Here is an 82724-nt window from a genome sequence, read left to right on the forward strand (position 1 = left end):
AGTCAAAATAACCTTATTATTTATACGAACTGACTTGTTGATAGGTATAAGTTCTCCATATATAATATCCAATATAGAAGTCTTTCCAGAACCGTTTCTTCCTAAAAGCCCTGTTATTTTGTTGGTTTCACTTTTAATATATACGTTATGTAGTACTAATTTTCTTCCAAATTCTAAAATCACACTATCCAATTCAAGAATGTTAATCATCTTATATACAATATTATTGTTAGAATTAATACTGTAATAACTACATCAAAAAGTAAAACTAAAAACCAAAGAGAGTAACCAGAGAGACCTAAGTTCTTATAATATAAAATCTTTTTTCTTTTATACTTTTCAACATAAATTATCGTAAATACATAAGAGAAAATTTTTAATCCAAACATTGAAATTAATACTTCATATCCTTTTTCATAAACGAAATAAAAATTAGAAATTGATAAGAGAATAATACCAATTCCATAAGAAAAATAAAATGTTGCAATTAATCTCAAAAATCTCAAGGTTTATATTTTTTGAAGAGAAACTTGACTTTATTCAAAATAAGTAAATTTAACTATTTTATTAAAATTTAGTATATTATACTGATACTGGTTAATATTAAAAATATAATATTTTTTCAACATAAAAAATTGAATATAAGCATTATAATAATGAAAGCCCAACTAGACTTTATTAATTTATCAAAGCTTATAATATTAGGTTTTATATATATTATAATTCCATCACTTTATGATAAGGAATTAGTTCAATCTACCATCGTCACTAAAACAATCTACCTTATTTATGGTCTCTTCCTTCTATTTCTCATTCACTTAATCGGGTATCTCTTGAAAAGAAAAATTGTATTTGTCTTATCTAAGATTGACCTACTAATATTTTTGTTTTCATTTTTTGTTATTATGAATAGATATTTCATCCAAGATGAATATAGTTTTTCCTTATATTTTACGGATTTTATGAGTATAGGTTTATTATACTTCATACTACGTCAATGTAAATTATGGGAGTTAGTGTTTTTAATGTTATTTATTATTTTGGGTGGGATTATCCAAGCAGTTTATGGTATTATTCAATTATTTGATTGGACTGCATCACTAAATTCTAATTTTGATATTAGTGGAAGTTATTTTAATCCTGGTCCTTATTCTGGCCTTTTATCAATTGTTTATTCACTTTCATTAGGGATTTACCTTTATAGGGGAAAGATAATTATGATTACTAATTTTCCTGTGGAAAAAAATAGGCTATCAATTTTTTTTCGGTTTTTAACAATATTAGGGATTATCTTAACAATTATAACAATATTGGTCACAGAATCGCGTGCAGCTTACTTAGCTGTGATTGCCAGTACCTGTATGTTATTATTTTTTAAAAATAATTTGAATAAGACCTTAGTTTCATTGAGTAAGTTTAAGAAGTTGGTTATTTTATTATCAATTCTAATATTTTCTGGAATAGGCTTGTACAAATTATATAATTACAAAAAAGCTTCGGCGGATGGAAGGATTTTAATTTGGAAGGTGTCTTCAGAAATTGTTAAGGAAAATTTTTTCTTTGGAGTCGGCATTGATAGGTTTACTTCACATTACATGAACGAACAAGGAAAATATTTTAGAGAAAATCATAATCCGAAGGAGAGCTTAGTTGCTGATAACAATTATTATGCTTTTAACGAACCATTACAATTATTTGTTGAAAATGGCTTATTTGGGTTTTTGTTAGTTTTTATCACGTGCTGGTTTGTATTGAAAATACAGGTTAAGTTAGAGAATAAACCTTTAAAAATAGTTTGTTTAGGAATATTATTTGCAACTTTTGTATTTGGTCTTTTTTCTTACCCTTTACAAATTTTACCTATAAAAATGATTGTTATTTTTGGAGTAGTAGTCATGGTAAATCTGGAAAAAAATAAAACTAATTATACTTTAAATATTTTCAACAAAAACAAGCGTATAAAATGGTACACATTAACATCTTTATTCATAGTTTTTTTCTTGGTACTTTTCAAAGTATTTGTTTATACTAAAGATGTAAATTTAGGATTCAGAAAGTGGAAAATTGCAATGCAATGCTATAACCATGGCCACTACAATGATAGTTTGAAAGAGTTCGAAACTGCATACCAAATATTAAAGTATGAGGGTAATTTTTTAGGTAGTTATGGTAAAACTTTAATAATGGCAGGTAGATATAATGATGCTATTGAAATTCTTTTACAAAGTAAAAATTATTTAAATACTTCAATAATTGAAATAAATCTTGGTGATGCATTTAGATTTAACAAAGATTATAAAAAAGCAGAAGAAGCCTATATAAATTCTGCAAACATGATACCAAGTCGATTTTATCCTCATTATCTATTAGTTTTAACTTATCAAGAATCTGGGCAAACAAATCTAGCGAAACAAAAAGCAAAAGAAATTTTAGAAAAGGAGGTCAAAGTTGAATCAACAGCAATAAGAGAAATCATAATTTTAATGAGACAAATATTGAAATAATTTTCTGTTGTTATTTGCACTAATTTCTATTGAATAAATTTTTATTGCTTTAAATTGAAAATTTATATGAAAGGACTTTCTAATTCTTTAATAAAAATACTTAAAAGTGTTAATTATATTTTAAATAAACATCGGAGAAATATTTTAATATCTTTATCACTCTTATTTTTAATAGGAAATATTTGGTTCATTCTTTTATTTATTTGTTTTTTAATTATTTACCTTTTAGGAGCTTCTTTAATAAATAGAATTCGTATAAAATTTGTCTCACTTATTTTCAAAGTATTATACTTATTTTGTATTGTCTTTGTCGGACTTTTAACATTTAAGTTTACAATCGGGGATGTATTTCTAGTACAAAGTAAGTCTATGGAGAACACTCTTTTTCCTAGTGATTTAATTTATGTTAACAAAATATTCTATAGTCTAAAAAGACCACAAATTACCTTTAAAAATTCCTGGTTTAACAATGTTTGTCATCAAAAAATTAATAAAATTAAAGATTTATTAAACTATCAGGAAATAACAAGAAAAAGTCGGATTAATAGAGGAGATATTCTTATTCATAGACCTAAAAATGATTATTTTGTGGTTAAACGCTGTATAGCTATAAGCGGAGATACCCTTGACATTATTAATGGGTCTATAATTATCAATAGAAAACGATATTATGAACCTGGAACAATAAAGAATGTTTATTCAATAGAAATTAGCGATAAAAAAAACTTTAAGGTCAAATTAGATTCCATGAAAATTAAGATGTCACATCCTTTAAAACAAGAAGCCAACACGGGAAATATTAAAGGAATCTTCTCACATAACGAAAGATTAAAGATTTTAAAAATTCCTGAAGTCAAGTCTTTTAGTGTTAAATTAGATACATTCAATTTAAGTAATAATCTTTTCGCAAATCCTGAAAAAACTTTTTGGACATTAGATAATATGAAATCTATAATAATTCCTAAGCAGGGGATGAGAATCGAGCTAAATTCGTTAAATTTTGAAATATATTCAAAAACGATTAGAAATCATGAAAGAGTTAATCTTGTTAAACTAGATTCAAATTATTATGTAAATGGTATAAAAGTAGATAATTATATTTTCAATATGGATTATATTTTCGTAATGGGTGACAATAGAAAGCAATCTGTTGATTCTAGACAAACCGGTTTCGTTCCAGAAAAAAATATAATCGGAAAAGTAACACACGTTTTATTTTCAAAAAAAAATGGTGAGGTTAAATTAAATAGATTATTTCATGCAATTTCTCAAATAGACAGATATCGAATAGAGAAAAACAAATTCACAAATTGAGTCGGCATTACTTATTAATAGAATTTACATTTGTTGTTTTAACAGTTTTGTTACTTAAAAAAGGCACTAATTACTAATCATAATCGTATTCCTTGAAAAATATATAGAATTCTTTCAGTTTTTAAATGATGATACCGGTTTTGATTTCAAATGCTTAAGAGATAAATTGATATGTTAATGAATTTAAATAATTGGAAGAATCAAAATCGAACTTTTAAGAAGATAACAGATATATAGGTACTTTCAGAAGAGGTTTAAATACCTGATATTCAGTTTATTAATTCCTATTTTAGATAAAACAAAACCCCGAATATGAGTCTCCAGCTCTAAAAACGGGGTATTATCTTAATTATGTATGGGTCTGTAAATTAAACTCTGTCCGTTGTTCCAATTCCTTTGGGGCTAGCCCCAAAGGAATTGGCGTTTAAGACCAGTGGTATCCTCTCCCCAAATTTAATATAAAGTTGTTGAACGGTAAGACTCCAATTATGTAATGGGCTTGTCCACTTTTTTTCGATGTTCTTTGTGGCCAGGTATACCTGTTTCAACAAGGCCATGTCGTTGGTAAATGCCCCCTTGGTCTTGGTTACCTTACGAACTTGGCGATGAAAACCTTCCACGGCGTTGGTCGTATAGATGATCTTCCTGATGGGTTCGGTGTACTGGAAGTACTGCGATAACTGCTCCCAGTTACGCTGCCAGCTCTCGATTACCACAGGGTATTTGTCGCCCCATTTCTCTTCCAAATCCAATAGATTGTCCTCTGCCACTTCCTTGCTGGTGGCACGATAAACGAGTTTAAGGTCGCGCATGAACTCCTTTTGGTCTTTTGATGCAATGTACTTCAGTGAATTACGGATCTGGTGTACGATGCAGAGCTGGACCTGTGCCTTGGGGAACACGCTCAATATCGCATCGGTAAAGCCCCGAAGGTTATCGGTGCAGGCGATAAGGATGTCCTTTAGGCCACGGTTGTTCAGGTCGGTAAGCACCTGTAACCAGAAGTTCGCCCCTTCGCTCTCGGAAATGTACATGCCCAATATTTCCTTGTAGCCTTCTTTATTGATACCGAGGATATTGTACAGGCCCTTGTGCTCGATCTTGCCATCCACTTTGACCTTGTAGTGCATGGCATCGAGCCATACGATACAATATATAGGCTCCAAGGGGCGGTTCTGCCATGCTTTTACGTCCGGGATGATCCTATCCGTTATTTGGCTTAGGACGGTATGTGAGATGTCGGTGTCGTACATCTCCTTTATATGGGCGGAGATGTCACGGTAACTCATGCCAAGACCGTAAAGGCCTATTATTTTGTCGGAGAGGTTGTCGGCCAAAATGGTCTGTCGCTTCTTTACAAGTTCCGGTTCAAAGCTGCTCTGCCTGTCCTGGGGCGTATCGATGTCGAAGGTGCCGTAGCCGCTCTTGATCGTCTTCTTGCCCTTGCCGTTGCGTTTGTTGCCCTTGGTCCTTTGAACTTCGTTCAAATGCCCCTCCATCTCGGCCTCAAGGGCCTTTTCGATCACGTTCTTCAGCATTGGGGCGAAAGCACCTCCTTTACCGAAAAGGTTCTTGCCGGACATGAACTGGTCAAGCACCTTCTTTTCGAATTCTGTTTGTTCTTCTTTTCTCATGATTCTGTCTGAATAAAATTAATACTTAAATTTATTTCAGACAGAGTTCAGTTTACACCCTCTTATGTATGTATAATATACGCAGATTCGACAACTTTCAGCACACTTTTTTATTTGCATCTCGCACCGAGCAGTTCGAACTCTTCTTCGATCACTTTTTGCAGGGGGACCTTGGGAAGATCTATACCGCGGTACCATGGGAGGGACTGGTACGGACCTTTGGTCTGTGCGATGCCCGAAAAGGGCAGCTATCGATATTCGGTCCCCAAGGGAAACTGGCCCTGATGTTCCTAAAGCATTATGCCGAATGTTCCGACAGGCGTTTGGTGGAGCAGCTCAACGGTAATATCGATTACCAGTTCTTCTGGGGCACCATCACTCCGAAATAGCCAGCCCCTAAATAAAATCAAAAGGCATTTTATATTCTATGTATTCTACAAAATTAGGCTAACTCCTGAAAGTGCCTATATAAAAAATAAATATTTTAGAGAGTATTTCATGTTTCCCATTAAATTTGAAAATATTGACTTTTAAGGAAAATTATCAAAGCCTAACCATTTTTGTTTTCCATTTTCTCCCCAAATAAATACATGTTCCTCAATCCCTTTTGTATTATTTTTTAACCTCAAAAGAGCATTTTGATAAACTTTGTAAAATAAAACCGTGTCATTTGCTATTTTTTCACCCATAGATATCCATTCTTTGTCCCAGTAAAACAATTCATACTTTTCACCTATATTAATGTGATTATCATCGTTCCTTGCCTGAAATTTAATAGACCCTATTACTTGAGGCTGAGTCAATTTTAGTCCTAATTTAAAGTCTATTCCACCAGTAAAGGTCAATTGATTATTATCAAAAGCATTTGTTCCTAAAGAATCTATACTTAAATTATCACTAAAAACTTTTCCATTCAATCGTTTTTCATTTTTATCAAAGAAATGGAGCTTAGCAAGAAATGTTTTTTTACCTTTAGAATTAAACCGAATATATTTAAATTTTTGATTGTTATTTAAAGCTATTTTTTTTTCGTGAGTGCTATTTAAATTTGAAACTCGAAATAGTTCTTTGGAATTGTTAAAATTACGATTATTCGAGCCCTCAAATACTCCACCGTTCAAAGATTTAATTCTATTTAATTTGAATTTTTCTCTTGGAGAAGTTAACCCATACTTTCTTGTTAATATAATGGTTTTTAACGATGATTTATTTGGTCTTAGGTAAACTATTTCTTTATTTTTTTTATTGAAATAAAAAGGATAATTAATTGGGGCTAATCCAGTTCTAGATTCTGACATTGCGGCAAATAAAATTTCACCATCTATTCCCACATTTATAAATTTAATTCCTTTTTCTCCCAAAATACCATTATCAACTACAAACCAATCTCTTTTACTATCAAACACACATAATTTAGCATTATCTAGTTTAGATTGAAATTCATTTTTTACAGTAAAATCAACGGTTTCAAAATATTGATTAGAAATATCCTTGCCTGTTAATGAGAATAAATTATCCCCTTCATATTTATAAGCTGCCCGATAAATTTTTGGTATTATACTATTAATTTTAAATTTTTCTTTTAGGTTTATCTTACCACCTATATTACAAGCATACTCTTCTTCTCCATATTTTACATATAACCAAGAGTGACCTAAACTATAATGATTTCCCCAATGTGGAATATAGTCCTTGGAAGAAATAAAGCCCAATGATCGAAATACGTTAACAAAATACATTACAGAATCGTCACAATTCCCTCTACGTGTTTTTTCTATTTGATCTAAACTAAGTGGTACGGGATAATGTTTATAAATATCTGCTAAAATTTCATATTCAAAGCTCGAGGTCAAACTATCTACTACGAATTTTAATGATTTCCCTTTTTCAAGATAAGTCATAACCCATTTGTATTGACTATTCAATCTTTTCCTAGATTCAAGGTTAAAAGGTTCATTAGCTACCTTATAAGGTAAAATATATTGACAAAAATCTTCGAAAGATGCTCTTTTATTCAGTGGAATTTTCCTCCAAACTTCAAATGTAAAATCAATATATTTTATAAGATCATTAATATTAATGGTTTCAGCATCAGGCACATATGAATTTTTAGTTTTTATACTTTTTTGATGGACAGAAGTCAATAATTTTAAGAGATAAGTACTTCTTTCATTATCAAAGGGATAATTAAGTATGCTATCAAAAACACTTTCAAATTCTTTCTTTTCCTCATAATGTCCATGATAGGCTATATTTTCTACCAAAAATTTAGAAGCTCTATATTTTAGACTATCTTTAGATTGCTTTCTGTATTCTTCAAATAATTTATTAAATTTATTATGGACAGTTATTTGATTGGATTTTTTTTTCAGAGAATCATTACATGAATAGTTTGTGATTAATACCAGAATAGTAACTGATATAATTCGAAATATTCTGGTCATTTTTAATTCGGTGTAAAAAAAAAGATTTTTTTTAATTTTAGACAACATGGGTTTTAGTATTTTTAATTGTCAGGTATAAAACCAAAAAATGTAACTAAATTATTACAAGTTATATAAAAAAAAACAAATCAGATATTACTAGAAAAATTAGGAGATTAAATTGATAATTTGATATTGCTATTTAGCAATAATAAAGAAACAAAAGTTATTTTAAGCGAAACCTACTGACCTCCTCCCGATAAACTGGACAGACTAAAACTAGAGAAAATAGGGCGAATAAATGTTTAACTTTAAATATATTATTTGCTTATGAAACGATCAAAGTATTCGGAATCGCAGATCGTATTTGCGATCAAACAGGTGGAAACGGGCACCAGTATCCAGGAGGTCTGTCGAAAGATGGGTATCAGCGAGGCCACCTTTTACAATTGGAAGAAGAAATACGGGGGTCTCGGGGTTTCGGAACTGCGCAGGTTAAAAAACCTAGAGGAGGAGAACTCCCAGTTGAAGAAACTGGTCGCCGACCTGAGTCTGGACAAACAGATCTTGCAGGACGTTTTGAAAAAAAAGTTCTGAGACCAGCTCGAAAACGGGAGATGGTCTGCAACATACGCATGGAGTACAATATCTCCATAAACCGTTGTACCAGCTTGGTGCTGTTGCACAAAAGTGTGTTCTATTATAAAACGCAGGGGAGGAACGATGAGCTTCTTCGGATGCGTATGAACGAGATAGCCGCCACAAGGGTCAGATATGGTTTTTGGCGGATCTACATCCTTTTGAGACGTGAGGGTTTCACGGACAACCATAAGCGTGTTTACAGGGTCTATTGCGAGGAAGGGCTGAACCTGAGGTCCAAGCGGCCCAAAAGAAACCGTTCTGCAGCACATAGGCAACCAAATGAAGGCAACGCCTCCAGTTTAAACGAGTGCTGGAGCATGGATTTTGTCTCTGACCAGCTGTACAACGGCAGTAGGTTCAGGGGCTTGACTGTAGTGGATAATTATAGTAGAAAATGCCTTGCCATCCATGCGGGCAGGTCCTTAAAAGGAAGTGATGTGGTAAAAGTCATGGAAACCATTACCTTTGGGGGCGAAGTGCTTCCAAAACGCATAAAAGTGGACAACGGCAGCGAGTTCATCAGCAAGGTATTGGATAAATGGGCTTATGAAAATAAAGTGGAACTGGATTTCTCAAGGCCTGGAAAACCTACCGACAACCCGTTCATAGAGAGTTTTAATGGCTCCTTTAGGGATGAATGTCTCAATGCCAACTGGTTCTTTTCCCTTGTGGATGCACAGGAAAAGTTCGATATTTGGAGAAAGGATTATAACGGCTTCAGGCCTCACAGCTCGTTGGGGGACATGTCCCCCAACGAGTATATCGAAAAGAATCAAAATAGCCCGGATTCTCTACTTTTGACCAGTACATAATATGGGAGGAGGTCAGGGAAGGCTACAGAATCACGTTGACAATCTTATAACTGAAAAATCAATGACTTGAACTTCTCCTGAAAGTTCTTAATTTACTAACTCAAAGAAAAAATAAAAGTGGTATCATCAGCTAGAGATAATTACCTAAAATTATAAATGAATTTTCAATTATTAGTTAGTCAAAATTCATTCAAAAGCTTACGAAGTTCATTTTTAAAATTGCCAATAAAAATATGGGCATCACTCTCAAATCTACCATTATATCTTATATTTCCTTTTGCGAGGATTATTAATTTTGGATAAGAATTAATATCCAAAACCTCGTTTACTTCTTCTTCAGAAGAAGCATAGATAGTAGGAAAATCGTATCCCAAATTTTCTACTATTGTTACAGTTTTCTTAAAATTGTTGTTTTTAAGAGGCACATTCACTGAATAAAATTGAACACGATTATCATCTTTATAAAGGAGGAAATTTTTTTCGAAATTTGGAAATTTTTCATAACATATTTTACATGATGTAGTCCAAAAATCAAGAACGATAATTTTTTCTTTATTTAGCTCAATAGTATCCCTATTCTTATCTATTAATGTGATTGGTCTATAAACTTTATTAACTCTGGCACCAATGTTAGATGAATAGACAATAACATTCTCTAGAAAAACAAAAGAAGAAAAAATAAAAATAGATAAAGATACAATTCCAATTACCAAATAAAATCTCGTTTCAGAGAACAATTTTCCCAAAACTACACTTAATGGTATAAATAAAATATAACTTATAGAGTATGTGAATCCTACGAAAAAAGAACTTACAGTAAATAAAAGGATTATAGGCAGAACAAAAATTAAAGAGTATTCTACTTTATTTAAATTAGATTCTTTGTGAAAAAGAAAAAATGAGATTAAAAATGATGTACACAATGTAAACAATAAAATCCATTTATGATTTCCATTAAATATTAGAAATAAAACAAAATAAAAAATTATTAATAAACAACCCGTCACTACCTTTAAAAAAACAGTTTTCATATTATCGTTTATTTGAACATTTTTATTAATATGGCTTTTATACTTTCAATCGATTTTTGATTAAGTACAGTAATCTTATTGCTCAATCTTGATTTATCGATTGACCTGATTTGGTCCAATGCTACCTGACCCTTTTTTTTCTTGACCACAACCGTAACCCTGGTGGGATAATTCCTTATGGTAGAAGTCAGAGGGGCAATTATCAAGGTATTAAGGTTATCGTTCATTTCTTTAGGGGATATGACCACACAAGGTCTTTTTTTGCTGATCTCGCTTCCTTTGGTAGGATTTAGGTCAATCCAATAGATTTCAAACTGTTTTACCATGTCCAATCTTCAAAGGATTCATCCTCGAAAACATCGGGGATCAATATATCCCTATCATCTTTGGAATTGGCCTTGGCAAATAAAGTGTTCCAATTTTGCCTTATATTTTTTTCGACCGGTCCGATAATCAGTTTATTGTCCTTAACATCGATACTTACCTTATTGCTCAATCCAATCAGTTTTAAAAACTTGGAGGGGATGATAATCCCTTTGGAATTTCCGACTTTTATGATATTTGCTTCCATTGTTGTTAATTTTCACTAAGTTACAACATTGTTATAACAAAAACAATTTTTACTTCAATATTCTTTTAGGCGAACGAAGTGCTGCAAGCCCAAATACTTACCGGCAGACTTTACCGGCATGGATCCTGTCCCGGATTTTTAGCGTGCCGCCAGCTAAGCGCACAAAATCCGTGATAGGGCCGGTACCGACCTACTTTATCATAAGTTACCGTTGGTGTTTTGTCCCGGGGCGTAACGCGGTGAAGCACCGGCGGTGAAAGTCCAACGACCTATTTTTGGCCGAGGGACTTTCCGAGGCGAACAAACCGTAGGCGAACGGTTCCCGCCCGTCGTAAGCGTGGCGGGTTTAGGTCGCTGAAGGTAAAGGGGGGCGCACGGAGTGTCCCGAGCATTTGTGGCAGGGATAGGAGTGGTTTACCGTGTAAGGTGTATAGCTCGGCACTTGTGGCCAACATTATTTTAAATCGGTATGTTCAGGTCAAAGAGCGAAAGGTATCTGTGGAGTGTTTTTCCTTTGCGGAACTGTTTTTTGGACACGATTCTATTGTCCGTTAAATTGTACTTTACTTCGACATAGAATTCGCCCAGAGCGTAAAGGGCATATTTATATCCGTCCCCTTCGATATGGGTCAAATATGTTCCAAGGTCCCAAAGTTGCTTCCATTGGGCCGTTTCATCCAGAGTCAGGTATGAGTAAGGTTTCATGGTTTATTGGTGTCTTTGGTCGCTGAATGTTTATCGCAATAGGCACTGTCCAAGGGTTGGTTTTTGTCCCAGAATATGGTTCGGCATTCAAAACAATTTCTCCTTCCTTCATAGGCCAAGTACTTATACAGGGTCCTTTTTGATCGTACTTCCACCAATTTCATTATTTCTTCTACCGTCAGATTATTGTCCTTGTAGTAGCTGGCCGCAAGAATGGCCTTTTTCTTGGCTTCTTTGCCCAGACCTTTTTTTCTTCCTAATTGGATTCCCCTTCTCCGGGAGCTTTCCAGACCGGCCCTGGTACGTTCTACAATAAGGTCCCTTTCCAATTGAGCAAAGGCACCAAAAATATTAGTGATAAATTTTCCGTGTGCCGATGTGGTGTCTATGAAAGGTTCCTGAATGCTCTTGAACCGAACTCCTTTTTTTTGAAAACCATCAAGTAGTTTTACCAAATGGGAAATGCTTCGGGCGATCCTGTCCATTTTCCAGACTACTACAATATCATCTTTACGCAGCTGCCCCAATAGCTCATCGAGGCCGGAACGTTGCGATTTAACCCCAGAAGCGATATCGGAATAAATGTTCTTTACATCTACCCCATTGGATAAAAGTGCGTCCACCTGTAGATCCAACTTTTGGGCCTTGGTACTTACCCTTGCATAACCGAACACCATAAGTTTACTTTTAGGTTATAAATGTAAACTAAAAAAGTAAACCTGTAAAGTAAACCGAATACGAAAAGATATGGGGTTATTCTGAAAGAGGTAAAAAAACGGTGGTATTAGTAAACTTAGAATTTTGTAACCCAAAATGAATTTAAAAAGTTTTTTTGGGGATAAAAATGGTAAAAAATTGATGGGAAATGGTTTACACGATAATTAATAGGGTAAACTGCTCTTTTTATACATCTCTTATTTATTCGGATAAAACTATACTGTGGTGTTCAATATAAACAGGGCCTGCTTTATTGAATTAAAAAAAAGAAAATACGTTAAGCTTATTAGAATGTGTTTGGAATAGATAAAAAATGCGACTATATTTGAGTATGCTTGAATCTAAAGAAAAAATAACGAAACGTATAATTACCTTAAAGCACTCGGACTCCGCTCTTACGAGTAAAAGGGTGAGAATTATTTTAAGTAGTCCTGAAGATTCTGAGAATTTGACAAATGCTGTCCGTGCACTACGACATAAGGACGAAGATAATTCCAAGTTCAAACTGACTCCCAGAACGAAGGATCGCATAGATAAAGAGGCACGTAAACTACATCAAGCATAGTGAATATTGCGCTATCCACAATAGTGCTGTTTTTCCTTCTAATACCGGGAATACTTTTTAGAAGGTTTTATTATTCAGAGGAGTTTTCTAGAGAATATTTTAAATCAACTTTTTTTGAAGTCTTCATTTCAACTATTCTTCCAAGTCTTATTCTCCAATTGATTTGGTATATTTTTGCGAAACTCATATGCCAGCATGTTGATTTAAATATATTGGCGGATTTGGTTTCAGCAAAACCGTCGGAAGAAACTTTTCTCAATATTCAAAACAATTCTGTAAAAATAATAGTGTACAATATTTCTTTATTCACTTTTTCCTCCGTTACTGGTTTCTACTGTAAGCAAATAGTTAGAAAATATAAATGGGATAGGCGTTATAAGTATTTGAGGTATCAGAATTCTTGGCACTACATTTTGAAAGGAGAATTTTTTGACTTCCCAAGAGCTGATATATCTCTAGAAAAAGATGAAGTAGAGGATATCGAATTTGTATTTGTAGATGTAATCGTTCAAATTGGTGGAGAGTCATATCTATATGATGGTTTATTGGTAGATTATGAACTTAGTAAGGATGGGGGCCTTGAAACACTAAGTATCAAAAATGCTCAGAGAAGAAAATTATCGCATGATAGTGAAATAGGAAAGGAACGTGAAAAGTCAGATAATTCGAGTAATTATTATCCAATTATGGGGCATATTCTTCTTCTCAAATATTCTGAAATGAAAAATCTGAATTTCTCATATTATAGATTAGACCAAACGGCTGATGTATTAAGGCCAAGAATGGTTGAATAGCCAAATGGAGTATGGAAGGGTTTGAGAAAGCTTGCTTGATTTCAAAGGTTTTTTGTTTCCCTTTTGGCAAATTCGATAAGGAAGGATTCCCAATCACAATATTGGTCTTGTTTCGGTAACTTCTTGTTGAGCTTATCTATAAAAGTTTCCCATTCGGTGATATGTCCGAATTTTTCCTCGAACTTTATGGCGAGCAGGGATATTCGTTCATGAGTGGCCATTACACCGTTGTTAATGACCTGGTGTAGTTCCTCGAAAAGGTTAATGGCTATCACGGAAGCTGTAAATGAAACGTTCTGGAGTAAGTCTGTTGAGGGTTGTGTTGGATAGTTCATTTTATTGGATTTTAAGATTAGCGATTGCTTTCATTGGAAAACAAGCGATCGTTGATCTGGATTCAAATGTGGGTGCGACTCTGGGATGGACTGAAATAATGGTTCTTGACTTCCCAACCAAAAAGCGTAAAGGGACTTAAGAGAAAAAGAGCTTCTGGACTTCTTCTAGATTCTGTAATTCCGTTGTGGACGTTCGTTTGTTGGCGGAAAAGTACCGGTTTTTATATTGAATGAAGTGTGATGTGATATTGGATGTGTAATATTCCGACATCCTGAAGAATTGGGCATTGTGGGACTTTATCCATCTCTCAGGCGGTAAGACTTCCAGGCTTCTGTTATATTGTTCCTCTGTGATCTCTTTGAAAGGCCCGGTGTATTTCCGGTCCTCGATGGGCCTTATCAGTTCACAGGCTTCATCCATGGAACACAATATACAGCCTTCCTTCAGGTATTCATCCACGGTTTTGCCGGTATATATGGATTTCCCGTCCTTTATGAAGGTGGTAACGTTGGTTTCACCCGGTTTATAGATCACGTCCAGTTCTGAAATCTTGATTTTTTTCTGAGTTGTTTCCATTTTCAAATTGTTTAAGGTTAATAATCACTTTCGCAGAACCATAAGTGGTTATTAACCGGATTTTAAAATGGAATGATCGGAATTTGTGAAACAGAGTCCCGTCAAACACCCAAAAGCTGCTTGATCAAAGTTTTTACAGTATTATGGTCGTCCTTGGAATAGATCCTTAAGGTCAGTGGTTCGTAGGCGTCGATGGCGTAAACGGTAAGGTCCAAATAAACATTCTCGGAACCTGTCTGGAATTGGAATTCAAGGTGATCCGAAATGGTGATTCGCGGGATTTGGGCAAATTCCTTGCGGTTTGTGATATGTACATCGGTTTTAAGCTTCTGGTTCAATTGTTCAATGGTGAAGTTTTTGAAATCGATACTGCAAGTAGTTTCCATATTGAAATAATTTAAGATTAACGATTGCTTACATTGGTAAACAAGCGATCGTTGATCTGGATTCAATTGTGGTGGTTTGAAAGTATAGATAAAAACGGTTCTTGACTTCCCAACCGTAAAGCGGAACCATTCAATTAAGATGGTGGACGTGGATGAAATCATCTGTTTTACCATCTCGAAGGGTATAGGATGTATTGTATCTTTTCCCCTGGCCCATCAATTCTTCTTTCTTATTTTCGAAGGTACTTTGGGTAACTTCTGATTTATCGATAAACCATCTGATGACTTGTCTTGTGTTTTTGTCCTGGATCTTCATGAATTCCATTTTCGCTTTTTTTAGATTATAGATTCGTTTTCATTCCAAGACGAAACGGATCTATGATCGGTAATGAAAATGCGGTGCAATCCTGAATGGTAAAAGCATAAAGCATTGGTTGGTAGTATTATAAAAGTGAATCCAAAGGGTGGAAATATAATAAATTTCTTAACTTATTATTGTTGATAAATTCATATATATTTGTATATCAGTTATTTAACTGTATACTACTCAATACTTTATGACTTTTGTCACAATACTATGGTTTGAAAAAGACGTATCTTAGCACCACTGTTAGTTTTCAGTGCATTAGGTCCGATGCCTACTAACGAAAATTGGGTGCTTTTTGAGGTAGTGGACCAACCTTAGATAAGCAACATAAAAAAAGTCAGAGCTCCGAACTCCGACTTTTATGTTAACTCTAAACCATTAATATGGAAGAATTGTTTTTAGTCCTATTTATGGTATACTTGATCCTGGAAAGAAAGAGTATACCTTAGGTAAATCAAAGGCCGCTTAAAAGCGGTCTTTGTAATTTTATAGGTACAAAAATATACTAAAAAAGGAAATATTCCTATTTGAGGTTCTTAAAATACAGGTTTCCAATCATGGAATGATATTGGAGCTAACATGATCGCTTAATCGTTTTTGGTATGGACGAACCTATATACCGATTGAATTACCTTTTGATACTGCTTGTTCATGTGAAGTTTTGAGACGGTTCTCCTTAATGTGTTCAATGGCGGAATTTATTGCTGAATTTTCGTTCATGGGTTTTCCTTTACCATCGGAGATTTCCTTGGTAAGTGATGGGTCGGAAAAGATATGGACGCTGCCGTCTTTTGTATTTGTTATTTTGGCTTCAGGGTAATACTGCAGTATGGCCCTGGACTTAAGTTGAGGGGAAAGGTATTCCACAGGGCTTTCCTTCATTTTACGAATCTCCTGATTGTCGAGTTTGTATCTGAAAAGGTTTCCGTCTATGGACTCCCTTATGGACGTCTTGAACTTGTCGATATCGGATCTAAGGTTTTTGAACTGTTGTTTCGCCTCAATTTCGTTTTTTGTCCCAAGTTCAAAACGCATCATTTTTTTCCTGGTGAAATTGGACAGTGCCTCGGTAACCAGATTTGCGATGGATTTTCTTTGAATGGATGGGTCCATCTGGGCTTCCAGTTTTTCTGTCAACCTCTGTATATCCCTGTTGGTCGGGGTCCTTGTGTCCACGGCAAAAAGGGCATGTCCCCCTATGACCTCGGTTTTGGGGAATGACATTTTCAAGATGGTGGCCGTGGCCACCAGGGTCTCACCGGTGGTAATAACATCATCCACTAGGATGATGGGCTTATTGCTTAAAATCTTGTTCAGGGAATCCCTTTGTTCATTTCCCTTGAAAGTGATATTGAAGTGGTTGGTGGATCTTTCCTGTGCGGAATAGGCCGAACGTGAGCTTTGTTCCTGCCTCACGTTCATATAGTCGTTAAGGTCCACATGTTTCAGTCCTGTTTTTTCAGAAAGAATCTTCGCATATTCACTAGGTAGCACGTTCATGGCCTTTTCCCCTTTTTTGGACGGAAGGCTTACTATCAATGTCTCTTTTGTGGTATTCTTTTTGAATTTATCAAGTAGCTTATCCGATAGGGATTTGCGTATAAAGTTGTTGGTTTTTTTTTGAGGAAACCCTAAGGAGCGCAGCTCGTCTTTTTGTTTTCCGATAGCCTTATTGTAAGTTCCGGAAAGAGAGCTTTTAAAACTAACCGGGGTGAGTTGGATATCGGTTACTCCCATATGAATATTACAATTTAACCGTATGTTTTATATTTTGAAGTCCCTTTTCTGACATGAAGTTGTTGAGATATTCAAATTTGTCCAGAAAATAGGGCAGCTCTTTCGCTGTTAACACCCCGTGTTCGTCCATGACCAAACTTCCGTGTTGCACCATGGTATTTATAAAATGGTCCTTGGAATCAAACCTTTTTATTTTCTTGGAAAGTTTATCATGGAATACACTAATTGCCACATCCTTGATGTCCTTGCTTGTTTCCGATGGAAGCTTTTGAACGGTCCCGATATCCAATTGGGGGCTGTCCATTACGATTTCCCCTTCTTCGATATAGAAAAGGATATCTACTTTGATATCATTTGACATGCTTTTGTTTTTATTATAAAGCTAAGAAATTAAATGTTAACGTGGAAAGGGGCTGGACTCCCTTGTCCAACAGGGCGTTGGCCCATGGTATTCCGGCATCAAGTACATGTTGTAGTATATAGACCTTTTTTCCCAGTTTAAGGGCCTCCTGGGCTTGGTGCCTGGTGCCGCTTTTGGAGGTGGCATCGCATATCACGGTGATATCTGAAAGGTAGGCCATCGTGCGGTTACGTTGAGGGAAGTTGGCGGGCCTGGTCTTGGATCTTATAGGAAACTGGGATACCAAAAGCCCGTTTTCAATCACCCTATTGAAAAGCTCCTTGTTCTCTTTGGGGTATACCCTGTCTATCGGCGTTCCTATTACGGCCAATGTGCGTCCATTATGGTCCAAGGCCGTTGTATGGGCTATGGTATCTATGCCCAAGGCCAGGCCACTTACAATGGTATAGTCTCTTTCAATGAAGTGGAGGGTCAATTCACGCGCAGCAGCGGCCCCTAATTCAGTGGGTTTTCGGGAACCTATTATGGATACCTTCTTAGTGTCGTCCAAAAGTTCGGGGTTACCCTTGAAGTCCAATCCTTTGGATAGATAGGACGGTACGGTCCCTTTAAGGTATATATGTCCCTTTTCAATAGTGTTCATCAGTATCATAATAAAGACTTTTTATCGGGCGAAAAAAGCCACATTAAGGGTGCAATAAACATGTGTTTGCAGCTATGTGGCAAATTTGCCGAGATAAAAAGGCATGGTTCTGTAACTCTTTGTTGATGTGGTAAATATACATAAAAGTACGGAAAACCGTACAAATTAAATGTTCTAATATGAATCGGTACTATTCGAATACCTGTCCAGTAACGGACCTGTGGCAAAGCTTTTCATTCCCGTGATCTTATTGTCCAATGGATCGTAACTTACTTCCACCCAAAAAAGAAACAAAGAGAAAAGGACGAACCTGATATCGCTTTCTATGATATGGTCGATATAGTTACCTTCAGTAAAAACAAGATGGTAACGTTCGTTCTCTCCGAGTATGTCGAATTCGTCGATGTGCATGAAGCCACAATATAATGAACTTCGGGGTTTTAGTTCGGCCTTTTCATTGCATTACATCGAAAACCCCTTTTTGGTTTTCAATTTAGATCTGACAGTTCATAAATCGAAAAGGGATTTGGGTTCGAAGTGACGATTTATGAGCTGGATCATATCCCCCCAATACGTGAATCGTCCATGGCAAAATAGATAATTGTCCTTTATGTACCTATAGGCGGCCAGCCTGGCTGTATGATGGGAATCGAATTCCCTTTGAAAAGTACAATGGGTCTTTTCATTGATTCCTAGGTTGCTATCTATACCATATCCGTAATGCTCGGTTGGGAAAAGGCTCGAATATATCTTTATATAAAAATGTTGGTGTCGGAACTCTAGGCATTGGTCCGGGTTGTTGTCGATGTAAATGTTGAACTTGATATCCTGGTCGGGGATCAAGATGAAGGTCTTATCGTTGTGGATGATTTCTTCTGCCATGATGACTATTATGAATTTAAGTTGCTATTAAAACATACGGTTCTTGACTTCCCAACCGTAAAGCGTAAATAGCGTTAGACCTTTGTTACAAGTAACCTAACGTTGTTCTTTCTGACACGTTTGCGCCAATCCTCATCGTATTTGGTTGATGGTTCGGGGAGCAGATCAAGGAATTCAACAGGACATTTATCCTCAACTGGACCCATCGAAGACGGTATTCCCTTAAAGAATAGTTCGTAGTTGATGATGTCCACCAGGACAACCATGAGGAAAATTTTACCGGTAGGGTGTTTCATGACAAGGTAGATAACATGGCGGTCGTGCATGGTTCTGGCCTTGTCCAATGAGAATTTCAATATCTCATATCCTTCGGAATTGAATTCTTTCTCACAGAATTCCCTGGCCTGTTCTTTGGTCCATTTCAGATGTGTTGCGTTTCGGTAATCAAAAGATGTCCATCCCATTTTCAAAATTTTAGATTAATGATCCGTTTCGTTTTCAACCGAAGACGAAACGGATCGTTGATCGGATTGGAAAATGGGATTCCCTCTTTGCCGAAACGTAAAGGACACATAATGGATCAAGTAGTCTCATTCTGTAGGGTGCAATTGAAGGGATAGTTGGAAATCACCGGTGTAACCCAGCTCCTTGCATCTCTTGATGAACCCATCGGGTGTTTTCACATTGTATTTTAGGTCATCCAGTACCAGTTGTTCTATATGTCTGTATTGATAAACAATGAACCTTCTGTTGTCGCATCCGAAATTTTCGATTAATTCCTGGTATTCGATATTGGTGATATCTCGTTCATATAGGAAATCCCAACTGTTCTCTATACCGCTTCTTCTGACGGAATTGGGTATGCAATCGATAAAGAACCCTATGTATATACCTTTATGGCTTTCGGGCTTGTAAATGGCATATTTGGCCTTAAAGGAACTTTTTCTGAGGTGTTTTTTGATAAAGGCGATTTCCTCGGCATTGAATTTATATGATGCCGGCTTTTTGTAAAGATCCGATATGTCTAATGTCTTGTTCATTGTTCTATGTCTTTTATATTAATCGATGGAAAAGCTCGTCCTGATCGACGCCGTGGTCCATACAGGCCTCTTCGAACTTATCGAAGGAAAATCCGGGGCGGGAAAGGGAATCCATGAACTGGGCATGGGCCTTTTCCAGATTTGTTTCCCTGGTTTCTTTTTCTTTTTTGGCCAGCAGGGCATCGTTTTTGATGTTTTCCGTTGCCTGTGACCAATGGATTTCAGTGTTACGAGTTTTCATGTACTATGTTTTTATTGATTGATAAGGAAACTGTTGGAATCTTTCGTGTGATCCCTTTTCAGGTATCCCTTGAAAAGAAGGGCATTGAAGGAAAGATCGAAGGACTTGGTCGAAATTGATTTTTTCAGTTCTTCATAGGTTTTGGAGGTGGTTGGTGTGATGTGTAGGGAAAGATTATCCAACAACTCCTTTTGGGTTTTGGTTATTTTTTTCTGCGTGCCATTTCCAAATTGTTTAAGATTAATAATTCGCTTTCAGAGAAAGACGAAGTGAATTATTAATCGAGTTTGGAAAAGGTGGTGGTGCGGACAGCGCCGTTAGGGTCTTGTGTTATAAAAACTAAAAATATGTCGTATTGGACTTTGAATTTGACACACTAAATCGACCTGTAACCCCTAAAAAACAACAATAAAAATCAAATGTGACATCTTTTTGTCGTTTTATGACAAATAACTGTCGTTTAATTTGTTGTATTTGGGAAACCTTTATATATTGCACACGATATGTTGAATACAGCATAAATAGATATTGAAAAAACAAAGCACTACTAACGTCCATGTAGTGCTTTTTTTGTATCAGGGAAGGGCTATTGTCCAAAGGGTTATGAGGAACATCGATAAAATAGTAAAGGTAAGCGGTCGATCTTTAAGGACTGTCCAGCGGTTCATTGCTGAAATCGGGATCAAGGATATTGATGGTCAGACCAGCGATATTATCAACCTGATATGTACTTATTTGCTTATCGATGGTGCAAATAAAAAGACGCTAAGGGATACGATAAAAAGGCAGATAGAATCATTATTGGACAATGTTGAGGAAAAGTTCGATAGTGATTTCAAGAAGTATCTTTTAAAGGAATCGGACCTTAAGAACGAACTTTTAAGGAACCTATCAAGGACTTTGGAATCGAAGGATGAGGCAATCTCCAGGATGGGGGATTCCCTTGGCCGGCTTTCCTTGGACCTGGTAAGGTTATTGGACGATATCTCTATGTTGAGGATAGAGGATAAAGGCACTGTTCAACGGCTTTATGACAAGAACGTACTGGCCGATCTGTTGACCGACCTTTCAGTGGACAGTGAGGCTTACCTCGCGGTAAGGGCACTGTTGGACAGGCTTAACGATAAGAGGGGTTAGGCCGTTATCTTCAATAATCTACTGTACTTATTGATTCTTGCACTTATCTCGATTACCTTGTCCGGGTCGTTACCTGTTTGTTCAATGGGTTCCCTCACTACATGGTCCCTCCAATCTTCTGAATATATTTCCCTGAAGGATAGGTCCATCCTTGAACCATGTTTGGATAATATGGTTTTAAGCTTGTTGTGTACCGTTTCGGCATCTCCCCGTCTAACGTACAGTGCATCATGTTTGGTAAGGAAAGGCTCTTGAATGTTCAGGGTGCTGTCTACAACGAACATCGAGGCTTCCTTTCTTTGATTGATTACGGAAAGGAGTTTCCATCGATCATAGGAACTATATCCGAACTGTTGATGGTCGAACCCTCGGTTCTTTAGGTGGGTAAGGGCGAAAATGGTGTTCCTGTAACGATCCGAAAAAGCCTTTACCACGGTATTGTCCTTGTAGAAAAGACGAGGGGTTGGACCGAACAGTACCCAGGCCAAAAGATCCTTTTTTATCCGTTCATCGGGATAGTCCGGTGAAATCCTTTTTATCAGTACGAGCATTTCTTTGCGGAATTCGGTGGTTCCCATGGAAAAACGTAAATGTTGGAGTTCGTTGAAGAGACGATCGTACCATTTTTTTGAACTCATGAAAAGTTCCCTAAGATGTCGGTTGAGATAGGTTTCACCATTGTAATTGATCTCCGGCAATAGATGTAGGTCATGGATTTCCTTTTTGAAATTGATACGATGGTGCTTGAAAACATAAGAGTGCATATCTTCAAGGGTAATTGTTCGGACCTTGTAATACTTCTTTTGTTTCTTGGCTATTTTGATTTCATTACTTAGGTGTTGGTAGGCTTTTTTATAATATCCCCCTATCCTGAATACCTTTTCCAGGTAGTCTATTGTGGTGTTCCATTGGGTATTGTTCCCATCTATCTCAACAAGGTTTTCCCCGTCCATCTTAACAAAGGGCATAATGTCCTTTGGTGTCTCGGTAACAAGAGTAAACAGCCGGTTGGTCTTGCTATCATATGCAAAACGTAGGAAATCATGTTCGCCTCTTGCTATGGCCTCATACTTACTTATGATAAGGGACCGGTATTTCCTTTTGAAATATAGTCGCAGTGCGCCCTCTATCCTGGTATAACCATAATCCATGTGATAGGGATCCATTCCAAAGGACCGCATGATCCCGGTAATGTTCTTTTTGGTTAAGCGGTTGTTTTTCAAGGTCCTTAAAAAAGCTATCATCCGTTCCTTGCTTCCAACTTGGGACCTGATATACCTGCTGATGGACAATAGATCCGTGGTTGGGTATTTCATGTCCATATATTCCCATACTTCAGGATTGATGCTGAGTTTCTTTATACATTGATATTGTTTTCGCGCGGGGCCGAAACTACTCAATACCTTTTCGGAGTAAGTCGCCTGTACCTTATCCAACTTACTTTTTAGGATAGGGTTGGATATGGGAAAGGGGGTTAATTTAGGCTTTATACCGAATAAATTAGTATTGAGTTTATACCTCTTGGAGTGGCCTTTGAACATGCGCCTTGTTCCGTCCTTGGATTCAATAGTAGTGGTGATCTTAAAGGTGCCCTTACAATGGAGTATCTGTCTTTTGCCATTTGGTTGTATTAGTGTGAAGTCATAAGGTGCACTTACCGGAATGATGTATTCTGCAGCGATAAGGTTATTGATATAAAATGAGTAGACCCCTCCGAAGAGATTGCGTAGAACGGCGCTTGAAAGCTCCACCCCAGTATTCTGGGAGTGGCCGGATATTTTGTTCTTGTAATATATGATGCCCAATAAGTAAGCATAACGCTCGTGGCATTTGTAAGAATCCCGGATCGAGCGCACCGGCAACGACCCAACGTCCGCCTTTTCAGGTAGTTGAATGTTCATAAACTAGATATTTAGAAAGGGTGTCCAGTCCTTCCGTTAGCGTGAAATTAGAAAAAGAAACTAGAAAAAGAAAAAAAATCGAGGAAAAAGAAAATATTCATTGAGAACATGGCAACATACCAATCTGGAATTTTCAAAAAAGACATATTAAACCACAGGAAGGCAGGAAGGAACAACCGACCAAGGAACCGGCCTTATTATGTTGCCATTATTCAAGATCCTTTAAGGACAGTCCTGGAGGCAAGGATAGGATGACGGGGTGTAAGTCGATTGAGAGGTATGTCCGATAAAAAAAAGTTATTGAGTTTCCCGAGATTTCAAGAATTGCAATTCCATAGGAAATGAAGAAACCACACGATAAACAAAATATGGCAACATACCAATTAGGAATTTTCAAAAAAGACATATTAAACCACAGGAAGGCAGGAAGGAACAACCGACCAGGAAAGGCCTTATTATGTTGCCATTATTTAAATAGGGTTCTATGGAAGAACATAAAAAAATCCGCAAGCCCTAAGGCCTACGGATTTTCACTTTCCAAGGGGATTATCCCTTTTGGGCGGACAGTTCTTCTTCAAGTTCTGTAATTCTATCCTGGAGCCGCTTTTCCCTAAGGCTTAATGATTCGGCATAAGAGGCCTCGATAGTCTCTATTTCCTTTTTACAATAATCTTTCAGGGCGACGTAGAATGAGTTGTTCACCAAGTTGTTGGTATGGTTGCTTTCCCCGAAATGTACGTTTTGGAGCAGCAGTAACCTTATAAGTTTGTTGAAGGTGTCCTTTTTGAAGTTCTTTTTGAAACGTTGGACGTTTTTGGATACATCCTTCGGTTGGTTCTTGCCATAAAAACCATCAATGAATTTTCGCTTGGTACCATAACCGATGGTATTCTCGTATAGTGATATGCAAAAGGCGACCATTTCGTTCTGGGTTAGGGCTTTTTTACTGTTAACATAATCAGATTCACCTATGGCCCGGACCATTTCCTCGAACTCTTTGTTTCCTTCTATTTGCTTTTTACGGAGTTCCCTATCCTTGATTTTCTGTATTTTTTCCTTAGGGGTACAATCGTCCATTTTCTTCTTATCGATGGGAACTGAGTTCTTTTCCTTTGGTGTTTCATTTTCGATTAAAACCAGCACTTCTTTGACTTGATAGGTCCTAGTATTGAACAAAAGTCCTTTTAAGTAACCTTTTTCTGGTGCATCGTGAAAAGCTTGGAGTTCCTCTGCATATAGGGCCATGGCTTCATTGAATTCTTGTTCGAGTTCTTCTTTGGTAAAATCCATCCAATGGTTTTCTTCTTCGATCTGTTCCTTGGTTGGGATGACCGGTTGCTCGATGTAGTCTAAATCATCCAGTATGTAGGGAATTAGTCCATTCTCCTGAATTATCGACAAAACCAGGGCATTATGGCTACTGTCTATGTTGTATTTATAGATTTCCGGAACCAATAACGTGCCATCGGCCTTCACTTGTTCGATAAGTTGTAGTAGGGTCTTCGATTTCTTAGCGGTAAAACAACTGGACTTGGTACAGATCTGTTTGTCGTCACCGAAAAGGTTTCCTTGGTTTTTTGAATTGAAGGGGCATAGTGCGCAAGGCCCGGCATCAGGAAGTAACTTGGCATCATCCAATTGGAAAGGTGCCTCCTGTAGGTCGAACATTTTATTTGAAATGGCATTCTCTACGGGATAGCTCCTGAAGCCATCTCCCATTGTATCTAGGAACATTTCCTGGTCTGCCTTGGGGAACATCGCTATTTTGACGGCCAGGGACAAGGTGAGTTCCTTGCTTTTTACGAACGGTCTGAAGCCTTCTATTAGATTGGCGAGCTTTATCCTGCCATAAATGAACTTCAGTGTACGTCCGATCCGATGGGATATTTCCTCTGCGGTGTATTTTTCCAGAAGATAGGCTATTGCTTCAGCTTCTTCAAGTGGTTCTACCTCCTGTCGTTGTAGGTTCTCTATTATCTGGACTTCTGATATGACGGTACTGTCGAAATCCCGCACGATACAGGGTATCGTCTTAAGGTTGGCAAGTAAGCTGGCGCGGTATCGTCGCTCTCCCATGACAATGATGTGCCCATCCTTGTCCGGTCTCACGGTTATGGGCTGTAGCACCCCGAATTTTTCGATACTGAGGGAAAGTTGTCTCAGCTGTTCCTCGTCAAAGGTTTTACGGGGCTGGTTGGGATCCGGTTTGATTGCTGTCAACTGCAATTCCTGTACGCTTGTGTTTTCCATTTTAAATGATTTTTAGTTAAACATTATTTGTGCGGAACACAAACGGAAGACAAAATTTTGGAGCGTAAAGGAAACGGAATAAAAGAGAGGAACGAACGGTTTATGCCGTCCCTTTCACCGATAAACATTTTGCGAGTTTACCTTAGTACAAATATTGATTCAACATCTCTGTTTTCTGCTCTTGGTTATTACTGGCAGTGTATTTATAAATTAAAGGAAGTGAAAATAAGGCTGGAATAATTGAACGGGGCATTTTGTCCTATTTTTGGTATAAAGCCATTTATATGTATAATAATAAAGAAAATATAGTTAATATAGTTAACTATTAAGAACAAAAGGAAACATTCATCCTCAGGTCATTCTACTTATAGTTCTTTATCGAAGAATAACATTGCCGAAAAACCTTCATTTGGAACATAATGACCTTCATCCTCGTAAACATCCAAAAGATAAGTGCGTTTTGGGTCGGGGCAGTAATTCTGCAACAATGCTATATACTTGGCCGTATTGTACAGAGGTATTTGTTCGTCCAATGCTCCTGACATCATCAACGTACTTGGGTAAACCGTGTTCTTTTTGAAATTAACCACCGGGTCAAGTGCCATGAGTGATTTGAATCCCTCAATGGTCTTTAAATTACCGAAATCATATTCATGGTTACTGGCGTCAAAGTTTTTTTGATATCCCAATCTTAAAGGATTCAAAGTAGGGACTGCCCCTACAAATGCCTTGAACATATCAGGATTTTCGTTAACCGCCATTCCCGCGGTAATGCCCCCTGCACTGGAACACCACACTCCCAATCTGTCTTTGTCGACATAACCTTGGTCCTTTAAATATTGGGAGCACCACAAGAGATCCTTCCAAGAATTGAATTTTTTTTCCTTGATTCCGTCTTTATACCATTTCAGTCCTTTTTCCGCCCCGCCCCTTACATGGGCAACAGCGAAAACATTTCCCTTGGAAACGAAATCCAAAATGGAAATATCGTAAAAAGGTTCTACTGAGAAACCATAAGCCCCATAGGCATAAACGACTCCCTTACCTTTGCTGTCCTGTTTATTCTCCCGGTTTCTGATTATGGTCATTGGGACCATAGTACCATCATGGGATTCTACCTCTATGATCTCCGTAATGATATCGTTAAAGGAATCAGGGGTTTGTCTGGTTAGATTATCAAGGGGCTTTATCTCCAATGAATCGTTGATACTTAAAAAGGAAAGGTCGTATTTCCAATCGTTCTTTGTTACGGTTATTTCATTTGATGTGGTGGATGTATGGTAAAATTGAATATCGGAAATAGGATAATCCAGATCTATTATTTCCGATTTTCCTTGGTTATCGACATAATATAAAGTCTCATCCGTCCCGTTTCTTGAAGTAATGACATAAACATTGTTTTCTGAAATGGCATAATCGGTAATGACCACATCTTCTATTTCGGGTCTGTAAAGAACCACGTCCTTGGTGGGGTCGCCCATTGATTTCAAGGTTGATCGCACCAATGTCTTTTTTCCTCCGTTATATCTTAGGAAATACATACTGGTATCCCTTTGTTTGGGCCAATATAGTATGCTGTCTTTTTGATCATATATATGTTCCCAAACATAATCCGATTCAATATTGGAAATATCCGCGCTATATCCAGTAAAATGTTCGCTTGCCGTAATGACAAATACCTGTAGTTTGTTCGATCCGACGGATATGTCCGGGCGTAAAAAATCCTCGTGATCATAATCTTTGACCTGACTCCCGTCGAATATGACCTTTATGGCCCCGGTTCGGATATTGGCCATGGCTATATAGGAATCCCTGGAACCTTCTTGGTTCGGCCATCCGGTAAATGCGATATGCTCGCTCGATGCCCATACGGCCCAAGAGGCCTGCTCCATGTTCATGTCCTTGTCCGTTTCGAATAATATATTGCCGCTTTCGGTGGAAATCACCTTTAAAAAATCCCCGTTCTCATCACTGATGAAAAGTATGAATTTGGAACCGTCGGGGTGGGGGGAATAAAAATGGACGGTATTGTCCATTGAGGTTGAAAAAACCGGTATTTCGCCCTTTCCCGAAGAATCACTTTTAAAAAGAATCTGTGTACTATCGTTGTCCAGCCAATGAAAACTATGCTCTTTATAGGATTTGTACCAGTAAGGTTCGTAATAATCCCCTAGATGAAGGTCGTTTAAATGTTTCGCTGCACCCTTTCTGTCCACTGATTTATAGTAATCGGCCACAATACTGTCTTGTTTCAGTAACCAATTTTGGTTAACTTCTTTTTTGATGTCTTCCAAATTGGAGTAGTCATTATTGTACTTGATACCGAACTCTTCAATAGTTGTTCTGTTGTTGTCTAGCTGAGGATAACTTAATGTTTTTGAAATTTCTTGTGAACAGGACAATAGAAATGAGAATGAAAGGATAACAAAACAACTGTATTTCATAATGTGAATTAAGATTAAAAAAAGCCCCTTTAATTGGGGCTAATAAAAATAGCTATAGAAAATTACCTATTAAAAAATAGGACCAGATTTTTTCTTTTCACCTCCTTTTTTAAGGACGTCCTTTTTATCGGTTACGGGGCCTCCATTTCCTCCAATAGTGTTCTTTTTTAAGGATTCGCTTAAGGTTTTTCCTAAATTAAATGTACTTTTTTTCATAGTGGTTCTGTTATTAAAGTTATACGTTTTGTGTGTATAAATATAAAAAAGTATTATTATTATACCATAACAATATGATAATCAACGACGCAATTTACGTATTGCGTTTGATGATTTCGTCCATATACATGGAAGGCGTTATGTTATTGTTCTTCAGTTTATTTTTTAGTGCCCTACTAAAGGTATCTTTGGAATTGAAGCCGAACTCTTGAATGATACTGTTTATGCTCTTTTTTTTATAATCGAAGTTTTCACTTGTGGTTGTAATGAAGTCTTCGATTCTTAGGTCCGTTATATAGACTCGAAATGATTTTTCTTTATAGATGTTTATGGCTTTTGAAATATAGGTCCTATTGGTCTTTAGGATACTTGACAATTCGTTCAAATCTACATTTTTATCCCTATATCCCTTATTATCCTCCCATGCGTTCAACTTGTGGAGTGCTATTTGGATTGAAGGTTCTATATCATCGGTATTTTTCTTTGGTTTCTTAACCAAGGTGGATGTAGGTGAATTTGAAAGATTGTCAAGATAATCAGTTAACGTGCTTTTTGCTTTTCTGTATTTATAATAGTAATATACAAGTATGGATATCACAATGGTGATAATAGTGCCGAGAAATAGGGATAGATGTGATTTATTTTCGTTCTCCTTGATTAATCCTGCCCTTTCATTTCTCAATTCCTGTATGGAATATCCAGGAACGTCAACGATCTGTGATAATTTCCTGTTTTTTGTAATAAAACTATCCACAAATCGTATACTTTTCAAATATTCCATCTGTTCGGATACGTTCTCTTCTTGTATAGCTATTTCCATTAAATGGATAAGTACTTCTTTACTTTCTAATCCAGGTGGCAATTCGTGCAGTTTTGAAATAGAGTCGTACCTCCTAAAATATTTCGTTTTCGATTCCTGATGTCCCAATTCACCTTCTATAACACCTAAATTATAATATACATCCATCAATTTTTGTCCCTTTATATAAGGCACGGTTTTTTTGAGTGCAACTAGAGCCGAATCAAATTGGTTTTTGAACATTGCCAGTTTACCACTCCAAATATTCATTTGGACAGGGTCACTTATTTCTATGTCTTTATTGATGTCTTTTAATTTTTGTAGATAGTGATCCAGGGAGTCCGGTTTTTTATGGTTTATATAAAATGTAATGAAACTTTCCAATATTGTGCCCTCCAATTCGTTTTTTAATTGGCTGTCCTTTTCTTCCCACTTTTGTGTTTTTATCAATTTAAGGACATCATGGTATATTTTAATGGATTCGTCCGATCCGGTTTGTTCACCTTTAACGGTTGCTATCCATATCAACGAACGTATTTCTATTTCAAAGTTTTTACTTCTGACGGCCAGGTCGTGGCTTTTTTCGAACTGACGGATAGCCTTCAAAGGTTCTTCTTGGTTATAATAGACAAAACCTTTTATCAAATCCGCTTCATAATAATAGAAATCTTCTGGGTTTTGGCTGATATTTATTAATGAATCGGCATACATCAAACCATAGGGTTTTTCCGCCCTATATGCCATGGCCGCGTAAACCTTGGAGAGATTGATGGAATCATTCTCAAATTTTGCCTTTTCAGATAGTTTCAATGCCAATTGCAGAGCACAAATACTGGGCCCTTCATAATAAATAAAGGCCGACGCTAATTCGGATATGGGAAGGCTATCTATAACCTTATCATTATTTTTACATTGATCCTGTGGGTATATAGGATGAATTACTCCTAAACAAACCACTAGACTTGTTGCAATGAATGATAATCTAATTATTGGTTTGAACATTGTTCTCATCAAGATTGTATGTTTTTTCTTAGGTTGAACATTATCCTTTCGAATAGACTAAGTTCATTCAATAAAATATAGGCCTGGCCGTTCATGTTCTGTTTGAACTGGAGTTCTTTACCGAAAGTGGTCGTTAGACCGTTAATGGAAACATCTACCAGATAATACGGTATGGTTTCGGATTTGGGTACGTCCGATAGGGATTTTACCCTACCCTCCAAGGCCCCCCATTGGGAAAAAGGATAGCTTTCTATATGTATCAACACTTTTTGGCCCTTTTCCAACTCACCGGTGTTTTGGACAGGGACCTTGCATTTGGCGAAAATATGGTTATTTTCCATCGGCACTATGGTGAATATGTTCTCGCCTTCTTCGACCTCTTGGTTGGTGGACCAAGAGTCATAGGTCGAGATCTTTCCGTCAATGGGGCTAATGAAGAGGTATTGTTCCTTCCAATTCTCTATTTCCGATATTAAGGATTGTCGGTGTAATTGGAGAGTGGAGAGGCTCATCACCGAATTACGGGTCAAATGGGACTGTGAGCTCTTTGCCCGGTTGGATATGTCGGAAAGGGAAATCCGTAAGGATTCAAGTTCCTCCTGATCCTTGTTCTTTTGGCTCAAGAGATCCAGGTACTCCCTTTTTTTTATATCCATTTCGTTTTCGGAAAACACCCCTTTTTCATAGAGTTCCCTATACTTCTTTAGGTTCTTTGCACCGGTGGTAAGCTTGTCCATGGAATTTCTCAATTGTTGTCTTTTCGCCGCTATCTGGTTGTAAGTGGACGATTTGCGTTCCTGTAGGCTTTCTATATTGCCTTGCTCTATTTCCAGGCTTTGCAAAAGGATATGGGATAGGTAGGATTCTACGAAGGTTGTATAAGCGGTCTGTATTGAAGGTCCGAGCTTCAGGTCTGTAGGGTAGAAATCCAACAACCCATCCACGGTCAGGTCCGTGGAATTATCAATATTAAGGGTACTGTCCAGATAAATAATGTCCCTGAAATCCCCAGGGGATTTCAGGACGGCCAGTATTTCCCCTCTTTCCACATGGTCGCCGGAGGTAATGTTTATGGAACGTATGGTTCCGTTGGTCCTGGCCAATAATGTGGCCGGGGGCGGATTGCTCGTTATGAGGGCCTCTGCAGTGATGGTCTGGTCGAAAGAAACGAAAAAACCGAATATCAATAAAAAGGCAACCGTAAACAGGCTTATGGCGTTGCCATAGGTCAGTACCCTTTTCGAGGTCTTGCCTATAAATTCCTCCGAACCGTTAACGAATTCTATTTCATCAGACATTTCCCAGTTGGTTTTTTATTAGTCGGGAATAGCTTCCCTGGTTTCTCATCAATTCAGTATGGCTTCCCTTTTCTATGACCTTACCCTTGTCCAATACTATTATCTGGTCGGCATTGACGACCGTTGATAGCCTATGGGCTATGATTACCACGGTCTTGTCCTTGGTAAGGCCATTGAGGTTGTTCTGTATCTCGGTCTCGTTTATGGAATCTAGGGCGGACGTGGCCTCATCCATAAGTAAAAAATCCGGATCCTTGTACAATGCCCGTGCTATAAGGACCTTTTGTGTTTCCCCTCCGGATAATCTTATGCCCCTTTCCCCTACCCTTGAATTAAGACCGTTCGGCATCTCAGGTATTAATTCGTCAAGTTTCGTGCATTTCAACACGGCCTTTAGATGCTTTTGGTCCAGTTTTTCATTCGATTTGGATTCCGTTATGTTTCTCAGGATGGTATCGTCGAAAATCTTTCCGTCCTGCAGTACGGTTCCACATCGCTTTCTCCATTCAGATATGTTGACCTGGCCCAGGTTTTCTCCTCCCAATGTTATTTGTCCCTTTGTCGGTTCCCTGAAGCCCAATATTAATTTGAACAATGTGGTCTTTCCCGATCCGGAAGGCCCGACTATTGCCGTTGTGCGTCCACTTGGTATTGTTAGGTCAAGATCTTTGAAAATGGAACCCTCCTTCCCCATGTACCCGAATGATACGTTCTTGAAAACAATATCCATGGGACCTTGGTCCAATGATAGGACATCTTGGTTTTCGTCCTCGGATTCCTCTTTGAATACTTCGGACAGCCTGGTCAATGCGAGATTGGTTTCCTGGAGTTCCAACATGAAATCCACGCTCCTACTTAAGGGAACACTCGTTTGGGCCAAAATGAACTGGATGGCCAGCATGGAACCTAGGGTCATCGTACCTTCGACCACTGCGAGGGACGATACCAAAAGAATGACGATGTTGCCACTACTTCGTATGATTTCTGCAAGGTTCTCCTGTGTATTCTGAAGTTTCAGCTCCTTGCTCTTTACCTTGATCACCTTCAATTGGTTCTCGTACCATTCCTTCTTTCTCCTTTTTTCCGAACCACTGGTCTTTATATCGGCAATGTTATCGATCAGTTGGAGCTCCAATCCCTGTCCTTTTGACTTAAGGGCAAAGGACTGATGGTCCAAAATGGCCCTTTTCTTCATAAAAAGCGATACCCATAAAACGTATAGAAAACTTCCCATCAGGAAAATTCCGAAAATCTTAGGGCTATATACGAACAACAATAAAGAAAGGACAATTAGGATGGTCGAATCATAAAGGGAGTCCAAAAGGTATCTGGTAAGGAACGATTCTATGCGGTCACTATCATTGATCCTGTTTATTATATCCCCTTTTGACCTTCTTTGTAAAAATGAAATGGGCAATGAAAGTAACTTGCCCAAATAAGAATCCAATAACTGCAGGTTCAATCGCATGGAAAGGAAAAGTAAGATCCATTTCCTTATTATCTCAACGAAAAAAGCGATAAGCAGGAAGAACAACTGTCCTATCACAAGAATCCATATCAAGCTTTTGTCCTGGAAGAATATCCCTTGATCCACGATGGATTGGGTCATTATGGGCAATAGGGTCTGCAGGATACCGGCTACCACCAGTCCAAAGATCAGGGAAAACAATACTTTTTTTTCACGTAATAAACCCTTTAATAAGGAGCGGTATATGAACGAATTGCTTTTTTTTCCCTGACTTATATATTCTTTGTCAACGAACCCGTTGGGTTCCAAGAGCATGGCGATACCCTCCGCCTGGTCTTTTTCCTTCGGGTTTTGGGTCCATCCCTCCAGAAAATCCCGGTAGCTCAATTTATATTTTCCCTTGGCCGGATCGGAGATATGGACATTTCCCTTTTTTATGGCGTGGACCACCAGGAAATGGTTTTGTTCCCAATGGCAGATACAGGGCAACGGTGCCCGGTCTTTCAGATCCTTGAAGGTAAGTATGATGGAATGGTGTTCAAAACCTATTTTTTCAGCAGCGGATTCGAGCATGGCCAAGTTGATACCGATCCGTTCGAAATCAAGTTCCTCCCTTATTCTTTCCAGGTCGATTTCATGGCCATAATGCCGTGCCACGATTTTCAGGCAGGTCGGCCCACAGTCCCATGAATCGAGTTGTTTATAGTAAGGGAATCCTCTCATTTATTATTAAGTGATCCTAAAAATATAAAGAAAAGGGCAACTCTCATAAATAAACGTTAACATTCGTTAAATGGTCAATTACAATGGATTATAAACGCAATTTATAAATTGAGCAGCGATTGATCAATTGCGATCGCACCAACATTGCGGTATTGTGGTATTATTACAATATTGCTTTATCAAATAAAAAACCATGAAAAACAGAATCAACGTAAACGATGTCACCGGCGAGGGTATCTCTTTGAACAGTTACTTGGAATCCATGTACATCAGGGAACTGGTCGTGGTCCATATTGCAGATGAGACCATGCTTAGGTCATCCAATGGGGCGGTGGCATAGGCACCTTTCGTTATAATCGAAAGGATGGACAAATAGAGAAAGGACAAATTCTCGGCATTACATAAACAACTGTTTTATAGCTGTTTATGTTTATTTAAATGCTTAGAAAGGACACTATCTCGGTAATATTGATGGCCATTCACATGTGAATTCCCCAAGGTTTCGCTCTTAAAAGATGTCCTTGAAAATATAATAATATCATAATATTATAGAAAGGACAAATTCTCGGTATTACATAATCCATTGTTATACAGTAGTTTAAGTGCATTTAAGTATAGAGATAGGACACTATCTCGGTATTGCAGGCATCGTTCTGTTTATATACCTTCCATGGATCATATCTTTCCAACCATTTGGTTTTTAAATATGATAATATCATAATATAATAGAAAGGACAGGTTCTCGGCATTACGCTATAGGCTGGAAACCATGCTGTTAAATGGTTTCTCTATACCTAGAAGGGACACATGTTCGGTATGTAACGGTTCTTTGTAGCTTACCTACGGTAAAAATATGATAATATGGCAATATCATAGAAAGGACAGGTTCTCGGCATGACGTACCTTATTGGAATTGTGCGTGTTAACCGGTTTTAAGTCCATAGAAAGGACACTATCTCGGTCGGTAATAAAATCGGATTTTACCTGAACAGTAGTTAAATATTCTAAAAAACGGAGTTATCAACAGTCGATGTTTTGTATAAGAAACGGAATATCAGCAACTTCCATAGGGATAGGACACCTTCTCGGCATATGATGAAAAGGTTTTTTCCTTTTTTTTGTTTTAGGGGCCTATTTGGATGATTTTTGGTTAAAAAAATCAGCAAATAGTGAAAAAACTACCTTTTAATGTGTATTTAAATGTTTTGCTCTGATATTTATTTATAAGGGTTTTTATTTAAAAGATAATTTAAGGGGCATATAAATAATCCAGTATCCCCTACCCTACTTAGGGTTGCAGCGACCCCCTTAGGACACCGTCTCGGCAAGATAGGACGTTATGTCGGCGTTTTGGGGGCCTACTAAGGACACCTTATCGGTGAAACCGTGATTTTAGAATCCTTTGTTGCCCCTTTCGGTTTTTTCCTTTCTGATTATCTTGTTAAGGGCATCAAGGAATTCCCTCCCCTCGAATTTTTTCAATGACTTCCGGTTGTCCACTTCTAGGTTTGAGACGTAAAGGTATCCGTGATATCGTATCGTTCCATAAAGCATGACTTTTTCTTCCTCGGTAAGTTTGTACCTTGGTTTGATCTTTAATAGCCATTTATTGGTTTCCTTGTGTTCGAAGCTGTCGAGGCTATAGGTCTTGGTGTTCTTATGGTTTTGATAGAAACTTATCGTAATCTTGTCCACGGTCTTTCCCCGGATAGGCCTTTGGGGGTCCCTAGCGGTCCCGTCCGTGTACAATATCGTATAATTGAAGCTCTTGTCGCTCAACCTGTCCAATTCCTGTTTTATGGGCCTTAAAATACGGGATTCTATTTTTGAGACATTATAGGTTTTGGGAATACCGAATTCTTTCTTGAAACTGTTCATTTTCAAAGTCCTTCCCCCTTGTTTGAACCAATGGCTAATGAATTGGTAGAACTTGACGGTTTCCAGTCTGGAGCATTGGAAGGCAATATTGGATACATAGGGTGTGTAGCCGTGTACCAGGTCCGTAAGGAAGTGGAACCAGTCGGAACTTATATGGAATTGCACGTAGGAATTGTTCTTGGCATAAATGGGGTCTTCGATAAGGGCCGAGAACTTTTCCCCGGGAATGGATTTTTTGACACCTTTCTCGTATATCTCCATCACCACGTCCTGGGCGATGGATTTGTCCCTAAGGTTCTTTATGGCCTCCCGGACCTTGTCGTGGTTCTTGTGTCCGTCAACCATAAAAGCACTTACCGGGTATTGGAACTGTACCCTGTTGTCAAGTTCCAATTGTGCCCCTTGGTCGGTGAATTGGTGTTTCTTTATCATCTCCAGTATACGGAATACGATGCGCAATTCATGGATGGAATAATCGAAACTTTGTAATTGTCTTGTCAGGCTGTAGGGTTGGTTGATGTTCTTGGGTGCCGTTTTGGGGTTGTAGACCTGTAGTTGCTTTTCTTTGCTCATGACATTATTTTGTTTGGAACCATTATCCTTGTACCGATTTTTTTAACTATAAATACTATATTAACTATATAAATAAAGTATATAAATATAATATACGATTATCAATCAACTTCGTAAACCCCTTTGGTCCTACGTTCCCTTTCCACCATTTCCCTTAGTTGGTTGGGGAAACCCTTGTCATTGGATATGCCGTCCAGGGATATCCGTCTGTTGAACTTATCGGAGGTTATCAAGATAAGGTCCATAGTACCTATCAACCTTGAGCTGAAGGATCTGAACCGTTTAAGGTCCTTTATCCTGTAATATTGCACGTAATCGTTCTCAATGGAAAAAACCCCTTTGGTAATCTCCAGGTGTTCATCCTTGAACAGGTACCTGGTGTTGTACAGGTAGATGACCTTATAAGCATAGATGAGCAAAGTAAGGACGAAGCCAATCGTTGCTAAAAAGGAAAGTGCCCAATTGTCACCTAGGCCCGAAACGGGGATATAGGGAATCGCCAATTTTACTAACAACCCTATGATGGGCCAATGGACAAACTTCAACATGGCGTAATGCAGTTGTGGCCTATGTAGCCTTTCAGTGGATGTTGAATCGTTGATGTTCATTAGATTTTCCATAATGCTTATGCCTGGAGTTTGGATGCCCCTCGCTATAAAACGGGGCTTCTAAACTATAGGGATATAGTTAATAAATATTATATACATTAAATAGATTTATATCGTTCGACGATGGCGGTAAGGTCGTTCTCGACCATATCCACGAAATCGTAGAGAAAGAACTTCGTACTTAGGTTCTCGTTCATGGTGTCCCCGTCCATAAGGGCATGGCTATAGATGATGTTAATATAATCCTGATAGGTATTGGAATCGAGCTCGATTACCAATTTCTCCTTGTCCCCACCTTTGGGATACCTGTCGGAGGCCGGTCTTTTACCCCTTCGTTGTATATAACGCACGAATTCCTCTCCCGCTATATTGTAAGTACCCTCTTCACTCATTCTTTCCACATAGAAGGCCACGCACAAACGGAAGAAATCCTTTTTATGGTATTTGAAATCCGCCATTCCCCTCAATAGGTCCAAAGCCAAGTTGTTGAATCTGTTTTTCAAGTTGCGATGGACTTCCCAATTGAAGAGCTTACTGTCCTTTGCTTTGGCCTTGGTTCCTGTGGTGCTTTTCACCGCTCTTTTTGTGTCCTCTCCCTTTTCCAAAGTCCTGCTCCGATCTTTTGGTAATTCAATGACCACCTTTTCTTCATAACCCTTGTCCGCCGGATTTTTCCGTTGCCTTGCCCTTTCCACGTTCCCCAAGGGAAGTGTGAACTCCTCGTTACTAATTCCTTGTTTCGCTGATTTAGCCATAATTCTCCATTTTTTCTAATAATTCCGTTATAAGCCTATTGTAATCCTGCCCTGCCCTTGAATGTGGCCTGTGTTGGAATATCGTAAGGCCTTTTTCCACGGCCTTTTCGATTTCCACGTCCGTTCTTATGAAATTCTTGAACAACAGGTCGCCGGCACCCTTGTCCAACATTTCCCTGTATTTGGTGATGCCCTTTCGTGTAACCAGTACATTGGTAAAAAAGAAACCCAGGAACTTAAGCTCCGGATTGTGCTTTTCGATATGGTCGAAAACACTTCCCAAGAAAGAATTGGCGTTCTTGACCGGATATGCTTTTGCTTCAATGGGTATCAAAAAATAATCGCAGGCCAAAAGGGCTATTTCCGCCGGGGTCAATTCCATACTGTTGATAGTCGCCGGTGGCGTATCGATCATGATGTAATCGAAATGTTCCTTTAAGGGCTCTATGGCCTCTTTCAGGATTGCACGGTCATATCTAGAGGCGATGAAATCGGAAGACCCAGGAAGTACGTGAAAACCCATGGCTTTTTGCCTTAGTTTAAGGTTCCCCGTTCCCTTTAGAAAATCCTCGACGTTATAGGAATATTCACGAATGCCTGTACCAAAGGTAAGGTCGCATTGGGGATCCAGGTCTATCATCAGTACCTTTTTCCCGCTCTGGGCAAGTCCCGCACCAATATGGATGGTGTTGGTGGTCTTTCCCACACCACCCTTCCTGTTCACTACTGCTAATACCATAATTAAGTTTATTTATAAAGATTATATAGTACAAATATATTATAAAGATAATAAAGTATATAAAGTTATTAAAGCAAATATAGTTAATATAGTTCAAAGTAATATATAGTAATTATATATTTTTTATTACTTTGGATTGAATTTATACACTTATTATATGAAAACTATTTTCTTGTCACTTCTTTTGTTCGTGGGATTTTCCGTCTTTTCCCAAGTGGATGAGGACCCCTGGAGCGATTTTGAGGACGACCCAACCGATGAGACCGCTCCTGAAATCGAACCCGATGTCGACCAGGATACGAGGGATCGGCTTTATTATTTGGCGGCCAACGAGAACACCAGTGGTTACGAAATAACTCCCGAGGCAGTTGATTATCTACTAGAACATGGGATAAGCCCTTTTGTCATGGAACAATATTTGGCAGGGGAGGCACCCTTGGCCATTAACGACATCATAGAGGACCATCTCTATGATTACGAACGCCAGGTGGCGGACCAGGTCTTCGAGGACATCACCGATGGTGACGACACCTTTGATTTCGAATTGTTGGAGCATCTGAATCCTGAGGACATGGAGGAGGCCCAATCGGCCATGGACGAATTTATCTCTTCGGTCGAGGCACCAAACATCGACCCCATGAAAATGGACGCAACCTATATAAAGGAACGTTTTCTGGTCTTCATAGAGGCAAATAAGAAATATATTTTGAGACATGCCGAGTATATAGTGGTGTTCAACCTGATATTGGATCTTGTGAACAATGATGTCAATATAGCCGAGCTCATGAGAATCGCACAGCTTCCGGACACTTCGATTCTGGGCAATCCTTTGGAACGCACCTATGACCGACATATTACCGAACACCTGGAACATTTCAAGAATGCCATTCCAGGTGAAAGATTGGAGCAACTCAGCATTTCATTTGAGAACGGGATACTGGAGAATTTCGACCCCAAATTATCCGAAATCATATTAAATGAATACTAAACTCATTCTAAGGCCCCTTATGGGCCTCGTATTTCTTACGACCGTCAATGTATGGTCTCAACAGGATAAAGGCCCTGAAGAGGCCCTATTCGACTTATATCGCGAGAATATCGAGCAATGGAAGGGTTCTAAGGAGGTCCGCGATCTGGTAGAGCGTTATCCTGACCTGGAAAAGGTCGTTGATAAATTGGATCATGAACAACTCGATCAAAGTGACAATTATGCAGTGATGGGCTTTATGGAAATGTTGGTGGACGAAAGGCTTTTGGATGATCAGATCGATATGTTGGTCGAGGTACTGAGTCCGGAGAACGTTTCTTTTATCGAGGACCTGTACTGGAGGATTATAGAATCCCCCAGTTCTAAAAAAGTCGCCGACCTTTTAGTTGAGCACCTTTTGGACGCCAAGGAGAAGTTGGAAATAGAAATACAAGGCCTGGAACGTAATTAATAATCAGCGGGATCTAGATCAAAAGTTTCTATTTTGGGTTCGCCATCCTCTGTTTGCTGGATAATTCTCTCCCAAATGGTTTCCCCGTCCAGTTGGATCTTGATCTCCAATGTCATTTCCCCTGCAGTGACCAGTCCGATTTTCATATCTCCAACCCGAACACTTCCGGAAAGTTGGGTGGCCTTATCGGTAGATTTCAAGCTGCAGCTTTCAAAGTCATTCAATAGATAATTGACGAGCAGGTCCTGGGTCTGGCCCGAACAATCGATAAAATCACTGTCCGTCATGTTACCTGCGATTATACATCGATAGGATTGGTAGTCACCGGTCTGTGTAATATTGATGGTGAAGAGCCCACTATCGATTTCCTGGGATGGGGAATCGTTATCGGAACAGGCGTTTAAGCTGATGATGGCGGCTAGGCCTAGAATAAGTTTCTTCATGATTGTAATGTATAATAATATAGTTAATAAAGTATATAAATATAATATAGTAAATCTTGTTTTCGATGTATGAACAATTTACGTATCCAATGGGGTCTAAGGTTTTTTGTGTTCAATCTATTTCATAAACACCTTTTCGCTGTCGGTTCTTCTCGACCAGTTCCCGCAACACTTCATGTATATTGGAGTAGGGGATGGCGAACATCAATAAAACCGGATGGGACTTGTCAGAGGTGATAAGGGAAAGGTTCTGTGCTATAAGCAACCTGATCAAAAAAGGTCGTTTTATCATAAGGTCCTTTACCCTATACAATTCGACAAAATCTGAATTCACGCTGAAAACACCCCTGACATATTCTATTTGCTCATGGGTGATGTTGAATCGATGTGATAGGATATACAGTACCTTATAAATATAATAGACGAATGCTAAAACCCCGATGCCAAGGGCGTAGGGGTAGAGTTCTGTTAAGTCGTAGGTTGACCAAAGGAGGTCCGTTTTCTGAAGGTGGTCCGCCCCGATGAAAAGTATGATCAGAATGCACCATGTGAACATCAGTGGCATTATGGGTTTTAAGATCGCGTAAAACTTAACGGGGCTCAAGGTGATGGTTTTCTGTCGCATAATATTTTTTTAAATGATTTTTGTTTCAATGTGGGTTTCTGCGTTGTTGGGCCCTTCCCATATCTTCCCCCGAAAAAATCCCGTACCAGGCCTCTAAGGGAAAAATGTTCGTAGTACTTCGATTTTCCCCTATCGTTTACCACCTTGATGCCCTGAAGTCCATAAGATATCTTGACTTTTTTATCTCTATTGGTGTACAGAAGGTAATATTGAGCATCCTGTAGGGCAGCTAATTGTCCGTTCCCGAAACAACAGATCGGTCTGGCCGAAGGATAATAGGCGCGTACCATTTCCACATGGCAAGAGGTAAAGGTCTTGGGCAGGACTACGATAGAGGTGAAACAGTCAATTGGGCCGTTTAACTCTATATAGGCCAAGGCCTCAAGCGGTTCGTTGAAAACAATGACCTTTGAAACGATATGGAGGAGTCTATCGGATGTCCACATGATTCCCGCTATATTGACGTCATAATGGACTAACCGCTCGAATTCCGAGTTCATTTTAAGTTTATGCCCGATCTTTCCGGATATCGGATCCACAAATGAAAAAAGGATGTTGATTATCCCTCTCTCGTCGGATTCAAGTTCTATGAACCTAACAAAGTAATCCAAGGATCTTTCGGTTAAGCCGATTGACCTTAAAAAAGGGTGTTGGGGTATATCAATATTGCATTGCATTGTTCGTGCTTGATTGGATCGCCATATCCTTTTGTGCCCCCTGTTTCATAATAGAGGAAAGGTTTTCCTTTGAAATGTCGATGGTCTTACCGGGTTCGTTCTTTTCGGCAATGGACACCATACCGTCGTCTTTTATGTTCTTGATCACATAATCACCGCTCTTTTGTGAAATACTGAAGGTCATGCCAACGTGTAGTGGCGTTTTCCTTTCTGATCTTTCCTGCTCCCGTAAATTATTTTGGCCCATCGAAGGGGATAGATATCCCTTGGATTGGCTAAGATCTATAAGTATGTCATTACCAACGACCCGGATGGCTTCGGACTTTCTGACCTTGTTCAGTTCTTCCTTTGTCAAGGGGAAATTGAGGTCCTTCACCGAGACCTTCAACAGTTCGTTGGTCTGTTTGTCCCTTTGAAGGATATGTTTGGAAAGTTCTCCTTTATTGTCGACCATTTCCTTGACCACAGTACCGCCCCTAACAAGTTTGTTATATTCATTGGTTGTAAGGTGGTCCACCCTTTGAAGTTCTTTTCTTATCGGGTGTATCTGTAGAGCATAGGTGTTGTCCTTCCTCAAAATGTTCGATAGTGAGAGTTTGACCATTTGGCTTTTGGTGCTTCCGTCGGGCAATGTCATATGCACCGGTAACAGGCTACTTCTTTTTCCAGACAATAGGGTAACGAGTAATTCCCTGTTCTGCAGTAGTTCCTTTTCTTTGAAACCTAAGCTTTGTAACTCTTTTGTCGGTAATTGATTTAAGGCTTTTATCACTTTATTATATATTTAGGTGCTTATTTATTTACTAAATATAGTATTTTTATATATTATGATAAAGTTTTATGTGATAATTTTATTGTCAACCTCTCTTTGCAGTGCCCAGTTCAATACGGTGAAACCAAGCAGGTCAATGGTCCTGGTACCAAATCTCTCGGTTGGGGAGAATCGGGCAAGCATGGAAGATCAAATAGGGGAGGGGGATGTTTTTGACCCCTATTTTGCTTTGCCCTTGGATACTATAAGAGTCAATAGTGGTTATGGGTTCAGGGTGCATCCGATTTCCGGTGTCCATAAGAAGCACCAAGGGATAGACCTATATTCCAACGGTTCCATGGTCTATTCCGTGATCGATGGGGTAGTGGGCCGATTGGGTTACGAAAAAGGTTATGGCCTTCATATAAAGGTCGAGGGTCTAGGTTTTTCTTTCCTTTACGCCCATCTTTCCCAGGTATATGTGTCTGAAGGGGATGTCCTAGAAGCTGGTCAGTTGATTGCCAAAACCGGTAGTACCGGCTCCTCGACCGGTGACCATCTTCATTTTGAGGTTCTTTTCGACAATGAGCACCTGGATCCGGTAAGGTTCATAAGGAATCTTCTTCGGATGAACGTATTGAATCCGTGATACGGTCGATTTTTTCGGACAGATCATTTTTCAGATCGATCAATTGTCTTGTGGTAATGGCATTGTGGAGGCTCATCCTATCCTTTTCGTCCTTGATCTGTACCACGGTAAAATTGTCCGTTAAGAGATTGTCCAAATGGAAATGCTCGGAAAAATAATTGACCAGGCTTATAAAGGTATCGACCGAGAATTGGGCCTTTGTTTCCATAAGGGATATGGTATTCTGGTTGGTCGCCCCGATTATCTTTGCCAGTTCCGCTTGGCTAATACCCAAGGTTTTTCTGAAATGAAGCATTCTTTGAGCTATCTTCTCCCTATCTATCGGCATGTGTCGTTGTTGTATATTGCTGTACAATATAATCAACTTCGTGCCTAATATTCAACATATTCTTCATTAAAATTGAATTTTTAGTGCTTTCATTCTCGAAATCGTAATATTTCGGAAGTTCACGGTAGGAACTTTCCTCTTTTGCGACCTCTTTGGGATCGATGAGGATTTTGCATCTATAGGTGTTCGGATTCTCGTTGGTCTTCGATGCGGTGTTGAAACCGAAGGCCAGTTTAGCTACGACTTCTCCGGTCCTCAGGTCGGCGATTTTACTGGAAGGAATTAAGTTGTCCATTTGTTCCCTGATACTGGTCGTGGTTTCCTTTCTTGAAATACTGATGCCTTTTGCCAATTGCCGGCTTTTCCCGAATAGTCGCTCCAACCACATCAGTGTGTCCTTGTTCTTTACCCCTCCGGATACGACGTTTCCCACCACACTGGTTATTGTATCGGCTATCTGCTTGCCGTAGCCCTCGACCAATTGGGGCAATTCCTGGAAGCCCAACATAACGGCCACTTTATTGCTCCTGGCCGTTGCTATGAGGTTCTGAATCTTATAGAAGAATATGGTGGGCAGCTCGTCAATTATCACCGCACAGGGAAGGTTCCCCTTTGTGTTGATCTGCTTTGTCAAGGTATTCAACAATAAGGAGTTGATCGTTGAATTGGTTGCTTCCGTTTTAGGGGAGTTCGCTATTACGAAAACACTTGGAGTACCGTGGTTGGATATTTGGAGGTCCACATCATTGGAAGAGAAAACCCATGCGGCCTCCTTGGTGTTGAGCTTGCCCAGATGTATCCTTAACGTTCCCAATTGACCTTCAAGCTGTTGATAGGTCTTGGTCTTATGTGCGGAGATGAATGGTGCCAATAAGGATTCCAGTTCCGGTTCGCTCATAAGGACATCGAATATTTCATCGTATTCCTTGTTCAAAAAGGACAGCACATGGGGCAGGGTAGAATATTTTCCTTCCTCGTGCTTTGAAAAAAAGAAAAGAGTGGCGGAAAGGAAGTTGATCGCCGATTGTGAAAAGAACTGTTGGGCACCGCCCTCTGATGCCTCGGAACGTTTCTGCAGCGAATTCACCAGGGCCCCTGCGGTCTCGATCGCGGCGGCCAGGGAATCGATGTACTTTGGCATTAAGGGATTTACCCTCCTACTGTATTCCACCTTGTCAAGGTTGACAACATGGAAGGACAGGTTCTTTATGCCGTTGTTTTTTTTCTTGTTCTTCAGATAATGGTAATAAGAGATCTCGGTGAGATCCGGATATTTATAATCATAGACAAGGGCGGTGAAGTTCTTGGCCAGCGTTTGACGGATAAAGGGCATTATAATCGAATAGGACTTTCCGCTTTCGGGTGTTCCGATAACTATGGTTCCCCTGAAGGGGTTGGTAAGGTTGAACCACCCTTTCCTGTGTTTTCCCTTGAAATAATATTCCATCGGTAGGTTCATCGAATACTGGTTGGACATCAGTACCTTGTTCTGCTTGAAGGACTCGTTCTCGTCATTGAATTTGTCCCCTCCGAGCTTGAAGTTGATGATTTTGCTCAGGTTGTCGAATCCCACATGTAGCACGATTATCCCCAGTAATGATCCTATCATATAGGCGATCCCCCATACATTGAAGGGTTCGGCACCTTGGGAAGGATCCCAAATATAGGCGAAAGTGGCACCTAAGGTTATTGCAAGGCCCAATAGGACCGGAACGACAATGTACCGTCCTGTTTTGATATCCACCTTTTTTCTTGGTTTCGTCCCTATCGTGGTTATCACCAATAGCCCAAGTGTAAAGAGTTTGGAATAAGCGATATGGTTGTAGATGGAAAGGTTGCCCATTTTATGGAAGACCATGTTCAAAGGGCCGAACAAGGGATGGTTGAAGAGTTGGAACATAATGATTTCCAAAAGGATGCTGAAGTATACAGCACCCTGCAGAAGTGCGAACAACTTATATAACCCTTTGTTGTCTTCCATTATATAGGGAATTTGATTGCGGCCAATAGGCCGTGTCGGAAGGGTTTGTCAGCTCCGAAAACCAATTTGGTGTCCTGTTGTACCGACAGTATGATGTTCCCCTTCAGGACGAAGGACAGTTCGATTCCCGCCCCTGCGGCCATGGCGAATTCCTGTTGTTGGCTTCCTGCCAGTACCCCGAACCTAAGGTTGGAGAGTACGTCCTTCTTCCTGAAGAGCAAAGGTTCGAAGTACAGCCCTGCCAGATAGGCCTCCTGGGAATCTTCGCTTTTGTCCAAGGTGGCTTCGAAGACCATTTCCCATCCCTCGTAATATCTATTGTTGTATTCGACACCCAAGCGTACCATGGTGGATTCCCCCAGTGTAAGTCCTGCAGATGGTATCAAATAGGTGTATCCTGATTGGGCCATTGAGAAAAGTGGCCATAGGGCGATTATGGTTAATAAGGTTTTTTTCATGTCTGTTAGCTTTTGAAGGAGTTCGCATTAAGAAGGTCCGAATAGGCTATGTCCAAACGGATTTCCCTACCCGAGATCTGGTCCTCGGCAACATTGATCGTAAAATATTTATTGTCCGGGAAGGTGAATTTTTTGAAAACAACGATGTTCCTATGCTCACCAAGGAACATTTCTTCCTTTTGATGTGTATACTCAGGCCGCACTTCAACATCCTGGTTGCTCCTTTTCCTTCTAACCTTCTTGTCGCTGATCTTATAACGTATCTCATCGATGCTATATGGGATGTTCGTGTTATTGGATAGTGCGTAATCCACGAAAATGTAGTCCTTGATAACCCATATATTGTTCAATTTGAGTTTTTGCCTGTTCTTTTTGCTGACAACTGCGTTTATCGAAGGGCCCCGTTCCATCATCTGCTGGGCAAGATCTTTGATGGCAACTGAATTAAGGGTTTCGTCAAGATTGTTGAAGGTGGTGTTGGCCTCTATGGAAATTCGTATCGTTTTATCCGCCTTTTGGCTGTCGTCCACGTAGATCAATCGATATTGTCGATATTCGGTCTCGGTAATAATTGTCACTACCCCTAGATCCATATTGGTACGTTGTTTCGGTTTTATCCTTAGGACGTTCTTAAGCGGGAAATCCCCCACCACATGGTTTGTGGAAATGTCCATATATTCCAGTTCATAGTCACTTATGAAATGGGTGGATATGTTCTCGTTTACACGTACTACGGGTATGTCCCCTTGTGCGAGTCCCCTATGCATAAAGGAGATGATTAAAAAGGCGATTAAAAATGCTGATTTTTTCATTTGATTAGTGATTATGTTATTCGTTGATTAAATATACCTGTGTGTTGTACTTGAGAAAGGCCTTGTTCTTTTTAAGCGCTTTTGCCATGGCCTTGGTTGCACTGTTGATGGATCTGGAGACCGACCTGTATAATTGTTGACTTGTTGTTCCCGAACCTTGACCTATGTTGTTTCCCATGGTACTTGAACTTTGGGTCGCCCCGACACCAAGGTCCGAAACGAAGTCCCTAAATTGGCTATCGGGAACATATATCCCCCTAATGCCATCATTGTCGTAAAGGGATATTTTTACGGGTACTATGGAGTCGGCCACCATGATGGAGTTTATCTTGACTTCGACCCTTTGTGATTTGAATCCACTTACCTGTCCATAGAGGTGTTTTCCTTTTTTAAGTAGATAATCCTCGATGAAGGTGTCCTGTAATAATCGGATCCTTACCCTGGATCCGTCGTAAACCTTTATTCCCTCGTCCAATAGCGCCGTTATATGGGTTTCGTTCATGTTCTTTTTTACGGTGTTGAAGTAATCCGCATCACTATTGGGGTTCAAGGATATCTTTTGAATTTTGGGAACTTCCTTCTGGATAGAATCGGCGTGGTTTGCGGTTCTGTACTTTTCAGGGTTCTGTATGGAATCTATTATCCTCATTTGTTCTATAAAAGCCTCCTTCTCCGATTTCTCCTTGTTGCCTTGTTTTGAGGTTTCCCTCGGGTATGGGGAGCTTCTTGAGGTCTGCTGCGCTTTGGTTTTTGTTTTAGAGGTCCTTGGTTGTCTTGACCGGTATGAGGTCTTGCGCTCGGCGATGACCTTTTGAAGGGAGTCTATCTTTCTTTGTTCTTCAGGGGAAATGACCTCGTTCTTTGTCTTTTTTTCAAGCTCCTCACCGATGACCATTGTTCTTGAGTACTTCCTTTTTTCCAATAGTTCGTCCCTGAAGGCCTCCAATTTGTTCTTGGGTTCCTTCTTTTCGAGCATGGGGTTAGGTATTTCGGAGTTGATGCCGGCGGTGGTTTGGAGGTCATCGTTGGCCATTTCATCCGGTGAGATCATGCGGTAAACGAAAAAGAAAAGGATCAGAAAGGGCAATACTATCATTGGTAGTATGTACTTGGGCTGTTTTATATCAATTTTTGCCATGGTATTCTATTTTTTTGATTTTGTCTTCTAATTGTTTCAGTTTTATGGTGTCCAGGTTTTCTGCCTTGAGAAGTTTTTCAAGTTCTTTTTCCGCATCCATTAATTCCATCAGGTTGGATAGGTCGTTACCGAAACCATGGACGGTGTCTTTCTTGAAGTTTCCCAGGGCCTTTTGAAAATGTGCATTGTCCTGGGTCCTAACTATTTCCGGATCACTTAAGTAACCATCATGGATATGGAATAAGGCCCCAAGTCCTAAAAGTAACATCATCACCAGGAAGGTGTGTTTCGGGTTCTTCCTTATTCGACCTATCAAAGGGTTTTCGTCGGTTTTATTTTCCTTTTCCATTAGAAGTTGCTTTTTGATTTGTTCTCTATGTCTTTGTTCTCGACCGTTCGCCAATCGGTTATCAGTACGCCGTGCGGATTGTTCTCGGAACGGAGGATTTCCTTAAGGTTGCCGTTGGTATGGAGGGTGCGATAGATCAAGCTGGATTTCCTGTCTATGCGCTGTTTTCCGTAATAATTGAAATTTAAGGTTACTGGGTCTACAAGAACGCTGTCCGTTATGATGGACAGGACTGCAGATGAACTCAAAATTTGGTTGTAAAAACCCCTTTCCCTTAAGTTGTTGTATTCCTTGAGTCCGGAATCATCAATAAGGTACATGGACTGTTCGATGTTTTTTTTGATGAAATCGTTATCGGGCGGTACGGTAAAGAACAAATGGTGGAAAAGGTTGATATGGCTTTTGTATTCGACCATTCGGTTTTCCTGTACCTGTGTCCTTTTTATCAGTATGGGGACCCCGTTATCGAGCACATAGATCTTTTGTCTCTCTTCCTGTGAGTTTACATAGCTTATGTATATGGCCCCAAGTGCTATGATGATCGCCGCCACGAAGCTGAGAATGCTCGTTAGCATTGTTATCTTTATTTTGTTCTCAATGTTTTTTATCATGGTGGTGTTTGTTTTATATTACTGTTTTGATTGCTGTAGTTCCTGCTTTTTTAGCGCTGTTCATTGCTTTTCCGCCCAATGCTGCAGAAGATCCCATTGAAATGATCCAATTGCTCACTATGGGAATGGAGAGCATTCCGAAAGCTCCTACTATCATTGCAACGATTAGACTTGACTCTGAATAATTGGGCATGGTGACATAAGAGACGAATGCTGCATTTGGACCGTTTATAACTGTTTCGATTATATTGGCTTCCCTGATTAAGGCATTGTTCACGAATAGCATAGCCGTGTTTATTGCCAAATGGCCCAATAGTCCGTAAAGTAGAACGCTTACGAAACGTGATATCCATTTAAGGTAGGCGTCCTTGAAACCCGGGACTATGCTCACGGCAAAGGCGAACGGGCCAAGGGCCACTAAGAACCCCCCTATTAAGGCCTTTAGATAGAATATGAAATACATGCAGGCCTTGAAAAGAGCAAGGACTATCCATTCAAGCACGGAGAACATCAGATATTTGAGTTTGGCCTGTATCATTACCCGAAGGGATGCCATTCTCATTTCAAGCTCTTCCAATCCCCCTATTACCATATCCCACCAATCATTGTCCTCTGAATTCTCCATATCGGTTTCAAGGACATCTGCGTCTTGGTTTATCCTATTGATCAACCTTATATAGGCAAGCTCCCGTTGTTGGAAAAGTTCATTGGTCTGGTTGATCGTCCTGGTGGAGATGTCTTCCCCTGTCTTTTCAATGGCCTTTAAGGGCACTTCCAAGAGGTTGACGAAAGGCCCCCAGAAGAGTATGACCAATAGTAATGCGAAAGGTCGCGCCAAGGGCAATATGTCCACATCGGTATCACCGACCATGATCCCGTATCCCTTAACGGAAAAGTACATGACCATCAATAGGGCCACAAGGGAACGGGCATGGACCAGGAAATTACCCGCCATGGCCTTCATCGTATTGTAAAGGGTGTTTATATCGTTGAATATTGCACCGTCCAATAATTTTAGTAGTTCATCCATTGTTCATTTTGTTTATTATGGTTCCGTAATTTCGAATTCACTTACAGGGAGCCGTTTTAAGGTGTTTAGGACTTTGATGAAATCATCCAGATCCTTTAGGTAGGTGTTTATGGCCTCTGATTTTTCGGCATCCCCGATATAGGAATCCTCCACTATCTGTATTTTCTCGCGCTGCATGAAAAACAGGTTTTCTATTTTTAGGATGTCAGCTGTTCCCCAACCTTCCTCCATGAGTTCGGTGATAATGGTATCTATATAGCCATACCTCTCCAGTACCCTTTCCTCGTCGAACATTATCCATCGTTTTTGGAGGACCCTGTCCACGGCCACGTTTACCTTCTGTCTGAAAAGGGTGTCAATACTTTTTTTTTGGTTGTCCGCATAGTCCCTTGTAATGGCCGTCGTTGCCATGATGGGGGCGAGTTGAAGTACGTTCCTTCTGTCCTCGTCGTCGTATTTCCTATATACGATCTTGAACCACCACCAAGGACGGAACCGGTTCCATCTCTGATAGACCACCCTCTCGAAAGCATATTGGGAGTTTTTTCGCTGTGCCTGTACTTCCTCGATCGGAATTATGGCAAGGAGGAAGAATAATGTCAGAATAGATTTTTTAAAGTTTCCCATCAGTTGTTTATAAAAGTTTCTATGGCTTCCTTTCTTAATTGGTCTATTCCTTCCCAGTCCACATCAATCTCGATGGAAAGGATGTCGGCAACTTCATCGAATACTTCAATACCTTCGGCCATTTCAAGCCTTTTCATCAATGAATAGGTCAAACTCCTAAGATGCGTCATGCGTTCAAGGATATGGTGTAAAAGATCCATACGTTCCTTGTTGTTCATTAAGTTGGCATCGCCACCCAACACGGCAAACGAAATCTCAAGAAGGAGATTGGCACTTTGTTCGACCAGATAGGCCTCTGCCCTCAAGGCTATGATAAGGAGCTCTGGGTCGTCGGCAACGATTTCGGCGGTCCTGGTCTGGTATTCCGCGATCTGCTCCCCCGCAATTGTTATCTCACGTATGGTCTGGGCATCGTTGATGAATGCCTGAACGGTGGCCATGCTCTGATAGAGTTTCTTCTCCAGTTCCTTGATGGCGTATGTCTCTTCGGCTATTACCGTTTGTAAAGCCGAAATCTCGGCTTCATGGTTCCTTATTTTTTTAAGGTTCTCGTTCTCGACGTAGTGGCCGAGACTAACGGCTGCGACTATGGCCGCATCACCAGCGCTCTGGGCCCGGGTAAAATATCCCAAGAGCAAACATAGAATGGATAATAGTTTGAGTTTTTTCATTAGATAGCTTCTTTTATAGGGTTAATGGGTTGTCCTTGGGATGATTCCATCAGGACTTTTTTCACGAAATCAGGCAAGGTCAGCCCGGAGGTCTCCATGTCCTTGACGAAATAAGTAAGCCCGTCGACGAAATTGCCATAGGCGTGTACATAAAGGTCCCTTGCGTCTTTTTCCTTCCGTTCGGTGGTGTAAGTCAGGTATTCCTCCAAGGATACCTCGATACCATAAACCTCCCCGGTTGACCCTCTTTTGATATAGACTTCCTTGAACTTTCCCCTACCGGAACGGTTGTCCAGGTTGTTTATCGTGAAGATCTTTCTTTGTTCCGTTTCGCTCAGGGATAAAAGGTTGGATACTTCATCAAAATTATCCTTGAACTTACTTTGGTCAAGTAGTATCAAGGTATCCGAGTTGTTGATAATGGAGTTCTTGACGATTGAATTACCTATGATATCCTCAAGGTCCTGGGTAACAACAACGGCCTCCCCCCAAAATTTCCTAACGGTTTTGTACACATAGAGGATATACCCTGCCATCATCGGTGACGAAATGGCCTTCCAGGCCTCTTCTATGATCAATGCCTTGCGTTTTTTCTTATGGCGCATTTTTTGGATGAACACATCCATGATTATGATCGTGGTGATAGGGAAAAGGATCTCGTTGTCCTTGATGTTGTCTATTTCGAACACGATGAAGCTCTCATCGAACAATGAATGGTCCATTGGACTGTTCAAGGTGTGCTCGTATTCACCACCTTTATAGAATTTCTTGAGGATATATGCATAACCGTTGACGTCGATATCGATTTTTTCACTTGTACTGATCTCGTTTAACTTCCTTATGGAGTATTCATAAAATGTGTTGAATGAGAAATGGAACTCCCCTTTGGATTTAAAGCCTTCGTGGTAGTAAGCGGAAATGACCTCTATAAGTGCACTGGATTCGACTTGGGAGATCGAGCCATTGGTGCCTTTCCATAATACGGCTATCAAGGATTTCAGGAAATCCCTCTTTTCCTCGTTGTATTCCTTTTTGTCAAAAAGGAAAGGGTTCATCGTAATGGGCTGTTCATCGGTATAAGTGATATAGGTGCCCCCGTAATATTCGCAAAGTCCTGAATAGGAATGCCCCGTATCGATAAGGACGATATCGGTTTCCTGTTGGAAGTACTGTTTGATTAGGTTGTTCATACAAAAGGATTTCCCGCTTCCCGATGGTCCAAGGACGAACTTGTTCCGGTTGTTTATCCTTCCGGTTTCCATGGGCAGTTCTGATGTGTCTATGGCTATGGGTATTCCGGCCCTGTCCGTCATGTAGATATTGAAATCCGACTTTTCGTTCTTTTGGTTGGTTTCCTTATAGAAAAGCGAAAGGGCAGGGGATGATGTGGTAAAGAATTTGTCATAATGCTTCAGGCTCAAAGAATGGCCGGGAAACATGGATTTATAGAGTTCCAGCTGATTATAGCAGTTGCCGCTCGGAATGATCCCCACCTTGAAGAGCTCTGCCTCAATATGGTTTATGGATTTATGTATCTGGTCCCTGTCCCCATATAAATGCAGGTTGAAATGGGAATATACAAGAAGTTCGTTTTCCCGGGCTATCAAGGCCAATACGTCATCGATATCGCGTACTGCCAGGTCATTGGCAGGATCGGGCATCGAAGTATGTTTCTTTTTTTTTGCCTCAAGTTTGATGATCTCCTTTTTCTGGTAGGGAATCTGTATGTACTGGTGGTATATCAAATGGTCGAATCCGGGTGTCTCGTAAATGAAGCTGAATAGGTCCTGTGGGTATTCAAACCCTATATTTACGGTGGTAAAAGGGGTAATGTTCACCGGCATATGGACTTCGTCTATATTGATAAGGCTCAAGGATTTTGCGAACTTGTTCCCCACCGATAACCCTTCAGGTTCGCTTTTGAAGTTTTTAAGGCTGAAATGGTCCTTATCGAATTCGAAACCAAGGAACCTGGATATTAAGGATTGTATTTCATCCTCTTTTAGGATCTGGGGGGTGAATCCATTACCTTGGAGTATTTCTTTTACCTTGTCTATTTTTTTAAGGAAAGTGTCGAATTCCCTCTGGTTGAACTGGTAAAAAGTTGTCTTGGTAACGTTCTTTGTGATGCAGAAGTATGTTTCGGTATCACGGAACGGTCTACCTTTGAAATGTTCGAAATAACATTTTGAAAGAAAGTCCTTTCCCTCAGTGTTCTTTATGAAAAGCTTTTTTGTGATGATATCCAATTTTTGGATACTGTAACCTTCGCCCAATATCTTGACGATATTGCTCATAACGTTATGATAATCGTAATACAGATCCTTTTTCGAGGAAAACTGTATGATTGGGTTGGTGATCTTTAAAAGAGTGGAATAATCCCCTAATTGATGATAGATAATAGGGTGTTTGGCCTCTTCGGATATACCCATGTAATCCAGTTTGAATGTTTTCATATGTAGTAGATTATGGTTTCTAGATAATCAGGGCTCTCAATTGGTCTTCATGTGATCGGTTCGCTATTCTGTGGTGATACCCTTTCTTTTTCTTGTCCTTATTCGGTGTTCGGGAGTGTAATCATGGTATTCCTTGGTTTTTGAATACATTCCCGCTTTTTGCTTTACGGACAGGAAATAAAGCCCGGTACCTAGGTAAACGAGCATGAACAAGATCCCGACCACTATATGGATGGTCACCACAAGTATTGTTGCAAGGATAAAGGATGATAAAAGCAGACCAAGCCCCCAATAGATGTACCTTCCCTTGAAACCTTTGAGAACAAGGGGCATTTGCAGCCCCTTGTACACTAAAAAGGATTTTGTTTCTTCTTTCATGGCCAATGTCTAAACACCGAAGAAAGCGTTTATCACGGCTCCCGAAAGCACAAGGAACAAACATGCTCCCAACCATCCCATGATTTTTTTGGTCACATCTTGGTCCCCGTTGTTCCAGGCGATGTATACACGTATGGCCCCGATCAAGCCGACTACGGCTCCTATGGCCAATATCAGGTTTCCCACGGATTCGACATAGGTTCGTATTTCCGCGTCTGCCGCGTTGATCCCTTCAAGTCCCTGGGCCTGTCCCATGGCGAACGCAAATAGGGCAAAACCAAAGAGGATCCTCTTTTTTAGATAATTTTTCCTTGTTTTCAAATTGTTTGTTCTCATAATAAAGATTTAAATGGTTACTAATTTTAAGTGAATATTGCCTTTAGGACCAATCCCATTACCAGGATGAACAGTCCCCCACCGAATAGGTTGGTGATTTTTCTTTCTATGTGGCCGACCCCGAGGTGCCACTGGTTATAGACCTTGATTGAACCGAAAAGGGCTAGGAAGCCCCCGATCGCGATTGTAAGGTCGATCATCGGTGAAAAATAAGGGTAGAAGGCACCGCCCTCGATGCCCCATGCTTTAACGTGGCTAACTGTTGTCGGTTCCCCCTCGTCGTTTACCTTGATGTCCTCCTGCCCACGAACGGTCATGGTCAGGAGGCTCAAGGCGAGATAAACGAACAACCCCTGTCTAACTAAATGTCTTTGCGCTTTTTTCAACTGCATATTGTAAAAATGATTTAATGTCCATTCCTTCTCCTTGGATATTCGATATGGTCGGTTCCATGTTCTTTTCTTTTGGTGTCTCTATGGTCAGGAATCTGCCATTATCTTTTTTTTTTCGGTCCCGGATTCCCTTACCATGACCGGCTGTTCACCTTCATCCTCGAAATCGTCAATTGAATAGGTGTTATCGTCGATACCTTTTTTACCGACCCCGCCCTTTAACAGGTCGACTATTAGTACTACAGAATAATAGGCCACATAGACCAATCCGATTATCAGTATGAATTTTGAGAATGCCATATTAAATGAATTTGTTCTTTTTGGTTAATGATTTGATGTCCTCCTGGTTTTCCAGAAGCCATCTTTCCCCCAGGTAACTGAAAAGATCCCCTACGTTTAGGCCAAAATGGTCCTTGATGTGTTTGAAGGCTCCGTGGACATCCTCATCTACATACGCCACGGACACTTTGGAATAGTTCTTTCCCGCCAGTTCCAAACGGAGTTCGTTGAAGGGTTTGTCATCTGCAGGGACCACCTTGAAACTGGTTTTAGGTGCGGTATTGTTGTCCCCGTTGATCTGTCTTATGATGTTTTCTGCTTTACTCATAGTTCAATAATATACTATTATTATATATTTTACAACTAATTTATATAGTTATTATATAATTTAGTAAAAAAAACTTAAAGAAGTCCTCGAAATTTTCTTTTTGGATTTTGCTCATACCCCTTGTGCTTATGCGGTCCATATCCACCCTGTCATATATGGTATAGGGGGAAATTTCTCCGAATTGTCTAAGTTCCGTATCCACTTTTTCCTTGAGTTCCGCCTTTGCCGCCTTTTTTATCCTGTTCGGCAGGAACAAAAGGGGGATATTCGGGTTGATGTGTTTGGCCACTTGGACATAGACCAGGGTGGATTCGAATGTCTTTTTCTCATAGGCGAAGGGTACGATTATAACGTCCACGTTGGCCAGCATTTTGAGAATATCGGGATTGTCGAGATTGCCCGGGCTATCGATCAAATAATCGTATTCAGGGTCGTCCTTGATTTCAGGAAGTAGCCTTCCCACGTCCGAAAGTTCGCATTTGATTACTTTGTAAGGTGGATCCCCGTCCATGATCTGGTTTTCCGTTTCCCATTGATGGAAGAAACTTTGTTGAAAATCAAGGTCGATCGCCACGACGTTCCTTTTTTCTATAATGCTCATGTAGTTGCATAACAATATGGACAGGGTTGATTTGCCCACACCGCCTTTTTGGTTTCCTATTAATATTCTCATATCGATTGATTAAGGTTTCTTTTTTTCTTTTTCCCCTTTTTATTCGAAGCAGAGTTCTCTTCATCGTCCTCACCTGCAGCACCACTGCTGAACATCAATTGTTCGAAAAGGCTCGTCTGTTTACCTTGGTTGTGATAGGTGCTGTGGTCATCCGGCCTTTGGTTGGCCATAAAAGGGGTTTGGATCCTTTCCTGCTCCATGTGTTCGTCCTTGAAACGGTTGAGCGTCCTAAGGTCCTCGCCCAACAAAACCGCGATGTTGTTCTTTCTGTCATATAATAATTGGTCCGAAGCCACCGGATGGACGGTGATATCCCTTTCTTCAAGGAATTGTTTGGTGCCGCCTTTGGAATGGTGGATGGCAATGGCCACCAGGTTGCTGTAATGTAGGCTGTCTATCTGGGGGTCGATTCGGGCCGCCCCTTCATGTACATTGAGGATATGCGCTATTGCGGATGCGCTTTTTACCGACATGGCCGCTGTGTTCTTAAGGGTGTTGGTATTGTGGTTCTTCCATAAGGAAGAGACCGTTTCCCTGTTCAGCCTTGCAACTATTTCATTGGACACCTTTAAATAGACGTTCCCTTTCCGGTCGGCCCTTGCCCCGATTGTGGCCATGTCCCCTTGGATGGTGTTCCAATCTTTTCCCTTGAAGTCCATTTCCCTTAGCAATCTGGGGATGGCCTCTTTTACTTGTTCAATTTCCTTGCCCATGAGCAATGCCTTTATAGGTAACAGTTCACTTCCTTTGAAAACTGTTTTTTCACGATGGTCGATAAGGGTGTACCCATAAGGGGCATCTTTCCCCTTGGCGGTGTGGGTCACCAGTTCCATTCCCATTTTTCCATGGAGATATTGTTTCAGTTCGGGAAGTTCCATGGAACGGGAATATTTTTTTATTTTCTCCTTTGTCTTGATTCTTTTGCCTTCAAGGGATTTGCTTTCCTTTATCAATGGGATATCCACAAGGGCCAATTTGGTGTGCGTGGTTCCTTTGAAATATATGTTAAGTTGGTCGTCCTTGATGCTGGAATTTATACCCTTGGATTCCAAAAGGGTTATGAACTGGCCATGGGTGGATATACCGTAGCCTTTTGCCCAGTCGATATCGGAGGGTATGTTCTTTCCGTACTCCACGCCAAAGCCCCGGAGTATCTCCTGAGATTTCAGTTTTTCGAAGGAATCGTCTATTTTTTTCCCATCAGGGCCGATACGTGTGGATACCATATGGACGTGGTTGTTGTCCGTATCGTTGTGGAAATATATTAGATAGGGGTTCTTGCCGTAGCCCATTTCATTGAGGTATTTCTTGGCATACCCCACCAGCTCTTGGGGACTGTGTTCCTGTCCCTTTGCGGATATAACGGCATGGAACTGTTTGGCCTTTACCCTGTCATTGGTGGAGCTATGGTATTTAAGGTAATTGATGTAATCCGCTTTTGAGGGTTTCATCCCCTCTGGGAATATGAAGTTCTCCGCGACCAGGCCTTCCGATTTTCCCTCGTTTATTTTGTCCTCGTTATAGCTGACCCCACGAAAACTGGATTGGCTGCCTAATATTTTTATAATCATGTATTATGGGATTAATATATTGTGTTAATAGTGCAATAAGATTATATGGCAATAAGGGAAAGGGTAATGGTATAATGTGATAAAGGCTCCTTCCATTCCTAAGACCTGTATAGTTTCTGTACGGCAAGGACCATTTCGCTCTTCACCGTTACATATTCCCTGATCAATTCGGTAAGTTTCCCCTGTAGGCCGCCCGGATCGTTGGTCCTTTCTTTCTTTCCTATATGTTCCAATATCCTATCGAATTTATCCGCAATGGACACCGAAACCTTGTTCAAGTCCGCCAGTTCCTTCAGTACGTCCCTTGGGTTGGCCCTAAGGTGGTTTTGGTCATCACCGGTCAATTGTTGCCTTGCCCATTCCGAAAAGTCGTTCTTGCCGCTTATTTGCATTTTTTCCTCTACGAGTTCCCTTTCCTTGATATTCATGAAGACCTTATAGGCCTTTCGCTTGTTTTCTACTTGTGGTCTTGCCATGAGTTTGTTTTTTTATGGAGTTGCGACAATCTACCCGGTTGGGCCGGGCAAGAGGTAAAGAGGGTCCTCTTTACACATCTTGCCTGTATCGCGTCACGTTATTCACTCTTGGAGTCCAGTAAAAGGAAGGTGTCCACCAGGATTTCACATTCCCTGTTCTTTTTCCCTTCTTTGTCCTCCCATGTCCTATAGGTAAGTTTCCCTTCTATGGCCACATGGCTTCCTGAATGGGTAAGACCGTCAAGAAGTTCCGCTGTCCTTCCCCAGGCCACAAGTCTATGCCAGGAAGTGTTATTGATTTTTTCCCCTTTCTCATTGGTAAAGGCTTCGTTCGTGGCCAATGAAAAGTTCAGTACCTTTTTTTTGGATTCAAGTTCCTTCAGTTCCGGTTCCTGGCCTATATGGCCAATCAACCTTACCGTGTTCCTAAGATTTTTCATAGTTCTGTTCTTAAAATTTCAACTAATATATATAATTATTATATATTTTAATTCAATTATATACAATTATTATATATTTAAGGACAAAAAAACAGTAAGGTTTTTTTCTTTAGGGGCAAAACAAGAAAACCTCATGAATGAGGTCTTTGCTAATGGTGTGAATGTATTGAAGTTGTCTTATGGAATGGTTCCTCAGGTACGGTTGGTGAAGCGTGTCCTTAGGAGCATGACTTCCAGTATGATCAGGCCTATCAAAGGTATGAAGGTGATTAGGCAAAGAACGCTACTGTTGAAGATAATGCCGATTAGGTAGACAATTGTTGCCGATAGGGTGAAATGCTTCTCGTAATTATGGTATGGTCTTTCCCATTCCGGCATGTTCTTCCTTTGGGTGGACAATAATGTCTTGACCACAAAAATAAAAAGCACTAGACCTATGTCGAAATAAAAACGTTCCATTGTTATAATCGTTTAATGTACTAAAGATACAAAACTATAATATAGTAATGTGGTAAGCTCACTATTTGGGTTTTGAAGGATTATTTTTCAATCCATTTCCGGAAGTGTGAAAATTGGATTATGAAGGTCTAAAAAAAAATATAATTATTAAATTGGTACTATGGAAAAAGTTAATCTAAGCCTTAGGCAATCGATAAAGTATGAGCGTTTGCTCGTTGAGGCAAAAATAAAGAAATGTGGGCACAAGCATCTTTTCTCACATATATACGGTCCACTAGAGAAAGGGGAACGGGATGGATGTATGGTTTGCGATAATGACGTTCCAGAATGAAAAAAAAGGGGGTCACCCCCCTTTTCCTAAGAGGATATTTCTTTTTTGAACTCCAGGAGATCGTCCTCGAACATTTCTAGTACTTGGTTCACTTCCTTGAGTAGGACCTCTGCGAATCTTTTGACCACAATCGGTGAGGCCAGTGTGAATATGGTCTCTGTCGAATTGTAGTTTTTCTTGGTAAGTTGTACCTTAAAGGGGAATTCGGTTGTCTCTTCATTTTCGCTATAGTCGGATATTCCCGTGAAATCTTCTATCAAGGTATGGGCCTCTATCAGTTTTGTGCGTTTTTCATCCAACTTACGGTAGCGGGCCTTGAGTTTTTCGAGTTTCTCCACTTTATCCAGGAAATCATTGAAGACTTCTTTACCTGATTTTCCCTTTGTTTGGGACTCGACCACCGCTATACTGGCATTTGTTGGGTTTGCCTTGGCGATGGCTTTGTTGGACGGTGCTTTTTTAGTTGTACTCATTTTCTATAAATATTTAATTAAACAATGGCCATGGTTCAATGGACGGTAAGCGTAGCGATGTGGAGGGTCAAGGTGGAATTAGGGTGCTCGCACCCGGTCAAAAAACAATATGTTTTTTTAAATCGACCTTGACTGGGCAAAGGCGGCTCCATTACCTTTGGTCATCTGTTGAATGATAATAAAATATATGTGCGGAACGGACTAAGGATCGTGTGGGAATCGGAAAAGTGAAGTCAGTTTCAGGGTTTCATCTTCGTATTACACTTTAGGCACGAGATTTCAAGACCGGCCTTTCCCCAAACATTGGAACATCCGCAGCTGTACTTGATGGTGGAATTCTTTTTGGGTTTGCCAGCTCCCTCATAGGAAAGGGTCATGTCCTTTATCTGATCGAATAGGTCTTCGTCCAGATTGATTTCCTCCACCATATCAGGGTAAATTTCCAGGAATAGGCCCTCGAATACGTTTCCGTTGAACAACTCCTTGGTAGATCTGTCGAAGGGTCCGTCCTCAATCGAATAATCGGCCATTTTTTGGCCAACTCGTTTTCCCCCGGGCAAACCGGTGTTGCTGGGCATCAATCCAACGGATTCCATCTTATCGGCCCACTCCTTGTTGTGGTAGGTCCTTCGGGAGGGCTTTCCGAAATTGAATTGCCATCCATGGCACATTTCATGGACGATGGTCTGACAGAGCTCCTTTAAGGGGTGCTTGCATATCATACTCGGGTTGATGGCAAGTTCATCCGTTTCGTGGTCTTGGGTGGAGAACCATCTTTTCGGTGCATAATGTCCGAAAACATTGTTTTTCCTACTGATCACTATTATGCAGTCATTGAGTTGTCCATTGAAGAGGGTGGCGTTATAAAAATCGAAAATATGTTGGAAAAGCGAATAGAACTTCGTGGTCGGCTTTGTCATATGGGCACGTTTAAATATGTATCTTAAGATACATATTTTATTTTAACAAAAAAAATGAAACCGTGGAAATCAAGGGATTTACTTTTCTGATAGTGTATGAAGGGGGTGTGGCGTGTGTTTTTGACCAAAAACCATGACACTATGGAAAGAATATTGAGGTAAACCTCAATATTCACTCGGAAGCAGCAGCACCGAATTGGTGAAGTACATTGTTAGGGCCGGGGCTTTTTTATCGGGCTCTCCATCTCGTTTGATTACCTGGTCGTTAAGGGGAAAATCAGTGCAGCTGTAAGGAATGGTTTGGAGGATATTGTTGTTCCCGTCCTCGAAGACAACCCTGCAGCTGTTTTCCGTTGGTGATTTGTGCAATTTGATGGTGATAAAAGGATGATGTGAAAGAAGTTTGCAATTGGCCAGGACATCTATAAGGAGCCAATTGGCATTACAGGTCTCGTACATTGCGATAATACCCTCGGTGTAATGGATTCCCTTGAACAGGGGGTGGTGGTAAAGGTGTTCGGAGCCAATGTTATGGGCCAGTTCATTTCTGATTTCGGTTTCTTTTGCGGTATTTTCCATTTTTCGATTTTAAACGTTAATGATCCGTTCTTTTCGTAGGGACGGAATGGATCATTAAGTTGATCGGGAAATGGAACCGCACAAGGGACCGAATATTTAACGGAAGGGGGGTGTTGGTTCCAAAAGCGCGCGGGGCCTGCCCCAGTGGCGTGTGTTTTTGACCAAAAACCATGACACGTTGGAAAGGGGAACTATGTCCCCGGTATGATGTCGTCCTCTTCGAGCTCGTACTCGATAAGGTTGCAATGGTCCCTTAAGGTTTCCAGGGTTATCCTCACCCTGACGTTGTTGCGAATGGTTGAATAATACCCTTGATTGGAAAATCCCATCTTCCATTTATCGAATTGGGCCCATGCCTGTTCCGGTGTTTGGAAATCATCGGGGCTTATGGGAAATTTGTCCGGGCTTAGAACACAATATGTAATTTTGTTGGATGGTCTGTTCATTTTTTCGAGTTTTAGGGTTAACGATCCGTTCTTTTCGCAGGGACGGAATGGATCGTTGATCCGATCGAAAAAATACCATTGAACCAAATTACGCTTATCCAGGGACAACTATGGGGAATCGAATATTCATAAACAAAGGCAAAGGGGCCATTAGGGAACTACTGAAGGAAATTGGGCCTTACAGGTTCGAAAGGGCACTTGAGGAAATGAAACTGGAGAGGCCGGGTAGAATGGAGGGTTTCTATCTGGAGGCACGGCCGGAATGTATATTTCTGTGTTTTAGGTACAGGTGGGGTACGAGAAGGATAATGAAAGTGGAAAGATATGGCATGCCGCATGAGGGATGGGAACTGTACTATGAGGAATAGTTCAGGGTTCGGCGTGTAAGGGGATGTCAAGACATATCCTGGTGGGATGTAGGGATAGTGGCCGGATCGTAATGTTATTCTGCAAATGGTCATTGATTTGCCTGCAGTAATCTTGGGCTTCGGATAGGTGCTCGAATTCGGTTTCCTCCAATGAGATGTCCTTTACCATGACCCAATGTCCATGGATGTCCTGATAGAATTTCAGGCTACCGTTCTTAATGGGAATTTCCTTGATGTCGGGTTCTTTCATAATCTATTGTTTTAAGTATATGGTGCGTTCTTTTTTAAAGACGGAACGTACCATATACTTAAATATAGGCAATCTATGGATAAGTTCCACATCCAAAATTCCCTGGTAGATGGATAGTTCACCGGCTCCATGGCATCATTCGAACATGGAGAGTTGTCCCTGGGTCTCGTTTTCGAGCATCTTTTCATAGTAGATTACGTGGTTGGCCAACAAAGGGCAGCGGTTGAGATAGAAATCCGCATCGTACCCCAAACGGAGGTCGTACTTGTTAATGGCTTCGTTGCCCCGTTCCTGGACGTCCTTTAAACGTGCCTTGGCTTCTTCGAGTTTGGCCCTGATTTGGGTTGTGGTGAGTTTCATATTCTTGTTTTTAGATGTTAATGAAAAAGCCCTCTTTTTTGGAGGGCTTTGGATTTTTACCTTGACTTAGGCAGATAGCCTTTTCGGCTATTTCTCGTTTTTGTTGAATGGAAAGAGGTTCACCCAAACTTCGCCTTTTTCATTTGGAAGTGGAAGCGCGTTGAGTTTTAGGCTTAAATGGCCGTTGTCCTTCTCGATTACCACACCTAGGTCCACATAGGAGTTCTTTTTTTCGCCTTCTTTGTTTGTGTAGGAACCGGTTGCTTGTGCTGCTTTGAATTTTACTTGTGACATGAGATAAAGATTTTTTTGTTAAACAATTTTTACATGGCATGTATTAAAGGCGTTCCGGCGTATGTTCCCCTTATGAGAAGCTTGCGACCTTGCCAAAAAATTTCCTGTAAAGTGAAAATTTTTGGTCATAAGGAATAGGAGCATTAAGCCCAGCCTGAAAATTTGCTGTGTATATAATTGTTTTTTTGCAAAAGAATCCTTGGTCTTCTCATGCCAAAAGAACAGGGCGGCCATGACGGTCTTAAAGGGCAAAGGTGGAAAAAAGTGGCCATGGGGCTATGATCAATCGAGTGGGATGAAGGTGTTTACCGAGAACTCCATTTCACAGTTCTCGTCCAGATAATCACGGAATTTGTGTGCCTGGTCCGGGCAATCGAAAATGGTGGCCTCGGATATACTGTCAGAAAGCACGAGGGTTCCGATAAGGAATTCAACAAAGTAGGTGCCTTTTGCGGACATCAGAACGAATTGCTCAGAGGTGTTCATGTGCAAATCGCTTTGGGGATACGGTAAAGTCGGTGTAAGGGATGGCGAGTGGCGCATATTTTTGTGTCAAAAATTGTGACACGGGGTATCGGGAGGGGAGGGTCTTGCCGCTGTCGGTTACGGTTTTCATGGTCGGGGAATCAAAAAAAAATAGCCGTTGACGGCTATTCTATGAACTTTAAAGTGGTTATCAATATGCTCAAAATGGTAAAGGACACGCCTATTGTCCATAAGAGCATCTTGAACTGTGTGTCCATTTTGCTTTCCAGCCTTTTCTCGATGTTCTCAATCTTTAGAAGTACCTTGTCCATATCGCTTTCAACTTTATCGTCGATTATATCAAAGATAGCGAATTTATAGGTTTTTGGCAATTTTTCGGCTTGTTCCGCAATACGTCGTGTTCTCATGTGAATAATGGTTTTGGATTTAACAAATGTTTTGCTGAAAACCCACCTGTTTATAATTTCATCTCAAAAGGAATCGGAATAAATAGGAGGGAGGTACGAGCCCGGTTTATGCCGAAGTCTTTTGAAGGGAACATTCTATGGGTGGAAATTGGCGGAACAATTGATATCTCCGTGAGCGCAGCGAACACCGAACAGGCTTTTTGCCACTTTGGAAGAAAAAGTGGTGGTCTTGCCGAAGTTCGATACAAGGAAAGGCCAGATCGACGGGGAGGCAACTCCATTGGGTGAGTTTTTGCGAACCCCGATGGTGTTGCCAGGTGGACGAGGGGGTTGTGCCCAGGTGAGGCAAAGAGGACCGTGGTTGGTCCGGCATAGCGGACCTTTAACGGGTTGATGCAGTGAGCCGGTACAACTACCGCAGTCCTGTGGACTTGGTCATTCCGCATCCAAAGGGGTATACCCGTATTCGGAGAGATGCCTTTCCAGGGCATCGTAATGTTTACCGGGAAGGTCCCTCCTTTCTTTGATGAAGTGTCTGAGCGTGTCCTTTGTGATGCCACATTTGGCTTCCAGGCAAGTAATGGATAGGCATTGGTGTTCCAGGAGCCATTTGCGTAGATGTGCGTATTTGTAGTCCATTGTTTTTTACAAATGTACGCAAAACCGTACAAAATGGCCCCTTTTTTAGAAAAGGGACTCATCTGCCCTTGAAAGGTAACCCTCACGGGTAAGTACGATGCTGTCCAGAACTTTGATTTCTAAAAGTTCCCCAGCTTCCTTTAGTTTTTTACTGACCGAAATATCGGCCTGTGAAAACTTCAGGTTGCCGCTCGGATGGGAATGAAAAAGTATAATATTGCACGTTTTAATTATCAATGCCTGTCTCATAATGTCTTTGATGGGCACTATGCATCCGGTTTCGCTTCCACTGGTGACATGGTGGATGTTCACCACCCCGTTGCTCCGGCTAAGGTGCATGACCTTGACTTCTTCATGGTCGTCCATGCACTCATCGAAGTGTGGCCTCATGTAGTGTGCGGCATCCCTTGATGATTTTACGAAAAAAGTGGGGAGTTCGGTGCGTTTGTATACGGCTGTCAATTCTCCTACGAAATCCCTGTATGTCCTGATCCTTACGTCCTTCATGATAAAGTTTTTTAAGTTATGGCAGCTTTTCCAACCCGGTGGAATGATCCTTGGAAAAATTCAGTCCCCGGACGGTGATCAAAAACGGGGGGGACCTTCAGGGGGTTCCGTTTTTGTGAGGAATTTGCCCATAGGAACATGGAACGGGTTATCTTGCTGCTTTAACAGAAAAAACGGAAGGGCGTGGTGTCGGACAAAGTGGTTTGTTTGAATATGGGTGCATCCCGTTCAGAACGCAGATTACGACCGTCGTTTTCAATTGAACAAACTGGTCTGTGTGAAATTACGCTTGAAGGCCTTGGAGGTATAATCGTGATGTTTATTGCACTTTTCATTGGAGCAAACGAAGTGTCCCTCAAAAAAGCCCCGAAGTTGTTTTTGATCCTCTTCCCTTTCGAATTCTTTGGACCCACAGTCGCAATTGAAAGTGAATGTCAGGTTTTGATCTGTAAATGATTCCATCGTTTATTTAGAATTTAAAGATTGAAAATTGATTTCATTTGGTTGAATTTGGTAAGTTCATAGTCGATGTCTTCCTGGTACCGGACGGCCCTTTCGGACCAGCTGTGGTAATCCTCTTCACAATAGGAACGGTTCAGGACGGCTATGAAGAAACCTTTTTTCATTTTTTGGTTGCAACCGTCACACAGTGACATTCCCCCTATTGAAAAGAACTCGTCCCGATCAAGTTCGATGACCTTGAACCCTTTTGGGTTATCAATAATCTTTGCCATTGTATTGCTTATTTGAAGTGATATTTTATGTTATAGTCAGAAGGGTATTTGGATACCAACTTTTCTATTTCAAGGGCCATTCCGCTCATTTCACTGAAGCCTTCCTCCTGGTAGGTAGATATCTCTATGCATTTGGTCTTTTTGATTTCAGCTGCATAACAAATGTCCGCTGCAGTGGACATGCAGTCCAAACAATGCCAGAATGATCTTCCTATTAGGGAGTACCATACATGGGCCATTTTGTCCTCGTTCCTTTTCCTGTTACAGCATGTACAATAATGTCTTTCCATATTGGGTTGATCAATGGATCCTAATACTCGCTTCTTTGGTGTAGATTCCGCTTATTGGAACTTTTTCATCAGGGGATACCTCTATGAAAACATCGGGATCTTCATTCTCGGAAAACCCGTTTTTTATCTTACGTATCAAATATTCCATATCGGATAGTTTCATCATTTATGTGTATTTTAATTAATCGCTGTTTGCTTTGGACTTGACGATTTGGTAACTATGGTTTTCAGATTCTATGTTCAAAGAAAATCGGGTACTTTGATCCTGGTAGAGTTGGATAACGCCCAATATCTCCAGAGGGAAAATTCTTTCCATGTCCACGATGGAACCTTTTCCCATCTCGTTCTCTTCGGGATCCTCCTTGTTTATGGATTTGTAGTAGTAGTAGTGGTGGCTCATTTTTCCTGGTGTTGTTGTTCGATCTCGAATTCCTTTAATTTGGGTATGTGTACCTTTTCGGGTTCCTGTTCCTGGAAATCGATCATTTCCTGTACTACCAGGGTCATATCCTTCAGGAATTGATCGTCGGCCCCGTTTTCCTTGGCCGTTTCAAAATAGGCCTTTAACGTAGGTACGGCGAACTGGTCGTGTCCGGCGATCACGAATGCCGGCACATCGTTCTTTATACATTTTATCAAGATTGCTTTTTGGTCCTTCATGTTCTGTGTTAATTAGATGTTCAACTTCAATTGATTTTTAGGACCGGTAAGGTCCTGGCGTACTATTTTGGGGGAATTTGTCCAATAGATACCCCCATCGGGCTTGACAACCTTTATCCTTTTGACCTGTGGATAATATTGTAGTATGAATCCATGAATATGGTGTGGGCATCCCATGGCTCAATGGAATTTCCTTGTATACGATACCTTTTTCTCCAACTTCCTCATAGGGTGTTGATTAATATGGTTATTGGGATAAGGGGTATGGCCATGAAAACCAATGTTGCCAATAAGGCCATGATGGATTCGAGTATAGTGAAGGACTCCTGTCCTGGATAAAAATACCTGTTCAATGTTTTCATTTTCAATAGATATTAGAGTTCATTCAATACTATATCCCTCCTGTCACGCTCCTCTTGCCAATACTCTGCAAGGTCCTCATATGCCTTATAGGTCCCGTTCGCCTGCAGCACTTGCCCCTTGAATTCATGGAGAAGGCCAAGGGCCTTTTCCATCGCCCTTTCACTGCCTGAGGTTTCTTTGGGGTTGTCAAGGAAGGATATCAAGGTCCTGGCATGTTCGAGCCCGTTTATGAAACCTACCGCCTTTCGTACATAGGAAAGGGTGTTCAGTATGATCACGTCATCATCGGGAACGGAGGTGTTCTTTATCATCAGATAGCTCAGGAAATCGAAGAGGCCTTCGAACATTAGAACGGTTCCGGTCGTTTTTGCTGCCGGTATGAAACTGATGTCGTTGGGTGCTATTATGGTTCTGGTGAACTTGTTGCGCAGGGCGTAACCACCGGACATATTGGGTATTCCCAATGAAAAATAAGTCTTATCGGTCTCTGTGTCAAGGAACCGGATCTCTTTGACGTGGTTCTTGGCTATATCGAGGGATATGCCCCTTTCCTCCAGATAGTCCTTTAGCCCATAACTGAAGATTTCCTTTGTGTTTATAATATGGTACCTGGGTTCTTCCTCGGAGGTTGCCACGTTCCTGGCCGGGTCCTTTGTTTTCGTTCTCACCAGATTGTTGGAATTGGCCTCCAGCCATTTCAACGCCCCTTTTACGTCGGTGCGTTCCCTTTCAATGATGAGCTCAACGAGCATACCACCTTGACCCAGTCCAAAATCGTACCAGGTATTCTTTCCTATGTTCACGGTAAAACTAGGTTTGGGATCCTCACGGATAGGGTTCTCGTAGAACGCTTCCTTACCACCTCTGTGGTTACGGATTTTTTTATATCCCCACTCCTCCAAAAAATCCGGGAGCGAGATTTCATTGGCCATTTTACAAGTCATAGTACAGTTTTTATTGTTTAGGGGTCAATTCGATATCATTGGTTTCTTTGGGTAGTTCCCATTTTGAAAATACAACATTTTCAAGTGGGATACCCTCCAGAAATTGGGATAGTTTCTTGGGCCTGTCCAAAAGCCGGTGTATGGTGGAATTGATTTGGTGCCGGTCCATTTGCGTTAATCTTCCCGAGATGAAGTCGATCCTTTGTTCTTCGGAAAGCTTGGACAAAGGGAAAAAATAGGCGTTGGAATCATAAGTCAGGGGATACTTGTAAATGTCCCCAAGGACAATGCCCTGTTCTTCCTGGAAGGAATGCACATAGTCGGCCAATGATGTTTCGTTCTCATTTTCCGATGCTAACTGGCTACTAGGATGGTATTCCGTATAGATCACTTTTATCCTTTCAGGGTTCGGGTTCTGGGATAGGAGCGCCATATGGGCAAAAAGCAATAAAGTAAGGATAACCTGTTTCATGATGGTGATTAGTATTTAAATTATCAGTTAAATATATATATTAATTCTATAATTAACCAATTTTATAATATTATTATATATAATTATTATATTTTTTAGGCAAAATAATTGATATTTATTGTTTCCACTTAGGTTTTTAAGCCCTTTGGCGTTTGAAAACCGGGTGGTGGGGGCGGGTCCTTGCTCCGAGCATCCCAATAAAGGGATGCCCGGAAACCTATTGAAGGATCCCTTTGTCTTCATGTGAACAGATCCAGGAGTTCATTGGAGAATTGTGACACCTTGCGGGGTTTGGTTGTCCTTTTCTTTATCGGTTTGGGTTGCTCACCTATACGAATGGGTTCCGTTTTGGCCTTTCTTTGTTCCCTGGCCTTTTTCTTTTTGGCCTCCCATTGGGTCCTTTCATTGTCGGGTAACCATTGTTTCCCGTCACAGGCCCGCATATTGAATTCCTGCCAAAGGAAAGTGTCCTTAAAGGTCAGGTGAACGGTTCCTTTTTTATGGAATCTTATATCGAAAAAAGTGCTGCTGCAGGTGTTATCGAATTTTTGGCCTGTATACACTTTTCCGAGCTGGTCGAACTTGTTTTCCAACGCCCTTTTAATGGTGGTGATTTTTTCATAGGATTTACCGGAAATATAACAAAGTACCCTGTCTATATCCGCGTATTTGGTCTCCCCCCTGTACCCGAGTGAAAACTTGTCGCCGTATTGTTTCAGGTCATAGCTGTTCATATATTCACCATATCTTACATAGACGGGGGCAATGATTTTTTTGTTGACCTTGTACCTGTCATTGGTCTTCCAGCCCGGGACCGTCATACGGTTCTCGCTATAATAGTTCTCGGTCAACATTTCGAACACGTCGATTATGGCCTGTTCCAAAATGGTTCCGCTATTGTTCACGAGCATATGGAAAAGGTCGTGCACGTTCTCTTTGGTGAAGGACATCGCACTTTGTTGTTGGATGAACAATTCGAAATTGCTCTGTACCTTACTTGTCATATAGCGGTCCATGTTCAATTCCTTTATAACGGTGCGCCACATGGTGGCCTTTATCCTATTGTTGAAATGGTTGTAACGTTTCATGGGTGGAAGGTCCTGTTTGTCATAATCCTTGGGTTCGCTGTAGGTGTCATGGGATATGACGAAATTGGTGTAGTGCTGCCATTTCTTTTGTGCCTCGATATATTCCTTATAGGCCTTTTTGGCCTGTTCGAACTGGATCATCATATTTCCGATAAGGTCCTTTCTTGCCACTTCGTTTTTCACGAAACTATCATCGAACTCGATTTTCTCCGGTTCATAATCGGAAAAGTCGAATTCAAAGGTTTGTTCCTCTTTGGTCACCTTTAAACGCACAAGGGCCACATTGACATCCGTTTTCCGTTCTGCGTTGTCGAAAACGTTCCCTATGACCTCATAGTTTCCGTACTTCTCTATCATCTGTAATAGCTCCTTACGTTTTTGTGTATGGGGGTTCAAGAGTGTTTCTGCGTTCAAAAGGCAAACAATGTCGGTATCGTGGGCGATCTCGATGGCTTTCAATAGATGGGCATCCCCGTTTTTGAATGGTGGGTTCATGAGTATGACGTCAAAAAAGATATCACGTTGGTAGGTCAGAAAATCATTGCCCAGTAATGAAATTTCGTTGTCCCTTAGGATGGACTGCAGGTTGGGGTCTATTTCGATGGCGTTCAAATCACAATCGACGCTGCGTCTTGCGTGGTCGGATAGGTCTTTTTTGATGAAGTTCAGAATATCGCCTTTCCCCGCGCTTGGATCCAATACGACTTTATCCAATAATCCATAACATAGGGAATCCTGACGGCCTCCGTTAATGCCCCCCTTCCAGATCTTTCCGGAATAAGGGGCTAGCATTCTTTTGATAACCTCGGGGGGCGTTGGGTAGAATTGTTGTCCGAACATAATTTTAATATTTAGAGATGTTAGTAAAGTGTTTCGACCAGTTCCCTAGGCGGTGTTTTTCCCCGTTGTTATTGGTCACCGTTAGGTTTTCGAGTATGTTGCAAATGTTTCCTTGGTAGGTTTTCCCTTTGGTGAAACATTGTGATCCATCACTATGGATAAGGTCTTTTTTACATTTGACTTTTGTTTGAATAGCTGCCATGGTTCAATCTTTTAAGGGTTCTACTTGTGCGTTTGAGAAGAGATAGGCAAGCCCGAACATTTTGAACTCGTCCTTACCGCTTTCCTTCTCCTCGTTCTTTCTTTCGACCTTCCGGGGCTTGGACCATATAAAGAATGATTTAGAGCCTTTTTTCACTTGGAACCCCAGTTCCTTCCATCCATTGAAGGTGTGGAACTCTTCGTGTTCGTGGCCTTTGTACATTTTGTTAAGTATGACATCGTTAACACCGTCACCGGCATCCGGATCCATCTCCAGCATCAATTTTGCCGTGTTGCTCAGGTCTTTCAACAGGGCCCTTTTTGCATCTTTGCCTTCGGCTGAGAAGATCTTTTGGTAAAAATCCTCTTTGGTCATTGTTTTTTTTTCTTGGGTTGTTTCCATTTTTAAAGGGTTTTAAGATTAGAATATGAAGGAGTCCTTACTGATGATTTTGTAAATGCAATACATGGTTTTCGTAACATTGTTTTGAATATGAGATCGTCCTTTATAAAGCCTCAACAGGGCGGATCACCGGTTGAATAAGGCATAAAAAATGGAAGAGTGTAATGCGACGTGGATTTTACCGAAGGGCTAAAATCAAGGAAGTAGATACTTTTATTTTTTTGACGTTTCAACGATCTGCCCACCCTTTGCTGAAATAAAGGGGCGATCCGTGTTCGATTGTTGCGGGAATCCGCAGATTGTTGTTACAATAGGATTAAATGAACGAGCTCGACGATTTTGGAAGCTTGGCCCTGAAAAGGGGCGAGACGATCCGGGAATGGTTTTCCAAAGGGATATGACCGGACGGTTCTTCAGAACGAGAAAATCGTGCGTTCCTTATTGGCATGCGTGGGCAAGGGAAAGGGCTGTGGCCATCAAGGCCGCTGCTGTTTCTTAGAGGATTCAGGGTGTTGGGAGCCTTTCATTTCGAGGGCGTCCAACTTCCTGAAGTCGGAAACGTATCAGGGATGGATAGTAAATCAATCCACAGGGTGCATTTGGACAAGTCTGTCCGAGGAAGCGGCCAAGGAAGCTACCGCAGGGCTTTGACTGTCTATGCAACCAAGGATTATTGGAGTGAGAGCCCGTGGATACCCTACAAAAATTTCAATCTTTAAATATGGAATTGTAATCTTTAACACCGACTTTTTCGGCAATATCTATGAAATCAACGAGTTTGATGGCATATAAATCGTTTTCCCATTCGCTCAATCGGGGGATGGGCCTTCCGGTCAATTGTGAAGTTTTAAGTTGGGTAAGTTTTTTTTGTTCCCTGATTTTCTTGAGGTATTTACCGCCTTTCATAGTAGATCGTATATTATTGGTCATCGGTTACGTTTTCCCTTTCTCCAATCGTAGGGGTTTATCGGGTAAGGATCGGCCCAAAGTCCTTTTTTTTCGTTCCTGGCGTTCTCTTCCAATTGGGCCATTTGTTCATTGTCCGAGAAATATTTATAATGCCAGGCCAGACCGTGTTCGAGCAGTTCCAGGGCAAGGTCCTTTTCATCGTAGAGGACACGCCCAACGGTTCGTCCATATCGGTCTGTCTTAAGTTTTTCCACTTCCACCTGTTGGCCGAAAACCTCTTGTGAAACGAAGTCCTTTGCTATCTTGGAAAAGGGTTGTCCACGTTCCGGGCAGTCTATATCGGCCACCCTGATGGTGTGCTGTTGTTTGTCCTGGTCAAGGATCACGATGGTATCACCGTCCTTTACCTTTATGACCGTCCCGGATTGCGCCGAAATAAACAAAGAGGCGAATAGGGAAAGGATGAATATTTTGTTTTTTAGGTGTAGGGCCATAGTATAGGCAAGGAACAATATTAATGGAATGGGTTCATCATACCGGTTTCAAGGCTGCAGATGTCAGAAAGGATGCATATCTGCCAAGGATATGTATTTTGTTATTGATACGGTCCAATAGGTTTCGGAGATTTTGATGGTGTTGACTTCCCCAGTTATCTTGGGACTCTTCCATTTAGGAATTATGCGTTCTCTGGTATAGGTCCATTATTCTATCGGAATACCTGTTGCACCAATAGACTTTTTTCATCAGTTCCTCTCCTGGGTTAAAATATTGTGACATATATTATAATTAATTTTAAAGTATGTAAGAAATTACAGCAAGGACGTATCCATGATTTTGGAATCTTTCCAGATTTGGGTATGTGTTTTATTTGAGCTTTATCGATTATGTGCACAATCAACACAACTGGTCTGAAACGATCTTGAGATAAAACATTCCTCCGGCAATTTTCTTAATTGACAGAAAGCCCTTATTTTTTCGTCTTTATTATATTCTTTACTATCCCCTGATTCCATCAAACATTTTAATAAAATTAGAAAAATAAAAACAAACTCTTTTACAGGAAACCGTAATGGGGAACTAAAAAATTATAAAATTGAACTGAAAGTTTATTTAACTAAACTTCTAGCTTACTTAGCAAATCGTTTATTTAGACTTTTTCACAGGTATTACTATCAAAAAATTATCTTTATTCTCGCTATTATTAGTTCTTCCAAATAGTCTATAATTAAGTTCCATCATATTTAACCAGTACGAAAACCTTTCACTATAGTTCAAGTTTGAAAAATATTCCTGTTGGTCTGAATTGCTTTCCTCCTTAGTTTGAAATCGAACTTTCATTGAATCGTTTTATTGAATTTTTGTAATTGATACATCGTGGTGGTGGTCCTCGTTTGATAGATGTTGTTCTAATAGCACTTTTGAACCGTCTGGGGCGACAATAATTTGAGAAAGTATTCTACAATCCCTGGTAACCCCCTTTGTTGTTACACTAAATGAAGGAGAATTTCTATTTGTTACAATTGTCCAGTTAAGGTTAGTATCAGTTTTTTCCATTTCGAATCGTTTATTTGAACTATTATAAAAATAATGATTTTGAATTTTGAACTGCAGGAAAAAAGGGGGAAAGCTTACAAACATCATACGTAAGTACAATCCGCTTTCATATTCTTATCAAAGATAAAATTTATAATTCCGCTATATTTGCATTGTTTAAAAGCAATTGTTAGACTTATATGTCAATCCTTTATGCCAGAAACTATACAAACGGTTAAACTAAGAGGAACAATTTCCACCACACATTATGGGCATGAAAAACTAATAGCGTTATATTATCAATGTAATAAATATTCAAATATCCCAATAACCGTATGTTTTAAGGATCTTATTTGGATTGATGCAAATATGGCTGCTTTGCTTCAAGCGATAGTAAAAAAACTGGAAAAAGAAAATAATTTAGAATTACTAGCAGACCTTACCGAATCAACATCTGATTTTGGAATACTTTTCAGAAATGGATTGTTCGAATCTAATGAATTAGGTGGGAGAGATACAGGTACAACAATTAGACTGAAAGAATTTTTACCACATCACGAGGACGAATTTGTGAGATATATAGAAGTTGATTTCATTGACTTTCCCAAATTGACTTTAACTGAGTATTCCAAAGATGTTATAGTACAGTCCTTGATTGAGATATTTACGAATTACGAAATTCATTCGAAAGCAAATTATCCAATTTTTTTATGTGGCCAGTATTATCCAGTAAAGAAGCTTCTAAAATTTACTATAGTTGATCTCGGAATAGGCTTTCTTGACCCAATAAAATTAAAGGTTCCACAAATAGACACCTATGAAAAAGCAATTAATTGGGCAATGGTTGAGGGAAACACTACAAAACAAGATGCACCTGGTGGCTTAGGGCTATGGGAATTACGTGAGAGTATGGAAGAAAATAACGGATACTTGGAGATAGTTTCAGGGAATGCATATAAAGCATGTGGTATTAAGAATGGCATAAGATTTGAGAATTGTAAAACATTAAGATCTTTTCACGTCGGCACAACAATAAATTTGGTGTTTAATGGTGTTTAGAATAATTTTGCGTGCGTTTTACCGTTCCAATAGAATGTTAAGAGTTACCGTAGTTTAAAATATTTATTACCTTTATTTATAACTACTGAAAGTAAAACAGCTATCAACCGACTAATAACAGTATTATGATACTAGACATTTCTAATGTAATTAATCAGGCAAATGCCATAAGCCATTCAGATGGATTAAGGTTGTATGATTATGTTATTACCAATCTGAAGGGAAAGGATTTTATTCTTTCTTTTAGGGGTGTCAACAGAGTTTCCACTGCATTTTTGAATGCCAGTATAGGTAAACTTTTTGTTGATGGATACTTTGATGAGAGTTTTATTGATAAAACGAGTACTAAAGAAATTATATTGAAAAAAATTGAAAGCGTAATTTCTAACGCTAAAAATCCGGATATTTACAATCAAGCGGTCAATGATGCCCAACAATTTTGCTAGTAAATAATGGATTTTGATATCAAAAGAATTGAAAAGAATACTCCAGTTAAAGGAGTATTTTTTTTTGACACAATGATTTGGCTTTCTATATTGGCTCCAGAATTTTCAGAGGACAATAATAGAATTAATAGATATATTGGTTTCTTTGATAAAGTATACAATGATCCACATGCTAAAATTGCAGTAAGCTCTCTTTCAATTTCTGAATTGACCAACACCTATTTTAGGGTGGTGGCCGTCAGGATGTACGAAAAGGAAAATAACACAATTGTGCACCATAACGAATTCAAAACAAAATATAGGTCAACAGACCATTTCAAAGACCAATATCAGATAATTTGTGATGAAATAGACGCTCGAAGTGATTCACTTATCTATGTAGACCATACCTTGGAACAATCAGATTTGATAGATGCAGTAAATTACCCTAGCCTCGATTTTAATGATTATTGCTATTTCCAAATTTGCAAGAATCATGACATCACTATGGTTACAGATGATCAAGACTTTTTTGTTGAAAAGTTAAAAGTCCTAACGCTTAATAAAAGACTAACAGATAGATATTACGAAGAGTTAACCAAAAGCCTAAGGAAATAAATTAAGGATTGAAATTAATAAAATGTAAGTGACATATCTGATTTCAATCTTTAAAATTAGTTCAGAACAATTTTCAAATATTGTTATTTGAACTTAAGATATCAGGCTTTTTTTTGAAATAGCTTATAATCACATACCGATCCCGTTGTTATTGGGCCTTTCACGTGAAATCCCTTTTTGGAAATTCTTGGAAAGATTTTTTTTTTGGGAGATTTCAGTTTCCATCCTTTCCATACTTGTCTTATAGAAAAATGTGATTATCGGTTCCATACTGTTGTTTTTCTCGGAAGCCTTCAGGGCATTTATATAATGGTCCTTGTCCTTGCTGAGTATTATCACATGTGGGTGTTGGTACCGCTCAAGGATAAAATTGGAAATCAATCTCCCCAACCTACCGTTACCATCTGGGAAAGGATGGCTGTATATGAACATTTGGTGGAATATGGCACTCAGCTCCAGTGGATGTGTCCTGTTCTTTTTAAGTTCTTCGTTGAAACTATCCAATAATTTCGGCATGTTGGCTATGGCCTTTTTTGTATCCCTGAAAATCGTATCTCCGGCCGCCATTTGGGTTTTGGCATACTCCCCTGGGACATGCCCTTTATGTCCAATGGTGTTCTGGGTAAGGATTTTGTGCGTCTCCTTGATAAGATCTTCGTTAAGCTCCTGGTTTATTCTGTTCATCAAATAGGAATAGGCCTTAAAATGGTCCATTAGTTCAAAGGCCTCCAATAGGGTTTTGTTGACAAGGTTAAGGGCATAGCCTTTTTCTTTTAGTTCCCTTGTCTCGTTCACGCTAAAGCTGTTCCCCTCAATGCCGCAACTGTGCGCCGAGAAGAGTATTTCATTGTAATTCCTGAAATCCTCCGGGCTGAAGGAGGCAACGATTATCTCCCGATAGTTACTGAGAAGATCGTCATATTTTTTCCTGATATCGATAAAAGGGTCTTTATCGGGCATTGTTTTCCTTGTTAATGGATTTATGATGTACTAAGATAACAATAAGGCATTACTTTAAATCGAATTTAGAGATTACTTGTTAATAGGACTGTCTCTTTCTTTTGCTTTTTCCTAATGCCTTCCTTTATTTGAACTTTTAATTCTATTTTGGTTTGCCGAGAAAGTGTCCTATCTCACTTATTTATTAAACTATTTATACTTTATAAACTATTTAAACTATACGGTAATCATATCGATGATAAATCCGATAGATAATCAACACCACTTTTCAAAGCACCACATCCTTTATTTGAACTTCTATGAGCTGGACTAGGCTCTTCATAGGATACTATGTTTTTAAAGGATTCCCAGCGTTTTTATATGGCGGTATAAAGCCGATGGGTGCGAAATCGTACGCCAAGACATTTAATTACTTAATAGTCAGGGGGGGTAAATTATATTTTTGTTGACCTAAAATTAGTTCTAACCTAAAAAGAATGGGAATGACACAAAGAATACTTCAATTTTGAACTATTTCGTTTACAATGATGTCAAAACGTACGCTAAGGAATACAATTTAACTTTTTATTAGGAGTTCCCGGAGCACGTAACTTTCCGTTCAAGAATTTCTCTTCAATCTCAAATGAATAATGACCCATCATATGTACATGTTTAAATAAAAGTGGGGACAACCTTTTGGAATCATCATCATTTATCTTGATTGATTGCTTTTTTAAAATCCGATGGATTTTTGCATATACATCGAATTCCATAATACGACGGCGTTCGTTACCAGACCCAATGCCCCCAGTTGGTTCTCCTGCCCTTCTTTGTACCTTTTTCTGATTTCCCCACGTTGCCCATGGCATATGGCCCTGGCCACGTTAAACCTATTTTCCCTGGGTTAAGCTGGGTCAATATCCTACGCCTATACTCTTGGCTTTCGATATAATTTATTAAGTATTGGGGATTTGTAGCAAATAGAGGGTGATGTTGCCAAACAACGAAAATACAGAAGATGTCCTAATATTTTGAAGAATAAACCTATATTTGTCTTATTCTATTTGTAGGATTATTGGTGCGCTATTTCATTGTTTACATGTAAGATTTTACCGATAAAACGCAATTTTTAATCGTTTTCATAGTTAGATAAAGGCTTATAAACCTTTAAATTTTAACAATTATGAAAGCACCTAGATTAATTTTGGCAATGGTCGCATTAATGGCCGTTAGCTCATTCGTATCATGTGAAGACAACTCAATTACAGAAGAAGACCAACTCTACGAACAAGGCATCGACACAAGAGAGGTCAAGAACGAGGATACCTAATGGATTCTGGGTAGCGATGGCGCTCGTTGGATTGTCATCGCTTCCCTATTTGCACGAAGCGATTACTTATGAAGGTGGTCTACGAAGCTGGGTGCCGGTACTCGGCATTGAGGGGTTTCTCACGGACGGCCAAGGGAAAGTATTGGGTTTTTCCACCTATCGCATGTTCCTTTATACGCTGCTGATCTTTGTTTTTTCGGAATTGGGCTGGGCCGTATGGCTTTATGTCTCCAAACACAAGACCTATTATTTAGCGCTGTTCGTCCCTGTTCTCATGGGGGCTTATCAAATCCTTTTACTTCTTCTAAACCTGAGAAAGACAACGGCAAATAGTGCGGAAACAAAACTTTTGCTAGTAATGGGGCTAAGCCTCTTTTTTGGTTTTCTATTTCTAAGGAAAAACAGATTTACGATTAGAATAGCGTCAAAATGGCTCTTTATCCTTGGCGCTTGCACACTTCCATTTTTTCATGATATCATCACTTTTCGGGACGCTACCTTAAAAAGTTGGGTTCCTGTATTGGGTATTGAAGAAATTATGACCGATAGTAAGGGGTATGTTCGTGGTTTTGGCCAATATAGGTCATTGGTATACTTTCTTATGCTACATGTGTATGCACATTTAGGTTGGCTCGGGGCGTTCATCTACTATGGCATAGGAATCAGAAAAGTAAGGCCATTTCTTTTGGTTCCGGTCATTGTAAGCCTTTATTCGGTAATTATAATCATACTCAATTGGCAAGAGACCAATCTTAACACTCCGAATACTAAGTTTTATATCACGATCATCGTGGCCATCTTGTTGGCGATCAATTACTTTTTCAACCATAAAAAGGAGAAAGAGGCGGCTGTAACCAAAACCCTAGAAGAAACATGAAAAAAAAGAACCCATCCCATTCATCCGAGTCCATGAGAACGGACGGCAAACGCTTTAACTTTTTGAGCGGTGCAGGGAAAAAACTGGATGTGATGCTCCAAAAGGTCAACGACCTTATGGATCTTATGCGGGATTCCAAACCATATCGATTGGATTACAAGGATATCGATAAGGGATACCAGGCGCACGGAGTTGGGGATATAGACGAATTCGCCAGTAGCTATGTTTTCGGATGGTCGATGAAATATGGATACTTGAACGATAAACCGATAAAGCAGGCCGCATATGAGGAAGTAAGGGACTATCTATGGAAGAAGAAAGAGCGGGGCGAGATCCTTTGATGTATCAGAACATAAGTTCCCCGGCATATCTGTCCAGCTTCCTTCCAGTCGCGAAAATAGAGACATTCAGTATTTTCTTTGTTGAATATTCCTTTTCGATCTCGACAAAGAACAATCCAATGGCATAAAGCTCGAAATATACGCCATGTTCGTATTTGGTCGTTATAAAATCGCTTTTTGCTGTTATAGTCTGTATCTGTTCCTTTTGTGAGAGCATCATGAATTAATAGGTTCCCATATTGATTGTTTCTTTTAAATGTATGTGGGCATATATTAAAAATAGGATAAATGTTTCGATATGGGCTTAATTCCTACAAAAAAATGCCCAAAAAGTACTCCGGATTTACCACCTTTCAGTGTTTCCTAACTTGGTAATGGATATGTGGGCCAGTACTCTTTCCTGTATTGCCCACAAAACCTATTATGTCGCCCTTCCTAATGGTCATTCCCTTTTTTACGATAAAGGCTTAGTGACCTCATAAAGGTGTACATGTATGTGGGCCAAACTGGGTTTTGAATCTTCGCGAATAGGATTCTCATAAAAGGATTGATCACCACCTCGATGGTTCTTTATTTTATGGTATCCCCAAGACTCTAAAAGAATCTTGAGCGAAATTTCGTTTGCTACCTTACAAGTCATGATTTTTTATTTTTTTTCTTTAGTTAGCAATAGCTAGCGTTTGCTTATGCAAACCATTTAAATATGAAACGGTAGTTGAATCCTTATAATTTTTTATTAAAGAGTTATATAGAGTTATATAGAGTAGTTTTATGGCTAGAAATAAAAACGCTTGAAACCCCTTAAAAACATAGTATATATAGCTTTTAATAACTAAAAAAGAGGCACTTGAATAACGCAAAAAGCACTTGAATAACGTACTGAATTGTTTGTTTTTATAAGCCAAATTTTTTTTATATTCCTGATAATAAGAGTGTTATCTAATAATTTAAGCACTTGAATAACGCAATCGGAAATCTGTTTAAGGTGATATTTGATAGTCAAACCCTCTTTAAAAGGCACTTGAATAACGCAACAAAAAGCACTTGAATAACGTACTGAATTGTTTGTTTTTATAATCCAAACTATTTTTATATTCCTGATAATAAGAGTGTTATCTAATAATTTAGGCACTTGAATAACGCACCAAAAGGGGTTGAACTCCGCAAAAGGGGGTTGAACACCGCAGATATTTAAATATTGATGAAAAACAAAAATTATATAAAAACCTGTTTATCAATTTATTAAGCGATTTAAGAGGGGGTTGAACACCGCAGATAAAGTTGATATATGTAATATAAATACTACCTAACGGGGGTTGAACACCGCAGCAAAAGGGGGTTGAACTCCGCAATAGGGGGTTGAACACCGTGGATAAAGTTGATATATGGTTTCATATATGTAATATAAATACTACCTAACGGGGGTTGAACACCGCGGATAAAGTTGATATATGAACCAATTGTTTTACAAGTTGTTAAATTTTTCTTTGACCAAAATGTGTATTGATTTTAAATTAGCGGCTACATTAAGGCCTAAATATCTGGTTGTCAATTTTTTATATTTGCTATGGTGCAAAAACGCAATATCTACCATTTAGGCCCATATCGCTTGTTTTTAAGCGACAAGGTAATTGTTACTTGATCTTTCAAAGTGGCACAAAACGAAACGTTATAAGTCCCGTTCACGACAAAGGTGGCACGGATCGAACCGAAATCACTGGCACAAAACCAACCGAAACGGATTGCGTTACTAGCCTAAAGTGGCACAGATCAAACCGAAATGCCTGGCACTATAACTCCGAAATGGGTGGCACAAAACGAACCGAAGTATCCACAATATGGTCGACGGTATCGAGAATGTGATCGTGTCGCTTTACGACAAGGGCATGAGCAATGCCGATATCGAAGAACAGATACGCGAGGTCTATAACTTCGATGTCTCCACATCAGCCATATCAAGGATAACCGATAAGATCTCAGGGGATATCGTAGCCTGGCAGAATAGACCCCTAGAGCCTATTTATCTTATTGTTTGGATGGATGGTATCGTATTCAAGGTGCGTGAGAACTCGAAAGTTGTCAATAAGACCGTTTACATTGCCGTAGGGCTGCGAAGGGACGGTAAAAAAGAAGTCCTCGGCCTGTGGCTCGGAAAGAACGAATCGGCCGCTTTCTGGATGAATGTACTTACCGATATGCGCGCCCGGGGTACAGAGGACATCCTGATCACCGCTACAGATAACCTGAACGGATTCACACAGACCATCAAAAACGTCTTTCCCGAATCCAAAACCCAGATATGTGTAGTGCACCAGATCAGGAACGCCTGTAGGTATGTGGTGTGGAAAGACAAGAAAGCCTTTACCTCGGATATGAAACTCATCTACAATGCACCTACACAAGCTGCCGCAGAGGCCGCCTTGAAGGACTTTGAGGATAAATGGGAGGATAAATATTCTTACGCCATAAAAAGCTGGAGGGACAATTGGGAGGAACTCACCGTGTTCTTTGAATTCCCCATCGAGATACGTAAGATCATCTATACCACTAATCTAATAGAGAACCTCAATGGTAAGATCAGGAAATACACCAAGAACAAGTTATCCTTCCCGACAGACGATGCTGTTATGAAATCAGTATATTTGGCTACAAGGGAGGCCACTAAAAAATGGTCCATGCCAGTTCGTAACTGGGGAATAATACTAAATCAGTTCTTAACTATATATGAAAAAAGGGTCCGACTTTGAATAAAAGTCAAACCCTCGTTATTTTTAACTTACACAGTTACCGGGATAGTGTCAAAAAAATTAAAAAGGGGTACAGTTTTTATCACAACTCTGTAAACCAATCCATCCACAACCATATTCTGTTTCTTCACAACCTTTATCACAGTATCCACCAACAAAATCACAATCCAAACACCATCTACTATCACATTCTGATTGAGCATTAGCGACATTAATTGTCATTAATCGGGCTAAAGTAATATCATTGTCAGCCTTAATAATTTCTTTATTATGACTTAAATAATCAGAGCTATATCTACGTTTAAATTCTTCTTCATCATTTACTGCTTTATCAAACATCATAAACCCACTTATTCTAAAATAATCTGTCCAACCAAACTTCACCTTTCCCTCATCGAACCATTCAAAAAAATAGGCCTCTTGTTTTAATGTTAATTCCTTGTTAAAATCTAATTTATTTATCATCATTAAAACTTTTATAAGATGTACTTGTTCATCATTCGATTTAGCAGTACTGATAATTCCATTTATTTTATCAATCCAAATATTTTTTCTTCTTTCAGGTTTAAATGTTCTATAAGCAGCTTTCTGTTTATCAAGACTTAGTTTTACCATTTCAGTGATAGGCATAGCACTCAACTTTACTACATTTTCTTTTGCCCAAGCATCAATATCGTCATCACAACTATAACATTTTTCTTTTTCACAGCTTACTAATACAAAAAAAGATGACATTAAAATAAATACAGAAATTTTCTTAATAGATTTCATGGCTAGTATTTTTAAAAAAATTAATATAAAATTTCTTACAAATTAAGCATATTTATCCATTAATACTAATTATTATTGATAAATATTCGTCTTTGAATTGAAAACTTATGAACGATATTAAATTAGCAACTGATGGATAATTTAATTGTTTTCATTTATTAAGTACCCATATTTTTTTAAGTCGTTTTTACTTTTGATTGGAAAAATATTTCCTTCACTTAAAAAATATAAGGTATCAGAAACATCGAGAATATGATCATATAAATGGTCGCTAATTATTATTCCTTTTTCTTTTTCAGCCAATATTAATTTTTTTAATGTTTCCACATGCTTCGGCATTATATATGAAAATGGTTCATCTAATAAGCAAAACTTTGTATCAGATTTTAATATTAAAAAGATTCCTATCAGTCTACACTCGCCACTAGAAAATTCTTCTATTCGTTTAGAAGATTTATTTTTAAATTCAGGAAATATTTCGGAAAATAAAGAAAATTCTATCTGAAAGTCATTAAATGCTTTTCGAAGTGAAATATTTTTTGGAATAAAATTGTATTGAGGTAAATATCGTAAATCTTTAGGATTACGATAATTAGTCAAAATAACCTTATTATTTATACGAACTGACTTGTTGATAGGTATAAGTTCTCCATATATAATATCCAATATAG

General features: G+C 39.7%; 102 protein-coding genes and 2 pseudogenes. 17 read left to right on the forward strand and 87 right to left on the reverse strand.

What is annotated here, in order from left to right:
- On the reverse strand, positions 1-210 hold a 210-nt coding region (locus tag PHU20_RS19170), incomplete at its 3' end, for an ATP-binding cassette domain-containing protein (protein ID WP_274827024.1).
- 623 nt (positions 211-833) lie between these two features.
- Here PHU20_RS19170 and PHU20_RS19175 point away from each other — a divergent pair.
- Together PHU20_RS19175 and lepB are read left to right on the forward strand one after the other, a co-directional pair.
- Positions 834-2504 (forward strand): O-antigen ligase family protein, encoded by a 1671-nt coding sequence (locus tag PHU20_RS19175; RefSeq protein WP_274827025.1) that lies wholly within the window; start codon positions 834-836, stop codon positions 2502-2504.
- Between the two features lie 66 nt (positions 2505-2570).
- Complete coding sequence (lepB, locus tag PHU20_RS19180) at positions 2571-3818, forward strand: signal peptidase I (RefSeq protein WP_274827026.1); 1248 nt, start codon at positions 2571-2573, stop codon at positions 3816-3818.
- 368 nt (positions 3819-4186) lie between these two features.
- Here lepB and PHU20_RS19185 read toward each other — a convergent pair whose 3' ends face one another.
- The gene (locus tag PHU20_RS19185; RefSeq protein WP_274827027.1) at positions 4187-5452 is read right to left on the reverse strand and encodes an IS256 family transposase; all 1266 of its coding nucleotides are present in this window, start codon (positions 5450-5452) and stop codon (positions 4187-4189) included.
- Positions 5453-5520: 68 nt separating this feature from the next.
- On the opposite strand from PHU20_RS19185, the gene PHU20_RS19190 reads away from it, so the two are divergent.
- Positions 5521-5841 (forward strand): transposase, encoded by a 321-nt coding sequence (locus PHU20_RS19190; RefSeq protein WP_274827028.1) that lies wholly within the window; start codon positions 5521-5523, stop codon positions 5839-5841.
- Positions 5842-5982: 141 nt separating this feature from the next.
- Here the strand turns inward: PHU20_RS19190 and PHU20_RS19195 are convergent, their stop codons facing one another.
- Positions 5983-7944, reverse strand: coding sequence for a hypothetical protein (locus PHU20_RS19195; RefSeq protein ID WP_274827029.1), 1962 nt, complete (start codon positions 7942-7944; stop codon positions 5983-5985).
- Between the two features lie 261 nt (positions 7945-8205).
- Here PHU20_RS19195 and PHU20_RS19200 point away from each other — a divergent pair.
- A protein-coding gene (locus PHU20_RS19200) for an IS3 family transposase (protein WP_274827030.1) occupies positions 8206-9329 on the forward strand; the annotation gives its coding sequence in 2 pieces (ribosomal slippage) (positions 8206-8458 and positions 8458-9329; 1125 coding nt in all).
- Between the two features lie 179 nt (positions 9330-9508).
- On the opposite strand, the gene PHU20_RS19205 is transcribed toward PHU20_RS19200, so the two are convergent.
- From PHU20_RS19205 to PHU20_RS19225, 5 genes are all read right to left on the reverse strand, one after another.
- Positions 9509-10360 carry a TlpA family protein disulfide reductase gene (locus PHU20_RS19205; RefSeq protein ID WP_274827031.1) on the reverse strand — a complete coding sequence of 284 codons (852 nt, stop codon included), beginning with the start codon at positions 10358-10360 and terminating at the stop codon, positions 9509-9511.
- A gap of 8 nt (positions 10361-10368) precedes the next feature.
- A complete protein-coding gene (locus tag PHU20_RS19210) occupies positions 10369-10686 on the reverse strand; it encodes a type II toxin-antitoxin system PemK/MazF family toxin (RefSeq protein WP_274827032.1) in 318 nt (105 codons plus the stop codon).
- Positions 10680-10931 carry an AbrB/MazE/SpoVT family DNA-binding domain-containing protein gene (locus PHU20_RS19215; protein ID WP_274827033.1) on the reverse strand — a complete coding sequence of 84 codons (252 nt, stop codon included), beginning with the start codon at positions 10929-10931 and terminating at the stop codon, positions 10680-10682. The genes PHU20_RS19210 and PHU20_RS19215 overlap by 7 nt, the downstream gene beginning before the upstream one ends.
- A 459-nt stretch (positions 10932-11390) precedes the next feature.
- Entirely contained in the window at positions 11391-11636 is a 246-nt protein-coding gene (locus PHU20_RS19220) for a hypothetical protein (protein WP_274827034.1), read from the reverse strand.
- On the reverse strand, positions 11633-12313 hold the full coding sequence (locus PHU20_RS19225) for a recombinase family protein (protein WP_274827035.1): 681 nt from the start codon (positions 12311-12313) through the stop codon (positions 11633-11635). The genes PHU20_RS19220 and PHU20_RS19225 overlap by 4 nt, the downstream gene beginning before the upstream one ends.
- A 604-nt stretch (positions 12314-12917) precedes the next feature.
- Here PHU20_RS19225 and PHU20_RS19230 point away from each other — a divergent pair.
- Complete coding sequence (locus tag PHU20_RS19230; RefSeq protein WP_274827036.1) at positions 12918-13712, forward strand: hypothetical protein; 795 nt, start codon at positions 12918-12920, stop codon at positions 13710-13712.
- Between the two features lie 41 nt (positions 13713-13753).
- Here PHU20_RS19230 and PHU20_RS19235 read toward each other — a convergent pair whose 3' ends face one another.
- From PHU20_RS19235 to PHU20_RS19290, 12 genes are all read right to left on the reverse strand, one after another.
- Entirely contained in the window at positions 13754-14047 is a 294-nt protein-coding gene (locus PHU20_RS19235; RefSeq protein ID WP_274827037.1) for a hypothetical protein, read from the reverse strand.
- Between the two features lie 136 nt (positions 14048-14183).
- Positions 14184-14624: a DUF1419 domain-containing protein gene (locus PHU20_RS19240; protein ID WP_274827038.1), complete on the reverse strand. Its 441-nt coding sequence runs from the start codon at positions 14622-14624 to the stop codon at positions 14184-14186.
- Positions 14625-14725: 101 nt separating this feature from the next.
- Positions 14726-15010, reverse strand: coding sequence for a hypothetical protein (locus PHU20_RS19245; RefSeq protein ID WP_274827039.1), 285 nt, complete (start codon positions 15008-15010; stop codon positions 14726-14728).
- Positions 15011-15140: 130 nt separating this feature from the next.
- Positions 15141-15335: a hypothetical protein gene (locus PHU20_RS19250; protein WP_274827040.1), complete on the reverse strand. Its 195-nt coding sequence runs from the start codon at positions 15333-15335 to the stop codon at positions 15141-15143.
- Between the two features lie 654 nt (positions 15336-15989).
- The gene (locus PHU20_RS19255) at positions 15990-17114 is read right to left on the reverse strand and encodes a phosphoribosyltransferase (RefSeq protein WP_274827041.1); all 1125 of its coding nucleotides are present in this window, start codon (positions 17112-17114) and stop codon (positions 15990-15992) included.
- A gap of 7 nt (positions 17115-17121) precedes the next feature.
- Positions 17122-17475 carry a hypothetical protein gene (locus PHU20_RS19260; RefSeq protein ID WP_274827042.1) on the reverse strand — a complete coding sequence of 118 codons (354 nt, stop codon included), beginning with the start codon at positions 17473-17475 and terminating at the stop codon, positions 17122-17124.
- Between the two features lie 13 nt (positions 17476-17488).
- Complete coding sequence (locus PHU20_RS19265) at positions 17489-18127, reverse strand: DNA-processing protein DprA (protein ID WP_274827043.1); 639 nt, start codon at positions 18125-18127, stop codon at positions 17489-17491.
- Between the two features lie 165 nt (positions 18128-18292).
- The gene (locus PHU20_RS19270; protein ID WP_274827044.1) at positions 18293-18529 is read right to left on the reverse strand and encodes a hypothetical protein; all 237 of its coding nucleotides are present in this window, start codon (positions 18527-18529) and stop codon (positions 18293-18295) included.
- 96 nt (positions 18530-18625) lie between these two features.
- Entirely contained in the window at positions 18626-19000 is a 375-nt protein-coding gene (locus PHU20_RS19275) for a hypothetical protein (RefSeq protein ID WP_274827045.1), read from the reverse strand.
- A gap of 74 nt (positions 19001-19074) precedes the next feature.
- Entirely contained in the window at positions 19075-19464 is a 390-nt protein-coding gene (locus PHU20_RS19280; RefSeq protein ID WP_274827046.1) for an ETC complex I subunit, read from the reverse strand.
- A gap of 126 nt (positions 19465-19590) precedes the next feature.
- Positions 19591-20040: a hypothetical protein gene (locus tag PHU20_RS19285; protein ID WP_274827047.1), complete on the reverse strand. Its 450-nt coding sequence runs from the start codon at positions 20038-20040 to the stop codon at positions 19591-19593.
- A 13-nt stretch (positions 20041-20053) separates the two neighbouring features.
- Entirely contained in the window at positions 20054-20281 is a 228-nt protein-coding gene (locus PHU20_RS19290) for a hypothetical protein (RefSeq protein ID WP_274827048.1), read from the reverse strand.
- Positions 20282-20884: 603 nt separating this feature from the next.
- Between PHU20_RS19290 and PHU20_RS19295 the strand changes: the two genes are divergently transcribed.
- Entirely contained in the window at positions 20885-21418 is a 534-nt protein-coding gene (locus tag PHU20_RS19295) for a hypothetical protein (protein ID WP_274827049.1), read from the forward strand.
- Here PHU20_RS19295 and PHU20_RS19300 read toward each other — a convergent pair.
- The 7 genes from PHU20_RS19300 to PHU20_RS19330 form a co-directional block, all read right to left on the reverse strand.
- On the reverse strand, positions 21415-23319 hold the full coding sequence (locus tag PHU20_RS19300; RefSeq protein WP_274827050.1) for a hypothetical protein: 1905 nt from the start codon (positions 23317-23319) through the stop codon (positions 21415-21417). The genes PHU20_RS19295 and PHU20_RS19300 overlap by 4 nt on opposite strands.
- A 546-nt stretch (positions 23320-23865) precedes the next feature.
- Positions 23866-25569, reverse strand: a complete 1704-nt coding sequence (locus tag PHU20_RS19305) for a ParB/RepB/Spo0J family partition protein (protein WP_274827051.1) — start codon at positions 25567-25569, stop codon at positions 23866-23868.
- A 365-nt stretch (positions 25570-25934) separates the two neighbouring features.
- On the reverse strand, positions 25935-28013 hold the full coding sequence (locus tag PHU20_RS19310; RefSeq protein WP_274827052.1) for a prolyl oligopeptidase family serine peptidase: 2079 nt from the start codon (positions 28011-28013) through the stop codon (positions 25935-25937).
- A 69-nt stretch (positions 28014-28082) separates the two neighbouring features.
- On the reverse strand, positions 28083-28229 hold the full coding sequence (locus PHU20_RS19315; protein WP_274827053.1) for a hypothetical protein: 147 nt from the start codon (positions 28227-28229) through the stop codon (positions 28083-28085).
- Positions 28230-28323: 94 nt separating this feature from the next.
- Positions 28324-30030: a helix-turn-helix domain-containing protein gene (locus tag PHU20_RS19320; protein WP_274827054.1), complete on the reverse strand. Its 1707-nt coding sequence runs from the start codon at positions 30028-30030 to the stop codon at positions 28324-28326.
- Positions 30031-30038: 8 nt separating this feature from the next.
- Entirely contained in the window at positions 30039-31328 is a 1290-nt protein-coding gene (locus PHU20_RS19325; RefSeq protein ID WP_274827055.1) for an HlyD family secretion protein, read from the reverse strand.
- Complete coding sequence (locus PHU20_RS19330; protein ID WP_274827056.1) at positions 31321-33519, reverse strand: peptidase domain-containing ABC transporter; 2199 nt, start codon at positions 33517-33519, stop codon at positions 31321-31323. Before PHU20_RS19330 ends, PHU20_RS19325 begins: the two co-directional genes overlap by 8 nt.
- Before the next feature lie 193 nt (positions 33520-33712).
- Here PHU20_RS19330 and PHU20_RS19335 point away from each other — a divergent pair, with 193 nt between their 5' ends.
- Positions 33713-33859: a hypothetical protein gene (locus PHU20_RS19335; RefSeq protein ID WP_274827057.1), complete on the forward strand. Its 147-nt coding sequence runs from the start codon at positions 33713-33715 to the stop codon at positions 33857-33859.
- A gap of 1052 nt (positions 33860-34911) precedes the next feature.
- On the opposite strand, the gene PHU20_RS19340 is transcribed toward PHU20_RS19335, so the two are convergent.
- From PHU20_RS19340 to PHU20_RS19355, 4 genes are all read right to left on the reverse strand, one after another.
- Positions 34912-35970 (reverse strand): replication initiation protein, encoded by a 1059-nt coding sequence (locus PHU20_RS19340; RefSeq protein ID WP_274827058.1) that lies wholly within the window; start codon positions 35968-35970, stop codon positions 34912-34914.
- A 101-nt stretch (positions 35971-36071) separates the two neighbouring features.
- Positions 36072-36590, reverse strand: coding sequence for a PH domain-containing protein (locus tag PHU20_RS19345; protein ID WP_274827059.1), 519 nt, complete (start codon positions 36588-36590; stop codon positions 36072-36074).
- 86 nt (positions 36591-36676) lie between these two features.
- A complete protein-coding gene (locus PHU20_RS19350; protein WP_274827060.1) occupies positions 36677-37333 on the reverse strand; it encodes a hypothetical protein in 657 nt (218 codons plus the stop codon).
- Positions 37326-38072 (reverse strand): ParA family protein, encoded by a 747-nt coding sequence (locus PHU20_RS19355; protein ID WP_274827061.1) that lies wholly within the window; start codon positions 38070-38072, stop codon positions 37326-37328. Before PHU20_RS19355 ends, PHU20_RS19350 begins: the two co-directional genes overlap by 8 nt.
- 157 nt (positions 38073-38229) lie before the next feature.
- On the opposite strand from PHU20_RS19355, the gene PHU20_RS19360 reads away from it, so the two are divergent.
- Entirely contained in the window at positions 38230-39060 is an 831-nt protein-coding gene (locus PHU20_RS19360) for a hypothetical protein (protein ID WP_274827062.1), read from the forward strand.
- Positions 39050-39511, forward strand: coding sequence for a hypothetical protein (locus tag PHU20_RS19365; RefSeq protein ID WP_274827063.1), 462 nt, complete (start codon positions 39050-39052; stop codon positions 39509-39511). Before PHU20_RS19360 ends, PHU20_RS19365 begins: the two co-directional genes overlap by 11 nt.
- On the opposite strand, the gene PHU20_RS19370 is transcribed toward PHU20_RS19365, so the two are convergent.
- The 4 genes from PHU20_RS19370 to PHU20_RS19385 all read right to left on the reverse strand — a co-directional run bounded on the left by PHU20_RS19370 (position 39508) and on the right by PHU20_RS19385 (position 42028).
- Positions 39508-39954 (reverse strand): beta-barrel fold lipoprotein, encoded by a 447-nt coding sequence (locus PHU20_RS19370; protein ID WP_274827064.1) that lies wholly within the window; start codon positions 39952-39954, stop codon positions 39508-39510. The two genes, PHU20_RS19365 and PHU20_RS19370, sit on opposite strands and share 4 nt — an antisense overlap.
- Before the next feature lie 112 nt (positions 39955-40066).
- Entirely contained in the window at positions 40067-40579 is a 513-nt protein-coding gene (locus PHU20_RS19375; RefSeq protein WP_274827065.1) for a YdbT family protein, read from the reverse strand.
- Positions 40555-41190 (reverse strand): hypothetical protein, encoded by a 636-nt coding sequence (locus PHU20_RS19380; protein WP_274827066.1) that lies wholly within the window; start codon positions 41188-41190, stop codon positions 40555-40557. Before PHU20_RS19380 ends, PHU20_RS19375 begins: the two co-directional genes overlap by 25 nt.
- 49 nt (positions 41191-41239) lie before the next feature.
- A complete protein-coding gene (locus tag PHU20_RS19385) occupies positions 41240-42028 on the reverse strand; it encodes a DUF4099 domain-containing protein (RefSeq protein ID WP_274827067.1) in 789 nt (262 codons plus the stop codon).
- Positions 42029-42209: 181 nt separating this feature from the next.
- Here PHU20_RS19385 and PHU20_RS19390 point away from each other — a divergent pair, with 181 nt between their 5' ends.
- Entirely contained in the window at positions 42210-42656 is a 447-nt protein-coding gene (locus tag PHU20_RS19390) for a M23 family metallopeptidase (protein WP_274827068.1), read from the forward strand.
- On the opposite strand, the gene PHU20_RS19395 is transcribed toward PHU20_RS19390, so the two are convergent.
- The 45 genes from PHU20_RS19395 to PHU20_RS19615 all read right to left on the reverse strand — a co-directional run bounded on the left by PHU20_RS19395 (position 42616) and on the right by PHU20_RS19615 (position 71907).
- Positions 42616-42984 carry a helix-turn-helix domain-containing protein gene (locus PHU20_RS19395; protein ID WP_274827069.1) on the reverse strand — a complete coding sequence of 123 codons (369 nt, stop codon included), beginning with the start codon at positions 42982-42984 and terminating at the stop codon, positions 42616-42618. The two genes, PHU20_RS19390 and PHU20_RS19395, sit on opposite strands and share 41 nt — an antisense overlap.
- Positions 42971-44965: a type IV secretory system conjugative DNA transfer family protein gene (locus tag PHU20_RS19400; RefSeq protein ID WP_274827070.1), complete on the reverse strand. Its 1995-nt coding sequence runs from the start codon at positions 44963-44965 to the stop codon at positions 42971-42973. Before PHU20_RS19400 ends, PHU20_RS19395 begins: the two co-directional genes overlap by 14 nt.
- On the reverse strand, positions 44965-45423 hold the full coding sequence (locus PHU20_RS19405; protein ID WP_274827071.1) for a hypothetical protein: 459 nt from the start codon (positions 45421-45423) through the stop codon (positions 44965-44967). The genes PHU20_RS19400 and PHU20_RS19405 overlap by 1 nt, the downstream gene beginning before the upstream one ends.
- 5 nt (positions 45424-45428) lie before the next feature.
- Positions 45429-46235 (reverse strand): conjugative transposon protein TraN, encoded by an 807-nt coding sequence (gene traN, locus PHU20_RS19410; protein ID WP_274827072.1) that lies wholly within the window; start codon positions 46233-46235, stop codon positions 45429-45431.
- A 16-nt stretch (positions 46236-46251) separates the two neighbouring features.
- Complete coding sequence (traM, locus tag PHU20_RS19415; RefSeq protein WP_274827073.1) at positions 46252-47373, reverse strand: conjugative transposon protein TraM; 1122 nt, start codon at positions 47371-47373, stop codon at positions 46252-46254.
- Positions 47360-47722 carry a hypothetical protein gene (locus PHU20_RS19420; protein ID WP_274827074.1) on the reverse strand — a complete coding sequence of 121 codons (363 nt, stop codon included), beginning with the start codon at positions 47720-47722 and terminating at the stop codon, positions 47360-47362. Before PHU20_RS19420 ends, traM begins: the two co-directional genes overlap by 14 nt.
- Entirely contained in the window at positions 47722-48333 is a 612-nt protein-coding gene (gene traK, locus PHU20_RS19425) for a conjugative transposon protein TraK (RefSeq protein WP_274827075.1), read from the reverse strand. Before traK ends, PHU20_RS19420 begins: the two co-directional genes overlap by 1 nt.
- Positions 48334-48346: 13 nt before the next feature.
- Positions 48347-49363 (reverse strand): TraJ family protein, encoded by a 1017-nt coding sequence (locus PHU20_RS19430; RefSeq protein WP_274827076.1) that lies wholly within the window; start codon positions 49361-49363, stop codon positions 48347-48349.
- 15 nt (positions 49364-49378) lie between these two features.
- Complete coding sequence (locus tag PHU20_RS19435; protein WP_274827077.1) at positions 49379-49990, reverse strand: hypothetical protein; 612 nt, start codon at positions 49988-49990, stop codon at positions 49379-49381.
- The gene (locus tag PHU20_RS19440) at positions 49990-50661 is read right to left on the reverse strand and encodes a hypothetical protein (RefSeq protein WP_274827078.1); all 672 of its coding nucleotides are present in this window, start codon (positions 50659-50661) and stop codon (positions 49990-49992) included. The genes PHU20_RS19435 and PHU20_RS19440 overlap by 1 nt, the downstream gene beginning before the upstream one ends.
- Positions 50661-53117 (reverse strand): TraG family conjugative transposon ATPase, encoded by a 2457-nt coding sequence (locus tag PHU20_RS19445; protein WP_274827079.1) that lies wholly within the window; start codon positions 53115-53117, stop codon positions 50661-50663. Before PHU20_RS19445 ends, PHU20_RS19440 begins: the two co-directional genes overlap by 1 nt.
- Positions 53118-53180: 63 nt before the next feature.
- The gene (locus PHU20_RS19450) at positions 53181-53495 is read right to left on the reverse strand and encodes a DUF4133 domain-containing protein (RefSeq protein WP_274827080.1); all 315 of its coding nucleotides are present in this window, start codon (positions 53493-53495) and stop codon (positions 53181-53183) included.
- A 9-nt stretch (positions 53496-53504) separates the two neighbouring features.
- Positions 53505-53831 (reverse strand): DUF4134 domain-containing protein, encoded by a 327-nt coding sequence (locus PHU20_RS19455; RefSeq protein WP_274827081.1) that lies wholly within the window; start codon positions 53829-53831, stop codon positions 53505-53507.
- A 26-nt stretch (positions 53832-53857) separates the two neighbouring features.
- Positions 53858-54223: a DUF4134 family protein gene (locus PHU20_RS19460; protein ID WP_274827082.1), complete on the reverse strand. Its 366-nt coding sequence runs from the start codon at positions 54221-54223 to the stop codon at positions 53858-53860.
- A gap of 87 nt (positions 54224-54310) precedes the next feature.
- A complete protein-coding gene (locus tag PHU20_RS19465) occupies positions 54311-54523 on the reverse strand; it encodes a hypothetical protein (protein WP_274827083.1) in 213 nt (70 codons plus the stop codon).
- Between the two features lies 1 nt (position 54524).
- The gene (locus tag PHU20_RS19470; RefSeq protein ID WP_274827084.1) at positions 54525-54830 is read right to left on the reverse strand and encodes a nucleotidyl cyclase domain-containing protein; all 306 of its coding nucleotides are present in this window, start codon (positions 54828-54830) and stop codon (positions 54525-54527) included.
- A 40-nt stretch (positions 54831-54870) separates the two neighbouring features.
- Positions 54871-55503 carry a ParA family protein gene (locus PHU20_RS19475; RefSeq protein ID WP_274827085.1) on the reverse strand — a complete coding sequence of 211 codons (633 nt, stop codon included), beginning with the start codon at positions 55501-55503 and terminating at the stop codon, positions 54871-54873.
- Positions 55500-57074: a relaxase/mobilization nuclease domain-containing protein gene (locus tag PHU20_RS19480; protein ID WP_274827086.1), complete on the reverse strand. Its 1575-nt coding sequence runs from the start codon at positions 57072-57074 to the stop codon at positions 55500-55502. Before PHU20_RS19480 ends, PHU20_RS19475 begins: the two co-directional genes overlap by 4 nt.
- A gap of 98 nt (positions 57075-57172) precedes the next feature.
- Complete coding sequence (locus PHU20_RS19485) at positions 57173-57550, reverse strand: hypothetical protein (RefSeq protein ID WP_274827087.1); 378 nt, start codon at positions 57548-57550, stop codon at positions 57173-57175.
- 98 nt (positions 57551-57648) lie between these two features.
- Complete coding sequence (locus PHU20_RS19490; RefSeq protein ID WP_274827088.1) at positions 57649-57990, reverse strand: single-stranded DNA-binding protein; 342 nt, start codon at positions 57988-57990, stop codon at positions 57649-57651.
- Positions 57991-58182: 192 nt separating this feature from the next.
- Positions 58183-58449 (reverse strand): hypothetical protein, encoded by a 267-nt coding sequence (locus PHU20_RS19495; protein ID WP_274827089.1) that lies wholly within the window; start codon positions 58447-58449, stop codon positions 58183-58185.
- A gap of 357 nt (positions 58450-58806) precedes the next feature.
- Positions 58807-59253 (reverse strand): hypothetical protein, encoded by a 447-nt coding sequence (locus PHU20_RS19500; protein ID WP_274827090.1) that lies wholly within the window; start codon positions 59251-59253, stop codon positions 58807-58809.
- A 239-nt stretch (positions 59254-59492) separates the two neighbouring features.
- Entirely contained in the window at positions 59493-60173 is a 681-nt protein-coding gene (locus tag PHU20_RS19505; protein ID WP_274827091.1) for a SprT-like domain-containing protein, read from the reverse strand.
- Positions 60174-60338: 165 nt separating this feature from the next.
- A complete protein-coding gene (locus PHU20_RS19510; protein WP_274827092.1) occupies positions 60339-60752 on the reverse strand; it encodes a DUF6876 family protein in 414 nt (137 codons plus the stop codon).
- Between the two features lie 191 nt (positions 60753-60943).
- Entirely contained in the window at positions 60944-61198 is a 255-nt protein-coding gene (locus PHU20_RS19515; protein WP_274827093.1) for a hypothetical protein, read from the reverse strand.
- A 369-nt stretch (positions 61199-61567) separates the two neighbouring features.
- Complete coding sequence (locus PHU20_RS19520; protein ID WP_274827094.1) at positions 61568-61816, reverse strand: hypothetical protein; 249 nt, start codon at positions 61814-61816, stop codon at positions 61568-61570.
- A gap of 135 nt (positions 61817-61951) precedes the next feature.
- Positions 61952-62176: a hypothetical protein gene (locus PHU20_RS19525; protein ID WP_274827095.1), complete on the reverse strand. Its 225-nt coding sequence runs from the start codon at positions 62174-62176 to the stop codon at positions 61952-61954.
- Positions 62177-62263: 87 nt separating this feature from the next.
- Positions 62264-62470, reverse strand: a complete 207-nt coding sequence (locus tag PHU20_RS19530; protein WP_274827096.1) for a hypothetical protein — start codon at positions 62468-62470, stop codon at positions 62264-62266.
- A gap of 282 nt (positions 62471-62752) precedes the next feature.
- Positions 62753-62956, reverse strand: coding sequence for a hypothetical protein (locus PHU20_RS19535; RefSeq protein ID WP_274827097.1), 204 nt, complete (start codon positions 62954-62956; stop codon positions 62753-62755).
- A 164-nt stretch (positions 62957-63120) separates the two neighbouring features.
- Positions 63121-63363, reverse strand: coding sequence for a hypothetical protein (locus PHU20_RS19540; RefSeq protein WP_274827098.1), 243 nt, complete (start codon positions 63361-63363; stop codon positions 63121-63123).
- Between the two features lie 435 nt (positions 63364-63798).
- The gene (locus PHU20_RS19545; protein WP_274827099.1) at positions 63799-64002 is read right to left on the reverse strand and encodes a hypothetical protein; all 204 of its coding nucleotides are present in this window, start codon (positions 64000-64002) and stop codon (positions 63799-63801) included.
- Between the two features lie 45 nt (positions 64003-64047).
- A complete protein-coding gene (locus PHU20_RS19550; RefSeq protein ID WP_274827100.1) occupies positions 64048-64509 on the reverse strand; it encodes a JAB domain-containing protein in 462 nt (153 codons plus the stop codon).
- Positions 64510-64764: 255 nt separating this feature from the next.
- Positions 64765-64971 (reverse strand): hypothetical protein, encoded by a 207-nt coding sequence (locus tag PHU20_RS19555; protein WP_274827101.1) that lies wholly within the window; start codon positions 64969-64971, stop codon positions 64765-64767.
- A 14-nt stretch (positions 64972-64985) separates the two neighbouring features.
- Entirely contained in the window at positions 64986-65243 is a 258-nt protein-coding gene (locus PHU20_RS19560; protein ID WP_274827102.1) for a hypothetical protein, read from the reverse strand.
- 8 nt (positions 65244-65251) lie between these two features.
- Complete coding sequence (locus PHU20_RS19565) at positions 65252-65533, reverse strand: hypothetical protein (RefSeq protein WP_274827103.1); 282 nt, start codon at positions 65531-65533, stop codon at positions 65252-65254.
- A gap of 10 nt (positions 65534-65543) precedes the next feature.
- Positions 65544-65699 (reverse strand): hypothetical protein, encoded by a 156-nt coding sequence (locus PHU20_RS19570; protein WP_274827104.1) that lies wholly within the window; start codon positions 65697-65699, stop codon positions 65544-65546.
- Positions 65700-65714: 15 nt separating this feature from the next.
- Positions 65715-65933, reverse strand: a complete 219-nt coding sequence (locus PHU20_RS19575) for a hypothetical protein (protein ID WP_274827105.1) — start codon at positions 65931-65933, stop codon at positions 65715-65717.
- The gene (locus PHU20_RS19580; protein WP_274827106.1) at positions 65930-66193 is read right to left on the reverse strand and encodes a hypothetical protein; all 264 of its coding nucleotides are present in this window, start codon (positions 66191-66193) and stop codon (positions 65930-65932) included. The genes PHU20_RS19575 and PHU20_RS19580 overlap by 4 nt, the downstream gene beginning before the upstream one ends.
- Positions 66194-66417: 224 nt before the next feature.
- Positions 66418-66555 (reverse strand): hypothetical protein, encoded by a 138-nt coding sequence (locus PHU20_RS19585; protein WP_274827107.1) that lies wholly within the window; start codon positions 66553-66555, stop codon positions 66418-66420.
- A 12-nt stretch (positions 66556-66567) separates the two neighbouring features.
- On the reverse strand, positions 66568-67500 hold the full coding sequence (locus PHU20_RS19590) for a hypothetical protein (RefSeq protein WP_274827108.1): 933 nt from the start codon (positions 67498-67500) through the stop codon (positions 66568-66570).
- Positions 67501-67510: 10 nt separating this feature from the next.
- A complete protein-coding gene (locus PHU20_RS19595; RefSeq protein WP_274827109.1) occupies positions 67511-67972 on the reverse strand; it encodes a hypothetical protein in 462 nt (153 codons plus the stop codon).
- A gap of 239 nt (positions 67973-68211) precedes the next feature.
- A complete protein-coding gene (locus PHU20_RS19600; protein ID WP_274827110.1) occupies positions 68212-69900 on the reverse strand; it encodes a DUF4942 domain-containing protein in 1689 nt (562 codons plus the stop codon).
- Between the two features lie 205 nt (positions 69901-70105).
- Complete coding sequence (locus tag PHU20_RS19605; RefSeq protein WP_274827111.1) at positions 70106-70504, reverse strand: ArdC family protein; 399 nt, start codon at positions 70502-70504, stop codon at positions 70106-70108.
- Positions 70505-71212: 708 nt separating this feature from the next.
- Positions 71213-71434: a helix-turn-helix domain-containing protein gene (locus tag PHU20_RS19610; RefSeq protein ID WP_274827112.1), complete on the reverse strand. Its 222-nt coding sequence runs from the start codon at positions 71432-71434 to the stop codon at positions 71213-71215.
- Positions 71431-71907, reverse strand: a complete 477-nt coding sequence (locus PHU20_RS19615) for a thermonuclease family protein (protein ID WP_274827113.1) — start codon at positions 71905-71907, stop codon at positions 71431-71433. The genes PHU20_RS19610 and PHU20_RS19615 overlap by 4 nt, the downstream gene beginning before the upstream one ends.
- Positions 71908-73159: 1252 nt before the next feature.
- On the opposite strand from PHU20_RS19615, the gene PHU20_RS19620 reads away from it, so the two are divergent.
- The 3 genes from PHU20_RS19620 to PHU20_RS19630 all read left to right on the forward strand — a co-directional run bounded on the left by PHU20_RS19620 (position 73160) and on the right by PHU20_RS19630 (position 75048).
- Positions 73160-74005 carry a hypothetical protein gene (locus PHU20_RS19620; protein WP_274827114.1) on the forward strand — a complete coding sequence of 282 codons (846 nt, stop codon included), beginning with the start codon at positions 73160-73162 and terminating at the stop codon, positions 74003-74005.
- A gap of 125 nt (positions 74006-74130) precedes the next feature.
- Positions 74131-74451, forward strand: a complete 321-nt coding sequence (locus PHU20_RS19625; protein WP_274827115.1) for an STAS-like domain-containing protein — start codon at positions 74131-74133, stop codon at positions 74449-74451.
- A gap of 6 nt (positions 74452-74457) precedes the next feature.
- Positions 74458-75048, forward strand: coding sequence for a hypothetical protein (locus tag PHU20_RS19630; RefSeq protein WP_274827116.1), 591 nt, complete (start codon positions 74458-74460; stop codon positions 75046-75048).
- A 129-nt stretch (positions 75049-75177) separates the two neighbouring features.
- On the opposite strand, the gene PHU20_RS19635 is transcribed toward PHU20_RS19630, so the two are convergent.
- Together PHU20_RS19635 and PHU20_RS19640 are read right to left on the reverse strand one after the other, a co-directional pair.
- The gene (locus PHU20_RS19635; RefSeq protein WP_274827117.1) at positions 75178-76008 is read right to left on the reverse strand and encodes a Fic family protein; all 831 of its coding nucleotides are present in this window, start codon (positions 76006-76008) and stop codon (positions 75178-75180) included.
- Between the two features lie 542 nt (positions 76009-76550).
- Positions 76551-76950: pseudogene (locus tag PHU20_RS19640) on the reverse strand (Tn3 family transposase); the annotation flags it as partial.
- Positions 76951-77170: 220 nt separating this feature from the next.
- Here PHU20_RS19640 and PHU20_RS19645 point away from each other — a divergent pair.
- From PHU20_RS19645 to PHU20_RS19655, 3 genes are read left to right on the forward strand one after another with little or no spacing between them, the layout of a single operon-like run.
- Complete coding sequence (locus PHU20_RS19645) at positions 77171-77317, forward strand: hypothetical protein (protein ID WP_274827118.1); 147 nt, start codon at positions 77171-77173, stop codon at positions 77315-77317.
- 16 nt (positions 77318-77333) lie between these two features.
- Positions 77334-78194, forward strand: a complete 861-nt coding sequence (locus PHU20_RS19650; protein ID WP_274827119.1) for a hypothetical protein — start codon at positions 77334-77336, stop codon at positions 78192-78194.
- The gene (locus PHU20_RS19655; protein WP_274827120.1) at positions 78191-78535 is read left to right on the forward strand and encodes a hypothetical protein; all 345 of its coding nucleotides are present in this window, start codon (positions 78191-78193) and stop codon (positions 78533-78535) included. Before PHU20_RS19650 ends, PHU20_RS19655 begins: the two co-directional genes overlap by 4 nt.
- A gap of 4 nt (positions 78536-78539) precedes the next feature.
- Here the strand turns inward: PHU20_RS19655 and PHU20_RS19660 are convergent, their stop codons facing one another.
- The 3 genes from PHU20_RS19660 to PHU20_RS19665 form a co-directional block, all read right to left on the reverse strand.
- Positions 78540-78755 carry a hypothetical protein gene (locus PHU20_RS19660; protein WP_274827121.1) on the reverse strand — a complete coding sequence of 72 codons (216 nt, stop codon included), beginning with the start codon at positions 78753-78755 and terminating at the stop codon, positions 78540-78542.
- 133 nt (positions 78756-78888) lie between these two features.
- Entirely contained in the window at positions 78889-78981 is a 93-nt protein-coding gene (locus PHU20_RS20115) for a M23 family metallopeptidase (RefSeq protein ID WP_338040904.1), read from the reverse strand.
- Positions 78982-78989: 8 nt separating this feature from the next.
- The gene (locus PHU20_RS19665; protein WP_274827122.1) at positions 78990-79175 is read right to left on the reverse strand and encodes a hypothetical protein; all 186 of its coding nucleotides are present in this window, start codon (positions 79173-79175) and stop codon (positions 78990-78992) included.
- 1195 nt (positions 79176-80370) lie between these two features.
- Between PHU20_RS19665 and PHU20_RS19670 the strand changes: the two are divergent.
- Positions 80371-81282: pseudogene (locus PHU20_RS19670) on the forward strand (IS256 family transposase); the annotation flags it as partial.
- Positions 81283-81342: 60 nt separating this feature from the next.
- Here PHU20_RS19670 and PHU20_RS19675 read toward each other — a convergent pair.
- On the reverse strand, positions 81343-82053 hold the full coding sequence (locus PHU20_RS19675) for a bacteriocin fulvocin C-related protein (protein ID WP_274827123.1): 711 nt from the start codon (positions 82051-82053) through the stop codon (positions 81343-81345).
- Between the two features lie 141 nt (positions 82054-82194).
- Positions 82195-82724 (reverse strand): ATP-binding cassette domain-containing protein (locus PHU20_RS19680; RefSeq protein WP_274827124.1); only part of this gene is annotated, 530 nt, incomplete at its 5' end.

It is taken from the genome of Maribacter polysaccharolyticus, from assembly GCF_028882255.1.
Classification (GTDB): Bacteria; Bacteroidota; Bacteroidia; order Flavobacteriales; family Flavobacteriaceae; genus Maribacter_A; species Maribacter_A polysaccharolyticus.

Excerpts from the sequence above, each read along its gene's own strand:
- PHU20_RS20115 (WP_338040904.1), bottom strand. The coding sequence starts at position 78,981 with ATGACCATTAGGAAGGGCGACATAATAGGTTTTGTGGGCAATACAGGA.
- PHU20_RS19305 (WP_274827051.1), bottom strand. The coding sequence starts at position 25,569 with ATGGAAAACACAAGCGTACAGGAATTGCAGTTGACAGCAATCAAACCG.
- PHU20_RS19325 (WP_274827055.1), bottom strand. The coding sequence starts at position 31,328 with ATGTCTGATGAAATAGAATTCGTTAACGGTTCGGAGGAATTTATAGGC.
- PHU20_RS19520 (WP_274827094.1), bottom strand. The coding sequence starts at position 61,816 with ATGAAAGAACCCGACATCAAGGAAATTCCCATTAAGAACGGTAGCCTG.
- PHU20_RS19515 (WP_274827093.1), bottom strand. The coding sequence starts at position 61,198 with ATGAACAGACCATCCAACAAAATTACATATTGTGTTCTAAGCCCGGAC.
- PHU20_RS19330 (WP_274827056.1), bottom strand. The coding sequence starts at position 33,519 with ATGAGAGGATTCCCTTACTATAAACAACTCGATTCATGGGACTGTGGG.
- PHU20_RS19445 (WP_274827079.1), bottom strand. The coding sequence starts at position 53,117 with ATGAAAACATTCAAACTGGATTACATGGGTATATCCGAAGAGGCCAAA.
- PHU20_RS19335 (WP_274827057.1), top strand. The coding sequence starts at position 33,713 with ATGAAAAACAGAATCAACGTAAACGATGTCACCGGCGAGGGTATCTCT.
- PHU20_RS19365 (WP_274827063.1), top strand. The coding sequence starts at position 39,050 with ATGAATACTAAACTCATTCTAAGGCCCCTTATGGGCCTCGTATTTCTT.
- PHU20_RS19265 (WP_274827043.1), bottom strand. The coding sequence starts at position 18,127 with ATGATACTGATGAACACTATTGAAAAGGGACATATATACCTTAAAGGG.
- PHU20_RS19390 (WP_274827068.1), top strand. The coding sequence starts at position 42,210 with ATGGAAGATCAAATAGGGGAGGGGGATGTTTTTGACCCCTATTTTGCT.
- PHU20_RS19530 (WP_274827096.1), bottom strand. The coding sequence starts at position 62,470 with ATGTCACAAGTAAAATTCAAAGCAGCACAAGCAACCGGTTCCTACACA.
- lepB (WP_274827026.1), top strand. The coding sequence starts at position 2,571 with ATGAAAGGACTTTCTAATTCTTTAATAAAAATACTTAAAAGTGTTAAT.
- PHU20_RS19315 (WP_274827053.1), bottom strand. The coding sequence starts at position 28,229 with ATGAAAAAAAGTACATTTAATTTAGGAAAAACCTTAAGCGAATCCTTA.
- PHU20_RS19660 (WP_274827121.1), bottom strand. The coding sequence starts at position 78,755 with ATGATGCTCTCACAAAAGGAACAGATACAGACTATAACAGCAAAAAGC.
- PHU20_RS19400 (WP_274827070.1), bottom strand. The coding sequence starts at position 44,965 with ATGGAAGACAACAAAGGGTTATATAAGTTGTTCGCACTTCTGCAGGGT.
- PHU20_RS19320 (WP_274827054.1), bottom strand. The coding sequence starts at position 30,030 with ATGTTCAAACCAATAATTAGATTATCATTCATTGCAACAAGTCTAGTG.
- PHU20_RS19450 (WP_274827080.1), bottom strand. The coding sequence starts at position 53,495 with ATGAAAGAAGAAACAAAATCCTTTTTAGTGTACAAGGGGCTGCAAATG.
- PHU20_RS19550 (WP_274827100.1), bottom strand. The coding sequence starts at position 64,509 with ATGAAGGACGTAAGGATCAGGACATACAGGGATTTCGTAGGAGAATTG.
- PHU20_RS19290 (WP_274827048.1), bottom strand. The coding sequence starts at position 20,281 with ATGAAAACTCGTAACACTGAAATCCATTGGTCACAGGCAACGGAAAAC.
- PHU20_RS19485 (WP_274827087.1), bottom strand. The coding sequence starts at position 57,550 with ATGGCAAGACCACAAGTAGAAAACAAGCGAAAGGCCTATAAGGTCTTC.
- PHU20_RS19190 (WP_274827028.1), top strand. The coding sequence starts at position 5,521 with ATGTATAATATACGCAGATTCGACAACTTTCAGCACACTTTTTTATTT.
- PHU20_RS19225 (WP_274827035.1), bottom strand. The coding sequence starts at position 12,313 with ATGGTGTTCGGTTATGCAAGGGTAAGTACCAAGGCCCAAAAGTTGGAT.
- PHU20_RS19285 (WP_274827047.1), bottom strand. The coding sequence starts at position 20,040 with ATGAACAAGACATTAGACATATCGGATCTTTACAAAAAGCCGGCATCA.
- PHU20_RS19565 (WP_274827103.1), bottom strand. The coding sequence starts at position 65,533 with ATGGAAAGACATTATTGTACATGCTGTAACAGGAAAAGGAACGAGGAC.
- PHU20_RS19470 (WP_274827084.1), bottom strand. The coding sequence starts at position 54,830 with ATGAGTAAAGCAGAAAACATCATAAGACAGATCAACGGGGACAACAAT.
- PHU20_RS19405 (WP_274827071.1), bottom strand. The coding sequence starts at position 45,423 with ATGAAAAAAACCTTATTAACCATAATCGCCCTATGGCCACTTTTCTCA.
- PHU20_RS19460 (WP_274827082.1), bottom strand. The coding sequence starts at position 54,223 with ATGCAGTTGAAAAAAGCGCAAAGACATTTAGTTAGACAGGGGTTGTTC.
- PHU20_RS19205 (WP_274827031.1), bottom strand. The coding sequence starts at position 10,360 with ATGAAAACTGTTTTTTTAAAGGTAGTGACGGGTTGTTTATTAATAATT.
- traM (WP_274827073.1), bottom strand. The coding sequence starts at position 47,373 with ATGGCAAAAATTGATATAAAACAGCCCAAGTACATACTACCAATGATA.
- PHU20_RS19210 (WP_274827032.1), bottom strand. The coding sequence starts at position 10,686 with ATGGTAAAACAGTTTGAAATCTATTGGATTGACCTAAATCCTACCAAA.
- PHU20_RS19580 (WP_274827106.1), bottom strand. The coding sequence starts at position 66,193 with ATGAAGGACCAAAAAGCAATCTTGATAAAATGTATAAAGAACGATGTG.
- PHU20_RS19500 (WP_274827090.1), bottom strand. The coding sequence starts at position 59,253 with ATGAGTACAACTAAAAAAGCACCGTCCAACAAAGCCATCGCCAAGGCA.
- PHU20_RS19220 (WP_274827034.1), bottom strand. The coding sequence starts at position 11,636 with ATGAAACCTTACTCATACCTGACTCTGGATGAAACGGCCCAATGGAAG.
- PHU20_RS19435 (WP_274827077.1), bottom strand. The coding sequence starts at position 49,990 with ATGGGAAACTTTAAAAAATCTATTCTGACATTATTCTTCCTCCTTGCC.
- PHU20_RS19555 (WP_274827101.1), bottom strand. The coding sequence starts at position 64,971 with ATGGAATCATTTACAGATCAAAACCTGACATTCACTTTCAATTGCGAC.
- PHU20_RS19360 (WP_274827062.1), top strand. The coding sequence starts at position 38,230 with ATGAAAACTATTTTCTTGTCACTTCTTTTGTTCGTGGGATTTTCCGTC.
- PHU20_RS19675 (WP_274827123.1), bottom strand. The coding sequence starts at position 82,053 with ATGAAATCTATTAAGAAAATTTCTGTATTTATTTTAATGTCATCTTTT.
- PHU20_RS19240 (WP_274827038.1), bottom strand. The coding sequence starts at position 14,624 with ATGGAAACAACTCAGAAAAAAATCAAGATTTCAGAACTGGACGTGATC.
- PHU20_RS19185 (WP_274827027.1), bottom strand. The coding sequence starts at position 5,452 with ATGAGAAAAGAAGAACAAACAGAATTCGAAAAGAAGGTGCTTGACCAG.
- PHU20_RS19575 (WP_274827105.1), bottom strand. The coding sequence starts at position 65,933 with ATGAGCCACCACTACTACTACTACAAATCCATAAACAAGGAGGATCCC.
- PHU20_RS19535 (WP_274827097.1), bottom strand. The coding sequence starts at position 62,956 with ATGAACACCTCTGAGCAATTCGTTCTGATGTCCGCAAAAGGCACCTAC.
- PHU20_RS19620 (WP_274827114.1), top strand. The coding sequence starts at position 73,160 with ATGCCAGAAACTATACAAACGGTTAAACTAAGAGGAACAATTTCCACC.
- traK (WP_274827075.1), bottom strand. The coding sequence starts at position 48,333 with ATGATAAAAAACATTGAGAACAAAATAAAGATAACAATGCTAACGAGC.
- traN (WP_274827072.1), bottom strand. The coding sequence starts at position 46,235 with ATGAAAAAATCAGCATTTTTAATCGCCTTTTTAATCATCTCCTTTATG.
- PHU20_RS19370 (WP_274827064.1), bottom strand. The coding sequence starts at position 39,954 with ATGAAGAAACTTATTCTAGGCCTAGCCGCCATCATCAGCTTAAACGCC.
- PHU20_RS19455 (WP_274827081.1), bottom strand. The coding sequence starts at position 53,831 with ATGAGAACAAACAATTTGAAAACAAGGAAAAATTATCTAAAAAAGAGG.
- PHU20_RS19475 (WP_274827085.1), bottom strand. The coding sequence starts at position 55,503 with ATGAGAATATTAATAGGAAACCAAAAAGGCGGTGTGGGCAAATCAACC.
- PHU20_RS19585 (WP_274827107.1), bottom strand. The coding sequence starts at position 66,555 with ATGAAAACATTGAACAGGTATTTTTATCCAGGACAGGAGTCCTTCACT.
- PHU20_RS19645 (WP_274827118.1), top strand. The coding sequence starts at position 77,171 with ATGAAAGCACCTAGATTAATTTTGGCAATGGTCGCATTAATGGCCGTT.
- PHU20_RS19545 (WP_274827099.1), bottom strand. The coding sequence starts at position 64,002 with ATGGACTACAAATACGCACATCTACGCAAATGGCTCCTGGAACACCAA.
- PHU20_RS19280 (WP_274827046.1), bottom strand. The coding sequence starts at position 19,464 with ATGGGATGGACATCTTTTGATTACCGAAACGCAACACATCTGAAATGG.
- PHU20_RS19490 (WP_274827088.1), bottom strand. The coding sequence starts at position 57,990 with ATGAAAAATCTTAGGAACACGGTAAGGTTGATTGGCCATATAGGCCAG.
- PHU20_RS19510 (WP_274827092.1), bottom strand. The coding sequence starts at position 60,752 with ATGGAAAATACCGCAAAAGAAACCGAAATCAGAAATGAACTGGCCCAT.
- PHU20_RS19610 (WP_274827112.1), bottom strand. The coding sequence starts at position 71,434 with ATGACCAATAATATACGATCTACTATGAAAGGCGGTAAATACCTCAAG.
- PHU20_RS19605 (WP_274827111.1), bottom strand. The coding sequence starts at position 70,504 with ATGGAAACAACCCAAGAAAAAAAAACAATGACCAAAGAGGATTTTTAC.
- PHU20_RS19505 (WP_274827091.1), bottom strand. The coding sequence starts at position 60,173 with ATGACAAAGCCGACCACGAAGTTCTATTCGCTTTTCCAACATATTTTC.
- PHU20_RS19340 (WP_274827058.1), bottom strand. The coding sequence starts at position 35,970 with ATGAGCAAAGAAAAGCAACTACAGGTCTACAACCCCAAAACGGCACCC.
- PHU20_RS19480 (WP_274827086.1), bottom strand. The coding sequence starts at position 57,074 with ATGATTATAAAAATATTAGGCAGCCAATCCAGTTTTCGTGGGGTCAGC.
- PHU20_RS19590 (WP_274827108.1), bottom strand. The coding sequence starts at position 67,500 with ATGACTTGTAAAATGGCCAATGAAATCTCGCTCCCGGATTTTTTGGAG.
- PHU20_RS19235 (WP_274827037.1), bottom strand. The coding sequence starts at position 14,047 with ATGAACTATCCAACACAACCCTCAACAGACTTACTCCAGAACGTTTCA.
- PHU20_RS19260 (WP_274827042.1), bottom strand. The coding sequence starts at position 17,475 with ATGTCAAATGATATCAAAGTAGATATCCTTTTCTATATCGAAGAAGGG.
- PHU20_RS19270 (WP_274827044.1), bottom strand. The coding sequence starts at position 18,529 with ATGCACATCGACGAATTCGACATACTCGGAGAGAACGAACGTTACCAT.
- PHU20_RS19355 (WP_274827061.1), bottom strand. The coding sequence starts at position 38,072 with ATGGTATTAGCAGTAGTGAACAGGAAGGGTGGTGTGGGAAAGACCACC.
- PHU20_RS19345 (WP_274827059.1), bottom strand. The coding sequence starts at position 36,590 with ATGGAAAATCTAATGAACATCAACGATTCAACATCCACTGAAAGGCTA.
- PHU20_RS19430 (WP_274827076.1), bottom strand. The coding sequence starts at position 49,363 with ATGGATGAACTACTAAAATTATTGGACGGTGCAATATTCAACGATATA.
- PHU20_RS19635 (WP_274827117.1), bottom strand. The coding sequence starts at position 76,008 with ATGCCCGATAAAGACCCTTTTATCGATATCAGGAAAAAATATGACGAT.
- PHU20_RS19630 (WP_274827116.1), top strand. The coding sequence starts at position 74,458 with ATGGATTTTGATATCAAAAGAATTGAAAAGAATACTCCAGTTAAAGGA.
- PHU20_RS19295 (WP_274827049.1), top strand. The coding sequence starts at position 20,885 with ATGAGGAACATCGATAAAATAGTAAAGGTAAGCGGTCGATCTTTAAGG.
- PHU20_RS19275 (WP_274827045.1), bottom strand. The coding sequence starts at position 19,000 with ATGGCAGAAGAAATCATCCACAACGATAAGACCTTCATCTTGATCCCC.
- PHU20_RS19375 (WP_274827065.1), bottom strand. The coding sequence starts at position 40,579 with ATGCGACAGAAAACCATCACCTTGAGCCCCGTTAAGTTTTACGCGATC.
- PHU20_RS19310 (WP_274827052.1), bottom strand. The coding sequence starts at position 28,013 with ATGAAATACAGTTGTTTTGTTATCCTTTCATTCTCATTTCTATTGTCC.
- PHU20_RS19665 (WP_274827122.1), bottom strand. The coding sequence starts at position 79,175 with ATGACTTGTAAGGTAGCAAACGAAATTTCGCTCAAGATTCTTTTAGAG.
- PHU20_RS19245 (WP_274827039.1), bottom strand. The coding sequence starts at position 15,010 with ATGGAAACTACTTGCAGTATCGATTTCAAAAACTTCACCATTGAACAA.
- PHU20_RS19615 (WP_274827113.1), bottom strand. The coding sequence starts at position 71,907 with ATGGCCCTACACCTAAAAAACAAAATATTCATCCTTTCCCTATTCGCC.
- PHU20_RS19255 (WP_274827041.1), bottom strand. The coding sequence starts at position 17,114 with ATGGGAGTAACCGATATCCAACTCACCCCGGTTAGTTTTAAAAGCTCT.
- PHU20_RS19540 (WP_274827098.1), bottom strand. The coding sequence starts at position 63,363 with ATGAGAACACGACGTATTGCGGAACAAGCCGAAAAATTGCCAAAAACC.
- PHU20_RS19420 (WP_274827074.1), bottom strand. The coding sequence starts at position 47,722 with ATGGAAAAGGAAAATAAAACCGACGAAAACCCTTTGATAGGTCGAATA.
- PHU20_RS19625 (WP_274827115.1), top strand. The coding sequence starts at position 74,131 with ATGATACTAGACATTTCTAATGTAATTAATCAGGCAAATGCCATAAGC.
- PHU20_RS19300 (WP_274827050.1), bottom strand. The coding sequence starts at position 23,319 with ATGAACATTCAACTACCTGAAAAGGCGGACGTTGGGTCGTTGCCGGTG.
- PHU20_RS19600 (WP_274827110.1), bottom strand. The coding sequence starts at position 69,900 with ATGTTCGGACAACAATTCTACCCAACGCCCCCCGAGGTTATCAAAAGA.
- PHU20_RS19595 (WP_274827109.1), bottom strand. The coding sequence starts at position 67,972 with ATGAAACAGGTTATCCTTACTTTATTGCTTTTTGCCCATATGGCGCTC.
- PHU20_RS19465 (WP_274827083.1), bottom strand. The coding sequence starts at position 54,523 with ATGGCATTCTCAAAATTCATACTGATAATCGGATTGGTCTATGTGGCC.
- PHU20_RS19350 (WP_274827060.1), bottom strand. The coding sequence starts at position 37,333 with ATGGCTAAATCAGCGAAACAAGGAATTAGTAACGAGGAGTTCACACTT.
- PHU20_RS19650 (WP_274827119.1), top strand. The coding sequence starts at position 77,334 with ATGGCGCTCGTTGGATTGTCATCGCTTCCCTATTTGCACGAAGCGATT.
- PHU20_RS19250 (WP_274827040.1), bottom strand. The coding sequence starts at position 15,335 with ATGGAATTCATGAAGATCCAGGACAAAAACACAAGACAAGTCATCAGA.
- PHU20_RS19570 (WP_274827104.1), bottom strand. The coding sequence starts at position 65,699 with ATGATGAAACTATCCGATATGGAATATTTGATACGTAAGATAAAAAAC.
- PHU20_RS19655 (WP_274827120.1), top strand. The coding sequence starts at position 78,191 with ATGAAAAAAAAGAACCCATCCCATTCATCCGAGTCCATGAGAACGGAC.
- PHU20_RS19440 (WP_274827078.1), bottom strand. The coding sequence starts at position 50,661 with ATGAAAAAACTCAAACTATTATCCATTCTATGTTTGCTCTTGGGATAT.
- PHU20_RS19495 (WP_274827089.1), bottom strand. The coding sequence starts at position 58,449 with ATGGAACGTTTTTATTTCGACATAGGTCTAGTGCTTTTTATTTTTGTG.
- PHU20_RS19560 (WP_274827102.1), bottom strand. The coding sequence starts at position 65,243 with ATGGCAAAGATTATTGATAACCCAAAAGGGTTCAAGGTCATCGAACTT.
- PHU20_RS19395 (WP_274827069.1), bottom strand. The coding sequence starts at position 42,984 with ATGCCGATAGATAGGGAGAAGATAGCTCAAAGAATGCTTCATTTCAGA.
- PHU20_RS19525 (WP_274827095.1), bottom strand. The coding sequence starts at position 62,176 with ATGAAACTCACCACAACCCAAATCAGGGCCAAACTCGAAGAAGCCAAG.
- PHU20_RS19215 (WP_274827033.1), bottom strand. The coding sequence starts at position 10,931 with ATGGAAGCAAATATCATAAAAGTCGGAAATTCCAAAGGGATTATCATC.
- PHU20_RS19195 (WP_274827029.1), bottom strand. The coding sequence starts at position 7,944 with ATGTTGTCTAAAATTAAAAAAAATCTTTTTTTTTACACCGAATTAAAA.